Here is a 110,349-nt window from a genome sequence, read left to right as displayed (position 1 = left end):
CCCGCGCCGCCGACGGGCGCCCCGCCGCCCAGGCCGTGCCCTCCGCCGACTGGGACCCCGCCCTCGCCGCCGTACGCGCCGGACTCGCCGCCGTCGAGAACGACGCGCGCGCCGAGGCGGCCGACCACACCGGCCCCTTCGCGGGCGGCATCCTCAGCCCCGCGGGCGCGGCCGTCGTCCTCGGTCTCGCCGCCGTCGCCGCCTCCCTCGTCATCTCCGTGCGCATCGGCCGCGGCCTCGTCGTCGAGCTGGTCGGCCTCCGCAACACCGCCCTCGGCATCGCCCGCCGCAAACTCCCCGCCGCCATGGACCGGCTGCGCGCCGGGGAGGAGATCGACGTCCTGGCCGAGGCCCCGCCGGGACCCGCGGCCCAGGACGAGATCGGCCAGGTCGGCGAAGCCCTCACCACCGTGCACCGGGCCGCCCTCTCCGCGGCCGTCGAACGCGCCGAACTGGCCAGCGGCATCTCCGGCGTCTTCGTCAACCTCGCCCGCCGCAGCCAGGTCCTCGTCCACCGCCAGCTCAACCTCCTGGACAGCATGGAGCGGCGCGCCGACGACCCCGGCGAACTCGGCGACCTCTTCCGCCTCGACCACCTCACCACCCGGATGCGGCGCCACGCCGAGAGCCTGATCATCCTCTCCGGCGCGGCCCCGGGCCGTGCCTGGCGGATGCCGGTGCCGCTGACCAACGTCGTCCGCGCCGCCGTCTCCGAGATCGAGGACTACGCGCGCGTGGAGGTGCGCCGGCTCCCCGAGACCGCCGTCGCGGGCGGCGCCGTCGCCGACCTCACCCACCTCCTCGCCGAACTCATCGAGAACGCCGCCCAGTTCTCCCCGCCGCACACCAAGGTGCGGGTCAGCGGCGAACCCGTCGGCAACGGCTATGCCCTGGAGATCGAGGACCGGGGCCTCGGCATGGGCAAGGAGTCGCTCGCCGAGGCCAACGCCCGCATCGACCGGTCCGAGGCCCTCGACCTCTTCGACAGCGACCGCCTCGGCCTCTTCGTCGTCAGCCGCCTCTCCACCCGGCACGCCATCAAGGTGCACCTGAGGCCCTCCCCGTACGGCGGCACCACCGCCGTCGTCCTGCTCCCCACCGATCTCCTCCAGGGTGCCCCGCCTGCCGGTCGCGGCACCGCCGCCGACCCCGTGGAGGCGGGGACCGCCGCACCCGCGGCCGACCTCCCCCGCGACGGCGAACGGGCCGCCCGTGAACGCGCGGAGGCCCACCGCGCGGAGGCCCGCCGCTTCGCCGCCCCCGCGCCCGCCGCCGGCGCCCCGCAGCCCCTCGGGGGCCCGTCCCCGGCCGCCCCCGGCGGCCCCTCCGCCCCCGACACCGCCCCCGCCTCGCCCCCGCCCCCGCCGCCGGCCCCCGAGCGGCCCGCGGCCCGGCCGCAGCCCCTGCCACGCCCCGTCACGGTCCCCGCGCTCGCCCCGGGCTCCCCGCCCGCACCGGCACCCGCCCCCGTACCGGCCGGCGTCACCCCCCTGCGGCCGCGCGGCCACGCCCTGCCGCCGCAGGCGCCGCCGGACCGGACGGGCCGCGGGCCCGCCGACCCGGGCGCCGACGACGGGCTGCCCCGCCGCATCCGGCAGGCGAGCCTCGTCCCCCAGTTGCGCGAGGCCCCGGCGCCCGACCCGGTCCCCGCCCCCGCCGTCGCGGGCGCCCCGGAGCGGACGCCGGAGCAGGTGCGCGACCGGATGGCCGCCTACCGCGACGGCTGGCAGCGAGGCGGCGGCCCCGCCCCGGGCGCCAGGCGCCCGCTCGGCGACGGCGCGCCCCCGGCGGGCGCCCCGCGGCCCGGATCGGCGGCCCCGCACGAGCCGCCGTACGACCCGCGGCGCGACGCACGCGCGCGTACCGACCTCGGCCCCTACTTCGGCGCCCGCCCGGCCCCGCCCCAGACCCACCGATCCGAAGGAGACGACGCATGATCGACCACGAGAGGGTCTCCCACCACCGCTCCGGCGAACTCGACTGGCTCCTCGACGATCTGGTCACCAGGGTCCGCGAGGTCCGGCACACGGTGGTGCTCTCCGGCGACGGCCTCGCGGTGGGCGCCTCCAGCGGACTGAGCCGGGAGGACGCGGAACACCTCGCGGCGATCGCCTCCGGCTTCCACAGCCTCGCCAAGGGCGCCGGCCGCCAGTTCCGCACCGGAGGCGTCCGCCAGACGATGGTCGAGATGGACGACGGCTTCCTCTTCGTCGCCGCCGCGGGCGACGGCTCCTGCCTGGCCGTCCTCAGCTCCGTCAGCGCCGACATCGGCCTCATCGCCTACGAGATGGCCCGGCTCGTCAAGCGCGTCGGCGAGCACCTGCACACCCCGCCGCGGCTCACGGTGCCCCCGCCGGCCGCCGGCTGACCGGAGAACCCCATGACGATGGACAGCAGCGGCGACCCCGCCGGCGGGGACACGGCCGGCCGGGGCGGTGACGCCCGGGACGGCGAAGCCCGGCACGGCACCGGCGGAGGCCCGCCCCTGACCGGCAGCCAGTGGTACGACGCCGACGCCGGGCCGCTCGTCCGGCCGTACGCGATGACCGGCGGCCGCACCAAACCCGGCCCCAGCAACGTCCGCTTCGACCTGATCGCCCTGGTCGTCGTCGACGACGACCCGCCGGACGCCGCCGAGGAGGCCGTGCTCGGCCCGGAACACCGCGCCCTGCTCGCCCTCTGCCGCTCCGAGACCCAGTCGGTGGCCGAACTCGCCGCCGACGCCGACCTCCCCGTGGGCGTCGTCCGCGTCCTCCTCGGCGACCTCCTCGAATCGGGCTTCGTACGCGTCAGCCGACCCGTACCGCCCGCCCAGCTCCCCGACGAACGCATCCTGAGAGAAGTGATCGATGGCCTACGAGCGCTCTGAGAGCACCGGCGCGGACGGCGGCGACGCTCTCGCCCTGAAGATCCTCGTCGCCGGAGGCTTCGGCGTCGGCAAGACCACCCTGGTCGGGGCGGTCAGCGAGATCCGGCCGCTGCGCACCGAGGAACGGCTCAGCCGGGCCGGCGAACTCGTCGACGACACCGGGGGAGTGGACCGGAAGACGACCACCACCGTGGCCATGGACTTCGGCCGGATCACGATCCGCGCCGGCCTGTCGCTGTACCTGTTCGGCACTCCGGGACAGGACCGCTTCTGGTTCCTGTGGGACGAGCTCTCGCAGGGCGCCCTGGGCGCCGTCGTCCTCGCCGACACCCGCCGCCTGGAGGACTGCTTCCCGGCGGTCGACTACTTCGAGCACCGGAAGATCCCGTTCGTGGTGGCCGTCAACTGCTTCGAGGGCGCCCGCGCCTACGGGGCGCAGGACGTCTCCCGCGCCCTCGACCTGGACCTGGGGACCCCCGTGGTGCTCTGCGACGCGCGCGACCGGGACTCCGGCAAGGAGGTCCTCATCAGGGTCGTCGAGTACGCCGGGCGGATGCACACCGCCCGGCTGCTCGACACGGTCGGCTGAGCCGTCCGGCGCGCTCCCGCCGACTTTCCGGGGGCGGGGCACGGAGGGCGAAGTACGGGGACGGGAAGGTCAGTCGGAGACGCCGCCCGCCGAGATCACCTTCTCGATCTTCACCCGGACCAGCAGCTCGCCCGGCACCCCGTTGCGCGCCCCGAACTCCTCGGCCCGGTCCTCGCCCATGTAGCGGCCGCCGATGCGGGTGGCCCAGTGGACCAGTTCCGCCGGGTCCTCGCTCAACTCGGCCCGGCCGCTCAGGGTGACGTACGAGAACGGCGGGGCGTCGTCGTCCACGCAGAGCGACACCCGGCCGTCCCGGGCGAGGTTGCGGCCCTTCACCGTCTCCTTCCCGGTGTTGAAGACGAAGGAGTCTCCGTCGAGCACGAACCACACCGGCACGACGTGCGGGCTGCCGTCCGCCCGGACGGTCGCGAGCTTGCCCGTACGGGTACCGCGGGACACGAAGGCCCGCCACTGTTCCTCGGTCATTCTCGTCATCTCCCCATGGTGCGCCATCGGATGGACGCGCGGCGGCACACCAGGGCCGATGGGGTGCTTGCCCTGTCCACGACAGTGCGTAAGGCTTGCCGGGACACGCGGTCCGTACGGCGCACGCGGGCACGGGGCCCGGCCGGCACGGCCGCACCGACGAGGGGGAGGACCACACATGGCGCTGGACAAGGGGCTCGACTGGCTCCTGGACGATCTGACCCGGCGGGTCGGACCGATACGGCACGCACTGGTGCTGTCGAACGACGGACTGGTGACGGGCGCGAGCAGCGAACTCGCGCGGGAGGACGCGGAACACCTGGCCGCGGTCTCCTCCGGCCTGCACAGCCTCGCCCGCGGCTCGGGCCGGCACTTCCGGGCCGGCCGGGCCCGGCAGACGATGGTCGAGTTCGACGAGGCCCTGCTGTTCGTGACGGCGGCGGGCGAGGGCAGCTGCCTCTGCGTGCTCAGCGACGCGGAGGCCGACGTCGGCCAGGTCGCGTACGAGATGACCCTGCTGGTGAACCGGGTCGGCGAGCACCTGGGCGTCGCCGCACGGCAGCCGGGCGGACCGACCGTCTGACGCCACCCACCCACCCACCCACCCACCCGCAGCCGTCCTTCCCGTCCCCGGACGGTTTTCCACAGCCGCTTGTCCACAGGCGACCCACGTGTCGTCACTCTCCGTTACATTCGTCGTGTCGGGTTCGTGGGAACCCGCACCGGCCTGCGGGCCGGGACGAGCGAGCGGGGAGGCGGCGGACGCCGTGAAGGTGGACGAGACGACACGGACGGTGACACCGGCCCGGGCCGCGGAAGAGCTGGAACTGAAGCGCGAGGAGTTCCGGCTCGCCGTCCGGATGGGACTGATCAGGACCGCCCCGGTCCAGGATCCGGGGCGGGATCAGGGGCGGGAAGGAACCGCCCCGGACCGGGGAGGCGGCCGGGGCCGGCCGCCCGAGCGGCGCCCGGTCGAGCGCGCCGAACTCGACCGGCTCAAGACGGCCCCCGACTTTCCCGACGGCCTCCGGGAGCGCGTGCGGGCCGTGGGCGCCGGGGAGGCGGCCGCGCTCCTCTCCGTCTCCCCCGGCCGGTTCGCCCGCCTGGCCCGCACCGGCCACCTCAGCCCGGTCCGCTTCCACCTCAACCGCTACCGGTCGGTGATCTGGCTGTACGTGGCGGCCGAGGTCACCGCCTTCGGCGCGGAGCACCCCGCTCTGCTCACCGGCCGGCTGCCGTCCGAGGTGCGCGCGCGGGAGGCGGACGGGGAGGACCTGAGGGCCAGGAACTGGCGCTCCCGCCATCTGGCCCTGCTGCTGCGCGCTGCCGACGACCCGTGGGCCCGTGCGGCGGCCGTCGCCTCGCTGCTCGACCCGGTCCAGGTGGCGGAGGTCGTCGACGACCCGTACGAGCGCGGTCACCTCGCCCGGCTGCGCCCGGCACCACCGCCGGGCTTCCCGGTCGCGGGCGCGGCCCGCGAGGTCGCCGACCGCCTCGTCCGCGCCGACGACCCGGACGAGATCCTGTGGCACCGGGTGAGCCTCGCCCTCGCCCTGGACGAGGCCCGCGCCGCCCGCCAGGCGCCCCGCCCGGGCGAGCGGCCGCGACCGGTGGCGCCGGGGGGAGCGGGGCCGGTGAGAACGAAGCCGGCCGGAGCCGAACCGCCCGAGGGACCCGAACCCCGCCCGCCGGCCCGTCCCCGCCCCGCCCGGGGCGCACGCCCGCCGGGGCGCCCGCCGATCACCGGCCGGCCCGGTCTGCTGGACCGGCTCCGGCGATCGCTCCCCGGCCGGACGGGCGGGGGCGGAGGGTGGGCCGACCGGCGCGACTGGGGTTGAGGGCGATGGCCTCCGCGAGGGCGGGCCGCGCCCCCGGGAGGCGTGCTCGCCGGGGTCACGCCGCCTCCGCCGCCCGGCACCGGGACCCGTCGGCGACGCGCCGACCGGCGTGCCCTGTCGGGGCCCGCGTCGTTGAGCCACACATGACGATCTTCCACCGCCGCGCGCTCGCCGCTGCCGCTGTCGCCGCCACCGCTGTCCTCGCCTCGGCCGGGGCGGCGTCGGCCGACAGCGTCGGCAACAACCTTCCCGGGCTCGGACTCCTGTCCCAGGCCGTCGGAAACGGCGACCAGCAGCACGAGGCCCCCGACACCCTGCCCACCCACGACGCCCTCAACAACGTCACCATCCCCTGACCGAGGCCGCTTCCGCACCTTTCGCCGGCCGTCGTTCCCCTCCCCCTGTGCGACCGTCGCGGTCCCCACCGGAACCGGCCCGGTCGCCCACGGGGACGAAGGATCATCGAACTGCGACGCCGGGACGCGTGTGATCACGGCTCCCCGGGAGCAGACGGTACGGGTGTCCACGGCACCCGCGCACCGAGAGGTCCGGCCCCAGGGCCCGCGGGAACCGGCCGTCGAGGGTGACGGTCGTCCCGTGGACGCCTCCGCTTCGCCGGGGCCTGCGTCACCGGCCGGCGAGGGGGATGCTGGAAGGGTGGCACCCGGTCCGCGAGGAGATGAGCGACGTGCACGACTTGAACATCGACACCGACGTCAACGTCCAGCTGAGCGACTGCCGCCAGGAGGACGCCCGGGCGGTCTTCGGGGTCCTCGACCGCTACTACCTGCTGGAGGACGTGGAGGCCCCGGCCCAGGCGGGCGCGGAGTCGGTCGCCACCGTGTGGATGGCCACCTTCGACACCTCCGGGGGCCGGCGCGAGGAGGTGTCTCCCCCTCCGCTCGGGGGCAAGGTCGTCGCCACCCTGACCGGCGGCTACCACGCCGTGGGTGAGGTCGAGAAGGTGCTCGCCGCGGGCTTCGAGATCGAGTCCCTCCAGGCGGTCTCGGGCGACCAGGAGACAGAGGCGCGGCTGCTCCTCGCCCCCCGCTGAGCCGGAGCGGGAACGACGCCACCTGACACCCCGGGCGGAGCGGACGGGCTTCGCCCGGGGCGGCAGGCGCGCACGGAGGGAAGGGGGGCAAGGAGGGGAAGGGGTGGGGGCGGGGGAGGGGCAGGGGGAAGCGGGGCAGAGGGCTTGATCGAAAGGGGAGACCCCCCCTTCCGACCTCGGTATACACCGTGTGTAGAGTTCACGACGGCCATCGGGCCTCCGTGTCCTGACCAGGCGTGGAGGCGGCCGCTTCGCACACGAAACCGGGGAAAGCGGGTACCACCATGTTCCGATCCAGGCCGGGCCGTCGCGGTGGGAGGACCGCCGCCGTGCTCGCCGCCGCCACGCTCATGCTCACCCTCGGCGGCTGCGGCGTGGACCCGCTCACCCCGCAGGCGGCGCGGGCCGAGGCGGGGGACGACGGCAAAGCCGCCTCGGAGAGCCGCCGGGTCGACTGCGCCCGGGTGAAGTGCATCGCGCTCACCTTCGACGCGGGGCCGGGCAAGGACACCCCGCACCTCCTCGACGTCCTCAAGGAGAAGCGGGTCCCGGCGACCTTCTTCCTCCTCGGCCGCAAGCACGTCGACCGCTATCCGCAGGTCGTCCGGCGCATCGCGGACGAAGGGCACGAGGTCGCCAACCACACCTGGTCCCACCGCATCCTCACGGACCTCGACGAGGGCGAGGTCCGTGAGGAGCTGTCCCGCACCCAGGACGCCATCGAGAAGATCACCGGCCGCAGGCCCGTCCTCATGCGCCCGCCGCAGGGTCGCACCGACTCCGCCGTCAGCGACGTCAGCCGCGAACTGGGCCTCGCGCAGGTCCTCTGGAGCATCACCGCCAAGGACTACTCCACGACCGACTCCGCGCTGATAAGGGAACGCGTCCTCAGCCAGGCGCACCGGGACGGCATCATCCTGCTCCACGACATATACGACGGCACCGTCCCCGCCGTCCCCGGGATCGTCGACGAACTCCAGAGCCGCGGCTACACCTTCGTGACCGTCCCCGAGCTGCTCGCGCCCGGCACCGCCCGCGCGGGCGCCGTCTACCGGCCCGAGAAGGACTGACCGCCCCCGATCCCGGCCGGTCGGCTCCGAGGGGGCGACCGGTCCGTGGCGAGTGAGCCGACTCACACCGTTCACCCCGGACCGTCCGGAACATCCGGTAAACGTTCGCCGTTCTCCCTTATGTGACGCGAAGGGGCCTGGTCCCCAGGTCCCCCCCAGAGGTGACCGCCCTTCGTCCGTCACGGTGAGCGGCCCCGGCTGGAATCCCCCGTCCAGCCGGGGCTCCGCCATGTCCGGGGCGGCTCGCGCACGGCGCCCGAGGGGCGCGCACCCCGGCGCGTTCGACCCGTTCGAGTGAGGTCGTGCATGGGCGCCTCCGTCACGGGCAGTGATCGTGCGGGCCGACCGACGATCATCCTCCGGCCCGCCGACCAGGCGCCACGCCATCGCGCTCAGGGGGACCCATGCCGTACGCCATCGCACAGCTCGCCCGCCGGGTCCTGCCGGCCGCCGCCGCCCTGGCGCTGCTCGCCGGCTGCACCTCCGTCCGCCCCGAACTGCCGGAATCTCCCGCGGTGCCGGCGGAGCGCGCCGCGCAGGACGCCCTCCTCAGGGCTGCGGAGCGCCGGCTCGTCGACGACTGCCTCGCCGATCGCGGCCTCCGGGCCACCGCCGAACCGCGCGCCCCCGCCCAGGACCGGGCCCTTCGGGCCGCCCTGTTTGGGACCGGTCCGCGCGAACTCTCCGTGACGCTCGCCACCGGCGCCACCGTCACCGCCCACAGCGACGGCTGCCTGGCCGCCGCACGCGACCGGCTCTACGGCGACCAGCGGCGCTGGTTCCGGGTCCAGGTCGTCGTCGACAACCTCCGCGCGGAGGCCCAGGCCCGCTACCGCGACGATCCCGCCCACCGTGCCGTCCTCGCCCGGTGGACCGCCTGTGTCGCACCGTCCGGCCGCCCTCGCCCGCACCACCCCGACCCCGAGGACGCCGCCCGCTGCGCGCGGGAGACCGGCCTCGACGAGACCCGCGCCCGGCTGGAGCGCGCCGAGCTGACCGAGGTGCGCGCCCTGCACCGCGAGGAGCTCACCACCTACCGGCAGCTGCGCGACCGCGCGCTGCTGCGGGCGGCCCGGCTGCCCGCACCCACCCCACCGCAGAAAGGCAATGCCCCCTCGTGAAGCGACTCCTGGCCACCACGGCCGCCGCCCTGCTCGCCCTCACCACCGGCCTCGCCGTCGCCGCTCCCGCCGCCGCCGCCGAATGCCCCTCCGGACACTTCTGCGTCTGGCAGGAAGCGAACTTCGGCGGACAGCGGGCCAACTGGAGCGGGGACGACGGCTGGTGGGAGAGCTGGATCTCCGACACCGACTCCTCGTGGGCCAACCACGGCATCTCCGGTCCCGGCATCAAGGACCACGTCCGGGTCTACGAGAGCGCCTGGCAGGGCGGCAGCATGACCATCTGCCTCGCCCCGGGACAGGAGGTGGGGTACAGCGGCGCGGCCAACGACCGCGGCGACTCCCACATCTGGGCGACCGGCTGCTGACCCCGGGCCCGGCGCGCCCCCGTCACGGGGTGCGCCGGGCCCCCGGGTGCCGCAGTGCCGAGGCGAGCATCAGGCCGGCGCCCCGGACCGCGCTGGTCGCCGGATCGTTGGCCAGCCGGACCCGGCCGCGCAGCACCTGCGCGAGCCGTGCGGTCACGTCGAGCCGGAGCGCGCCGCCGCCCGTCATCAGGACCCCGCGGCGCAGCGCACCGCGCACCGCGCCGGTGCCGTCCTCGCGCCACATGTCGGCCACCATGTCGGCGGCCGTGCCCACCACGGCGTCCGGCCTCCCGCCGTGCTCCGGCAGGTCGTCCATGCCCAGCTCCGCGAGCCGGGCGTCCTGCACCTGGCCGTCCACGACGAGCGTGACCTCGGTCAGCCGGGCGCCGAGGTCGACCACGAGCAGCGGGCCGCCGCCGGGCGGCGCGGCGTAGGCCGCGGCGGCCCGGGCGCTGTCGACGGCGATCACCCGGACCGGGCCGAGCCCGGCCACCATCCGGCGGGCCGCCTCGCGTTCCGCCGGGGCGGCGAGCACCGGATGGGTCAGCATCACGACGGTGTCGTGGCTCTCGCCGCCCGGGGCGGAGGCCGCGAGCCGCTTGAGGAGCAGCAGCTGGGAGGAGTCGTCCGACACCCGGCCGCGCCGGACCGCCGTGCTCGGCACGTCGGCGAAGACACCGGCGCCCGGCGCCCAGGCCCGTGTCCGTGAGCTGCCGATGTCGAGGGCGATCCCCCGTACCGGCCGCCGCGCGTCGAGGTGGGTGCCACCCGCTCCGTACGATCCCATCGCTTCCGTCCATTTCCTGTCGGCCCGCTGATTACGAGGCCGATCCGCGCCCACACTATGCAGGATCCGCAGCGGGAACGCCATGGAGCTTGAGGATCGAAGGATCATGGTCGGTCCGGGGTGTGGGGGCCGCGCCCCGGGCCGACCGTCGGGGGGCCGGCTCAGGCGGCGGCGCCCAGCCAGAGGTCGGGGCCGAAGACCTCGTAGTGGACGTCGGCCGCGGCGACACCGGAGGCGACGAGGTCGCCGCGGACCGCCCGCAGGAAGGGGAGCGGGCCGCAGAGGTACGCGCGGGTGCCGGCCGGCAGCTCCAGCGAGCCGACGTCGGCGCGGCCCTCGCGCGCGCCGGACGCGCCCGGCTCCTCGTACCAGAGGTGCAGGCTGCCCTCCGGCAGCCGGCCGACCAGCTCGCGCAGTTCCTCGGCGTGGGCGTGGGCTTCGGGGGAGCGGTCGGCGTGCACGACGACGACGGGGCGCCGGGCGCCGGTGGCGGCCAGGTGGCCGAGCATGGCCAGCATCGGGGTGCTGCCGATGCCGGCGGAGGCGAGCAGCAGCGGGCCGTCGTCCTCGGGCAGCACCAGGTCGCCGAAGGGCGCGGAGACCTCCAGGACGTCACCGGCCGCCGTGTGGGAGTGGAGCCGGTTCGAGACCTCGCCCGCCGGGTCGCCGTCGACCCGCTTGACCGTGATCCGCCAGGAGGGGTGCCCGGGGGCGGAGGAGAGGCTGTACTGGCGGATCTGGTGGGCGCCGTCCGGCAGGGTGACGCGCACGCTCACGTACTGGCCGGGCCGGAAGGGCGGCAGCGGCGAGCCGTCCGGGTCCGTCAGCACGAGGGAGACGGTGTCAGCGGTCTCCTCGTGCCGCTCGGAGATCCGCACCGGCCGCCAGACCTCGCCGTTCTCGACGCCCGCCTCCTGGTAGAGGCGGCTCTCCAGGGCGATGAGCGCGTTCGCCATCAGCCAGTAGACCTCGTCCCAGGCCCGGGCGACCTCGGGGGTGACGGCCTCGCCGAGCACCTCGACGATCGCGGCGAAGAGGTGCTCGTGCACGATCTTGTACTGGTCGGCCGTGACGCCGAGGGACGCGTGCTTGTGGGCGATGCGGGAGAGCAGGGCGTCGGGGCGGGTGTCCGGGTGCTCCAGGAGTGCGACGGCGAAGGCGGCTATGGAGCCGGCGAGCGCCTTGCGCTGGTCGCCGTTGGCCTGGTTGCCCCGGTTGAAGAGGTCGCGCAGCAGCTCGGGGTGGGCGTCGAAGAGCCGCCCGTAGAAGCGCTCGGTGATCCGGTCGAGCGCTCCGCCGACGGCGGGCAGCGTGGCGCGGACGACGGGTACGGCCTGCTCGGACAGCATCGGAACTCTCAATCTGGTAGATGATCTACGTGTTTAAAATGAAGGGGAGTCCCGGGCGGCGAGGGCCGTCCGGGGTGGTGCGCGGGGGGTCAGGACGGGGGACGCGGGGTGAGCGAGAGCAGCACCGGGCCCGTCGGCGACCGCACGAGATCGGCCACCGTCAGCGGGTCGAGCGCGCGGTAGAAGGCGTCCTGGGCCTCGCGCAGCGCGCCGCGCAGGCGGCAGGCCGCCCGCAGCGGGCAGGGGGGATCGGCCTCGCAGCCGACGACCTCCTCCTCGCCCTCCAGCGTCCTGGTCAGCCAGCCCACCGAGGAGCGCCGGCCGAAGTCCGTGAGGGCGAGCCCGCCCCCGCGCCCGCGCCGGGCCTCCACCACGCCGAGGTGCCGGAGCCGGGTGACCACCTTCGCCATGTGGGCGTGCGGCACCGCCATCTCCTCCGCCACCGCGCGCGTGGTGACGGGCTCCTCGTCGTCGGCGACCGCCAGGCGCATCACGGCGCGCAGGGCCAGGTCGGTGAACTTGGTCAACCTCACGGGCCGACCGTATCAAAGCGGTATCCCGGACTCGCATTAAGGGTGCGCAGTCCGGGACACCGGGGTCCGCCGGAGGGGCGGGTGCGGGGCGGGTGCGGGTCAGGCGAGGACCTTGGTCTTCGCCTGCTGGAACTCCTCCTCGGAGATCGCGCCCTTCGCCTTGAGGTCGGCGAGCCGCGCGAGTTCGTCCGTGGCGCTCGGGGCGCCCGCGGCGGCCTGGGTGCCGGCCGTCTGCCGGATGTACTCCTGGAAGCGGGCCTCCGCCTCCTTCGCCTGCTTGGCGTCACGCAGCCCCATGCCCTTGCCCCGGGCGATCACGTAGACCAGCACGCCGAGGTAGGGGAGCAGGATGCAGAAGATCAGCCAGCCCGCCTTGCCCCAGCCGCTCAGTTCGTGGTCCCGGAAGATGTCCGTGATCACCTTGAAGAGCAGGAAGAGCCACATGATCCAGAGGAAGAACCACATCATCGTCCAGAAGACGTTCAGGAGGGGGTAGTCGTCCATTCCTGCACACTCCGTTCGCTCGCCGGCCGGGAGGCCGAACGTTGGAGCGAGTCTCACCCGTCCGGCCCGCGCCCGCATGTCGTGGCCGTCCCGTCGTGCTCGGCGTGCGGGGGCGGGCCCGGGGGCCGGGTGCGGTCAGGAGGTGCGCAGGGCCGCGAGGGCGGCCAGGGCGCGGTCCGCGTGGGCGCTCATCCGGAGCTCGCTGCGGACGACCTCCTTGATCCGCCGGTCCTGTCCGATCACGAACGTGACCCGCTTCGTCGGGGCCAGCGAGAAGCCGCGCCGCACCCCGAACCGCTCCCGCACGGTGCCCTCGGGGTCGGAGAGCAGCGGATAGCCGAGCGAGTGCCGCTCGGTGAACTCCCGCTGCCGCTCCACCCCGTCGCCGCTGACGCCCACGGGCAGGGCGCCGGCCGCGCGGAACTCGGCCGCCAGGTCGCGGAAGTGGCAGGCCTCGGCGGTGCAGCCCGGCGTCATCGCCGCCGGGTAGAAGAAGAGGACGACCGGGCCCTCGGCGAGCAGTCCGGAGAGGGAGCGCGCGGCGCCGGTCTCATCCGGAAGGGTGAAGTCCTCGACGAGATCGCCGACGTTCATGGGGCCGCCCCTTCGTCGGGCGCCCGGTCCCCCGGACCGCCCGTTCCACGTCCGCCGGCCACCCCGGCGGGCTACCCGAGAGTTCTACCGCAGGGTAGGAGCCGCCGTCACCCCGTGCCCGCCCCGGCCCGCGGCGATCCGCGCGTCCAGCACGGCCAGGACCCGCTCGCTCCAGCGGAGGTTCTCCTCCTCCAGCAACCGGCCGCGCATCAGGGTCAGGTACGGGCCGACGCGCTCGGACTCGCGCAGGTACGTCTCCTCGTCCCGGCCGCCGAGCAGCCACTCCCGCAGCCGCTCGTAGCGCGCCAGCTTGTCCCGGGAGGCGTCCATGTGCCGGGCCACGAAGCCCCGTACGGCCCGGGTGTCACCGCCGTCGCACGCCTGCACCTGCACCATCAGCTCGTCCCGCACCGCCGTGGGCCGGGGCGCCACGGCGGTGAAGGCGTCGAGGTCCCGCCGGCCCTCCGGGGTGAGGCTGAACATCCGCTTGTTCGGCCGCCGTTCCTGCTCGACCACCCGTGCGGTGATGAGGCCGGCCTCCGAGAGCCGGTCGAGCTCGCGGTAGAGCTGCTGGGGGGTGGCGGCCCAGAAGTTGGCGACGGACACGTCGAAGATCTTGGCGAGGTCGTATCCGGATGCCTCGCCCTCCAGGAGAGCTGCGAGGACGGCGTGCTTGAGCGACATCCGGACACGCTAGCAGTCCGTTGAATAGTTTCCTCCGCACCTAATCAACGAGCAGAGGGCCCAACGACCCCCGTGCGGAGGGGCCGGTCCGCACGGCCCTGCCGCGCGGGCGGCCCGGTGCCTGCCTAGGCTGGATCACCACGAGACCGTCACCACGACAGCGCGGGGGAGACGACCGGGGAGCCGGAGGAACGAGCAGCGCCATGGACACCGACGCGTACGTCTACACCAGCTACATCAGGACCACCCCCGACGAGCTCTGGAAGGCGCTCACCGAGCCGGAACTCACCCGGCGCTACTGGGGCGTGGCCTTCGAGACGGAGTGGACCCCCGGCGCGCCGATGGTCTGGGACGAGGGCGACCGCAGGACGGCGGATCCGGAGCAGGTCGTCGTCGAGGCCGTCCCGGGCCGCCGCCTCGCCTACACCTGGCACACCTTCACCCCCGAATGGGCGAAGGCCGTCGGCCTGGACGACGAGGTGTACGCGGTCCTCTCCCGCGAGCTCAGGTCCACCGTGGCCTTCACCGTCGAACCCTCGGGCGACACGGTCCGGCTGACCGTCACCCACGACGGCCTGGAACCGGACGGCATCGTGCGGGGACTCGTCGGAGAGGGCTGGCCGGCGATCGTCTCCAGCCTCAAGTCGCTCCTGGAGACCGGCGAGGAGCTTCCGGAACCGCCCCGCTGACCCATTCGAGTCGTCTCGCGGACCTCTCGCCCGCCACGCCAGGGCCCTTGATCATCTTTTTCTCCTCCCATCGGTTCTGATGATCCGGTCGGCGCCCGTCCGCCGGCCTTCCGACCGGTCAGCGACGAAAGGGAGGATGTCCGACGTGCCGTCACGCCGATACGCACAGGGGTGGGGAGCGCTCTCCCTCGCCGTCGGGGCCGTACTCGTCACCACCGCCGCCGCCCAGGCCCCCGTCACCGGCCGCGCGGCCGTCGCGACCCCCCGGGGGCCCGCCGTCCTCACGGTCGGGACCTGCTCCGGCACCGGCGGCCTCTGCCGGGTGCCCCGCACCACCGTGACCCTGGAGGCCCCGGAGACCACGGAAGCCCCGGAGGCCCCGGAGCCTCCGGCGGCCGCCTCCGTCGCCCTGCCCGAAGCCGCCGGCGGCCCCGTCGACCTCGCGCTGCGCAGCCCCGGACGGCTCACCGACGTGACCGTCACCGACCGCGGGGGGCGCCGGATCGCCGGCCGCACCGGCGCCGACGGCACCCGCTGGACCAGCGAGGTCCCGCTGCCCGCCGGAGGCGCGTACACCGCCCGGCTCGTCCTGGAGGAGAACGGGCCGGACGGCCCCCGCCGCCGGGTCCTCCGGCTCGCCGTCCGCACCCCGAAGGCTCCCGCGGGGGAACGGCTCACCGTCGCCTTCGGACCCGGCGGCGGCGCACGGGGCAGGACGTACGGAGTGGGCCAGCCGGTCACCGCCGAACTCAGCCGTCCCGTCCCCGCCGGCGCCCGCGGGGTCGTCGAGCGGGCCCTGCAGGTGCGCAGCGAGCCCCGGGCCGAGGGCGCCTGGCACTGGGTGGACGCCGACACCCTGCACTACCGGCCGCGCTTCTACTGGCCGGCGGGCGCCACCGTCCGGGTCCGCTCCGGTCTCGACGGAGCCCGCGTCACCGACCGCCTGCACGGCGGCCGCTCACGCCCCCTCACCTTCACCACCGGTGCCCGCGTGGAGGCCGTCACCGACGTCGCCGCCCACGAGATGCGGGTCTACCGCGACGGCGGTCTGGTGCGGGTCATCCCGGTCACCACCGGCAAGCGCGGCTTCCGCACCCGGGTCGGCACCAAGGTCGTCCTCGGCAAGGAGTCCACGGTCCGGATGCGCGGCGACTCCATCGGGATCGCCCGCGGCAGCCGCGAGTTCTACGACCTGAAGGTGCGCTGGGCCACCCGGGTGACGTGGAGCGGCGAGTACCTGCACGCGGCCCCCTGGTCGCTGGACGCGCAGGGGAGCGAGGACGTGAGCCACGGCTGCACGGGCATGTCCACGGAGGACGCCCGCTGGCTCTTCCACACGCTCCGGGAGGGCGATCCGGTGCGGGTCGTCAACGGGTACGGGGAGCTGATGACCCCGTTCGACAACGGCTACGGCGACTGGAACCTCGGCTGGTCCCAGTGGCTGCGCGGCAGCGCCCTCGGCGTCCGGGCGGCCGGTCCCGGCGCGGCCGGGAGTCCGTTGCGCCCGGCCCTCTGAGCCACGTTCCCCGCCCGGCCGCGCCCCCGCCCTCCGGTTCCCGGGGCCGGCTCAGCCTCCCGCGCCCTCGCGCGAGGGCTCCGTGCCGGAGATCCCGCCGGGGCCGTCCTCGCCGGGGGCGGGCTCGGGGGTGCTCGGCGCGGGCTCGCCGAGCAGCAGCCGGGGCCGGCGCTGGAGCCCGGCGCCCACGAGCACCCCGAGGGCGATCGCGGCGACCGTGATCACCGTGCCCACCAGGCTGTTCAGGCCGCCGTCGGTGTCCTTCTCGACGATGATCTCCGAGACGCTGGTGAGCCCGACCGCGCCGGGGACCAGGAGCCAGAAGCAGGGCAGGAAGACCACCTGGTCGGGGGTGCGGGAGCGCTTCTCGATCCAGCTCGCCATCGGGGGCAGGACCGCTCCGGCGGCGAAGGCGCCGAAGGTCGCGCCGGCCAGCTCGGCGGCGGTCGACTGCACGAGCCGTTCGACCAGGAGCGCGCCGAGCAGCCAGCCGGTGACCCGGGGCGGGGCGGAGAAGTACAGCAGGAAGCCGAAGCCGAGCAGCAGCACCCCCGCCCAGGGGGCCCACGCGCCGAGCGGTTCGGCGGCCTTCCCGCCGGCGGGGTGGGGCCGCAGCAGCTCGGAACCGACGAGGATGCCGAGCGACAGCAGCAGCAGGACGCTCACCGCGCCGGCCAGCCGGGAGATCCCGGACAGCGCGGCCCCGGTGGCGAGTTCGATGGCGCCGAGCGTGAGCGCCGCACCGGGCAGGAAGGCGATGAGCGGCGGGATGTAGAGCACGGCGGGGTTCTCGTGGAGGAGGGGGCCCGCCCAGCGCAGCGCGGCGGCGGTGACCAGGATGGCGGTGACGACCGGCAGGGCGGTGCGGGCCGCGGGCAGCCGGTCGCCGAAGAGCCGCAGCAGGCCGACGCCCGCGCCGAGCACCGCGTACCCGACGACGGCGGGCACGGTCGCGTGCCGCATGGTCCCGAGACCGACCGTCAGCAGCACGTAGCCGAAGACGGTGGCGGACGGACTGAACCGGTCCGGCCGCTCCCGGTTCTCCCGGAGCGTGCGCCGCACCTCGTCGAACGGCACCTCCTCCGCGAGCATCCGGGTGACGAGCGCCTGGAGCGTCTCCACCTGGTCGAGCCGCAGGTCGGGGCCCTCGACCGGGGCGAAGCCGAGTTCGCCGCCGCGCCCGTCGGGCCCGCCGCCGACCCGGACGAAGAGCCCCGTGGGGACGACGAAGCAGCGGGCCCGGGTGCCGTAGCGGGCGGCGACGTCGTGCAGCGTCCGCTCTACCTCCGAGCTGCGCTCGGCGGCCCGCAGCAGGTCGGAGCCGAGCTCGCAGAGCAGCGAGGCGAGGTCCCGGAGCCGTTCCCGCCCGGCGGTCTCGTCCTCCGGCAGGGTGACGGTGCCGGTCCGCCGCCGGGGCCGCAGGGCTGCCGCCCGCCGCGCCAGACCACGCACATCGAATCGGGGCAAAGGGCGCATTCGTGAACGTTAACAGCGGCTGGGGCGCGGGAGGGGGCGGAGCGGGTGGGGCGCGGACGGTCGCGGGACGCGAGCGGCGGGAAGGGACGACGGGGCGTCAGCCGCCGTACCCCCCTTCGCCGGTACGCGCTCGGCGCCGTTTCCGTACCCCTTCGCCAGTACGCGCTCGGCGCCGCTTCCGCACCCCTTTCGCCGGTACGCGCTCCGCCCCCGCTGACGGCCCCTCGCCGAGGGTCCTGCCGCCGACGGCCCCGACCGTGGCCCCGCGCCCCGCAGTCCCCTGTTCCGTCGCATCCGGCCCCACCGGCCGAAAACGTCTCGCCCGTCGCCGCCCCCGCTGCGAGCATGACCGGATGAACGACAGCACCCCTGACCCCGAGGAGCGCGACCGCCTCCTCTCCGAGGCCGTCGCGCTCCGCTCCGGGGGCGGCAAGGAGGAGGCGCGCCGACGGCTGGTCGCCCTCGCCGCGCGGTTCCCCGGCGACGCCGAGGTTGCCTACCAGGCCGCCTGGGCCCACGACGTGCTCGGCCTGGAGGCCGAGGCCGTGCCCTACTACGAGGCCGCGCTCGCCGGAAGCGGCCTCACCGCCGACGACCGGCGCGGCGCCCTCCTCGGCCTGGGCAGCACCTACCGCACCCTCGGCCGGTACGAGGACGCCGCGACGCTGCTGGGCCGGGCAGCGGACGAGTTCCCCGAGGACGGCGCCCTGCGGGCCTTCCTCGCGATGGCCCTCTACAACACCGGCCGCCACCACGACTCCGTACGGCTGCTCCTGACCCTCCTCGCCGCCACCAGCGAGGACCCGTCGGTGCGGGAGTACCGCGAGGCCATCGAGCACTACGCGCGGGACCTCGACGCGACCGGGTGAGGCCGGCGGCCCGCCCCGCCGGGCCGCCGGCGGCGGGCTCGCCGACGGCCGTCAGTCGTTGACCACGGTCAGGAGCACCACGCAGTCGTCCACCGCGGTGAGCCCGTGCCGCTCCTTGGGGATCTGCCGCAGCGCGCCCGCGGCCAGTTCGTCCGACCAGCCGGGGGTGGTGAGCCGCACCCGGCCGCTGAGCACCTGGAGGCTCGACGCCGGGGGAGCGTTGTGCTCGTCCAGGATCGTGCCGGCCTTCAGCGCGATCACGCTCTGGCGCAGCACGCCGTCGTGCAGCACGAGATGGGCGCTGCGCCCGTGCGGGGCGCTGCGGGCGGCGGCCAGGTGCTCGTCGGCGACGGCGGTGAGGTCGGTCGGGTCGGTGGGGTCCTGGTTCATACCCCCAGCCTCCAGGCTGCGTACGGAGGCGCAACTCGGGGCCGGGGGCCGGGCTCACCCCGCCGGGAGGAGCGCTCCCCTCAGGTGGTCGTACGCCACGTGCGCGTGGAGCCGGACCCCGGTCACGAGCGTGTCGTCGTCGGCGTAGAAGTGCGGGTTGTGGTTGGTGACGAGGCCGCGTCCGCCCTCCTCGGGGACCGGCGTCCCGGCGGCGTCCAGTACCGCGTCCTGGACGCCGAGCGTCACGTACAGGCCGCCGAAGCGCCGGATGAACTCGGAGACGTCGTCGTACCCGAGGGTCGCCCCGGTCTCCACGACCCGCTCCTCGCCCGCCACCCGCCGGAAGGTCGGCAGTCCCGCCTCCACCCACGGCCCGGCGTTGTGCACCGGCGGCACCGGCTGGAGGTACTCCACCGCGGCCGTCGCCCCGTACGCCGCCGCCGAGTGCTCGGCCAGCCGCCGGAGCCGGTCCCGCACCTCGGCCATGTCGGACTCCGCCGCGCAGCGGACGGTGCCCCAGAGCGTCACCGTCTGACCGATGATGTTGAACCGGCCGACGTCCTCGACGTGCCCGATGGTGACGGTGACCGGGTCGAAGGCGGACACCTGGCGGTACAGCTGGCCGATGCCGGTGAGCACCGCGCCGGCCGCCGGCATCGGGTCCACGCCCTGCCAGGGGGTGGAGCCGTGCACCTGCTTGCCGTCGATGGTGATCCGGACCAGCACCGAGGCACCGTACTGGTTGCCCGCCCGGTAGCCCACGTACCCCTTCGGGAACGGCGTCACGTGCATCCCGAACGCCATCGTCGGCACCGGGTCGGCGAAGGCGCCGGCGTCGACCATGGCGAGCGCGCCGCCGGTCTCGGTCACCGGCGGTCCCTCCTCGGCCGGCTGGAAGACGAGGAGGACCGTGCCCGGGAGCCGGTCGCGCACCCCCGCCAGGACCGTCGCGGCGCCCATCAGCATCGCCGTGTGGCAGTCGTGGCCGCAGGCGTGCGAGACCGGGAACGGGCCGCCCGGATAGTCGGCGTCCACCACCTCCGAGGCGAAGTCCACTCCGCACAGGTCCTTCACCGGCAGTGCGTCCGTGTCCGCGCGCAGCGCCGCCACCCGGCCGCCGCCCCCGCCGGCCGTCCCGCGCAGCACGCCCACCACACCGTGCCCGGCGATGCCCGTGCGGACCTCGTCGAGCCCCAGGCTCCGCAGGTGGTCGGCGACCAGCCGGGCCGTCCCCTCTTCGCGGTTGGACAGCTCGGGGTGCCGGTGGAGGTGGCGGCGCCAGGCGATGACCTGGGCGGAGGTCTCCTCGGCCAGCCGGTCGAGGTCGGCGTGGACGGGGTCGGTGTGGACGGGGTCGGGGTGGGCGTGGAGGGGGTCGCGGGTCATGGGGCGTCCTCTCGTGGCGTTCGGCGCGTACGGTGGCTGCGGAGGGGACGGTGCCCCACCGGGGGCCCTGCCGCCACGAGGCTCGCCGCCGGGCAGCGGGGCGGGAGAGGAGGAGAGGGGACGGGTGGAGGGCGGCGTCGGCCGGCGACCGGGGCGGTGGCCGGTGAGGGGGAGGGAGAGGCGCGTCAGCGGCCGGTGAGGTCGCGGAGCGCGAAGTCCTCGGGCAGCGGGACGGAGAGCGCGTTGAGCGCCCCGACGAGCTTCTTCTCCTCGTAGGTGAAGTGCGATTCGACGAGCGCGATCAGGCCGTCGAGCTCGCCGCTCACCCGCCGGGCCTCCTCGGGGCCGAGCGGGGCGGCGGACGCGGCGGGCAGCCCGTCGAGGAGGGCCTGGAGGCGGACCAGCGTCTCCTCCACCTGGACGTGGTCGTGGGCCAGCTCGTCGAGGACGGGCCGCAGCTCGGGGTGGGCCTCGGCGAGCGCGGGGAAGACGCCGCGGTCCTCGGCGGTGTGGTGGCGGGTGAGCGCGGAGCAGAAGGCGAGGCAGTGGGCCCGCAGCTCGCGGGGGCGCTCGCCGGTGCCGGACAGGAGGGCGTCGAGCCCGGAGCGGAGCCGGGCGAGCTCCTCGCGGAGCCAGAGGTGGACGTCGACGAGCTGGTTCCCGAACGCCGCGAGGCGGTCGGCCGGTTCGAAGCTGGCGGTCATGGTCCGCATGATCCCACCGGAGGGGGCCGGCGGATACGGCTCCGGGGCCGCGGGTCCGCGGGAGGCGGGCGCGCGGCCCCGGAGGGAGCGGTCGGGGGCGGTCAGCCGGTGAAGACCTCGACGAGGGACCAGAGGGCGAGGCCCGCCATGCAGACGCCGCCGACCCGCTGGACGGTCTTGAGCGGGACGCGCTTGGCGATGAAGCGGCCGGCCACAAGCGCCAGGGCGGAGACCGAGGTCAGCGCCAGGAAGGAGCCGATCGCGGTGGACGCGGTGCCGTTGGTGGCGGCGAGGTTGGCGGTGGTGATCTGTGTCAGGTCCCCCCACTCGCTGATGAAGACGGCCATGAAGGCGGTGGAGAACACCGGCCAGAAGCCGGTGACGGTCTTGCCGCCCGCGTCGTCCTCCTCGTCGTCGTCCCCGGCGCGCAGCAGGATGAACGCGCCGAAGCCGAACATCAGCGCGGAGACGAGTTTGACGATCCAGCCGGGGAGCAGCCCGAGGAGGCTGCCGGCGCCGACGGCGATGGCGACGTGCACCGCGAAGGCCGCGGAGGTGCCGAACCACACGTAGAGGGGACGCATGCGCGTGCCCATGGCGAGCGACGCGAACATGGTCTTGTCGGGAAGCTCGGCGAGGAAGATGAGCCCGAAGGCGGTGACGATCGCCAAGGGGTCGAGGTGCATACCGGCGCTCTCTGCTCGGTCCGGGCCCCGTGGCTCCGCACGGCACCTCGGTGGGCGACGGGAGGACCACTCGGCCCGGCATGACGGACCACGCCCACAAAGTCGTGGACGTGGTGATGCCTGGCCGAAGGTCTCGCCCGTCCGCGTCGTGCGCGGACCCGGTCACCGGGAACCCGGGGGTTCCAGTGTGTCGACGACCGGTTCGCAGGGCTACTCCCCTTCGCTGTCCACCAGTGTAACCGATGGGTCACCAGGGGTGTAGACGCTGTCTACGAGGCTTGGTAGACAGCGTCCATGTCTCACCCTTCACCTCAGGATCAGGCTGACGTTCCGGACGCCCCCGCCCCCGCCCCGGACGGCGACACCGACACCGACATCGACACCGACGGCGGCGCGGGTGACCGAGGCGGGCTGCGCGAACGGCTCGTCAGGACCGGCGTCGCCCTCGTCGACGCCGAGGGCGCCCAGGCCCTCACGCTCCGCGCGATCGCCCGCCGCGCCGGCGTCTCCCACGGCGCGCCCCGCCGCTGGTTCCCGACCCGCCTCGACCTGCTCTCGGCCATCGCCCGCGAGGGCTTCGCCGAACTCGCCGCCCGCGTCGCCGAGGCCGACCGGGAGGCCGACGGCGCGGGCGCCGGGCCCCGGGACCGGATCGAGGCGTTCGCCCGCGTCTACCTCGGATACGCCGCCGACCGCCGCGGCATGTACGAGCTGATGTTCCGCCCCGACCTGCCGGAGAGCGGCAGGCCGGGGCCGCGCGGGACGAGCCTGCCGCTCTTCGCCCGTCTCGCCGCGCTCGTCGCCGAACTCCGCCCCGGCACCGACGCCGTCCGTGCCGCCGGCGCGTTCTGGGCGAACCTCCACGGCCTGGCCCAGCTCCGCCACGGGGGCTGCCTCGCCCTCGCCACCGGCTCCGACGACCCCGCGTCCCTCGTCCGCGCCGCCCTCGACGCCCACCTCGGCCCGGCGCGGCCCGCCCCGTGAGCACCGCCCTCGCCGCCCCCGCGGGCACCCGCGCCCGCGCCCTCGCGTGCGGCGCCACCGGCGCCGCGCTCCCGGGGCCCCGGCGGCCGGGGCGGCGGGACACGCCAGCCCGGCGCGCGCCGGTCCCGCCGCCCGTTCTGCGTACGATCATGAAATGCACGCAGCTGGTCCCCGGCCCCGGCCCCGGCTCGCGACCGGGCCCCGGACGCAGGTCACCCTCGGCCGCGCCCTGCCCGTCCTGGTCATGGTCCTGGTCGTCGTCGCGGACCTCGTCACGCCCGACTCGGAGCGCGTCGACCGGCTGCTCATCACCGTCCCCGCGCTCGCCGCGGCCACCTGGAGCGTGTACGGCACCGTCGGCATGGGCCTCGTCGCGATGGGCCTGAGGGCCCTGCTCGGGGTGGTCAGGGGCGAGCCCGACCTCGAGGACCTGTTCGCGAGCGAGGGCCTCATCCTCGGCGTCGTCGCGGCCTCCGCCTGGGTCAGTGCGGTCCGCACCCGCTACGAGCGCGACCTCGCCGAGGTGACCGCCGTCGCCGACGTCGTCCAGCGCGTGGTGCTCCGCCCGCTGCCGCCCCGCCTCGGCTCCGTCGAGCTCCACCTGCTGTACGTCGCCGCCGCGGCCAAGGCCCGCATCGGCGGTGACTTCTACGAGGCGGTGCGGATCCCCGGAGCCGTACGGATCATGCTCGGCGACGTCCAGGGCAAGGGCCTCGGGGCCGTCGAGACGGCCTCCGTCCTCCTCGGCGCCTTCCGCTCCACCGCCTACGACGCCCCCGACCTCCCCGCGCTCGCCGACCGGCTCGACGAGGGCCTGGCCCGGTACGCCGCCTGGGACCCCGACTCCGACGCCGCCGAACGCTTCGCCACCGTCGTCCTCGTCGAACTCCCCGAGGGCACCGGCACCGCCCGCCTCCTCAACTGCGGCCACCCCGCCCCGCTCCTCCAGCACGGCACCGACGTCACCACCGTCGACGTCGCCGACCCCTCGCTGCCGCTCAACCTCGCCGGCCTCGCCGACTCCCGCCACCACGTCGAGGAGTTCCCCTTCGGCCCCGGGGACCGCCTGCTGCTCTACACCGACGGCGTCAGCGAGACCCGCGACCGCTCCGGCGCCTTCTACCCGCTGGAGGAACGCGCCCGCCGGTGGTCCGGGGCCCCCTCCGCGCAGGTCCCCGAACTGCTGCACCGGGATCTCGCCGCCTACGGCGGCGGCGGACTCGACGACGACGTCGCCGCGCTGCTCGTCGTCAGCGCCGAGGAGCCGCGTGCGACCGAGGGGGCGGCCACGCCGGAGAGACCGCGCTGACCCTCTCCGGAACGGCTCCGTCCGCTCTCAGGTGCCGCGTGCGCGACGGACCGGGTCGTTTCCGCCCCTTCGCGTGATCCGTGCGCCCTTCGTGCGCTCTGGCCGCTCCCTTCCCGATACGTGAGGCTTGCGTGCGTCCGTATGACGGACAGTCGCACTCCAGCCGAGAGGAACGGGTGCACGTGCCCCAGCCCAGCTCCACCACCGACGGCTCGTCCGAGGAGTTCCCGGGGTTCCCCGGGGCAGAAAGGGCCCTCACCGAGGCCGACGCGGACCGCGTCGCCGCCGACGGCCTGTGGGCCTCCGGCGGGACGGTCCACCCGGAGGCCGTCCGCTTCGGCCGGACCGTCCTCACCGCCCTCCTCGCCGACGACGACACCGCCCGGGACGCGCTCCCCGCCGGACCGGCCGCGCGGGTCGCGCGCGTGCGCGGCCTCGCCCTGCCGGGCCACCACCGGATAGAGACCACCGACGGCCTCCGGCTCTCCGCCTTCAGCCTGCGGCAGCTCGCCCCGGGCCCCCACCCCCTCGTCGTCGTCCCCTCCGGATGGACCCCCTTCGGCTGGGGCCTCTTCCCCGGCGTCTACCTCGATCTCGCCCTGCGCGGCTACCACGTCCTCGCCTACACCCCGCGCGGCCTCGGCATCCCCGGCCTCCCCACCACCTCGGAGGGGCACGTCGACGTCGCCGGCCCGTACGACGTGGCCGACGGCTCCACCGTCGTGGACTTCGGCATCGAGCGGTTCGCCCCCGCCGTCACCGGCTTCCTGGGCGTGTCCTACGGCTCCGGCATCAGCCAGCTCGTCGCCGCCCACGACGAACGCGTCGCCGCCGTCGTCGCCCTCGGCACCTGGGGCAACCTCGCCACCAGCCTGTACGAGAACGGGACCCGCCACCTGGCCGCGGTGAAGGCCCTCATCGGCTTCACCGGCGGGCCCGTGGAGGAGAAGTTCGACGAGGAGAACCGGCGGATCCTCGACGACTTCCTCGGCGACCGGAACCCGGACGCGGTCGTCCGCTGGGCCGAGCGCCGCTCCCCGGAGACGTACGCCGACCTCACCGACGACCACGGCACCCCCACCTTCTTCTCGAACACCTGGCACGAGAGCCTCTTCCCGGTCAACGGGGTCGTGGACGCCTTCGACCGGCTCCGCGTGCCCAAGCGGCTCAACCTTTGGATCGGCGACCACGCCGCCCCCGAGGGGGCCGGCCTCCTCGGCGCCGCGCCCGGCGCCCCCGACCCCGTCCTGGACGAGGCGTACGCCTGGCTCGACCACCACCTCAAGGGCGAGCGCAACGGCGTGGAGGAGTGGGACGAGGTCTGCGGCCAGGTGATGTTCACGTACGTCACCGAGCCCGTGACCGACCCGGTCACCGGACGGCCCACCGGCGCCCGGCGGATCGTCGCACCCGCCGTGCGCGAGTCCCGGCCCACCTGGCGGGACGCCACCGTCGGCCACGAGCTCCTCAGCCTCACCGGCGAGGGGGCCGGCGGCACCGACGGCCGGCTCGTCGCCGCGGGGGAGGACGGGGCGACGACCGGCTGGCGCCGCACCTTCCTCGCGGGCGTCGACACCGAGGCCACCGCGATGGGCGAACCGCTCAGGACCGGCCAGGCCGAGTGGAAGGGCGACCCGAAAACCTACGACACCCGCAAGATCGACCGGCGGCACGCCCTCGCCTGGACCACCGAGCCCCTCGTCCCGGCCGACGGCGGGCCCGTCGGCCGGCGCGTCCGCGGCGTTCCGAGGCTCCGCCTCACCGTCCGCTCCACCGTCTCCGCGGCCGGCCTCATCGCCCACCTCTTCGACGTCGCCGAGGACGACACGGCCCGCATCGTCACCCACGCGCCGCTCAACGCCTACGACCTGACGCCCGACCGGGACACCACCGTCACCTGGCGCCTCCAGGCCGCCTGGTACGACGTCCCCGCCGGCCACCGGCTGATGCTCGTCGTCGACAGCAAGGACCCGCTGTACGGGGACGCCTCCGTCACCTGGACGCAGACCGGACTCGGCTCGCCGCCCGAGGCCGCATCCTTCCTGGAGCTGCCCCTGGGCTGAGGCCGCCGGTCCCGCGCCCCCGGACCGACGCCGACGCGGTGGACTACGCCTCCGGGTGGACGCGGTGCCCGGGGGAGCGCTTCTAGCGTGGCCCGCATGAAGCGACTCACCCGGGCGGCCGCGGCCGCCGTCCTCGCCTGCTCCCTCGCGTTATCCGCCGGGGCCGCCGCCTCCGGCGCGGCCGCCGCCGGTGTCCGCGGCGGTGCCGACGCCCGCGCGGCCGCGGTTCCGTTCGCGCTGCCGGCTCCGACCGGACCGCACCCCGTGGGCAGCACCGTGCTGCCGCTCGTCGACCGCTCCCGTACGGACCCCTGGGTGCCGACGGCCGACGGGCGGCGGCTGATGGTCACCCTCCACTACCCGGCCGCCCGCCCCGGTGGCGGCGCCCGGGCCCCCTACGCGACCCGTGAGGAGGCGCGGCGGCTCGCCGAGGGCCTGGGCGCGGGCGCCGCGATGCCGGCGGACGTCCTGGCCGCCACCCGGACGCACGGCCGGAGCGACGTCCGCCCCGCACCCGGGCGCCGCCCGCTGCTCCTGCTCTCGCCGGGCTTCTCCGTCTCCCGCTGGACCCTCACCCACCTCGCCGAGGACCTCGCCTCGCGCGGCTACGTCGTCGCCTCCGTCGACCACGCCTACGAGTCGTACGGCATCACCCTCCCCGGCGGCGAGACGCTGGCCTGCGTCGCCTGCGTCGCCCTCGACGAACAGGGCGTCCCCGGAAGCGTCGTGACCTCCACCCGGGCCGCCGACATGCGCTTCGTCCTGGACCGCCTCACCGGCCCCGCCCCGGCGTGGCGCCACGCGCGCGTGATCGACGCCCGCCGGATCGGCATGGCCGGGCACTCCATCGGCGGCGCGAGCGCGGCCACCACGATGGCGGCCGACCGCAGGGTCGACGCGGGCGTGAACATGGACGGGGCCTTCTGGGAGGACCTGCCCCCCGAGGGTCTGCGGGGCCGGCCGTTCCTGATGCTCGGCACGCACGACGAGGTCCATCTGCCCGGCGGCCTGGACACCACCTGGGACCGGGTCTGGCCGCGGCTCGACGGGTGGAAGCGGTGGCTCACGGTCGCCGGGGCGCGGCACTCGACCTTCTCCGACTTCCCGCTGGCCGAGCGCCACTTCGGCCTGCCCGCCGCGGACCTCGCGCCCGAGCGGGCCGTCCACCTGACCCGCGCCCACGTGGCGGCCTTCTTCGACCGCCATCTGCGCGGGGCCCCCAGCGGCCCGCTCGACGGCCCGGCGCCGGAACACCCGGAGGTCCACTTCCAGAACCCGTGAGCCGAGCGGGGCACGGGGGCGGGACGGTCCGCGCGGGGGTCAGGCGCGGTACGCCGGGATGTGGGCGGCCGCCCAGTCGGCCAGCTCGCGGGCGCAGGCGGCGACCGACTCGCGCCAGGTGCGGTCGGCGCCCTCGCCCGCCTCGTCGCTGACGTGCTTCACGATGCGCAGTGGCACCCCGGCGAGCTCCGCGGCGGCGGCCAGGGCGTACCCCTCCATGTCGACCAGCGGGGCCCGCTCGGCCAGCCGGGCCCGGGCGGCCTCGTCGGAGATGAACGCGTCCCCGGTGGCGAGGACCACGTCACCGCCGTCGGGGAGGGCGATCGGCGCCCCGTACGTCTCGCCGGTCAGCGTCGCGAGGAGCTCGCCGTCCAGGTCGTGCTGGACGACCGTCCCGACGACGTGGGTGCCCGTCCAGCCCGGCCGCAGGGCGCCCGCGGTGCCGAGGTTGACGATGCCGGAGGGACGCGGCCCCCGGGCCAGGGCGGTGGCGAGCGCGGTCGCCGCGTTCACCTTGCCCATGCCGGTGAGGAGCACGGGCAGGGCCGTGTCCAGGAACTGCGCCTCCTCCTTCACGGCGAGGACGAGCAGCGGACGGTCGGGGGCGATGTCTCCCAGGAGTTCCATGGGCCCCACGCTAATTCGCCCGCCCGGGGACCGTGCAACCGGGACGGGCGGGGGAGCGGGGAGGGCGGTCAGCCGAGCGAGCGGCCGTGTTCGGCCAGCGCCTCGCCGAGCACCCGCAGGGCCTTCGGCCCCACGCCGTGCAGGGCCGCGAGCTCGGCCGCCGGCACGTCCGCGAGCCGGTCGAGCCGGGAGTAGCCGGCGGCGACGAGGGCGCGGGTCGCCGGAGCGCCGACACCGCGCGGGAAGTCGGTCCCGGGGAGGTCGGATCGGTTCGTCGGCACGGTCCGATCGTGCCACGGGCGGGCCCGCCGTGTCCCGCGTTCGCCGGGCGGGGCGGGGGACCGAGGCGGGGCGGGGGCCGGGGCGGCTGTCAGACGGGGAGCAGGCGGCCGATCAGTTCGCCGAGCCGGCGGGCGTCGCGGCAGGACCGCATGTCCACCAGCTCGGCGTAGAGCGGGGCCACCGAGTCGCCGGTGCCCCACAGCGCGGGCTGCTCGGGGTTGAGCCAGTGGACGCGGCGGGCCCGGTCCGCGATCAGCCGCAGCGACTCCGTGCGGGGGTCGGCGCGGTTGGTGCGGGCGTCGCCGAGGACGAAGACGACCGTGCGCGGGCCGAGCGCGTCCGCGTACCGCTCGACGAACTCGTCGAGCGCCGTCCCGTAGTCGCTCTGCCCGTGCCGGCCGGTCAGCCGGGCCTCCGCGAGGATCCGCTCGCCGAGGGCCGCCGGGTCCGCCGCACCGCGGGCCAGGAAGTCGGTGACCTCGTCGACCCGGTTGACGAAGGCGAACACCCGCACCCGGCTGAACTGGTCGCGCAGCGCCTGCACCAGCGCCATCGTGAACTGGGCGAAGCCGGCCACCGACCCGGACACGTCGCACAGCAGCACCAGTTCCGGACGGCCCGGACGGCGTCGGCGCAGCACCGGCCGGACCGGCACGCCGCCGGTCGACAGCGAGCTCCGCAGGGTCCGGCGCAGGTCGATCTCGCCGCGCGCGGCCCGCCGCCGTCGGGCCGCGAGCCGGGTCGCCAGCTTCCGGGCCAGCGGCCGCACCGTCCGCCGCAGCTCGTCCAGCTGCTCGCGTCCGGCCAGCAGGAAGTCCACCCGGTCGGCCGTTCCGGCGACCGCCCGCCGGGCCACCCGGTCGCGGCCCTGCCGCTCGGCGACCCGCCGCCGCGCCTCGGTCCGCACCCGTTCGCGGAACCCCTCGATCGCCCGCCGGATCTCGTCGTCGAGCAGCCGGTCGGTGAAGGCGGGTTCCTGTCCGGCGGCCGTGCGCGCCGCGCGCACCCGGGCCAGGAGCGTCTCGGGGCGGAGCCGGGAGAGCGTCTGGTGTGACGACCAGCCGTCGCTCCCCGGACCGGAGCCGTAGCCGCCGAAGCCGGCCACGGCCTCGGCCGCGAGCCGGTCCAGGAGGGTGGTGTCGCCGGCGGCGAGGGCCTCCGCGAGCCGCGTGCGCAGCCCGGCGAGGTCGCCGCCGTCCCCGTCCCCGTCCCCGCCCTCGTGCCGTCCGGTCCCGGCGCCGGTCACCGTCGCCGGGAAGTACAGGTCGAAGACCCGGTCGAAGACGGGGCGCTGCCGCTCCCCGTGGAGCAGGGTCGCGGCGAGGGCCTCGCGCATCCGCTCCCGGTCGGCGAACCCGACCGCCTCCAGCGCCAGCCCCGCGTCGACCGTCTCGCCGGTGCCGATGCCGAAACCGTGGTCGCGCAGCGCGCCCACGAGCCCGGTCAGCCGCGCCACGGGCCCGTCGGCCGGGGCGGCACCGGCGCCGGTCGTCGCCCCGCCGCCGGTCACACCGCCTCCAGGTCGAGCTCGGCCCCGGCCTTCACGATGTCGCCCTGGTGCTTGAGCAGCACCCCCAGGGTCTCCCGGACGACCCGCTCGTCCAGCCGGTCCGCGCCGAGCGCGAGCAGCGTCCGCGCCCAGTCGATCGTCTCCGAGACGGACGGCACCTTCCGCAGGTCCATCGCGCGCAGCGCCCCCACGACCCGGACGACGGAGGCGGCGAGGGCCGCGTCGAGGCCGGGCACCTTGAGCGTGACGATCCGGCGCTCCAGCTCCTCCTCCGGGAAGCCGATGTGGAGGAAGAGGCAGCGCCGGCGCAGCGCCTCGGACAGCTCGCGGCTCGCGTTCGAGGTGAGCACCGTGAAGGGACGCCGGGCGGCGGTGATCGTCCCCAGCTCGGGCACGGTGACCTGGAAGTCCCCGAGGACCTCCAGGAGCAGGCCCTCCACCTCGACGTCCGCCTTGTCGGTCTCGTCCACGAGCAGCACGGTCGGCTCCTCGGAGCGGATCGCGGTCAGCAGCGGCCGGGGGAGCAGGAACTCCTCGCCGAAGATGTCGGTGCGGGTCTCGTCCCAGGACTCGCCCCGGCCCGCCGTGATCCGCAGCAGCTGCTTGGCGTGGTTCCACTCGTACAGGGCGCGGGCCTCGTCGACGCCCTCGTAGCACTGGAGCCGTACGAGCCGGGCGCCCGTCGCCTCCGTGACGGCCTTGGCCAGCTGCGTCTTGCCGACGCCCGCGGGCCCCTCGACCAGGAGCGGCTTGCCCAGCCGGTCGGCGAGGAAGACCGTGGTCGCGATGGCGGGGGAGGCCAGATAGCCGGTCGCCGCCAGTCGCTCCGCGACCTCGTCGACGGAGCCGAAGAACCCGTTCGTCATGGCTGTCCCCCCGGGGAGCGAAGAAATGTACCGACCGGTAGCCTCAGGCTGTACTTGATCAGATCCCGCATCGCCGCACAACCGTTCTCCGCGCCGGTGCGCGCCGCGCGCGGAACGCCGCCCGCTGGTGCAATGGGGTGAGCGGGCGCCCGCCGCCCGCCCGGTGACCGCACGGCGGTGGAGGTGTCGTGGCGGAACGAGACCAGGCAGCCGCTCCCGCCCCGGCCGTCACGGGGCGGGAGCCCGACGGGGCGGCCGGACGGCACCTCGCCGAGGCCCTGGACGCGGCGATCGGCTCCATCGGCACCACGCTCGACGAGACCACCACCTGCCGCGAACTCGTCGCCTTCCTCGCCCGCCACCCCGGCACCACCGCCACCATCGAGCCGGCCCCGGCCCACGGCGAGGACGCGGCCTCCGCCCACAGCGAGGACGCGGCCCCGGCGGCCCCCGGCGGGGAGGAGGCCGTCCACGTGCTGACCGCCCCGCTCGCCGTGGGCCGCGAGCGGCCCCTCGGCACGGTCACGGTCACCCGGTCCGGGCGGCCGTACACCGACGACGACCTCGTCGTGCTGCGGCAGGCGGCACGGCTCGCCGCCCGCCACGTCCGGCACGCCCGGCGGCTCGCCGCCACCGAGGACACCGCCCTCCACCTCCAGCGGGCCCTCGTCGCCGAACCCGGCCGGCCGCACCCCAACCTGGAGATCGCCGGCCGCTACCTGCCCGCCGGGCCCCGGACCCTGGTCGGCGGTGACTGGTTCGAGACGGTACGGCTCCACTTCGGCCGCAGCCTGCTCGTCGTCGGCGACGTGATGGGCCACGGCCTCGACGCGGCCGTCGACATGAACGCCTACCGTTCCGCGCTCCGCGAGGTCGCCGCCACCGACCTGCCGCCCCACCGGGTGCTGCGCCACCTGGACGCGGTCGTCGCGGAGGACGGCGCCCGCCGTCCGGCGACCTGCCTCCTGGTGCGGGTGGACCCGGGACGCGGCACCGCGACCTTCGCCAGCGCGGGCCACCTCCCGCCGGCGGTCTTCGGCGCGGACGGCTCGGCCGAACTGGTGGACCTGCCCGTCGGCCCGCCGCTGGGCACCGGCGTCGGCGGCTACGACCCCGCCACCCGGCCGCTGGCGGAGGGCGACACGCTGCTGCTCTTCACCGACGGCCTGGTCGAGCGCAGGGGCGAGGACATCGACGTCTCGCTGGCCCGGCTGGCCGGACTCCGGCTGCCCCCGGACCCCGGGCCGGAACGGGTCGTCGACGAGGTCCTGGCCCGGCTCGACGCCCACCGAGCGGAGGACGACGTCGCCGTCCTCGCGGCCCGCGTCCGCAGCCGTCCGGCGACCTGAGCGGGCGGGGTGACGCACCGTCACCCCGCCCGCTCCGACCGACGGTTTCCGGCCCCGACGCGATTCTTTCGCCAGGACGCTTGTGCCGCGCCCCGGAGCCCGGCACGCTCCTCGTATGAACACGGCCAGGCATGCCAGTGAACGTCTGATGAGCTGGCCCTCGCTGACCCGTGGCCGTGCGCACTGCGGTGCGGAACTCGGTCTCGGGACGGCGACGGAGGAGATCGTCCACTTCCACGGCGAGCACGAGGCCGACGTCCATCTCACCCGCGCGATGGTCGCCCGGCTGCGGCCCGCCCTCCAGAACTCCACGGCGGTGCGGCTCAGGGCCGGGTCCGGCTGGGTGACGGTCCTGCTCGACGCGGGCTCCGACATCGACCTGCTCGCCACCCTGGTCAGCGCCGCCCTCCAGGCCACCGCTGCCCCGGACGCGGCTCCCGACCGCTGTACCCGCGCCCGCCCGGCCCTCGTCCAGCGCTGACCGGACGGGCGCGCGCCGGGCGTCAGGCGCGTGCGCCGTCGCCCGTCTCCCGGCCGGGAACCGGGAAGAGCATGCAGGTGCTGGTGGCGTGCGCGAGGAGCCGGTCCCGCCCGTCGTACAGTCCCGCCTCCGCGAGCGCGGTGCGCCGGCCCTGCGAGACGACCGTGCCGACGGCCCGCACCTTGCCCGTGTCCACCGTGATCGGCCGCAGGAAGCGGGTCTGCAGGTCGAGCGAGGTGTAGGCGGTGCCCCGCGGGAGCGTGGTGTGCACCGCGCACCCCGCCGCCGAGTCGAGCAGCGTGGCGTAGACCCCGCCGTGCACGCTGCCGATCGGGTTGTAGTGCTCCTCGCCCGGTTCCAGGGCGAAGACCGCGCGCCCGTGCTCGGCCTCCTCCAGGGTGAACCCGAGCAGCGCCGCGATCGGCGGGCCCGGCAGCCGGCCCGCGATCATCTCGCGCAGGAAGTCGAGCCCCGCCATCGACGCCGCCGCCCGCGCGGTGGCCCCGGCGTCCTCCCACTCGACCGTCCGCGACCGCCCCATGACCACTCCACTCCGTCGTTCCCCGTCCGTCGCACCGACGGCTGGCTCTGTACGGCGAAGCTAGCCCTCGCGTCGGCTGACTGTCAACGACGAAGCCAGCTGGCTAGAGTGGGACGATGAAGTGGCTGGAGACGGACACCGAGAACTGCTCGGTCCGGCGCACCCTGGACCTCGTGGGCGAGAAGTGGAGCCTGCTCATCCTGCGCGACGCCTTCAACGGCGTCCGCCGCTACGACGACTTCCGCCGCCACATCGGCCTCTCCGAAGCCGTCCTCGCCGACCGGCTCCGCAAGCTCGTCGCCGCCGGGGTCCTCCGCGGCGTCCCCTACCGGGAACCCGGCGCCCGCACCCGCACCGAGTACCGGCTCACCCCCAAGGGCATCGACCTCTGGCCCGTCATGCTCGCCCTCAAGCAGTGGGGCGACACCCACGCCGGCGACCCCGAGGGCCCCGCCCTGGACATCCGCCACACCGACTGCGGCTCCCCCGTCGAGGTCGTCGTCCGGTGCGCCGGCGAGGACGCCGAGGTCCTCACCGCCCGCGACGTCACCGCCGCTCCCGGCCCCGGAGCCCGCCCCCTGTCCTGACCCGGGCCACCCGTTCGGCCCCCTCGCTGCGGGACCCGGCGCTCCGGCGGGTACCGGACCATGCATGCCCCCCACCCCCGGTACGCCGAGCGACCAGCCGCCCGACCACGTCCCACGGTTCCACCGGCTGCACGCCCGCCTGCTCGACTCGCCCGTGGGACTCGCCTGGAACCGCGGCCGCGCCATGGAGCTCATGCACCGCGCCATGGGGTTCGCCGCCCTCAGCCTCCTCACCCTCGTCCCCCTCCTCATCGTGGTGGCCGCCGCCGACCTCTCCCGCGGCCAGGGCTTCGCCCGCTGGCTCATCCAGGGCCTCGGCGTCACCGAGGTCTCCGAGGAGGAGGTCGAACAGCTCTTCGGCCAGCCCGGTCAGGCGCTCCAGCGCACCACCGCCTTCGGCCTCGCCGCCCTCGCCGCCTTCGGCGTCACCTTCGGTTCCGCCGTCCAGACCGGTTACGAACGCGCCTGGGACCTCCCCACCGCCCGCTGGCACACCATGTGGCGCCACGTCGTCTGGCTCGCCGTCCTCGTCGCCGCCCTCCTCCTCTTCGTCGCCTTCCCGGCCCCCGAGCACGCCCCCGCGGGCGTGACCCTCCTCGTCGCCCTCGGCGACCTCATCGGCACCTTCCTCTTCTTCTGGTGGTCCCAGCGCTTCCTCCTCTGCGGCCGCATCCGCTGGCGCGCCCTCCTGCCCGGCGCCGTCCTCACCGCCCTGGGCCTCCTCGGACTGCGGATCTTCTCCCAGCTGGTCTTCTCCCCCCTGATCGCCTCCAACGCCGTCACCTACGGCCAGTTCGGCACCGTCCTCGTCCTCCAGTCCTGGCTCGTCGGCGTCGGCTTCGTCGTCTACGGCAGCGCCCTCGTCGGCCGCCTCGTCCACGAGACCCGGCTCCGCCGGCGCCTCGCCCGCACGGCCCCCCGCTGACGCGCCCCCGGCGGCGCCCACGGGCCCCGGCCGGCCGCCCCCGGAGCCGATCACACGATCCGGTGACCTGCTCCGGAGCGGCCGGGCGGACCGCCGCGGACCGCTTGGATGGAGGACGCCCCATCGGTCCGTCGAGAGAGACCTCCATGACGCACACCTGGCTGCCGCCCGTCGACTACGTCGCGACGCTGCCCAGAGCGACCGCGTACTCCTGCCTCTACTTCACCGACACCGCAGGCCGCCCCCTCCAGCTCCGCGCCACCCGCGGCGAGGACGTCTGGCAGTGGCCCGGCGGGAACATGGACCCGGGGGAGACCCCCTGGGAGACGGCGGTGCGGGAGTGCCGGGAGGAGACCGGCCTGGTCTTCACCGGGGAACCGAGGCTCCTCGGCACCCACTTCGTCGGCGACCGCGGCGCCGACTGGCCCGCCAACCACATCGGCTTCATCTTCGACGGCGGCGAGCTGACGGACGAGCAGATCGCCTCCCTCGTCCTCGACCCGGAGGAGCACACCGCCTACGCGCTGCACACCGTCGAGGAGTGGCGGCGGGAGATGCACCCCGGCGAGTTCGCCCGCCTCGCCGCGGTCGACCGGGCCCGCAGGACGGGCGCCCCGGTCCACCTGGAGACCGCTCCGGCCGGCGCCCGGCCCGCTCCCGGTCCGCCGCCGGAGGACGTGCGGAGGGCCGGCACCCGTAACCCTTTCCCGTCCCAGTAGTTGACCAGGGCATGAAGAAGCGCAGCATGCTCGCCATCGCCTCCCTCGCCGCAGGCGTCGTCACCGCCCTCGTCACCCCGCCGCCGCAGGCCAGCGCCGCCGAGAGCCCGCTCGGCGGCGCCACCGGACTCCTCCAGGAGGAGGGCGCCGCGACCGTCCTCCACGAGACCGTCACGACGGTGGAGAGCACCGTCGCCGACGGCTCCGCCCAGGGACTCCGCTGACTCCGGGCCCCCACCGCCCCCGGTGCCCCGCGCCCCACGGCGCGGGGCACCGGCGCGTCGTGACCCGCCGGAAGGCGGCCCGTGCGCGCGCGGTGCGCGGGTAATGACAGGATGTCCCCATGAGCAACAACGTTTTCTTCGACATCACCATCGACGGCGAGCCGGCCGGCCGGATCGAGTTCCAGCTGTTCGACGAGGTCGTCCCCGACACGGCCAAGAACTTCCGCGAGCTCGCCACCGGCCAGCACGGCTTCGGCTACGAGGGTTCCTCCTTCCACCGCGTCATCCCCCAGTTCATGCTGCAGGGCGGCGACTTCACCGCGGGCAACGGCACCGGCGGCAAGAGCATCTACGGCGAGAAGTTCGCGGACGAGAACTTCAAGCTGAAGCACGACCGTCCGTTCCTGCTCTCGATGGCGAACGCGGGCCGCAACACCAACGGCTCCCAGTTCTTCATCACCACCGTCGTCACCGACTGGCTGGACGGCAAGCACGTCGTCTTCGGCGAGGTCGTCCAGGGCCAGGACGTCGTGAAGAAGATCGAGTCCCTGGGCTCCGGCTCCGGCGCCACCAAGGCCAAGATCACCATCGCCAAGTCCGGCGTCGTCGAGGGCTGACCCGACCCCACCCGGCACGTCGCGGAACGGGGCGGCGGGAACGGCGTCCACCGGACTCCGCTCCCGCCGCCCCTGCCGCTTCCGCGAGGCTCAGCCGCCCTCGCCGTACCGGCGCTCGAACTGGGCGATCCGGCCCTCCGGGTCTACCGTCCGCGCCTTGCCCGTGAAGTACGGGTGGCTCTCCGAGGAGATCTCGACGTCGATCACCGGGTAGGTGTTGCCGTCGTCCCACTCGATGGTCCGCTCGCTCGTCGCGGTCGACCGGGTCAGGAACGCGTACCCCGCCGAGCGGTCGCGGAAGACCACCGGCCGGTAGTCGGGCTGCTTGTCCTGCTGCACGGGACCTCCTCGCCTCGGGCGGCCGCCGCGCGGCCCGCCCCGTCTCGTCCGGCCCGAACGGCACGGACCCTCCCAGCCTCGCCGCCCCCACCCCCGCCGACCAGCGCCGCTGACCCGACCGGGTGAGCGACCGGGCGGGACTACCCGCCGTCCCGCCGCCACCGCGCCGCGAGCAGCAGGGCGATGTCGTCCGGCCGGTCCGAGGCCCGCGCCGCCTCGTGCATCAGCCGGTCCGCCGCCTCCGGCAGCGGCAGCGAGCCCGTCGACGCCAGCGTCCGCCGGAGCCGCTCCACCCCCTCGTCGATGTCGGCGCCCGGCCGCTCCACCAGGCCGTCCGTGAACAGCGCGAGGACCGCGCCCTCGGCCAGCCGCAGCCGCGTCACCGGATACGCGGCCCGGTCGTCCACCCCCAGCACCACGCCGCCCGCGATGTCCAGCAGCTCCGCCGTCCCGTCCGGATGCCGCAGCAGCGGCTGCGGATGCCCCGCCCTGACCGCCTGCGCCTCCCCCGTACGGGCGTCCAGGAGCACGTAGCAGGCGCTCGCGAACTGCCCCGGGTCCAGGTCGATGAGGAGCCGGTTGGTGCCCCGCACCACGTCCTGCGGCGGCAGCCCGCTCAGCGCGAACGCCCGCACCGCGCTCCGCAGCTGCCCCATCGTCGCCGCCGCCGCGACCCCGTGCCCCTGCACGTCCCCGATCACCAGCGCCAGCTCGCCCCGGGCCGTCTCCACCACGTCGTACCAGTCGCCGCCCACGTCCATGCCCTGCGTCCCCGGCAGGTAGCGGCCCACCGTCTCCAGGCCCTCCCGCACCGGCAGCCGGTGCGGGAGGAGCGCGTCCTGGAGCCCCCGCGCCACGGCGGCCTCGGTGTCGTACCGCTGCGCCCGCTCCAGCGCCTGCGCGATCAGCCCGGCCAGCGCGGTGAGGACGGCCCGTTCCTCCGGGCCGAAGTCCCGCGGCCGGTCGAAGCCGAGGATGCACGAGCCCACCGGCCGGCCCGAGGCGATCAGCGGCAGGAAGGCCCGCGCGCCCGTCTCCGCGTCCAGCGGCAGCTCCGGATAGGCCCGGCGCAGGGCCTGCATCGACTCGAAGAACATCGCCCGGCCGGTCGTCAGCACGTCCACCCCGGGGACGTGCGCGTCGAGCGCGGCCCCGTCGAACCGGTCCAGGAAGCCCGGCGGGAAGCCCGTCTCCCACGCCAGGTAGAGCCGCCGGTCGCTGAGCAGGTAGATCGCCAGCTGCCGCCCGCCGAAGGCCGGCAGCAGCTCCTCGGTCACCACCGCCGAGACCTGCCGGGCCGTCATCGCCTCGGTCAGCGCGATCGCCAGCGCCACCGGCCGGTAGAGCGACGCCGCCCGCGCGGCCTCCGAGCCCAGCCCGTCCCCGGCGCGCGCGGACGGCTGCGGCGGCGGGGGCGGCGGGGGCGGGGGCGGTACGGAGGGGGCCGCGGCGGCGGACGGCGGGCGGGCCTCCCGCACCGGGTCCTCCTCCGGGACGAGCACCATGGTCACGCCGTCCCGGCCCGGGTGCAGCGACACCGACAGCCAGCCGTCGTCCTCCGGACGGGCCAGGAAGCGCACAGGCTCCGTCGACAGCAGCGCGGCCCGCAGCTGCTCCTCGTGGAACGGGTGGGCGAACCACGGCAGCGCCTCCCACAGCGGCCGTCCGGCCAGCGCCCCGCGCGGGCGTCCGAGGAGGCGCTCGGTGCGCTCGTTCACGTAGGTGACGCGGCCCAGCCGGTCGATCGCCAGGATCGCCCGCGGCAGCCGGTCCGTGGCGTCCGAGCCGACCAGCCCCGTGCCCAGGTCCACCAGGGCGCCCGCCAGATGCCCGTGGCCGTCCGTCCCGACGAACCGGGAGCGCGCCGAGACCTCCAGCAGGTGCAGCCCGCCGTCCGGCCCCTTGAGCCGCAGCCGGCGGACCGAGCCCCCGCCGTCCGGGGCCCCCGTCCGGCGGGCCGCCGCCCACAGGGCGAAGCCGTCCTCCGGTTCGAGCCGTGAGGTCAGCTCCCCGATGGGCATCGGCGACGGGCCGGGCACGCCGAGGATGGACCGCAGCCCGTCGTCCATGGTCACGGTCCCCGCCGCCAGGTCCCAGTCGAAGGAGCCGAACCGCACCGGCGGCACCGCGCCCGACGGCAGCTGCACGCACAGCGGGTCGCCGGGCCACCACACGCCCGTCCCGCTCGCCGACAGCTCCGCGAGGACCTCTCCGAGCCGCAGCCCGGCGCGGGTCATCCGCTCCCGGTCCCGCGCGCCGACCGGCAGGCCCGGGGTCGGGGGCCGCAGCACCACGAGGACCCCGAAGCGCTCCCGCCCGGCGGCCACGGGGGCGTACAGCGACCCGAACGGGAAGGGGAGGCTCGCCACCAGCTGCGGGAACCGCCGCATCGACTCCTCGACGTCCGCCAGGTGCACCGACTGCCCGGACCGGTGGACCTCGGCGACCGGGAAGGGCCGGTTGGTGTGCATCCGCGCCCAGGGCCGGAACAGCTCGCCCGGCAGCCCGGCCAGCACCGAGAGCCGCAGCAGGCCCTCCGTACCGGAGCGCAGGTACACCCCGCCGGCGTATCCGGCGACCGTCTCCACGGCGTCCGTCGCCGCCTCCGCCAGCGCCTGCGTCAAGGCTTGCGGCGGCGTGCCGGGGGGCGGGCCGTCCGGGGTCACACAGTCAGGATGCGCCCGCCGTGAAACCCGCCGCATCCCGGCACCGGGTCCGCGCCGGCCCCTCCGGCGGGCCCGCAGGCGCGCGGAGGCGGGCGCCGGACGGCGGTCGGCGGCCCGCCCGCGCGTGCGCCCGTCGCCCACACGGCTCCCGGGATGTTGACCCGGAGCTTCCGGGCCGTCACACTCGGTCGTCGTCCGCCGCCGCGAACGTGCCGCGGACGCGACCACCCCTCTCCTCACCACCTCGCGCCCAGGGGGCAGCATGACCGGCCGGGTCCTTCCGTACGACGTCCACGGCGACGGCCCGGGGAGGGCCCTCGTCCTCCACAACTGGTTCGGCGACCGCAGCAGCTTCGACCCGCTCCGCGCCCACCTCGACGAGACGGCGGGCAGCTACGCCTTCCTCGACTGCCGCGGCTACGGCGAGGCCCGGGACGCCGAGGGCGCCTACACCATGGAGGAGGTCGCCGCGGACGCCCTGGCGGTCGCCGACGACCTCGGCTGGGACTCCTTCTCCGTCATCGGCCACTCCATGGGGGGCAAGGCGGCCCAGCTGATGCTGCTCGACGCACCCGACCGGGTCCGCTCGATCGTCGGGATCTCGCCGGTCTCCGCGGCGGGCTTCCCGCTCGACGAGGACAGCCGGCAGCTGTTCGCCGGGGCCGCCGACGACCCGGCGCTACGACGGGTCATCATCGACCACACCACCGGCGGCCGGCACACCGGCCCGTGGCTGGACGCGGTCGTCGACCGCTCGGTGAGCCGCTCCTCCGCGGCCGCCTTCCGCGCCTACCTGGACTCGTGGTCCGGCGCCGACTTCCACGAGCGGGTCCGTGACAACCCGACGCCCGTGCTGCTGGTCGTCGGCGCGCACGACCCGGCGCTCGGCGCCGAGGCGATGGAGGCGACCTGGCTGCGCTGGTACCCCAACGCCCGCCTGGAAGTCCTCGCCGACGCCGGACACTACCCGCCGGAGGAGACCCCGAAGGACCTGGCCCGGGCCATCGAGGCCTTCCTCGCGGCCTGACCCGCGGGGCCCGCGCCCGGGACCTTCCGCGGGGCCGTGCGGGACGTCCGGCCCGCGTGGCGCCCGGTCCGGCGGGCAGTCGGCGGGTGTACTCGACCACGAGGGCACCCGCGATCGGCGGAGCACGACCGGAAGGCAGGAACAGCGATGGGGCGCAGCGAGGAACGGGCGGCGGCACCGGGGACCACGACGGCCGGCGGGCCGTTCGTCCTCGTCGGGACGGACGGCTCGTCGTCGGCGCTCGGGGCGGTCGAGGAGGCGGCGCGGGAGGCCGGGCGGCGCGGCGTGCGGCTGGTCGTCGTGCACGCCTTCATCTGGCCGCTGTTCCGGGTCGACCTGGAGCCCTCCGTGTACGGGCCGACCGAGAGCGGGCTGCGGCGGCAGGCGCAGATCGTCCTGGACACGGCCGTCGCCCGGGCCGGGGCGGCCGCCCCGGGCACCGAGGTCTCGGGCGAGCTGATCCCCGGCGAGCCGCTCGTCGTCCTCGCCACCCGCTCCCGGGGCGCCGAGCTGGTCGTCGTCGGCAGCCGCGGCACCGGCGGCTTCGGAGGCCTGGTGCTCGGCTCGGTCGCCGTCCACCTCGCCGCCCACGCCGAGTGCCCCGTCCTCGTCGTGCGCGGCCGGGGCGAGCCCGACGGGCCGGTGGTCCTGGCGGTCGACGGCTCCCCGGACTCCGACGCGGCCGTCGACTTCGCCTTCACGGAGGCGCGGGTGCGCGGGGCCGGGCTCGTCGCCGTCCACGCGTGGACCCCGCGTTCCGGACCGGGAGACCTCACCGGGCTCTTCCACAGTGCCGAGCAGGTGCACGAGGAGGCCGCCCGGGTCCTGGACGCGGCGCTGGCGCGGGCCGCCGGCCGCCACCCGGGGGTCGAGGCCGAGCCCCGGCTGGTGCGCGGCCGGCCCCGCGAGGTCCTGCTGGAGGAGAGCGGGAGCGCCCGGCTGGTCGTCATGGGCGCCCGCGGGCGCGGCGGCTTCGCCGGGCTGTTGCTGGGCTCGGTGAGCCAGGCCCTCCTGCACCACGCCCGGTGCCCCGTCGCCGTCGTGCGCGGCGCCGCGGGCTGAGGCGGGGCGTGCGCCGGGCCCCGGGACGCCGCCCGGTGGGACCCTGGAAGGGAGGGCCGGGCCGGACGGCCCGGGCCGCGCGGGGGTTCGTCCACCGGGAAGGCGGCGTGCCATGTATTTCGCCGACCGTGCCGACGCGGGGCGGCGGCTCGCCGCCCGGCTCGGCCATCTCCAGGGGCGTGACGTCGTCGTCCTCGGCCTGCCCCGGGGCGGGGTGCCGGTGGCGGCGGAGGTGGCCGAGGCGCTCGGCGCGCCGCTGGACATCTGCCTGGTGCGGAAGCTGGGCGTGCCGAGCCGGCCCGAGCTGGCCATGGGGGCCGTCGGGGAGGGCGGCGTCCGGGTGGTCAACGAGCAGGTCGTGCGGGACGCGGGCGTGACCGGGCGGGACCTGGCGGCGGTCGAGGAGCGGGAGCGGGCCGTCATGGCCGAGCGGGCCCGGCTCTACCGGGGCAGCCGCCGGCCGGTGCCGCTGGAGGGGCGGACGGTGGTGGTCGTCGACGACGGACTCGCCACCGGCGCGACCGCGCTGGCCGCCTGCCGCGCGGTGCGCGCAGGGGGCGCGGCCCGGATCGTGCTGGCGGTGCCGGTGGCGCCGCACGGCTGGACGGCACGGCTGGCGGGCGAGGCCGACGAGGCGGTCGCCGTGCACGCCCCGGAGGGGTTCTACGCGGTCGGGCAGTTCTACCGCGAGTTCGACCAGACGCCGGACGCCGAGGTGGTGGACCGGCTCGACCGGAACCGGGCCGCGCACGGCCCGGCGGTCCGGCACACGGCCGTACGGATCCCGGTCGGCGACCTGGAGCTGCGGGGCGACCTGGCGCTGCCCGACGGGGCGGCCGGGCTCGTCCTCTTCGCGCACGGCAGCGGCAGCGGCCGGCACAGCCCCCGGAACCGCGCGGTCGCCGGGGCCCTGAACCGGGCGGGGCTGGGGACGCTCCTCTTCGACCTGCTCACGGAGGCCGAGGCCGCCGACCGGGCACGGGTCTTCGACACCCCGCTGCTCGCCGGCCGGCTGGGCCGCGCCGCCGCCTGGTCGGCCGGGTGGCCCGCCACCGAGGGCCTGCCGCGCGGCTACTTCGGGGCGAGTACGGGCGCGGCCGCCGCGCTGTGGGCGGCGGCGGAGCCGGACGACGACGTGGCCGCCGTGGTGTCCCGGGGCGGCCGGCCCGATCTGGCGGGGGAGCGGCTCGCCGCGGTCCGGGCCCCGACCCTGCTGGTCGTCGGCGGGAGCGACGACCTCGTCCTGGACCTCAACCGGCGGGCCGGAGCGCTGCTGCGGTGTGAGAGCCGGCTGGAGGTCGTGCCGGGCGCCGGCCACCTCTTCGAGGAGCCGGGGGCCCTGGAGGAGGTGGCGGCGCTCGCCGCGGACTGGTTCACCGGCCGCTTCGGGGCGGCCGGGAACGGGCGGGATCAGTAGGCGCCGTTGACGTTGTCGATGGAGCCGTACCGGTCGGCCGCGTAGTTGCAGGCGGCGGTGATGTTCGCGACCGGGTCGTACGGGTCGAGCGAGGTGCCCGGCACGTGGTAGGCCGAGAACGTCGGGTCGATGACCTGGAGCAGGCCCTTCGACGGGGTGCCCTTCGCGGCGTTGGAGTCCCAGAGGTTGACGGCGCGGGGGTTGCCGGAGGACTCGCGCAGGACGTTGCGGAGGATGCCGTCGTACGAGCCGGGGATGCCGTAGCGGGCCATGACGTCCAGCGACTCGCGGATCCAGCCGTCGAGGTTGTCGGCGTACTGCGGCGCGGCGGCGGGGGCCGCGGCCTGGACGGCGGCCGGCCGGGTCTGGGCCTGGGCCCGGGTCTGCACGGCGGGGGTCGCCGCGCGGGCGGAGGAGCGGCTCGCCCGTTCGGCCGAACCGGTGGAGGCGGGCTTCGCGGCGCTCTTCCGGGCGGCCCGCTCGGGCGCGGGAGCGGCCTTCGCGGAATCCCGACGAATCGTCAGTTCGAGGCCGGGGTGAATGAGTGACGGATTGTCACCCACGGTCGTCCTGTTCGCCTGGTAAAGCGACTTCCAGCCGCCCTGAATTCCCTTTCGGTGGGCGATCAGGGAAAGCGAGTCGCCCTTCACCACGGTGTACGCGCGGGTGGCGGTGGGAGCGGCCGGAGCCTTCGTGACGGCGGTGGCCGGTGCGGCCGGCGCGGCGACTGCGGCCGGTGCGGCGGACTCGGGGAGGGGCGCGGCGCCCGCCGCGGCGGGGACGACCAGCGGCAGGGCGAGGGCGACTCCGCCGGTGCCCGCGAAGGCGAGACCTCGGGAGACGGGGCGGCGTCGGGGACGGCGGTGCTTGCCGTGAGCGGGCATGGCGGTTTCCTCTCCGGCGCCTGCGAGGTGAGCTGTCGGGTTCGGACTGGAGCTGTCCGGCCGCGCGCACGCGGCTTCACCCCGAGCCGTTCCGGTGGTGCCGGACCGGCGGTGTGGTGGGTCCCCCGCTCCTGCCGTCGGGTGAAATGGGAGGTCTTTCGGGCGGTGGCAGGATTCGGCGATCCGCTCGAATGGAGGTGACCGTAGGCGAGAAATGCGGCGGGGAACAAGATGCGAATGGGCGGGAAAAGGGACGGTGGAGATCGAAACGGCGGAATTCAAGATCGACCGTTTCGGCTCCCCTTCCGGAATCCCTTGCGGCGCACGGCTCGTGACGGAGGGGGAGCCGCCGTCGGCGCGGGGAAAGTGAGTCGCGTCACGGGGTGCGCAATGTCCGAATAGGGAAGCTCGCGAATTTAGGGGAATTCTGCGGTGTAATGCCTTGCTCGCGCGGGTCGGTGGCGAGAGGGCGGCGCGAATGGCGCATACCGGGCAAAGAGGTCATATGCCCCTCATGATGGGGGGATGTCATCCCCCGCCCCGCCGCGCGACCCCGACGCGCTCGACCGAGAGGTGGCGCGCCTCTACGAGAGCGCCGCCTGGGAGAGCCTGCTTCCGTCCCTGCCCGCTTCTCCCCACGAGCCCGGGGCCGAGGCCGAGCCCGTGGCTGTGGCCGTCTCCGCCCCGGCCCCCACCCCCGCCCCCGTCTCCGAGGCGTGGCGGAGCCTCCTCACCGTCCCCGTGGAGCGGCTGGTCGCCGACGCGCTCGGCGCGCTGCCCCCGGCCCCGCCCGCCGAGCGTCCGCTGCCCGGCCGGATCGGGGCCGTCCTCCCGGACCGGCTGCACCTCTGGCGCGCGATCGGCCGCTCCGACGTGCTCCCCTCCGTCCACCTGGCCTACGCGCGCCGGGTGCTGACCGAATGGGGATGGCAGAACACGCCGTACAAGCTCCGCGACGCACGGGGCGCCCGGTGCCTCTGCGGCGCCCTGCTCGCCGCCCACCGGCTCGGCCACGGCAGCACGTCCACCATGAACGAGGCCGGCGCGTGGATCATGACCGAGCTGCGGTCCCGCGGGTGGCACGGACTCATCGGCCCCTGGAACCGCGCCCCGGGCCGCACCGCCCAGGACGCGCTCGCGCTCCTCGACGCCACGATCCGGCGCGCGGCCCTGGCCGGGCGGTGAGGGCGCGCCGGGCGGTCAGCCGGTGACGCTCGGCGCCCCCGTCTCGATGTGGCCCGTGTAGCGGCGCGACCAGGTGCCGTCGATGTCGGCCAGGATCGTGAAGTCGTACCAGCCGTCCTGGTACGCCACCGCGTTGAAGTGGTCCTCGCGGGCGGCGCCCGCCGGGACGGTGTACGTCCACGGGCCGTCCGTGCGGTAGGCGTTGGAGCGGACGGTGAAGGTGACCGGGCCGGCGGAGGCGTTGGTCAGCGTGAACCAGATCGCCGTCTTCCCGGTGCCGGGTTCGGTGGCGAAGCGCGCCGCCACCTCGATCGCCCGGCCGGCCTTGGAGGCGTCGCCGACGAACCGGCGCAGGAAGCGGTTCGGGCCCATCATCGAGAGGTCGTACTTCCCCGAGCCGGAGCCCAGCCCGATGTTGAAGTAGTCGGTGGCGGTGGTCCCGGGGTCGACCGTGTACTGCCAGGCGGCGGTGTCCCGGTGCTGGTGCGGGTGGATCGAGAAGTGGGCGGCCCGGCGGGCCTGCGGGCCCAGGTTGCTCATGGAGAACCAGGCGAGGATCTTGCCCGCCGCGCCGAACTCGAAGCGGTCGAGGTTGCCGTTCGGCTGGTAGGGCAGGGCCCGCGCCGGGCGGGTGCCGGGCTCCTGGACGGGCAGCGCGTTGTTCTGCGGCGCGGGGTTCGGGAGCGGGCCGCAGGTGGACATGCCGATGACCTTCGCCGTCGACGGGAGGCCGGCGGGGACCCCGTACACCGGGTGGGCGAAGTCGAAGACGCCGGTGAGGTCGCCGGTCACCCTCCGCCGCCAGGCACTGATGTTCGGGCAGGCCGCCGGGGTGCCGAGGGCGGCGGTCCAGGTCTCCAGGAAGCGGAGCACCGAGGTGTGGTCGAAGACCTCCGAGCTGACCCAGCCGCCGCGCGTCCACGGCGACATGACCAGCATCGGCACCCGGAAGCCCAGGCCGATCGGCACGCCGTCGAGGTACTCGCCCGGGGTGCCGGGCGGGGCGACGGGCGGCGGCACGTGGTCGAAGAAGCCGTCGTTCTCGTCGTAGTTGAGGATCATCACGGTCGCGTCGAAGACCTCGGGGTTCGCCGCCAGGGCGCGGTAGACCAGGTCGACGAAGTGCGCGCCGTCGCCGGGAGGGGCGTACGGGTGCTCGGAGAACGCCTCGTTCGCCACCACCCACGACACCTGCGGCAGCGTCCCGGCGAGGACGTCGGCGCGGATCGCGGCGGCGATGTCGTCCGGGGTCGAGCCGGTGGCCTTCGGGACCGAGGCCATGCCCCGGTCGTACAGCGGGTCGCCGGGCCGGGCGTCGGTGAACCGCTTGAAGTACGCGAGGCCGTTGTCGCCGTAGTTGTCCTGGGCGTTCTGGTAGACCTTCCAGCTCACCCCGGCCCGCTGGAGCGCCTCCGCGTACGTCTCCCAGGTCAGGCCCGACTCGTCCCCGCCGTCCTTGCTGGAACCGTCGATCTTTCCGCTCCACAGGAAGGTCCGGTTGGGGCCGGTGGCGCTGAGCGCCGAGCAGAAGTACGCGTCGCAGACCGTGTAGTGGTCGGCGAGCGCGTGGTGGAAGGGGATGTCCTCGCGGTCCAGGTGTCCCAGCGTCCGGGTGTTGCCCACGCCCGTCACCCAGTTGTCGAGCCGGCCCTTGTTCCAGGCGGCGTGCTGCGAGGTCCAGCTGTGCGGCAGGTCGCCGTTGCACTGGGCGAGCGTCTCGCCGTCGGCCCCGCCGGCCGGCGGGGTGTCGCTCAGCTTCCACGGGAACTGCCGGCCGCCCCAGTTCGGCTGCTGGAAGGTGCTCCAGCCGCCGGGGATGTTGCCCGCCGCCCGGTCGCCGAAGCCGCGCACGCCGCGGAGCGTGCCGAAGTAGTGGTCGAAGCTGCGGTTCTCCTGCATGAGGATCACCACGTGACGGACGTCGGTCAGGGTGCCGGTCGCGGCCCGCGCGGCGGCCGAGGCCGTCGCCGGGGGCAGCGCGGCCCCCGTGACGAGCCCGGCCCCGAGCCCCGCGCCGATCCCGACGAACCCCCTGCGGCTGATGGGAAGCATGCCCCGCCCCTCCTGTCACGGTGTGCCCCGCGGGCACGTCGGCAGACATGATGGGGGAGCGGCGCCCAAAGGTATACGCCCGTGCGGTAAGGGCTTGGTGAACAGCCGGACCCGATGCGTTCACCCTGGTCCGACCAGGAGGGGAATTGGTATGCGGTACGACCAATGGGCGGGGTGAGGCGGCGTCAGACGGTGTGGACCCGGAGTCCCGCCTCGGTCAGCCGCTCCGCCGTCCCCGGGTCGATCCCGGTGTCGGTCACCAGCAGGTCGACCTGTTCGAGGCCGCAGATCCGGGCGAAGGCGCGCCGCCCCAGCTTCGACGAGTCGGTCACCACCACGACCCGGCCGGCCCGCTCGGCGAAGAGCCGGCTGATGCTCGCCTCCTCCTCCTGGTGCGCCATCGCCCCCAGGGCCGGATCCACCCCGTCGACCCCGAGCACCACCGTGTCGAGGACCACCTCGCCCAGGACTCCGGCGGCGAGCGGACCCACCAGCTCGTAGGTCTGCGGGCGGGCCACCCCGCCCGTCGTCACCAGCTTGATCTGGGGGCGCACCGCCAGTTCGGCGGCGATGTTGAGCGCGTTGGTCACCACCGTCAGGGCGGGGGCGGCGGGGGCGGGCGGCTGTCCGGTGTCGGCGCGCTCGCCCGCGAACCGTACGGCGAGCGCCCGCGCGACCTCGGTGGTCGTCGTGCCGCCGTTCAGGCCGACGACCTCGCCCGGCGCGACCAGTTCGGCCGCCGCGGCGGCGATCCGGGCCTTCTCGGCGGCGTGCCGGCCCGACTTGTAGCGGAGCGGCAGCTCGTACGAGACGCCGTGCGCGAGCGCCCCGCCGCGGGTGCGGACGAGGAGGCGCTGTTCGGCGAGTTCGTCCAGGTCGCGGCGGATCGTGGCCGCGGAGACGTCGAGGCGGGCCGCCGCCTCCTCGACCTCCAGCCTGCCCGCGGACGCCAGAAGTTCCAGGAGTGCGTTCCACCGCTCGTGCTTGGACATGCCGGACCGGTCCTTCCGTGGGTACGGCTCCGATCCTATGCCGCCCTGCGCGGGGATCTGGCTGACCGATGCGTGAATCTGCTTGAATGGCGCTCGATTCGAGCATCTTCACGCATCACTGCCGTCTCTTTCGTGCAAGGAGTGCGCATGGCCCCCTCCCGTACCACCACCGAGATCGCCACCCAGCCCACCGTCTGGCGCGAGGCGCTCGGCACGCTGCCGCGGCACGCGTCCGCGCTGCCCCGGCGAGGCGAGCGCGTCGCCGTGATCGGCTGCGGCACCTCCTGGTTCATGGCGCAGGCCTACGCCGACCTGCGCGAGGCCGGCGGACACGGCGAGACCGACGCCTTCGCCGCCTCCCGCTTCCCCTTCTCCCGCCGCTACGACCGGGTCATCGCCCTCACCCGCTCCGGCACCACCAGCGAGGTCCTCGCGGTCCTCGCCCGGCTGGCCGGAACGGTCGCCACCGGAGCGGTCACCGCCGATCCGGCCACCCCCGTCATGGACCTCGCCGACGCCGTCGCCGTCCTCGACTTCGCCGACGAGGAGTCGGTCGTCCAGACCCGCTTCGCCACCACCGCCCTCGCCCTCCTCCGCGCCCACCTGGAGGCCGAGGACGCCCTGCCCGACGGGGTGGCGACCGTCGCCCGCGCCGCCGAGGACGCCGAACTCGCCCTCGCCCGCCCGCTGGAGGCCGCCGTCCGCGAGGCGGAGCAGTTCACCTTCCTCGGCACCGGCTGGACCTACGGACTCGCCCAGGAGGCCGGGCTCAAGATGCGGGAGGCGGCCGGCGCCTGGACGGAGGCCTACCCGGCGATGGAGTACCGCCACGGGCCCATCAGCATCACCGGCCCCGGGCGCGTCGCCTGGAGCTTCGGGCCCCTGCCCGACGGCCTCGCCGAGGAGGTCCGCGCCGTCGGCGGCACCCTCGTCGCCGGCGGGCTCGACCCGCTCGCGGAACTCGTCCTGGCCCAGCGGCTCGCCGTCGCGGTCGCCGAGTCCCGCGGCCTCGACCCGGACCGCCCCCGCAACCTCACCCGCTCCGTCGTCCTCGCCGACACCGGCGCCTGAGCCCGGCGCCCGAGCCCTGTGCCGAGCGCGGAGCCCGAGCCCCGCGCCCCGGCCCCCGCAGCGACCCGCCCCCGACCCGTACCCGGAGCAGGACCATGCCACTGACCCCGACCCACGAGATCGTCCGGCGGGCGCGCGCCGCCGGCGCCGGCACGGGCGCCTTCAACGTCCTCCAGCTGGAGCACGCCCAGGCCATCGTGGCCGGCGCCGAGCGGGCCGACCGGCCCGTCGTGCTCCAGATCAGCGAGAACACCGTCCGCTACCACGGCGGTCTCGAACCCGTCGCGCTCGCCTGCCTCGCGCTCGCCCGCGCCGCCAAGACCCCCGTCGCCGTCCACCTCGACCACGCCGAGAGCGCGGACCTCGTCCACGAGGCCGTGGAACTCGGCCTCGGCTCCGTCATGTTCGACGCGGCGCGGTTGCCGTACGAGGAGAACGTGGCCGCGACCCGCGCGGTCGTCGAGCACTGCCACCGGGAGGGCGTCTGGGTCGAGGGCGAACTCGGCGAGGTCGGCGGCAAGGGCGGCGCCCACGACCCCGGCGTCCGCACCGACCCCGGCGAGGCCCGTTCCTTCGTCGCCGCCACCGGTGTGGACGCCCTCGCCGTCGCCGTCGGCAGCGTCCACCAGATGGTCACCCGGGACGCCGTCCTGGACCTCGACCTCATCGCCCGGCTCCGGGCCGCCGTCGACGTCCCCCTCGTGCTGCACGGCTCCTCGGGCGTCCCCGACCTGCTGCTCGCGCGGGCCGTGGCCGCCGGGATGACCAAGGTGAACGTCTCCACCCACCTCAACAAGGCCTTCACCCGCGCCGTCCGCGACCACCTCGCCGCCCACCCCGCCGACGTGGACCCCCGCCGCTACCTCGGCCCGGCCCGCACCGCCGTCGCGGAGGCGGTCACCCGCCTCCTCGGCCTCCTCGCCCCCCACTGACCCGGACCAGGCCCACGCCCGGTCCGGGCACCGGCCGGCCGCCGAGCCTGGTGGTGGCGACACCAGGTGCGGTGCGCCCTCCCCGAGCGGTGTCCGCCCGGGCCACGATCACTTCCATGAACCGGCTCCCGCACCACCACACCACCCTCGTCACCGGCGCCGCCCAGGGCCTCGGCCGGGGCGTCGCCCTCGACCTCGCCGCCCGCGGCGGCACCGTCCTGCTGCACGGCCGCGACGCCGGACGGCTCGCCGCCGTGGCCGACGAGATCCGCGCCCTGGACGCCGGCGGGGAGGTCCGCACCTACCTGGCGGACCTCTCCGACCTCGACCAGGTCGGCGCGCTGGCCCGGCGGGTCGGGGCGGCCGAACCCCGTCTCGACGCCCTCGTGCACAACGCGGTGGCGGGCGGCGGCGCCCGGCCCCTGGTGCGCGAGGTCTCCGCCCAGGGCCACGAACTGCGCCTCGCCGTCAACCACCTCGCCCCGTACGCCCTCACCCGGGGCCTGCTGCCGCTGCTCACCGCCTCGGCGCCGGCCCGCGTCGTCAACGTCGCCTCCGTCGGGCAGGAGGCCGTCGACTTCGACGACCCCATGTTCGAGAAGGGGTACGAGGGGCTGCGCGCCTACTGCCGCAGCAAACTCGCCCTGATCATGGCGACCTTCGCCCTCGCCGAGGAACTCGACGGCAGCGGGGTCACCGTCAACGCCCTCCACCCGGCCCACCTCATGGACACCGCGGGCGTCCGGGCGTACGGCCTCACCCCGCTCGTCGGCGTCGAGGAGGGCGTCCGCCCCACCGTGCGCCTCGTCGTCGACCCCGAGCCGGCCGGGGTCACCGGGCGGTACTTCGACCGGTTCACCGAGGCCCGGGCGCACGAGCAGGCGTACGACGCCGAGGCCCGCCGACGCCTCATGGCGCTGACGGACCTCTGGGTCGGGGCGGCGGTGCCGGGCGTCTGACGCCCGGCACGGGACGGAAGGGGTGCGCCCCCGGGACCGGGGGAAGGTCTCGGGGGCGCGGGGCGGCGGGGCCGGCGGTGTTCCGGGGGCCGGCCCCCGGCGGGTTCGCGGTGGGCTCAGCGCAGGTCGAAGCGGTCCAGGTCCATGACCTTGGTCCAGGCCGCGACGAAGTCCGTCACGAACTTCTCCTTGGCGTCGTCGCTCGCGTAGACCTCGGCGAGGGCGCGCAGCTCCGAGTTCGAGCCGAAGACCAGGTCGGCGCGGGTGCCGGTCCACTTGACCTCGCCGGTCGCGTCGTCGCGGCCCTCGAAGGTGTTCGCGTCGCCGGAGGTCGCCGACCAGGTGGTGCCCAGGTCCAGCAGGTTGACGAAGAAGTCGTTCGTCAGCGTGCCGGGGGTCGCGGTGAGGACACCGAGGGAGGTCTGCGGCTGGGTGATGCCCAGGACGCGCAGGCCGCCGACGAGGACGGTCAGCTCGGGGGCGCTGACGGTGAGCAGGTTGGCGCGGTCGATCAGCAGGTACTCGGCGGGGAGGCGGACGCCCTTGCCGAGGTAGTTGCGGAAGCCGTCCGCCTGCGGCTCCAGGGCGGCGAAGGACTCGATGTCCGTCTGCTCCTGGGAGGCGTCCACGCGGCCCGGGGTGAAGGGCACCTCGACGGCCTGGCCGGCGTCGGCGGCGGCCTTCTCGACGGCCGCGGAGCCCGCGAGGACCACGAGGTCGGCGAGGGAGACCTGCTTGCCGTCGGTGCGGCCGGCGTTGAAGGACTCCTGGACGCCCTCCAGGACGCGCAGGACCTGGGAGAGGTCCTCGGGGTTGTTGACCTGCCAGCCGCGCTGCGGCTCCAGGCGGATGCGGCCGCCGTTGGCGCCGCCGCGCTTGTCGCTGCCGCGGAAGGAGGAGGCCGAGGCCCAGGCGGCGCCGACGAGCTGGGCGACCGTCAGGTCCGAGGCGAGGATCTGCTCCTTGAGGGAGGCGACGTCGGCCGCGTCGACCAGCTCGTGGGTGCGGGCCGGCAGCGGGTCCTGCCAGATCAGCTCCTCCGACGGGACCTCGGAGCCGAGGTAGCGGACGACCGGGCCCATGTCACGGTGGGTGAGCTTGTACCAGGCGCGGGCGAAGGCGTCGGCGAACTGCTCGGGGTGCTCGTAGAAGCGGCGGGAGATCTGCTCGTAGACCGGGTCGAAGCGGAGCGACAGGTCCGTGGTGAGCATGGTCGGGAGGTGCTTCTTCTCCGGGTCGTACGCGTCCGGGATGATCGCCTCGGCGTTCTTGGCGACCCACTGGTGGGCGCCGGCCGGGCTCTTGGACAGCTCGTAGTCGTACTCGAAGAGGTGCTTGAAGAAGTCGTGGCCCCACTGCGCGGGCGTGGTGGTCCAGGTGACCTCCAGGCCGGAGGTGATGGCGTCGGGGCCCTTGCCGGAGCGGTAGCTGCTCGCCCAGCCGAAGCCCTGCGCCTCGATCGGGGCCGCCTCCGGGTCCGCGCCGACGTTGTCGGCGGGGCCGGCGCCGTGCGCCTTGCCGAAGGTGTGGCCGCCGGCGATGAGGGCGACGGTCTCCTCGTCGTTCATCGCCATCCGGCGGAAGGTCTCGCGGATGTCGCGGGCGGCGGCGACCGGGTCCGGGTTGCCGTTGGGGCCCTCGGGGTTGACGTAGATGAGGCCCATCTGGACGGCGCCGAGGGGCTCCTCCAGCTCGCGGTCGCCCGAGTAGCGCTCGTCGCCGAGCCAGGTGGTCTCGGGGCCCCAGTAGACGTCCTCGTCCGCCTCCCACACGTCCTCGCGGCCGCCGGCGAAGCCGAAGGTCTCGAAGCCCATCGACTCCAGGGCCACGTTGCCGGTGAGGATCATGAGGTCGGCCCAGGAGATGCTCTGGCCGTACTTCTTCTTCACCGGCCACAGCAGACGGCGGGCCTTGTCCAGGTTGCCGTTGTCCGGCCAGCTGTTGAGCGGGGCGAAGCGCTGCTGGCCGGCGCCGGCGCCGCCGCGGCCGTCGCTGATGCGGTAGGTGCCCGCGCTGTGCCAGGCCATGCGGATCATGAAGGGGCCGTAGTGCCCGAAGTCGGCCGGCCACCAGTCCTGCGAGGTGGTGAGGACCTCGGCGATGTCCCGCTTCACGGCGGCGAGGTCGAGCGCCTTGAACGCCTCGGCGTAGTCGAAGTCCGCGCCGAGCGGGTTGCCCACGGCCGGGTTCTTGGCCAGGATCCGCAGGTTGAGCCGGTTCGGCCACCACTGGGCGTTGCCGCCGCTCTGGGTGGGGTGTGCGGCACGCCCGTGGGCGACGGGGCAGCCGCCGGCGCCCTCGGCCTTCACGTCGCCGCCGGGTGCATCGAGGTTCTCAGACATGGGTATTCCTTCCGGACACGCGCGGGAAGGTCGCGGACACGGAGACCCGACAAGAGGCACCGCTCGGGGTTTCTCCCCGGAAGCGGTACGTCACGCCCTCGTCTCCCGCCGTGCCGGACTCTTCCTGTCCCTTGGCCATCAACAAAACTGATCCTACAATGGACTAAGTCCAAGTCAAGAACAACGCCAAAGTGGAGACGGCGGGTCCGGGGTCATGGCACTCCGCGGCCCCGGTCTTCGCCGGGAAGGAACAGGTAGGCCCCCTATGAGTGACCTGCTGGAGCGGCTGCGCGCCCGAGGGTGGCGGATGACGTCGCAGCGGCGCGTCGTCGCGGAGGTCCTCGACGGCGAGCACGTGCACCTCACCGCCGACGAGGTGCACGCCCGTGCCGTGGAGCGACTGCCCGAGATCGCCCGGGCGACCGTCTACAACACCCTGGGCGAACTGGTCTCCCTCGGCGAGGTGGTGGAACTCTCCACCGACGGGCGCGCGAAGCGGTACGACCCCAACGCCCGTCACCCCCACCAGCACCTGGTCTGCACGGAGTGCGGCACCATCCGCGACGTCCGCCTCACCGGCGACCCGCTGTCCGCCCTCCCCGACTCCGAGCGCTACGGCTTCACCGTCTCCAAGGCCGACGTCACCTACCGGGGCCGCTGCCCGTCCTGCGCGGCCTGACCCCCCGGGCTCCGGCGCCCGGTGCCCCCCTCGCTTCCCGAGGGGCGTGAGCGGGTGCCCCTGTGGACCCCGGCCGAGCCCCGGCCCCCCGGCCCCCCCCCGGCCGAGCCCCGGCCCCCCCGGCCGAGCCCCGGCCCCCCGCCATGGAGCCCGCGCCGAGGGGTGTTTCGGCGTGCGGTCGTGCCGCGGCGCCCCGGAGGGGTCCGGTGCGGCCCTCCGGTCGTACCGCGCCGCCGGGGCACGGGGCGCGGGGCGCCGCGCCGTCACTCGCCCCGGGCCGGCACGCCCGTGGCGGCTGCGCCTGTCCGTGGCCCGCCCCTCGCCCCCGCTCCCCGCTTCCCGCCCCGGCGGCCGCTTTCTGCTGCCCGCTCCGGCGGTCGCTTCCCGTCCCCCACCCCGCCCCCGCCGTCGCTGTCCTCCCGGCGGGCCGTCCGGACCGGGGGAGGGGCGGGCTTGACGGTCGTGCGCCCCCGTTGTTGGATGAGCCGCACATGCTATTGGTCGTATGCCCAATAAAGCGTCCCCGCCGCCCGTCCAGGAAGTGCCCGCCCATGTCCCTCACCGCCTTCCCCCGCCCCGAACGCCGGCTCCACGTGGCCGTCGACGCCGCCGACCCGCGCGAGCGGGGGCGGCTGCGGGGGGCCCGGCTCGCCGAGGGGCTGCACGCCGCCCTCGACGTCTACGACCGGCTCTTCGCCCTCGCGGGGATATCCGAGGCGGTCGTCCGGGACGACGCCCGCCGCGCCCTCGACGCGATCGACGCCTTCCGGCCCGCCCTGCGCGAGCAGATCGAGGGCGTCGCGGAGGGGGCCGGCGTCCCGCTCCGGCGGATCGCCGCGCTCAACGCCCGTACCGAGATCCTCGCCCGCAGCCGCGCCGTCCCGCCCGGCGAGTGCTCCACGGTCGTCCGCCGCGTGCCCGCCCCTGGCGGCGGCACCACCCATCTGGGCGTCCAGACCTGGGACTGGCACGTCGAGCTCGGCTCCTCCTGGCACACCGTCGACGCCGCGGGCGGGGCCCACCGCTACGTCGGCCTCACCGAGCACGGCATCCTCGCGAAGATCGGCGTCAACAGCGCCGGCCTCGCCCTCCACTTCAACATCCTCGGCCACCGGGACGACCGCGCCGGCGGCCTCCCGGTGCACGTCCTCGCCGCCCTCGTCCTGGAGGAGGCCGGCGACGCCGACCACGCCGTCGAGCTGGTCCGCTCCGCCCCGCTCGCCTCCTCCGGCTCCCTCCTCCTCTTCGACGAGCGGCGGTCCGTCCTGCTCGACCTCAGCCCCGAGGGCGTCTTCGAGGTGCCGCCGGTCGCCGGCGCCACCCATCTGCGCACCAACCACTTCCTGAGTCCGGAACCCGCCCGCGGTGAGAAGTCCTGGCTCTACCAGCCCGACTCCGGCGAGCGGTACGACTTCCTCCGCGACCGCCTGGCCCGCGAGCCCGGCTCCACCCACGACGAGCTGCTGCGGCTCCTCGTGACCGGCCCCGGTGAGCCGCCCGTCAGCTGCGTGCCCGACCCGCAGGCCCCGCTCGGCCGTCGCTGGGCGAGCCTCGCGACCGTCCTCCTGGACCCGGCCGCCCGCACCGCGCGGATCCTCGACGGGACCCCGGCCGAGCACGCCGACCGCCCCTGGTACACGCTGCGCGCCTGACCGGGCGACGGGGGACCGGCACCCGTCCGGCAAATGGGTGTAGATTGCATCTATATCCGCCGGGCGGGGACCACCGCGCGCGTGCGGCGGTCCGGCCGCACCCTGGAGAAGGCGTGCCCGCCCGCCCCGCGGCCGAGGCGCCCCAGCGACGCCGGAAAGGAAAGCGCCATGAAGGCCCTGCAGTACCGCACCGTGGGTGCCGCCCCCGAAGTCGTCACCGTCCCCGACCCGGAGCCCGGCCCCGGGCAGGTCCTCCTCCGCGTCACCGCCGCCGGCGTCTGCCACTCCGACATCGCCGTCATGAGCTGGCCCGCCGAACAGCTGCCCTTCCCGCTCCCCCTCACCCTCGGCCACGAGGGCGTCGGCACCGTCGCGGCCCTCGGCGACGGCGTCACCGGCCTCGCCGAGGGCGACGCCGTCGCCGTCTACGGCCCCTGGGGCTGCGGGAACTGCTTCATGTGCGCCCAGGGCAAGGAGAACTACTGCCTGCGCGCCGCCGAACTCGGCATCCGCCCGCCCGGCCTCGGCGCGCCCGGGGCCATCGCCGAGTACCTGCTCGTCGACAGCCCCCGCCACCTCGTCCCGCTGGACGGCCTCGACCCGGTGAAGGCGGTGCCGCTGACGGACGCCGGCCTCACCCCGTACCACGCGATCAAGCGCTCGCTGCCGAAGCTCGTCCCCGGCTCCACCGCCGTCGTCATCGGCACCGGCGGCCTCGGCCACGTCGCCGTCCAGCTGCTGCGCGCCATGACCGCCGCCCGGGTCGTCGCCCTCGACGTCACCGAGGAGAAGCTCGCCCTCGCCCGGGCCGTCGGCGCCCACGAGACCGTCCTGTCCGACGCCTCCGCCCCCGCCGCCGTCCGCGACCTCACCGGCGGGCGCGGCGCCGAGGTCGTCCTCGACTTCGTCGGAGCGCCGCCCACCACCGCCTCCGCCGGGGCCATGGCCGCCGTCGAGGGCGACGTCACCATCGTCGGCCTCGGCGGCGGCACCCTCCCCGTCGGCTTCGGCGCCCTCCCGTACGAGGTGAGCGTCGCCTCCCCCTACTGGGGCACCCGCGCCGAACTCATCGAGGTGCTCGACCTGGCCCGCGCCGGCGCCGTCGACGTGCACGTCGAGACCTACGGCCTGGACGAGGGCCCCGAGGCCTACGAGCGGCTGCACGCGGGCCGGATCGACGGCCGCGCGGTGATCCTCCCGAACGGCTGAGCCCCGCAGGGCGGGGAACCGGCGCCGCGTAGGCTCGTGACGTGCCACCCACCCGTCTGTACCGCGTCGCCGTCCTCGTCCTCGAAGGCGCCAAACCCCTCGACGTCGGCATCCCCGCCCAGGTCTTCACGACCCGCGCGAGCATGCCCTACGAGGTGCGCGTCTGCGGCGCCACCCCGGGCCTCGTCGCCGGCGGCGACGGGCTGTCGTACAACGTGGACCACGGGCTCGACGCCCTCGCCTGGGCCGACATCGTCTTCGTCCCCGGCTACCGCTTCCCCGACCGGGAGGACCCGCCGCCGGCCGTCGTCGAGGCCCTGATCGCCGCCCACGCGCGCGGGGCGCGGCTCGCCGCCATCTCCACCGGCGCCTTCGCGCTCGCCGCCACCGGCCTCCTCGACGGCCGGCGGGCCACCACGCACTGGCACTACGCGCGCGCCCTCGCCGAGAAGCGGCCCCTGGTGCGGGTGGACGAGAACGTCCTCTTCGTCGACGAGGGCAGCGTCCTCACCTCCGCGGGCGCCGCCTCCGGCATCGACCTCTGCCTCCACATCCTCCGCGGCGACCTCGGTGTCGGGGCCGCCAACCACGCCGCCCGCCGCCTGGTCGCCGCCCCCTACCGCAGCGGCGGCCAGGCCCAGTACGTGCCCCGCAGCGTCCCCGACCCCCACGGCGAGCGCTTCGCCGCCACCCGCGAATGGGTCCTGCACCACCTCGACGAACCCCTCACGCTCGACGTCCTCGCCCGCCACGCCGCCGTCTCGCCCCGCACCTTCTCCCGCCGCTTCGTCGAGGAGACCGGCTACACCCCCATGCAGTGGCTGCTGCGGGCCCGCGTCGACCGGGCCCGCGAACTGCTCGAACGCTCCGAACTCGGCGTCGAGCAGATCGCCGCGGAGACCGGCCTCGGCACCGGCGCCAACCTGAGGATGCACTTCCAGCGCATCCTCGGCACCACCCCGAGCGACTACCGGCGCACCTTCACCCGGGGCGACTGAGCACCGCCGGGCACCCAGAGCCAGGATCTTGGCACGATCCTTGCGGACCATGGCGATCTCGCCCCTGCCGCGAGCGGCGCCGGAGAGCGAGGCTGGGTGGCGAGAAAACGGAAGGGACACCACTCATGACTCGCATCGCCATCAACGGTTTCGGTCGCATCGGCCGCAACGTGCTCCGCGCCCTCCTGGAGCGGGACACCACGCTGGAGGTCGTGGCCGTCAACGACCTGACCGAGCCGAAGGCGCTGGCCCGTCTCCTCGCTTTCGACTCCACCTCCGGCCGCCTCGGCCGCCCGGTCTCCGTCGACGGCGACACGCTCGTGGTGGACGGCCGCCGCATCAAGGTCCTCGCCGAGCGCGAGCCGGCCAAGCTCCCCTGGGCCGAGCTGGGCGTGGACATCGTCCTGGAGGCCACCGGCCGCTTCACCAGCGCCAAGGACGCCCGCCTCCACCTCGACGCCGGCGCCAAGCGCGTCCTGGTCAGCGCCCCCTCCGACGGCGCCGACGTCACCCTCGCCTACGGCGTGAACAGCGACACGTACGACGCCGAGCTGCACACGATCGTCTCCAACGCCTCCTGCACCACCAACGCGCTCGCGCCGCTCGCCGCCGTCCTCGACGAGCTGGCCGGCATCGAGCACGGCTTCATGACGACCGTGCACGCCTACACCCAGGAGCAGAACCTCCAGGACGGCCCGCACCGCGACGCCCGCCGCGCCCGCAACGCCGCCGTCAACATCGTCCCCACCAGCACCGGCGCCGCCAAGGCCATCGGCCTGGTCCTGCCGCAGCTCGACGGCAAGCTCTCCGGCGACTCGATCCGCGTGCCCGTGCCGGTCGGCTCGATCGTCGAGCTCAACACGACCGTCTCCCGCGAGGTCACCCGCGAGCAGATCCTCGACGCCTACCGCACGGCCGCCGAGGGCAAGCTCGCCGGCGTCCTGGAGTACTCGGAGGACGAGCTGGTCTCCTCCGACATCACCGGCAACCCGCACTCCTCCATCTTCGACGCCGCCCTCACCCGCGTCGACGGCCGCCACGTCAAGGTCGTCGCCTGGTACGACAACGAGTGGGGCTTCTCCAACCGCGTCATCGACACGCTGGAGCTGCTCGCCGCGAGCTGACCTCCCGTCACCGCACCCCGCGCGACGCCCCCTCGGCTCCGGCCGAGGGGGCGTCGTCGGTGCCGGGTGGCAGCATGCCGATCATGAGCCGAGTCATCTCGTACACCACCGGCGACCGCTCCGAGGCCGTCGCCCGCCTCGGAGCGGCGGACCGCCTCACCGGCGAACAGCGGCGCGTGCTCGGCATGATGCGCGAGCGTGCGGCGGCGACCCAGCGCGAGCTGGACCGGCAGGGCCTCGACCGGGGCCTGACCGTCCCCGAAGCGCTGGAGCACCTGATCGAGGGCCGCGCCGACGCGCCGGGGGAGTACGCCGGGAAGGCGTACGCCCAGGCGCTCCAGCACATCATCGACCACTGCGGCTCGGACCCCGGCGAACTGGGCGTCCACTCGAAGCCCGCCACCTTCTTCGGCCTCCTCGGCGACCGGCTGCGCCGGCACGGCGTGCCCGCCGACCTGCTGCCCGAGGGGTACCTCTTCTCCGTCACCGGCTGACGGACACCGGACCGGGCAGCCCGAGCGTGGCGGCGAGCCGGGCGCGGTGCCAGTGCGGCGGGCCGAAGAGCCGCGACGAGCCGTGCGCCCGCTTGAAGTACCGGTGGGCGTCGTGCTCCCAGGTGATGCCGATCCCGCCGTGCAGCTGGATCATCTCGCCCGCCACCTCGGAGAAGGCCTCCGAGCAGACCGACTTGGCACAGGCCGCGAGCCGGGTCAGCTCCGGCCCCCGGGCGCCGTCCGCGGCGGCGGAGGCGGCGCCCAGCGCGGCGGAGCGGGCCGACTCGACCAGGACGTAGGCGTCCGCGAGCCGGTGCTTCACCGCCTGGAAGGAGCCGATCGGGCGCCCGAACTGCACCCGTTCCCCGGCGTACGCCACCGTCAGTTCGAGGCAGCGCGCGGCGGCGCCGACCTGCTCCGCGGCGAGCGCCGTACAGGCCAGGTCGAGGACGTGCCGCAGCACCCGCCCGCCGTCGCCGTCCGTCCCGACCAGCCGGCCCGCCGCCCCGGCGAGCACCACCCGCGCCTGCGCCCGGGTGGCGTCCATCGGGACCGTCTCCTCGCGGCCGACCCCGGGCGCGTCGCCGGCCACCGCGAAGAGCGACACCCCCGCGCCGGTGCGCGCGGCGACCAGCAGCGTCCCGGCGCGCGCCCCGTCGAGGACGTGCTCCTTCACCCCGGTGAGCAGCCAGCCGCCGCCGGGCCCGGCGACGGCCTCGGCCCGTATCGCCTCCGGGTCCCAGGAGCCGGCCTCGGCCCAGGCGAGGGCCGCCGTCGCGCCGCCCGAGACGAGGCCGGGCAGCAGCGCGGCGCACTCCTCGGCGGCGCCGGCGGCCAGCAGCGCCTGCACGGCCAGCACGGCGGAGCCGAGGTACGGGACGGGGCTCAGCGCGCGCCCCAGCTCCTCCATCACGACGTGCACCTCCACCGCCCCGCAGCCGGCGCCGCCGTACTCCTCGGGGACGGCGAGCCCCGCGACGCCGATCTGCTCGGCCAGCGGCCGCCAGGCCGCCTCCCCGGCGTGGTGTCCGAGCAACTGCCGCACGGCGGCGCGCAGTTCCTCCTGCTCCTCGGTGAACCTCATGCCTCTGCTCCCTTCTCTGCGACAGGTGCGGTGGGGGTCCGGGAGGGGTCCTCCCCGGAGAGGTCGCGGCCCCTGGTCTCGGCGGTGCGCCAGATGGCGAGCGCCGTCACCAGGCCGCAGACGACGGCGAGGAGCGCGAGGGGCGCGCTGCCGGCGCGGTCCGCGAGCAGAGCGCCGGCCAGCAGCGGGGTGAAGCCGCCGCCGACGAGGGCGGCGAGCTGGTAGCCGAGCGAGGCGCCGGTGTAGCGGACCCGGGTGCCGAACAGCTCCGACAGCAGCGGCCCGAGCGGCGCGTACATCGCCGACTGCACGACCTGCCCGAGGACCATGCCCGCCACCAGCAGCGCGGGCACCCTCGTGTCGACGAGGGCGTACACGGGGAAGGCCAGCACCACCGCGCCCGCCGCCCCGCCGAGCACCACGGCCCGGCGTCCGACGCGGTCGGAGAGCGCGGAGAACAGCGGGATGGAGACGAGCCCGGCGAGCGAGGTGAAGACCAGACCGGTCATCACCTCCGAGGTCGCGTACCCGATCCCCGTGGCGTAGCTGAGCATGTACGTGCTGATCAGCGCGGTCAGCGCGAAGGGGCCGATGCCCACGCCGCAGGCGAGGAGCAGGGTGCGGGGCCCGCGCAGCACCCGGGCCAGGGGAGCGCCCCCGGGGCCCTTCCCGGCCGCCTGCCGGAAGAGCGGGCTCTCCGTCACCGAGAGCCGGACGTACAGGCCGACGGCGAGGAGCACGGCGCTGAACAGGAAGGGGAGCCGCCAGCCCCACTCCAGGAAGGCGGCGCGGGGCAGCAGGGACACCAGGGCGACGGCGACGGTGGAGAGCAGGAAGCCCAGCGGGGAGCCCATCTGCATCAGGCCGCTCCACAGCCCGCGCCGGCGCGGGTCGGCGTGCTCCACGACCATCAGGGTCGCGCCCGCCCACTCGCCGCCGATGGCGACGCCCTGCACCACGCGGAACAGCACGAGGAGGACGGGGGCGGCGACGCCGATGGTCTCGTACGTGGGCAGCACGCCGATGAGGAAGCTGGCCAGGCCCATGAGCACCATCGTGAGGACCAGCATGGACCTGCGGCCGAGCCGGTCGCCGAAGTGCCCGAAGACGGCGCCGCCGAGCGGCCGGGCCACATAGCCGGCGGCCAGGGTCCCGAAGGCGGCGATGGTGCCGGTGACCGGGTCGTCGCCGGGGAAGAACAGCGGGCCGAAGGCGAGCGCCGCCATCGTGCCGTAGAGCAGGAAGTCGTAGTACTCGATGACGGTGCCGAGCAGGCTCGACAGCGCCACCCGGCGCAGCTGCGCCGGGTCGGGGGACGGTGCGGCGGACATGGTGCTCCCGGGTGCGGTGGGGAGGCGGTCAGGGGGCGAGGACGCGGGCGCGGCACGCGGCGGGGGTGCCCCAGGCGTCCCGCAGGGGGCGGGCCTTGCGGATCCACAGGGAGAGGTCCAGCTCCTCGGTGTAGCCGACGGCTCCGTGCAGCTGGAGGGCGGTGCGGGCGGCGGCGTGGGCGGCCTCGCCCGCGGTGACCTTGGCGGCGGCGACCTCCCGCGGCGCCGTGCCGTGCTCGGCCAGGGCCAGGGCGGCGGCGTGCAGCAGGGGCCGGGCGAACTCCAGGGCGATCAGGGTGTCGGCCAGCCGGTGCTTCACGGCCTGGAAGGAGCCGATGGGCACGCCGAACTGGGTGCGCTGCCGGACGTAGGCGACCGTCCGGTCGAGCAGGGCCAGGCCGAGGCCCAGGGACTGCGCGGCGGTGGCGAGGGCCGCGACCTCGGCGGCGTGGGCGGCCGCGGCGGCCGCCCGGGGGCCGCGGGCCAGGACGGTGCCGCCGGCCGGGCGGGCCAGCCGGCGCGCCGGATCGGCCGAGGGCTGGACCGGGCCGGCGGAGCCGGCGAGGCGCACGGTGTCGTCCTCGGCGACCAGCACGGCGTCGGCCGCGTCCGCGTCCAGCGCGTAGGGGCCGGTGAGGGCGGGGACGCCCAGGGAGAGGGTCGCCTTGCCCGCCGCGACGCGCGGCAGCCAGGCGGCGGCCGCGCCGTCGTCGCCGAGCCGGTCCAGGAGGGCCGCCGCGGCGACCGTCTCGACCAGTGGTCCGGGGACGGCGTGCCGGCCCAGTTCGGTGAAGGCCACGGTCAGTTCCACCGGGAGGGGGCCCATTCCCTCGTACGCCTCCGGCACGGCCAGCGCGAACACGCCGGCCTCCGCGATCCGGGACCAGAGCGCGAGGCCGGGGGCGCGGTCGCCTGCCGCCCAGGCCCGTACGGCCCGGGGCGTGTCGGCCGCCGACAGCATCGCGTCCAGGGTGCGGGCGAACTCCCGCTGTTCGTCGTCGAGCAGGAACCGCATCACCGGCGTCCCTTCGGCAGGCCGAGCAGCCGCTCGGCGATGATGTCGCGCTGGATCTCGTTGGTCCCGGCGTAGATCGGCCCGGCCAGGGAGAAGGTGTGGCCCTCGGCCCAGCCGCCGTGCGCGGGCGCCTCCGCGGCCTCGTCGGAGAGTTCCCCGTACGGCCCGAGGAGGTCGAGGGCGGTCTCGTGCAGGGCGATGTCCAGCTCGGACCAGAAGACCTTGTTGAGGCTGGACTCGGCGCCGAGGGAGCCGCCGGCGGCGAGCCGGGAGGCGTTGGCGTAGGTGAAGAGCCGGTAGGCGGCGGCGCCGATGACGGCGTCGGCGACCCGGTCGCGCACGGCGGTGTCGGCGGGGTCGGCGCGTTCCCGCCACAGGGCGGCGAGCCGGTCGGCGGCGGCCGAGAAGCGGCCGGGGCTGCGCAGGGTGAGTCCGCGTTCGTTGCCCGCCGTGCTCATGGCGACCCGCCAGCCGTCCCCGGGCGCGCCGATCACGTCCTCGTCGGGGACGAACACGTCGTCGAGGAAGAGTTCGGCGAAGGCGGGCTTGCCGTCGAGCCGCCCGACGGGCCGCACGGTCACGCCCGCCGCGTCGAGCGGGAACATGAGGTACGTCAGGCCCCGGTGCGGCCGGTCCGCGCCCGGGTCGCTGCGGAAGAGGCCGAAGGCGCGGTCGGCGAAGGCGGCCCGGGAGGACCAGGTCTTCTGGCCCCGGAGCAGCCAGCCGCCGTCGGTGCGCACGGCGGTGGAGCGCAGGCTCGCGAGGTCGGAGCCGGACTCGGGCTCGGACCAGGCCTGGGCCCAGATGACCTCGCCGGAGGCCATCGGGGGCAGGATCCGGGCGCGCTGCTCGTCGGTGCCGTGCTCGAAGAGGGTGGGGGCCAGCAGGTTGATGCCGTTCTGGCTGACCCGGCCGGGCGCGCCGGCGGCGTAGTACTCCTCCTCGAAGACCAGCCAGCGCAGCACGGAGGAGCCCCGGCCGCCGTACTCCTCGGGCCAGGAGACCACCGACCAGCGGTCGGCGGCCAGTTCTGCCTCCCAGGCGCGGTGGGCGGCGAAGCCCTCGGCGGTCTCCAGGGAGGGCAGGGGGGCGGGGGGCACCCGGTCGGCGAGCCAGGCGCGGGCCTCGGCCCGGAAGGCGTCGTCCGCGGGGGAGAAGTCGAGGTCCATCAGGCTCCGGCCGCCTTCATCGCGTGGATGTCCATGCCGCCGAGCGCGTCGCGGGCGGTCTCGGCGTTGTGCGCGTGCGCGAGGTGGTGCAGTCCGAAGACCGCGTCCATGCCGGTGTGCAGGCCCTGGAGGTCCTCGGCCTGGTTGACGGCGCGCTTGGTGAGCGCGAGGCCCATCCGGGGCATCTCGGCGATCCGGTGGGCCAGTTCCATGGTCCTGGCCTCGAGTTCGGCGCGGGGGACGACGCGGTTGACCATGCCGACCTCGTACGCGCGGCGGGCGCTCATCCGGTCGCCGGTGTAGAGGAACTCCTTGGCGATGCGCGGCGGCATCACCCAGGGGTGGGCGAAGTACTCGACGCCGGGGATGCCCATGCGGACCACCGGGTCGGCGAAGAAGGCGTCCTCGGAGGCGACGACGAGGTCGCAGATCCAGGCGAGCATCAGGCCGCCGGCGACGCAGGCGCCCTGCACCGAGGCGACGACCGGCTTGGGCAGTTCGCGCCAGCGGCGGCACATGCCGAGGTAGACCTCGGACTCGCGGGCGAAGCGGCTCTCGGCGCCCTCCTTGTCCGAGTGGTCCCACCAGAGGCCGGCCCTCCGTTCGAAAGGCAGGTGGGCGTCGCGTTCGGGGGTGCCGATGTCGTGGCCGGCGGAGAAGTGCTCGCCTGCCCCGGCGAGGACGACGACCTTGACCTCGTCGTCCCCGGCCGCGCGGTAGAAGGCGCGGTCGAGGGCGTAGGTCATCGCGGAGTTCTGTGCGTTGCGGTACGCGGGCCGGTCCATGGTCACGACGGCGACGGGGCCCCGCCGTTCGTAGCGGACGGGCTCGGTGGACGTGGTGCGGGCAGCGGACATCCGCCCTCCTTCCCTAACAAGTGTTTGGTAGGTTAACGTACCGCCATGAGCAACGTCGAGGAGTTCCGCAGGGAGGTCCGCGGCTGGCTGCGGGCCCACCTCACCGGCGAGTTCGCGTCCCTGCGGGGCCGCGGCGGCCCCGGACGCGAACACGAGGCACACACCGAACGCCTCGCCTGGGAACGGCACATGGCCGCCCACGGATGGACCTGCGTCGGCTGGCCGAAGGAGTACGGCGGCCGCGGCGCGAGCCTGGAGGAACAGGTCGCCTTCCACGAGGAGTACGCCCTCGCCGACGCCCCCGCGCGCGTCGGCCACATCGGCGAACAGCTCCTCGGACCCACCCTCATCGCCTTCGGCACCCCCGCCCAGCGGGCCCGCTTCCTGCCCCGGATCGTCGCCGTCGACGAACTGTGGTGCCAGGGCTACTCCGAGCCGGACGCCGGCTCCGACCTCGCGGGCGTCCGCACCCGGGCCGAGCGGGACGGCGACCGCTGGGTGGTCACGGGGCAGAAGGTGTGGACCTCAGGCGCCCACGAGGCCGACTGGTGCTTCGTCGTCGCCCGCACCGACCCCGGCTCCACCCGCCACCACGGCCTCTCCTACCTCCTCGTCCCGCTGGACGCCCCCGGCGTCGAGATCCGGCCGATCGTCCAGCTCACCGGCACCTCCGAGTTCAACGAGGTGTTCTTCGACGGGGCCGCGACCGACGCCTCCCACATCGTCGGCGCGCCCGGGGACGGCTGGAAGGTCGCCATGGCCACGCTCGGCTTCGAACGCGGCGTCTCCACCCTCGGCCAGCAGGTCGGCTTCCGGCGCGAACTCGAAGCCGTCATCGCCCTGGCCCGGCACAACGGCGCCGCCGACGACCCGCTCGTCCGCGACCGCATCGCCCGCGCCTGGACCGGCCTGGAGACCATCCGCTTCAACGCCCTGCGGATGCTCGGCGGCGTCGCCGCCGGCGCCCCCGGCCCCGAGGCCTCCATCAACAAGATCTTCTGGGCCACCTGGCACCGCGAACTCGGCGAACTCGCCATGGACGTCTGCGGCGCCGACGGCATGCTCGCCGCCGGGGAGCCCTACGACCTCACCGACTGGCAGCGGCTCTTCCTCTTCTCCCGCGCCGACACCCTCTACGCCGGATCCAACGAGATCCAGCGCAACATCATCGCCGAGCGCGTCCTCGGCCTGCCCAAGGAGGCCCGCCCGTGACCGGCACCCCGCCCCCCTACGTCCCCGGCCACGGACTGCTCGCCGGACGGACCGCCGTCGTCACCGCCGCCGCGGGCGCCGGCATCGGCGGCGCCACCGCCCGCCGCCTCCTGGAGGAAGGCGCCCGGGTCGTCCTCTCCGACGCCCACGCCCGCCGCCTCAAGGAGTCCGAGGCCGCGCTCGCCGCCGAGTTCGGCGCCGACCGGGTCGCCTCCCTGCCCTGCGACGTCACCGACGAGACCCAGGTCGCGGCCCTCCTCGACCTCGCCGAGGAACGGCACGGACGGCTCGACGTCGTCGTGAACAACGCCGGACTCGGCGGCACCGCCGACCTCGTCGACATGACCGACGAACAATGGGACAAGGTCCTCGACGTCACCCTCAACGGCACCTTCCGCTGCACCCGCGCCGCCCTGCGCCGCATGAAGGCCGCCGGCACCGGAGGCGTCCTCGTCAACAACGCCTCGGTGGTCGGCTGGCGCGCCCAGAAGGGCCAGGCCCACTACGCCGCCGCCAAGGCCGGCGTCATGGCCCTCACCCGCTGCGCCGCGCTGGAGGCCGCCGCGTACGGCGTGCGGGTCAACGCCGTCTCGCCCTCCCTCGCCATGCACCCCCACCTCGCGAAGGTCACCACCCCCGAACTCCTGGAGGAACTCACCTCCCGCGAGGCCTTCGGCCGGTACGCCGAGCCGTGGGAGGTGGCCAACGTGATCGTCTTCCTCGCCAGCGGGTACTCCTCCTACCTCACCGGCGAGGTCCTCTCGGTCAGCAGCCAGCACCCGTGAGACCGGCGCCCGGGCGGCGCCGCCAGATCCTGGACACGGCGGCCGGGGTGTTCGCCGCCCAGGGGTACGACGCCACCACCGTCCGGCAGATCGCGGACGCCGCCGGTCTGCTCGCCGGCAGCCTCTACCACCACTTCGACTCCAAGGAGTCGATGCTCGACGAGATCCTCTCCGGCTTCCTGGACGACCTGGGGAGCCGCTACGACACCGTGCTCGCCGCGGCGCTCCGCCCCCGGGAGAGCCTGGCGGCCCTCGTCACCGAATCGTTCCGGGAGATCGACCGGCACCGCGCCGCCGTCGCCATCTACCAGAAGGAGTCCCGGCACCTGGCGGACCAGCCGCGCTTCGGCTACCTCGCCGACGCCCAGCGGAGGTTCGAACGGGCCTGGCTCAGGACCCTGGAGTCCGGCGTGGCCTCCGGGGACTTCCGCACCGACCTCGACGTCCGGCTCACCTACCGCTTCGTCCGCGACACCGTCTGGGTCGCCGCGTCCTGGTACCGGCCGGGCGGACAGCACAGCCCGGAGGAGATCGCCCGCCAGTACCTGTCCATGGTGCTGGAGGGGGTCGGCCTCCGCGACAGCCACCGGACGCACGACCACACCACCAAGGAGTGACCATGGCCGAGGCCTACATCGTCGAAGCGGTACGCACCCCGGTCGGCCGGCGGGGCGGCGGACTCTCCGCCGTGCACCCCGCCGACCTCGGCGCGCACGCCCTCAAGGCCCTGATGGAACGTTCGGGCGTCGACCCGGCCGCCGTGGAGGACGTCGTCCTCGGCTGCCTGGACACCGTCGGCCCCCAGGCCGGAGACATCGCCCGCACCTGCTGGCTCGCCGCCGGACTCCCCGAGGAGGTGCCGGGCGTGACCGTGGACCGGCAGTGCGGCTCCTCCCAGCAGGCCCTGCACTTCGCCGCCCAGGGCGTCATGTCCGGCACCCAGGACTTCGTCGTCGCGGGCGGCGTGCAGAACATGTCGATGGTGCCCATCGCCTTCGCCAGCCGCCGGGCCGCCGACCCGCTCGGCCTCACCGAGGGCCCGTACGCGGGCTCCGCGGGCTGGCGGGCGCGCTACGGGGACCAGCCGGTCAACCAGTTCCACGGCGCCGAGCTCATCGCCGAGAAGTGGGGCATCACCCGCCGGGACATGGAGGAGTTCGCGCTCCGCTCGCACCGGCGGGCGGTCCGCGCCATCGACGAGGGCCGCTTCGCGCGCGAGATCGTCCCCTACGGCGACGTCACCACCGACGAGGGCCCGCGCCGCGACACCTCCCTGGAGAAGATGGCCGGCCTGAATCCGGTGGTGGAGGGCGGCCGGATCACCGCCGCCGTCTCCTCCCAGGTCTCCGACGGCGCCTCCGCGATGCTCCTGGCGAGCGAGCGCGCCGTGCGCGAGCACGGGCTCACCCCGCGCGCCCGGATCCACCACCTCTCGGTGCGCGGCGAGGACCCGATCCGGATGCTCTCCGCGCCCATCCCGGCGACGGCGTACGCGCTGAAGAAGGCCGGCATGACCCTCGACGACATCGACCTCGTCGAGATCAACGAGGCCTTCGCCCCGGTCGTCCTCGCCTGGCTGAAGGAGACCGGAGCCGACCCGGAGAAGGTCAATGTCAACGGCGGCGCCATCGCCCTCGGCCACCCCCTCGGCGCCACCGGCACCAAGCTGGCCGTCACCCTCCTGCACGAACTGGAGCGCACCGGAGGCCGCTACGGCCTCCAGACGATGTGCGAGGGCGGCGGCCAGGCGAACGTGACGATCATCGAGCGGCTGTGACGCCGTCCGGCCGGAGGCCGGCGCAGGTCTCCGAAGCCCGTGCGGCCCCCTGGGGCCGAGCGGTGCGAGGGGGCCGTGGGGGAGGGGACGGTGCGCGGGGGCGGCGGCCAGGCGAACGTGGCGGTCATCGAGCGGCTGCAGGGCCCGCCGGGTCCGTGCCGAAGAGCTGCCGCCAGACCGCGTGATCGGTGCGGGGGCCTCCCGGGGTCTGCGCACCGTACGCCGCGATCTCGGCGTCGATGTCGAGGGGGAGGGTGGGGGAGGTCATCGCGGAGAGCTCCGCGGCCACGGCGGCGTCGGGGACCAGCCAGCACACCTCGAACTCGATGCCGTCGGGGTCGCGGGCGTAGAGCGCCTTGGTGGAGGCGTGGTTGCCCGCCCCGGTGAGCGCCCCCGCCTCCGTCAGGCGCGTCCGCAGGGCCCGCAGTTCGGCGAGGGTGTCCACCTCCCAGGCCAGGTGATAGAGGCCGACCCCGCCGGGGCCGGCGCCGGAACCGGGCCGGGGGGACTGGAAGAGGCCGAGGTCGTGGTCGTTGGCGGAGCCCGCCGCCTGGAGGAAGGCCGCGCCGGGGAAGGCCTGCGGCAGCGGCCGGAAGCCGAGGACGTCGCGGTAGAAGGCGAGGCTGCGCTCCAGGTCGGAGACGAAGAGGACGGCGTGGTTCAGCCGCTGGACGGGCATGCGGGTGGTCCGTTCGCTGGTTCGTGTCGGGGGAGGGGGAGGGGGAGGAGGGGCAGGGCGAGGGGCAGGAGCACGATACGTCCGCCGGGGTGGTCCCACCCCGGCGGACGTGTCGTGCGTGCGGGTCCGTTCAGCCGGCGCGGGGCAGCGCGCGGAGCGCGGCCGCCGCCTCGGCCATGACGCGGTCGACGAGCTCCGCGCACGTGGGCAGGTCGTCGATCAGGCCCGCGACCTGGCCGGAGGCCATCACCCCGAGGTCGGTGCGGCCGTCCACCATCGACGCCTTGAGCATCATGGGCGTGTTGGCGGCGAGCAGGACCTGGCTCCAGGTCAGCTCCTTGCCGTGCTTCATCGCGAGGCCGTCCCGGACCATCCGGGCCCAGCTCATGCCGGACTCGCGGCGGAAGGCCGCCGCGTGCCGCACGGCCCGCAGCAGCGACGCGGCCCGCCCCGAGCGCTCCAGGGCGTCGACCAGTTCGGTGCGGAGCATCCGGTGGGGCAGCCCGTCGACCTTCGTGGTGACGGTGACGTCGCCCACCGCCGCCGCCAGGTAGCGGGCCTTGACCGCGTCGGGCACGGTCGAGTCGGAGGTGAGCAGGAAGCGGGTGCCCATGGCGATCCCGGCCGCGCCGTACGACAGCGCGGCGACCAGCCCGCGGCCGTCGTGGAAGCCGCCGGCGGCGATCACCGGGATGTCGACGGCGTCCACCACCTGGGGCAGCAGGACGGTGGTGGCGACGCTCCCGGTGTGCCCGCCGCCCTCCCCGCCCTGCACCACGACCGCGTCGGCGCCCCACGCGGCGACCTTCTCCGCGTGCCGGCGGGCGCCGATGGAGGGGATCACGACGACCCCGGCGTCCTTGAGGCGGGCGATCAGCTCCCGCGAGGGGGCGAGCGCGAAGGAGGCGACCCGCACCCCCTCGTCGATGATGATCCGGACGCGTTCGCCCGCGTCGCCGGCGTCGGCCCGCAGGTTCACGCCGAACGGCGCGTCCGTACGGGACTTGACCTCGCGCACGGCGGACCGGAGCTGCTCGACGCCCATGGTCGCCGAGGCCAGGACGCCCAGCGCGCCCGCCTCGGCGGCGGCGGTGACCAGCCTCGGCCCGGCGACCCACCCCATGCCCGTCTGGACGATCGGGTGCCGCACCCCGGTCAGGGCGGTGAGCGGGGTGGCGAGGACGGTGCCGCTCATGCGCGGACCTCGCGGTCCCGCAGCCCGCGGGGGTCGAGCTCCTCGCGGATCAGCCGCAGCTCCTCCGCCGTGGGGTCCCGGGTGTACGGCACCTCCTCGGGCACGGCGAGCGCGAAGCCGGTCGCCTCCCGCACCTGCTCGACGGTCACCCCGGGGTGCAGCGAGCGCAGCCGCATCGTGCGGTCGGGGGTCTCGAAGTCGAAGACGCCCAGGTCCGTGATGACGCCCGGGAGGCGGTGGTAGCGGGTGGCGGAGGGGCCGGCCGCCGAGGCGCGGTCGTAGCCGACGCCGCAGACCATGTCGACGCGCTCGACGAAGACCCGGGGCGAGTGCCGGGGGATCCAGTAGCTCGTGGGGTTGTTCAGGGTGTTGACGGGGGCGCCGCGGACGCCGAGGAGCTGCCGGGCCGGCCGCTCCCAGTCGCCGATGCAGCTGATGTTCTGGTTGCCGTGCCGGTCGAGCTGGCTGGCGCCCATCATCACGTGCCGCCGGCCGGTGGCGACCAGGGCCAGGTGCTGCCGGTACGGCAGCCACCCCTCCACCACGCCGGGGGACGTGCCGACCGCCGGCACGTCGCCCATGAGCAGCGCCTCGCCGTCGGTGAGCAGCAGGTCGGGGGCGAAGGTGAGCCGGGCCAGCCGGGCGCCGATCGTCGGCACCGTGCCCATGGGGGTGGCCAGCACCTCGCCCGCGTCGCGCCACGCCTCGGCGCAGGCCACCACGCAGTGCTCGGCACGGGTGACGGCCGCGGCCGTCGTGGGCGTGTCGGTGCCGCTCATGCTTCCTCCTCGTGGAACGCCGCCACCGCGGCCTGGTACGCGTCCTCGTCGCCGGACAGGAACCGCGCGGTGAACTCCCGCCACGCCCCGGGGTCGCGGGCGGCCGCGACGTAGTGGCGCTGGAAGGCCTCGTCCCGGTCGTGGTCGGGGGCGCAGGAGGTGAAGTGGGCGCCGTTCGGCGTCTCGACGACCCCGTCGACGAACGCCCGCTTGAGCAGCAGCGTCTGCGGTCCCGCGTCCTTGAGCAGGTCCGAGGTCTCCACGATCCGCTCGCAGGAGACGTACGCGGTGTCGGCGGCCTCGCAGAACAGGTCGTCGAAGTACGGGTCGGGCCCCAGGTACTGGCCGTTGCCGTGGACGTCGGCGCGGTTGAGGTGGACCAGCGCCGCGTCCAGGTGCAGCGCGGGGACGGCGACGAGCTCCTCGCGGTCCGCGTACGGCGAGGTGACGGTCCGCAGCGAGGGGTTGACGGTCATGACGTCGGAGGCGAGGCCGGCCCGGATCGGCATGAAGGGCAGCCGGTGCACGGCGGCGGTCAGCCCCCACATCATCATCGCCTCGTCCAGCTCCACCAGTTCGAACGCGCCGCGCTGGCGGGCCGCGACGAAGTGCGGCTCCAGCGGGACGGAGTCGAGGGTGGCGAAGGACGCGACCAGCTTGCGGATCTTCCCCGCGGCGGCGAGCAGTCCGACGTCCGGTCCTCCGTACGAGACCACGGTCAGGTCCGTGAGGTCCGAGCGCAGCAGCGCGCGGACCAGGGCCATCGGCTTGCGCCGGGAGCCCCAGCCGCCGATGCCGAGGGTCATCCCGCTGCGGAGCCGGCCCACGACCTCCTCGGCGGTCATCGTCTTGTCCCTGCTCACGACTGCTCCTCCTCGTCCGTGCCGAAGGTGTCGCGGACCTCGTCGGCGACCCCGCTGAGGTTGGCCTCGAAGGTGAAGCCCTGCTCGAAGCGGTAGCTGCGCCGGACGTCCACCGGGTCGATGCCGTTGATCGCCGCCTTGGCGAGGCGGACGAGCCGCCCGTCCTTCGCGGCGATCTCGCGGGCCAGCTCCAGGGCCGCCGCGCGCAGTCCGGCGCGCGGGACGACCCGCCACACCGAGCCGTGCCGGTGGAGTTCCCCGGCGGTGACCGTGCGGGAGGTGTAGTAGAGGGTCCGCATGAGGTGCTGGGGGACCAGCCGGGCGAGGTGGGTGGCGGCGCCGAGGGCGCCCCGGTCCAGCTCGGGCAGGCCGAAGGTCGCGTCCTCGGAGGCGACGATCGCGTCGGCGTTGCCGACCAGGCCGACGCCGCCGCCGAGGCAGAAGCCGTGCACGGCCGCGACGACCGGGACCTCGCACTCGTAGACCGCGGCGAAGGCCTCGGCGCAGCCCTGGTTGGCGCCGAGGATCGCCTCGGGGCCGGTCGCGCGCTGGATCTCCTTGATGTCGACGCCGGCGTTGAAGCCGCGGCCCTCGGCGGCGAGCACCACGCAGCGCACCTTCGGGTCGGCGCCCGCGGCGCGGACGGCGGCGGCGAGGTCGTACCAGCCCCGGACGGGGAGGGCGTTGACCGGGGGGAAGTCGACGGTGACGACGGCGACGCCGTCGTCCGGTGCGGAGGTGGAGACACCCATGAGCAGATCAGCTACCTTTCCACCAAACGTTTGTTAGGTCGAAAGGTAGCAGCGGTTCGCCCGCTGCGGGAGGTGTCCCTTGGCAGTGACCATCGATCTGTCCGGCTCCGTCGCCGTCGTCACCGGCGGCACCCGGGGCGTCGGCGCCGGCATCGCCCGCGCCCTGCTCGAAGCCGGGGCGGAGGTCGTGACCTGCGCCCGGCGGGCCCCCGACGCGCCCGTCACGGCGGCGGGCCGCACCGCCCGCTTCCTCCCCGTCGACCTGCGCGACCCGGCCGCCGTGGACGCCTTCTTCGAGCGGGTGCGAGGCGACCACGGCCGCCTCGACACCCTCGTCAACAACGCGGGCGGCACCCCGTACCGCACCCTCGCCGACGGCGACGCCGGCCAGCACGCCCGGGTCGTCGCCCTGAACCTCGTCGCCCCCCTGACCGCCTCCCTCGCCGCCCACCGGGTCATGAGCCGGCAGGACGGCGGCGGCTCGATCCTCATGGTCGGCAGCGTCAGCGGCACCCGCCCCTCACCGGGCTCCGCCGCGTACGGCGCCGCCAAGGCCGGCCTGGAGAACCTGGCCCGCTCCATGGCCGTGGAATGGGCCCCGCTGGTCCGGGTCAACACCCTCGTCCTCGGCATGGTCCGCACCGAACTGTCGCACCTGCACTACGGCGACGAGGACGGCATCGCCGCCGTCGGCCGCACCGTCCCGCTCGGCCGGCTCGCCGCCCCCGCCGACATCGGCGACGCCTGCGTCTTCCTCGCCTCCGACCGCGCCGCCTACGTCAGCGGCGCGGCCCTGCACGTCCACGGCGGAGGGGAGCGCCCCGCGTTCCTCCACGCCGCCACCGCCCACCACTGAGAAGGGACCACCCCATGACCGCACAGCCGGGACTCTGCGCAGGACGCGTCGTCGTCGTCACCGGCGCCGGCCGCGGCCTCGGCCGCGCCCACGCCCTCGCCTTCGCCGCCGAAGGGGCGAAGGTCGTCGTCAACGACCTCGGCGTCGGCCTCGACGGCACCGGCGGCGGCGCCGGCCCCGCCCAGGACGTCGTCGACGAGATCACCGCGGCCGGCGGGGAGGCGATCGCCCATGCCGGCGACATCGCCACCACGGACGGGGCGGCCTCGCTGGTCGCCGCCGCCGTCGACGGCTTCGGCCGCCTCGACACCCTCGTCAACAACGCGGGCTTCCTCCGCGACCGGATGCTCGTCAACCTCGGCGAGGACGACTGGGACGCCGTCATGCGCGTCCACCTCAAGGGCCACTTCCTGCCGCTGCGGCACGCCGCGGCGTACTGGCGCGCCGAGTCCAAGGCGGGCCGCGGCCGCCGGGCCCGGGTGGTCAACACCAGCTCGGGCGCGGGGCTGCTCGGCAGCGTGGGCCAGGGCAACTACGCCGCCGCCAAGGCCGGCATCCTCGGCCTCACGCTCGTCGCCGCCGCCGAGATGGGCCGCTACGGCGTCCAGGTCAACGCCATCGCGCCCGCCGCGCGGACCCGGATGACCGAGCAGGCCTTCGCCGACGCGATGGCCGCCCCCTCGGGCCCCGGCTTCGACGCCATGGCCCCCGAGAACGTCTCTCCCCTCGTCGTCTGGCTCGGCTCCGACGCGGCGGCCGGGGTGACGGGGCGGGTCTTCGAGACGGAGGGCGGCCGCATCACCGTGATGGAGGGCTGGCGGCCCGGGCCCACGGCCGACAAGTCCGCCCGCTGGACCCCCGCGGAGGCGGGCGACGCGGCCCTGAAGCTCCTCGCCGCCGCGGAGCCCCCCCACCCGGTCCACGGCGCCCGCTGACACCCCTCGGCGGCAGCCCGCCCCGCCCCGCACGGGGGAGCGGGGCGGGTCCGCCGCGGGGGCGGGGGCCGGCGGGCGGGGTTTCCCGCTGACCGGGAAACGGGGCTCCCCGGGCCCGGCGGCGGCGGCCTAGCCTCGCCGGACACAGCCCCAACCGCCCCCAGGAGGGACCCGTCATGCTCACGGACCGCCAGCGGCACGAGGCGGCCGAGCTGCTCCGCTCCGCCGAACGCGACGTCACGCCGATCGCCCCGCTGAGCGAGGCGTACCCCGGCATCGACGCCGAGGACGCGTACGAGATCCAGCTGGTCAACGTCCGGCACCGGCTCGCCGCGGGCGCCGAGGTGCGCGGCCACAAGGTGGGGCTCTCCTCGCCCGTCATGCAGCGGATGATGGGCGTCGACGAGCCCGACTACGGCCACCTGCTCCACGACATGGAACTCGCCCCGGGCAGCCCGGTCGACACCGCCCGCTACTGCCACCCCCGCGTCGAGGTCGAGGTCGGCTTCGTCCTCGGCGACGACCTGCCGGGGGAGGGCTGCACCCCCGAGGACGTGCTCGCCGCCACCGAACGCGTCGTGCCCGCCCTGGAACTCATCGACAGCCGCGTCCGCGACTGGCGGATCACCATCGCCGACACCATCGCCGACAACGCCTCCTCCGCCGGGTACGTCATCGGCGAGGGCCGCTCCCCGCGCGGAATCGACCTCAGGGCCGTCGAGGCGCGGCTCGAAAGCGGCGGCGAGCCGCTCGCCGAGGGGCGCTCCGACGCCGTCCTCGGCGACCCGGCCCGCTCCGTCGCCTGGCTCGCCCGGACCGTCGCCCGCTTCGGCGTCCCCCTGAGGAAGGGGCACCTGGTGCTGCCCGGCTCGTGCACCCGGGCCGTCGACGTCGTGCCCGGCGCGACCTACACCGCCGACTTCACCGGGCTGGGCCCGGTCTCCCTCTCCTTCACCTGAGGTGATGATGACCCGCAAGACCAAGGCGACCGCCGCCGTCGTCGGCTCCGGCAACATCGGCACCGACCTGCTGTACAAGCTGCTCCGCTCCGAACTCGTCGAGCCCCGCTGGATGGTCGGCGTCGACCCCGAGAGCGACGGCCTCGCCCGCGCCCGCCGGCTCGGCCTGGAGACCACCCACGAGGGCGTCGACCGGCTGCTCGCCCAGGACGAGTTGCCCGACCTCGTCTTCGAGGCCACCAGCGCCTCCGTCCACCGCGCCAACGCCCCCCGCTACGCCGAACTCGGCATCCGGGCGATCGACCTGACCCCGGCCGCCGTCGGCCCCGCCGTCGTCCCGCCCGCCAACCTGCGCGCGCACCTCGACCGGCCCAACGTCAACCTGATCACCTGCGGAGGCCAGGCCACCATCCCCATGGTGCACGCCGTCTCCCGCGTCGTCCCCGTGGCCTACGCCGAGATCGTCGCCTCGGTCGCCTCCGTCTCCGCCGGCCCCGGAACCCGCGCCAACATCGACGAGTTCACCCGCACCACGGCCCGCGGCATCGAGACCATCGGCGGCGCCGCGCGCGGCAAGGCGATCATCATCCTCAACCCCGCCGACCCGCCCGTCGTCATGCGCGACACCGTCTTCTGCGCCGTCCCCGAGGACGCCGACCACGCCGCGATCGCCGCCTCCGTGAAGGAGGTCGCCGGGCAGGTCGCCGCGTACGTCCCCGGCTACCGCCTGCGCGCCGAACCGCAGTTCGACGACCCGAGCCCCGAGAACGGCGGCATGGCGCGCGTCGCGATCTTCCTGGAGGTCGAGGGCGCGGGCGACTACCTCCCGCCCTACGCAGGAAACCTCGACATCATGACCGCCGCCGCCACCCGGGTCGGCGAGGAGTTCGCCCGCGAACTCCTCGCCCCCGGCGCGTAAGGAGCCCCCCATGCCCTACTCGGACACCCTCGACATCCGGATCACCGACTCCTCGCTGCGCGACGGCTCGCACGCCAAACGGCACCGGTTCACCGCCGGGGAGGTACGGTCCGTCGTCGCCGCCCTCGACGACGCCGGCGTCCCCGTCATCGAGGTGACCCACGGCGACGGGCTCGGCGGCTCCTCGTTCACCTACGGCTTCTCGAAGACCCCCGAGCAGGAACTGATCAAGGCCGCGGTGGAGACCGCCCGGCGGGCCCGGATCGCCTTCCTCATGCTCCCCGGACTCGGCGTCAAGGACGACATCCTGGCCGCCCGGGACCACGGCGCCGCCATCTGCCGGATCGCCACCCACTGCACCGAGGCCGACATCGCGGTCCAGCACTTCGGACTCGCCCGCGAGCGGGGCCTGGAGACCGTCGGCTTCCTGATGATGGCCCACTCCACCAGCCCCGAGAACCTCGCCCGCCAGGCCCGGATCATGGCCGACTCCGGCTGCCAGTGCGTGTACGTCGTCGACTCCGCCGGCGCCATGGTCATGGACGACGTCACCGACCGCGTCCAGGCCCTGGTCGCCGAGCTGGGCGACGACGCCCAGGTCGGCTTCCACGGCCACGAGAACCTCGCCCTCGGCACCGGCAACTCCGTCGCCGCCGTCAAGGCCGGCGCCCTCCAGATCGACGGCTCCACCCGCCGGCTCGGCGCGGGCGCCGGCAACACCGCCGTCGAGGCCTTCGCCGCCGTCTGCGCCAAGATGGGCATCCGCACCGGCATCGACGTCCTGAAGATCATCGACGCGGCCGAGGACGTCGTCCGCCCGGTCATGGACGAGGAGTGCCGGCTCGACCGCCTCGCCCTGCTCATGGGCCACGCCGGCGTCTACTCCAGCTTCCTCAAGCACGCCTACCGGCAGGCCGAGCGGTACGGCGTCCCCGGCGCCGAGATCCTCCTCAGGGCCGGCGAACGGCGCCTGGTCGGCGGCCAGGAGGACCAGCTCATCGACATCGCCCTCGAACTCGCCGCCGCGCGCGGCTGAACCCACCACACACCAGGGAGAACGTGATGACTGCTCTCAACGACGAGGCCAGGGTCATCGAGGCCGGCCGGCCGCCCGCCCGCTTCGCCCGGGGCTGGCACTGCCTCGGCCTCGCCGACGCCTTCAAGGACGGCGAGCCGCACGAGATCGAGGCCTTCGGCACCAGGCTCGTGGTCTTCCAGGGCCAGGGCGACGGCGCCCTGCACGTCCTCGACGCCTACTGCCCGCACATGGGCGGCAACCTCGCCCACGGCACCGTCAAGGGCGACGCCGTCGCCTGCCCCTTCCACGACTGGCGCTGGGCCGGCGACGGCCGCTGCGCCGGCATCCCGTACGCCCGCCGCGTCCCGCCCCGCGCCCGCACCCGCGCCTGGCTCACCCTGGAGCGCAACCGGCAGCTCTTCGTCTGGCACGACCCCGAGGGCAACCCGCCGCCGGCCGAGGTCACCGTCCCCGAGATCGAGGGGATCCACGGCCCGGAGGCGGGCGAGTGGAGCGACTGGACCTGGAAGACCGCGCGGGTGGACGGCTCGAACTGCCGCGAGATCGTGGACAACGTCGTGGACATGGCGCACTTCTTCTACGTCCACTACGCCTTCCCCACGTACTTCAAGAACGTCTTCGAGGGACACGTCGCCACCCAGTACATGGAGAGCGCCCCGCGCGGCGACATGGACCTGGGGAACCTCAGCTCCCCGCTGCGGTCCGACGCCTCGTACCACGGCCCCTCCTACATGATCGACTACGTGTTCACCGAGGTGGCCCCCGGCGTCGAGATGGAGATGGTGCTGATCAACAGCCACTACCCGGTCAGCGCCGACAGCTTCGTCCTCCAGTACGGGGCGATCGTCAGGAAGCTGCCCGGCATGACCGACGAGGCCGCCGCCGAGGCCGCCCGGAGCCTGGTCGGGGGACTGGAGACCGGCTTCGAGCAGGACATCGAGATCTGGCGGAACAAGACCCGGATCGACAACCCCCTCCTGACCGAGGAGGACGGGCCCGTCTACCAGCTGCGCCGCTGGTACGAGCAGTTCTACGTCGACGTCGCCGACGTCAAGGACGAGATGGTCCGGCGCTTCGAGTTCGAGGTCGACACCCAGCGGGCCAACACCGCGTGGCGCGCCGAGGTCGACGAGAACCTCGCCCGCCGCGCGGCGGCCGAGACGGAAGCCGGAGCCCCCTGACATGCGACCGGTCCAGTGCCCGGCCTGCGGCAACCAGGTCCTCTGCGAGAAGTTCTCCCCCGCCCACACCTCCGTGCAGTGGACCGCCGACGCGGCCGTCGCCTGCGCCGAGTTCCGCGACCGGGTCGGCCGGGGCGCGACCAGCGCCCGGATACGGACCTGCCGGTCGCTGCGGGACGGCATCGAACGGGCCGTCGCCGACGGCACCCTGGAGGTCGGCGATGTCCGTGTCGACGACTGAGCCGGCCGCCCCGGCCGCCGGGACGCGCACCCACCGGCTGCGGATCGTCGAGGTCGTCGCCGAGACGCCCGACGCCCGCAGCCTGGTCCTGGAGCCGGCCCCGGAGAGCGCGGCCCGCTTCGCCCACCGCCCCGGGCAGTTCCTCACCCTGAGGCTGCCCGGCCCGGACGGCGGGCCCGTCGCCCGCTGCTACTCCCTGGCCAGCTCGCCCCACACCGGCGAACCGCTCAAGGTCACCGTCAAGCGGGTCGCCGGCGGATACGGCTCCAACTGGGTCTGCGACCACCTGGCCGCGGGCGACGAGGTGGAGGCGCTGCCCCCGGCCGGCACCTTCACCCCGGACTCCCTCGACCGCGACCTGCTGCTCGTCGCCGGAGGCAGCGGCATCACCCCGGTCCTCTCCATCGCCAAGTCGGTGCTCGCGGCGGGCCGCGGCCGGGTCGCCCTGCTCTACGCCAACCGCGACGAGGCCTCGGTCATCTTCCGCGACGAACTGCGCGCCCTGGCCGCCGCCCACCCCGAGCGGTTCCTGGTGCTCCACTGGCTGGAGACGCTCCAGGGCCTGCCGGTGCCGGACCGGCTCGCCGCCGCGCTCGTGCCGTACGCCGGCCGCGAGGCCTTCGTCTGCGGACCGGGCCCGCTCATGGACGCCGTCGAGCAGGCGCTGCGCACGCTCGGCGCGCCGGGCGGACGCGTCCACCGGGAGCGGTTCTTCTCCCTGTCCGGGGACGTCTTCGAAGCCCCCGAACCCGCCCTCGCCGCCACCCCGGGCCCGGTCGCGGCGCCCGCCGGGGGCGGCGGCGAGGTGACCGTGGAGCTGGACGGCGAGACCCGCACGGTCGCCTGGCCGCAGGGCGCCCCGCTGCTCGACGCGCTCCTCGCGGCCGGCGTGGACGCCCCGTACTCCTGCCGCGAGGGCGCGTGCAGCGCCTGCACCTGCCGGGTCGTCACGGGCGAGGTGAGGATGGCCCGCAACGAGGTCCTGGACGACCGGGACCTCGCCGACGGATACGTCCTCGCCTGCCAGGCGCTCCCGCTGACCGACCGCGTCGGCATCACCTACTCCTGAGCCCCCGCACGCCCGAAGACCCGCACGCCCTGATGTCCCCCACCCGACGAGGAGCGTCCCCATGCCCCGCACGTACCTGGTCACCGGAGCGCTCTCCGGCATCGGCGCGGCCACCACCGCCCTCCTCCGGGAGCGCGGCCACACGGTCCTCGCCGCCGACCTGGCGGGCGGCGACATCGCCGCCGACCTGTCCACCCCCGAAGGCCGGGCCGCGCTCGTGGCCCGGGCCGGGGAACTCACCGGCGGCCGGCTCGACGCCGTCGTCGCCTGCGCGGGCGTCGCCCACTTCGACCCGGTCACCCTCCGGGTCAACCACTTCGGCGCCGTCGCCACCCTCGAAGGACTGCGCCCGCTCCTCGCCGCCGGCAGCCATCCGCGGGCCCTCGTCGTCGGCTCCGTCGACGCCGTCCACCCCACGGACCCGGCGATCGTGGCGGCGGCCGACGCGCACGACGAGACCGCGGCGGTGGCCGCCGCCCGGGCGGCCGTCGACCGCGGCGAGGGCCACCTCGTCTACTCCTCCTCCAAGGCGGCGGTCTCCCGCTGGGTCCGCCGCACCGCCCCCGGCGAGGCCTGGGCCGGCGCGGGCATCCCGCTCAACGCCGTCGCCCCGGGCGTCGTCCTCACCCCGCTGACCCGCCCCCTCCTCGACGACCCCGCCACCCTGGCCCTCGTCGAACGGGCCGTCCCCATGCCCCTGCACGGCCACGCCCGCCCCGAGCAGCTCGCCCCGCTCGTCGCCTGGCTCACCTCGCCCGAGAACACCCTCGTCACCGGCCAGGTGGTCTTCGCGGACGGCGGCGCCGACGCCGTCCTGCGCGGCGACCGGGTCTGGTGACGGCGAACCCGCCCCCGGAGGCACCCATGCACCCCCGCACCCTCGAACGCTCCGTCGTGATCGCCGCCGACCCGGACGCCGTCTGGGCGGTGGCCGGCGGCTTCGCCGGCCTCGCCGACTGGCACCCGCACCTGCCACCGCTCACGGTGGAGGACGGCGCCGACCCCGAAGTCCCCGGCGCCGTCCGGGCCTTCGCCCTGGACGGCGCGGTGGTCGCCCGCGAGCTGCTGCTCGCCCGCGACCCGGCCGCCCGCCGCTACCGCTACCGGCTCCTCGACCCGCGGGCGCTGCCCGTCGAGGAGTACGTGGCGACGCTCGCCGTCGACGCGCACCCCGACGGCGCCGAGGTTCGCTGGTCCGCCGCCTACACCGCCACCGACGAGGTGGCGGCCCGGGTCGAGGCCGGGTTCGGCGACGGCGTCTACGCCCCCGGCCTCGCCGCGCTCCGAGAACGCCTCACATCCACTCGCTGAACCGCAGCCAGGCCATCATGTTGTCCATCGACGGCTGCGGCACGCCGGCCGCGGCCGCCGCCCCCACCGGCTGCGGCCGCCGCTCCGGCAGCCGGCCCGGACCGAACAGGGACTGCCACACCGAGCGCGCGCAGCCGCGCACCACCGGCGCGATCCGCTCCAGCTCCCGGTGCACTCCGTGCCCGCAGACCGAGACCGCCGCGACCGCCCGGCCCGCACCGCGCAGCGGCGCCGCCACGCAGAAGACGCCGCGGAAGCCCTCCTCCTGGTCGAAGGCCACCCCGCGCTCGCGGACCAGGGCCAGCTCCGCCCGGAAGGGGTCGGGCCGGGTGATCGTCCGGGGGGTGCGGGGCCGCAGCCCGCCGCGTATCACCTGCTCCACCGCGGCGGCGTCGCTGAACGCCAGGATCGCCTTGCCCGAGGCGGTGCAGTACGCCGGCTGGCGGCCGCCCGTCCGCGAGGGCACGCCGGAGTCGTCCGAGCCGCCGATGCGCTCCAGGTAGACCACCTCGGGGCCGTCCAGCACCGTGAGGTGCACCAGGTGCCCGGTCGCCTCGTGCAGGGCGTGCAGATGGGGGAGGGCGGCGCGGCGCAGCCGGTTGTGGTGCGAGGCCATCGCGCCGAGCTCCAGCATGCCCATGCCCAGCCGGTAGTCGCGGCCCTCCCGCTCCAGCCAGCGCAGCTGCACCAGCTGGTCCAGGATGCGGTGCGCGGAGGACCGCCGGATCCCGGACCGCTGCACGACCTCGGTGAGCGTCAGGCGCGGACCGCCGCTCTGGAAGGCGCTGAGCACCTTCGCCGCCTTCTCCAGGAGCGAGAGCGGCGGCACGGCGGCACCGCCCTCCTCGGCGGTCGGGGCGGGCTCGGCGGCTCGGGTCGTCATCGACACCTCCCACACGGACGGCGCGGCGGGCCGAAGCCGAGCCGCGTCCGTAATCTCCGGTATTGCGTGGAGATTGCCAGAGGGGCACGGGTACGGGAAGGGGGTGTTCCGTCTCGGAACGGTAACGCGTAGGTTCCCTCTCGTCACCCCAGGAGGAGCCCAGGATCCGGGCCCCGGATCCGAGAGGCACCCCATGCGCGACCACGACGTCCTCACGGCGGTCCGCGCCCTCGCCCCCGCCCTGCGCGAACGCGCCGCCGAGGCCGAGGAGCTGCGCCGCCTGCCCGCCGCCTCCGTCGGGGAACTGGCGGACACCGGCTTCTTCCGGCTGCTCCGCCCCCGCGCGTACGGCGGACTCGCCGCCGCCCCCGCCGTCTTCCACGCCGCCGTCCACGAACTCGCCCGGGCCTGCGGCTCCACCGGCTGGACCGCCGCCCTCCTCGGCGTCCACCCCTGGTACGTCGCCCAGCTCGACCCCCGCGCCCAGCACGACGTGTGGGACGGCGACCCCTCCGCCCTCATCTGCTCCTCGCACGCCCCCACCGGCACCGTCACCCCCGTCGACGGCGGCTACCGCCTCGCCGGCCGCTGGCACTTCGCCGCAGGCGCCGACCACGCCGGCTGGGCCCTGCTCGGCGGCCTCGTCGACGACGCCGACGGCCGCCCCCTCGACATGCGGACCTTCCTCGTCCCCCGCGCCGACTACCGCGTCGACGACGTCTGGGACACCCTCGGCCTGCGCGGCAGCGGCAGCAACGACCTCGTCGTCACCGACGCCTTCGTCCCCGCCCACCGCACCCTCGGCTACGCCCCCGTCACCTCGCTCCGCTGCCCCGGCCACGCGGTCAACCCCGAGCCCGTCTACCGGCTGCCCTACGCCGCCCTCTTCACCACCACCGTCTCCACCGTCATGGTCGGCATCGCCGAGGGCGCCTACGAGCACCACGTCGGCGTCGCCCGCGCCCACCCCGCCCTCCCGCCCGGCCGGCGCCTCGCCGAGGACCCCTTCGCCCAGGTCCGCATCGCCCGCGCCGCCGGCGAGATCGACGCCGCCCGCCTCCAGCTCGCCCGCGACACCGCCGAGCTGTACGAGACGGTCCGCGCCGGCCGCGAACCCTCCCGCGCGCTGCGCGCCCGCACCCGCCGGGACCAGGCCCTCGCCACCGAACGCGCCCTCACCGCCGTCGACCTGCTGCGCGAGAACGCCGGCGGCAGCCCCCTGCGCAGCGGCGGCGACGTCCTCGCCCGCGCCTGGCGCGACCTGCACACCGGCCGCGGCCAGGCCGCCAACGACGTCGAACGCGCCCTCGCCCTCTTCGGCAGGGACGCCGTCGGCCTCGACGTCCAGGACCCCATGCTCTGAACCCGCGCGCCTTCCCGCTCAGTGGGAGCGGAGCGTTCACCCCGGCGACGGCTCCCCGTACGGTCCTGGCATTCCCCCACCACGACCCGAAAGGGGATGCCCCCATGGCCGATGACGTCCTGGCAGCCGTTCGCGACCTCGCCCCCGTCCTGCGCGAACGCGCCGCCGAGGCCGAGGAACTGCGCCGCGTGCCCGACGCCTCCGTCAAGGAACTGGAGGACACCGGCTTCTTCCAGCTGCTCCAGCCGACGGCCTTCGGCGGCGCCGCCGCCGACCCCGTGGTCTTCTACACGGCCGTCAAGGAGATCGCCAAGGCCTGCGGATCGACCGGCTGGGTCGCCTCCGTGGTCGGCGTCCACCCCTGGCACGTCGCCCTCTTCGACCCCCGCGCCCAGCAGGAGGTCTGGGGCACCGACCCCCGGACCCGCATCGCCTCCTCGTACGCCCCCACCGGCAAGGCCGCCGCCGTCGACGGAGGCTTCCGCCTCTCCGGCCGCTGGCACTTCTCCTCCGGCTGCGACCACGCCCGCTGGGTCCTCCTCGGCTGCCTCGTCACCGACGCCGAGGGCAAGCCGGTCGACATGCGCACCTTCCTGATCCCGCGGGCCGAGTACCGGATCGACGACGTCTGGGACACCGTCGGCCTGCGCGGCACCGGCAGCAACGACATCGTCGTCGACGACGTCTTCGTCCCCGAGCACCGCGCCCTCAGCTTCGGCCCCGTCACCGCCCTGGACGTGCCGGGCCACGCCGTCAACCCCGAACCGGTCTACCGGCTGCCCTACGCCGGCGTCTTCACCACCACCATCGCCACCCCGATCGTCGGCATCGCCGAGGGTGCCTACGACTCCTACGTCGAGGCCACCCGCAAGCGCTTCCGCGTCTCCTACGGCCAGCAGGTCGCCGAGGACCCCTTCGCCCAGGTCCGCATCGCCCGCGCCGCCGGCGACATCGACGCCGCCTGGCTCCAGCTCACCCGCAACGTCGCCGCCATGTACGAACTGGCCGGGCGCGGCGAGGAGATCCCCATGGAACTGCGCACCCGCACCCGCCGCGACCAGGTCCTCGCCACCGAACGCGCCGTCGGCGCGGTCGACCTCCTCATGGAGAACGCCGGCGGCAACGCCATGCGCACCGGTCCCCACGCCGTCCAGCGCGCCTGGCGCGACGCCCACACCGGCCGCGGCCACGCCGCCAACGACCCCGAGCGCGCCCTCGTCATGTACGGGCAGTGCGCCCTCGGCATCGACATCCAAGACACCATGGCCTGAGAGGCAGCCGCAGATGACCGGACCCACCCACGCGTCGACCTCCCGCACCGCCAAGGCCGCCGGCCTCACCCTCCACTACCACGAGGCCGGGCCCGACGGCCGCCCCGACGCCCCCGTCGTGATCATGCTGCACGGTGGCGGCCCCGGTGCCTCCGGCTGGAGCAACTTCGGCGGCAACCTCCCCGTCCTCGCCCGCCACTTCCGCACCCTCCTGGTCGACCAGCCCTGCTACGGCCGCTCCGACAAGCCGGTGCTCGACCGGGACTACTTCAGCTACAGCGCGCACGCCGTCGCCGCCCTCATGGACGAACTCGGCATCGATCGCGCCCACTTCGTCGGCAACTCGCTCGGCGGCGGGACGGCCGTCCGGATCGCCCTGGACCACCCCGAGAAGACCGACAAGCTCCTCCTCATGGGCCCCGGCGGCGTCTCCGTCAACCTCTTCGCCCCCGACCCGACCGAGGGCATCAAGCGGCTCTTCGAGTTCAACGCCGCCCCCGAGCCCACCCGGGAGCAGATGCGCGCCTTCCTCGGCGTCATGGCGTACGACCCCGCGATCGTCACCGACGAACTCGTCGAGGAGCGCTGGGCCTCCGCCACCGACCCCGACACCCGGCTCGGCTCCGCCCGCATGGCGGCCTCCTTCGCCGACCCGCGCTGGTCCGAGGCCGCCATGCTCTGGCGCGAGGCCCACCGGATCACCCGGCCGGTCCTCCTCACCTGGGGCCGCGAGGACCGCGTCAACCCCCTCGACGGCGCGCTCGTCGCCCTCAAGACCATCCCCGACGCGCGCCTGCACGTCTTCCCGCACTGCGGCCACTGGGCCCAGACCGAACGGGCCGACGAGTTCAACCGGCTCGCCGTCGACTTCTTCACCCACTGACCCCGCCGAACCCCCTCAGCGAACACAGAGGTTCCCCATGGACATCCGCGCACTCGGCTACCTGCGCCTGGAGACCACCCGCCTCGACGAGTGGCGCCGCTACACCCTCGACATCCTCGGCATGGCCGAGGCTCCCGGCTCCACCGACACCACCCTCCTGCTGCGCGTCGACGACCGCGCGTACCGCATCGCGATCCGGGCCGGCGACAGCGACCGGCTGCTCGCCGCCGGCTGGGAGGTCGCGAACGCCACCGCCCTCGCCGAGGCCGCCGCCGAACTGGAGGCGGCCGGAGTCGCCGTCAAGACCGCCGACGCCGACGAACTCGCCGAGCGCCGCGTCCAGGGCCTGATCCACCTCACGGACCCCTGCGGCAACCCGCTGGAGCTCTACTGGGGCCAGGCCCAGGACCACACCCCGCTGGCCACCCCCTACGGCAACCGCTTCGTAACCGGCGACCTCGGCCTCGGCCACGTCGTCCTGCCGGTCCCGGACGTCGAGGCCGCCCTCGACTTCTACGAGAAGCTCCTCGGCTTCCAGCTCCGCGACTCGATGAAGCTGCCGCCGCAGGCCGTCCCCACCGCCGCCGAACAGCGCGACTTCCACTGGATGCACTTCCTCAGCCCCAACCGCCGCCACCACAGCCTCGGCCTCTACCCCGGCGCCCTGCCCCCTGGCATCGTGCACTTCATGGTGGAGCTGGAGACCCTCGACGACGTCGGCCTCGGACTCGACCGCATGCAGGCCGCCGGCATCCCGATCGCCTCCAGCCTCGGCCGCCACACCAACGACCGCATGGTGTCCTTCTACGCCCAGGCCCCCGGCGGCTTCCAGGTCGAGTACGGCTGGGACGGCCTCGTCGTCGACCCCGCCACCTGGGTCGCCAAGGAGATCACCGCCGACAGCGTCTGGGGCCACCAGTGGAACGGCTGATCGACCCCGCCCTCTTCCGGGACGTCCTCGGCCGCTTCGCCAGCGGCATCACCGTCGTGGCGGCGCTCGACGGCGGCGAACCCGTCGGCTTCGCCTGCCAGTCCTTCGCCTCCCTCTCCCTCGACCCCCCGCTGGTGATGCTCGCCGTCGGCAGGTCCTCCACCAGCTGGCCGAGGATCGAGCGGGCCGGCCGTTTCTGCGTCAACATCCTCGCCGAGGACCAGCGGACCACCTGCGCCGCCCTCGGCCGAAGCGGCCCCGACAAGTTCGCCGGCGTGCCCTGGCGGGAGAGCGACCACGGCACCGTCCGCGTCGACGGCGCGCTCGCCCACGTCGAGTGCGCACTGCACGAGGTGTACGAGGCCGGCGACCACCACCTGGTCACCGCCCACGTCGTCGCCCTCGACGCCGGCGAGGACGGCCGGCCGCTGCTCTACTACCGCAGCCGCTACGCCGTCGGAGCCTTCTGATGCCGATCGACCCCGAGAGGGCGAAGGCCGCGCCCCCGGTGCGGACCGAGGTCTCCTGGGACGACCGCGCCGTGCGCCTCTACCACCTGGCGCTCGGCGCGGGCGTCCCCGAGACCGACCCGCGCGAACTGCGGTACGTCTACGAGGGCCACCCGGACGGCCTCCACACCCTGCCCACCTTCGGTGTCGTCGCCGGCGGCACCGGAGGCGTCGGCTTCCAGGTGTTCGAGCTGCCCGGCGTCGACCTCGACCTCGCGCGGGTGCTGCACGGCGGCCAGGAGATCACCGTGCACCGCCCGCTGCCGGCCGCCGCCCGCGCCACCGCCGTCACCCGGCTCGCCGACGTGTACGACAAGGGCAGCGGCGCCGTCCTCGTCCAGGAGTCCACCCTCCTCGGCGAGGACGGCCTCCCCCTCCTCACCCAGCGCAACCACGTCTTCGCCCGGGGCGAGGGCGGCTTCGGCGGCGACCGCGGCCCCTCCGACCGCCTCCCCGCCCCGGACCGGGCACCCGACCTGGTCCTGGAGCTCCCCACGCTCCCCCAGCAGGCGCTGCTCTACCGGCTCACCGGCGACTGGAACCCGCTCCACGCCGACCCCGCCACCGCCCGCCGGGCCGGCTACGACCGGCCCGTCCTGCACGGGCTCTGCACCTTCGGCATGGCCGTCAAGGCCGTCACCGACCACCTGCTCGACGGCGACGCCGGCGCGGTCACCGGCTGCCGCACCCGCTTCGCCGGGGTGTTCCTCCCCGGCGAGACGCTGCGGCTGCGGATCTGGCACACCGCCGACGGACACCGGCTGACCGCCACCGCCGCGGACCGCGGCGACGCCCCCGTCCTCACCGACGCCCGCGTCACCGCCCGCTGAACCGGCACCGCCCGCCGCGGCGAAGACGACACGAGGGAGAACGCGATGAACAGCACCTGGGACCACACCTACGACGTGGTCGTGGTCGGCTCCGGCGCCGCCGGCATGGCCGCGGCCCTCACCGCCCGGCTGCGCGGACTGACCGCCCTGGTGGTGGAGAAGACCGACGTCTACGGCGGCTCCACCGCCCTGTCCGGCGGCGCCATCTGGGTGCCCGGCAACTTCCACCTGGACGCCGCCGGACTCGGCGACACCCCGGAGAAGGCCCGCGCCTACCTGGACGCCACCGTCGGCGACCGCGTCCCCGACGCCCGCAAGGACGCCTACGTGCGGTACGGGCCGCGCATGGTCCGGGAGTTCCACGACCGCACCGACGTCCGCTTCGTCTACACCCCCGGCTACTCCGACTACTACCCCGAGCGCCTCGGCGGCTACCCGCAGGGCCGCTCCGTCGAACCCGAGGTCTTCGACTTCAGGAAGCTCGCCCCCGAACGCCGCGCCACCATGCGCCGCGCCGGCCTCCCCACCTACGGCCTCACCATCACCTCCCGGGACTTCCACGACCTGAACATGGTCGGCCGCACCTGGGCCGGCCGGCGGACCGCCGTCAAGGTCGGCGCCCGCGCCGCCAAGGCCCTCGTCACCGGCCGCGAGCCGCTCTCCCTCGGCGAGGCGCTGATCGCCCGCATGCGCCACTCCCTCGACCGGCTCGGCGGCGAGCTCTGGCTCTCCGCCCCGCTGACCGGACTGGTCGAGGAGGACGGCCGGGTCACCGGCATCCGGGTGCGCAAGGACGGCCGCGACCTCGCCGTCCGCGCCGCCGGCGGCGTGGTCCTCGCCTCCGGCGGCTTCTCCCACGACCAGGCCCTGCGCGAGAAGTACCTGCCGGCCCCCACCTCCGGCGCGTGGAGCGCCGCCGCGGAAGGCCAGACCGGCGACGCCCTGGAACCGGCCCTCGCCCTCGGCGCCGCCCTCGACCTGATGGACAAGGTGTGGGGCGCACCCACCGTCGTGCCCCCCGGCGACAAGCCCTTCTTCCTCGTCGCCGACCGGGGCATCCCCGGCATGGTGATCGTCGACTCGGCGGGGGAGCGGTACGCCAACGAGGCCGCCCCGTACCACGAGTTCGTCGACGCCATGTACGCCCACCAGGCCCGCGGCGGAGCCACCGCCGTGCCCTCCTGGCTGATCCTCGACGCCACGGCCAAGTCCCGTTACTTCTTCATGGGGCTCTTCCCCGGGCAGCCCTTCCCCGCCCCGTGGCGGGAGAGCGGCTTCGTCAAGCAGGCCGCGACCGTGGAGGGGCTGGCCGCCCTCATCGGCGCCGCCCCCGAGCGGCTGCGCGCCACCGTGGACCGCTTCAACGGCTTCGCCCGGGCCGGCCGGGACGAGGACTTCCACCGGGGCGACAGCGTCTACGACCGGTACTACGGCGACCCGACCCTGCCCAACCCCAACCTGGCGCCGCTGGAGAAGGGCCCCTTCCACGCGGTCCCCGTCCACCCCGGCGACATCGGCACCAAGGGCGGCCTCGTCACCGACGCGACCGCCCGCGTCCTGCGCGAGGACGGCACCGCCATCCCCGGCCTGTATGCCTCCGGCAACGTCTCCTCCGCCGTCATGGGCGAGACCTACCCGGGCCCCGGCGCGACCATCGGCCCCGCCATGACCTTCAGCTGGCTCGCCGCCGACGACATCGCGGAGCACCGCCCGTGACCGGGCCGGCCGCGGACGCGGCGCTGCGCGGCCGCACGGTGGTCGTCACCGGCGGCGCCCGGGGCATCGGAGCGGCGACGGCCCGCGCGGCCGCCGCCGCGGGGGCCCGCGTGCTGGTCACCGACCTCCTGGAGGACGAGGGCCGCGCGCTCGCCCGGGAGCTCGGCGACCGCGCCCGGTTCCTCCGGCACGACGTCACCTCCGAGGACGACTGGCGGGCGGCCGCGGCGTACGCCTCCGCCACCTGGGGCCGGATCGACGGCCTGGTCAACAACGCCGGGATCTCCGGCGGCTCCCACGCCCTGGAGGAGCAGACCGCCGAGGCCTTCCGCAGGGTCGTCGACGTCGACCTGACCGGGGTCTTCCTCGGCCTGCGGACCGTGATCCCGGTGATGCGGGAGCACGGCGGCGGCTCCGTCGTCAACGTCTCCTCCGCCGCCGGCCTCACGGGCCTCGCCCGGACCGCCGGATACGGGGCGGCCAAGTGGGGCGTCCGCGGCCTCACCAGGATCGCCGCCGTGGAGCTGGCCGCCGCCCGCGTCCGGGTCAACTCCGTCCACCCCGGCATGATCCTCACCCCCATGACCGCCCACCTCGGCCTCGGCACCGGCGAGGGCGACCATCCGGCCGTCCCGATGGGAAGGGTCGGCGCACCCGAGGAGGTCGCCCGCGCGGTCGTCTTCCTGCTCTCCGACGCCGCCTCGTACGTCACCGGGGCCGAACTCGCCGTCGACGGTGGCTGGACCACGGGCCCCGTGCTCCGGCCAGCCCCCGCCACCGGCCCGAAGGAGGACCGCCGATGCCCGTCGACCTGACCGGCAAGGTCGCGCTGATCACCGGCGCCGCACGCGGCATGGGCGAGGCCGAGGCCCGCCTCTTCACCGCCCTCGGCGCCCGCGTCGTCCTCACGGACGTGCGGGCGGAGGAGGGCGAGGCGACCGCCGCCTCCCTCGGCCCCGCCGCCCGCTTCGTCCGCCACGACGTCACCGACGAGGCCTCCTGGAGCGCCGCCGTCGCCGCCGCCGTCGACGGCTTCGGCCGGCTCGACGTCCTCGTCAACAACGCCGCCGTCTACTCCACGTCCCCCGTCGAGCACGAGGACCCGGCCCGCCTCGACACCCTCCTCCGGGTCAACCTCGCCGGACCCTTCCTCGGCATCCGCGCCGCGGCCCCCGCGCTGCGGGCGAGCGGCGGCGGGTCCATCGTCAACATCTCCTCGCAGGCCGGCCTCCAGGGCATCTGGGGCCACGGCGCCTACGGCGCCGCCAAGTGGGGACTGCGCGGACTGACGAAGACGGCCGCCCTCGAACTCGGCCCGGACGGCATCCGCGTCAACTCCGTGCACCCCGGCGCCATCGCCACCGCCATGACCGCCCACCTGGGCACCGCCGCCCACCCCGCCGCGCCGCTCGGACGGGTCGGGGAACCCGAGGAGGTCGCCCGGCTGGTCGCCTTCCTCGCCTCCGACGACTCCTCGTACCTCTCCGGCGCCGAACTCGCCGTCGACGGCGGGGCGTCGGCCGGCCGCATGCCCCTCCTGACCGCGAAGGAGACCGACGCGTGAACCCGCCCAGCCCCGAGGTCCGGGCCCTCATCGACCTCGCCGCCGGCCAGTTCCCCCCGCTGGGCACCACCATGACCGACATCGCCGAGGTGCGCGCCTTCTTCGCCGCCCGCCCCCGGCCCGCCGGCCCCCCGCCCCCCGTCGCCCGGGTCACCGACCGGGACGCCGACGGCGTCCCGGTCCGCGTCTACGAGCCGGACGCCCGGGAGGACGCCCCCGTGGTCCTCTTCTGCCACGGCGGCGGCTTCGTCCTCTGCGACCTCGACAGCCACGACGCCTTCTGCCGGGCCCTCGCCGGCGCCACCGGCGCCACCGTCGTCTCGGCCGACTACCGGCGCGCCCCCGAGCACCCCTTCCCCGCCGCGCCCGAGGACGCCTACACCGCCCTGCGGTGGACCGCCTCGACCCACCCCGGCCGCCGGCTCGCCGTCGCCGGGGACAGCGCGGGCGCCCACCTGGCCACCGTCGTCGCCCTGCTCGCCCGCGACCGCGGCGGCCCCCGGCTCGCCTTCCAGGCGCTCTACTACCCGATGCTGGACCCCGAGCGCTCCCGCCCCTCGCACCGGGAGAACGCCCAGGGGTTCTTCCTCACCGCCGACCACCTGCGCTGGTACTGGGACGCCTACCTGCCCGACCCCGCCGACCGCACCCTGCCGCACGCGGCGCCGCTCGCCCACGCCGACCTCGCCGGCCTGCCGCCCGCCCACGTCGTCACCGCGGGCCTCGACCCGCTGCGGGACGAGGGGCTCGCCTACGCGGAGGCGCTCGCCGCCGCCGGGGTCCCCGTGGAGCACCACCACTACCCGGGCATGTTCCACGGCTTCCTCTCCATGGCCGGCGGCCTGCCGGAGGGCGCCGAGGCCCGCGCGACCGCCTTCGGCGTCCTGCGCGCCGCACTCGACGCCTCCTGAGCCCCCGCGCGCCCGCGCCCCCTCGCCCACCCGACCGGTGGGGGAGGGGGCGCGGCCGCCTTTCCGGACCTTCACGGCCCGATCAGGTCGAACCCCTCGTAGCCGTTCTCCGCGACGCCCGCGATGATCTCCCCGTACACCGCGAAGCCGCCGACGAACGGCATGAACACCCGGGGCTTGCCGGGGATGTTGGCGCCGAGGTACCAGGAGTCCGCCGCCATGAAGAGGGTGGCGGCCGCCCGGTCGCGGCACTCCGCGACCCACTTCTCGACGGCGTCCTCCCGGGCCTCGATCGCCCGGAGGCCGTGCGCGTCCAGGTGGCGCAGGCACTCCGCAAGCCAGTCGACGTGCTGCTCGGCGCAGAGCACCACGTTCGCCATCACGGACGGGCTGCCGGCCCCGGTCAGGCTGAACAGGTTCGGGAAGCCGTCCACGCCCAGGCCCAGATAGGTCCGGGGGCCCGCGGCCCAGGCGTCCCGCAGCAGCCGCCCGCCGCGCCCGCGGACCTCGATCCGGTCGAGCGCGCCGGTCATCGCGTCGAAGCCGGTGGCGAAGACCAGCGCGTCCAGCTCGACCAGGGTGCCGTCGGCCAGCACGACGCCGCGGCGCTCGATCCGGTCGATCGGGTTGTCGCGCAGCCCGACCAGGCGGACGTCGGGCCGGTTGAACGTCTCGTAGTAGGCGGAGTCGGTGACGATCCGCTTGGTGCCGATCGGGTGGTCGGTGGGGATCAGCAGGTCGGCGACGGCCGGGTCCTCGACGAGGCCCCGGATCTTCTCCTCCCAGAAGGCGCGCGCCGCGTCGTTGGCCGCCGGGTCGGTGAGCTGGTCGGGGAAGGTCTTGGAGTACAGCACCCCGCCGAGCCGCCAGCGCTCCTCGAACGCGGCCCGCCGCTCCTCCTCGGACACCTCGAAGGTCCTCGACGGGTGGGCCCGGTGCGGCGACCCGCCGCCGCTGAGCCGCGCCAGCCGGCGCCGCTCGGCGTACCCGGCCTTCTGCGCGGTCCGCGTCTCCTCGTCCAGGGGGCGGTTGCCCGCCGGGACGCTGTAGTTGGCGCTGCGCTGGAAGACGGTCAGGTGCGCGGCCTGCTCGGCGAGGAGCGGCACCGCCTGGATGCCGGAGGAGCCGGTGCCGACGACCCCGACCCGCAGGCCCGTGAGGTCGACGCCCTCGTGGGGCCACGCCCCGGTGTGGTGGACGGGGCCGGCGAACTCCGCGGCCCCCGGTATGTCCGGGCGGTGGGTGGCGGAGAGGCAGCCGACGGCGAACACGCAGAACCGCGTCGTCACCGTCTCGCCCCGGTCCGTGCGGACCGTCCAGGTCAGCGTCTCCTCGTCGAGTTCGGCCGAGCGGGCCGAGGTCCCGAAGGAGTAGGGGGCGCGCAGGTCGAAGCGGTCGGCGACGTGGCCGAGGTAGCGCATGATCTCGGGCTGGGTGGCGTACTTCTCGCTCCAGTCCCACTCCTGCTGGAGCTCCTCGTCGAAGGAGTACGAGTAGTCCACCGACTCCACGTCGCAGCGGGCTCCCGGGTAGCGGTTCCAGTACCAGACCCCGCCCACGTCGTCCCCGCGCTCGAACCCGCGCACGCGCAGGCCGAGTCCGCGCAGCCGGTGCACGGCGTACAGGCCGGTGACGCCCGCTCCGACGACGACGACGTCGACATCGGTGGGGGTGGTGGTGCTGTCGTTCACGTGCGTGCTCCTCATCCGCCGGCGGGGTTCCCCGCCAGCCGTCGCAGGGCGCCCTTGTCGACCTTGCCCGCCGCGTTGTGCGGGAGGGCCGGGAGCGTGTGGAAGGCGCGCGGGGCCTTGAAGTTGGCCAGGCGCTCACGGGTGTACGAGGTGAGTTCGGCGGCGTCGATCCGGGCGCCGGCGGCGGGGACGCAGTACGCCACGCCGATCTCGCCGAGCCGCCCGTCCGGGGCGCCGACGACCGCCGCGTCCAGGACGGCCGGGTGGGTCCGCAGGACCTGCTCGACCTCCGCCGGGTACACGTTGAACCCGCCGACGACGAACATGTCCTTGAGCCGGTCGGTGATCCGCAGGAAGCCGCGGTCGTCGAGGACGCCGACGTCGCCGGTGCGCAGCCAGCCGTCCGGGTCCACCGCCTCGGCCGTCGCCCCGGGGTCGTCGAGGTAGCCGCGCATCACGTGGTAGCCGCGGGTCAGGATCTCGCCGGGTTCGCCGGGCGGGGCGTCGACGCGCAGTTCGGTGCCCTCCAGGGCGGTGCCGGAGGTGTGGGCGAGCGTCTCGGGGGACTCGTGCGGCGGGCAGATCGCCACCACCCCGGTCGACTCGGTCAGCCCGTAGGCGGTGGAGACGGCGCGGGCGCCGAGGCAGGTCCTGATCTGCTCGATGAGGGCGGTCGGGATGTTCGCCGCGCCCGTCACCGCCATGCGCATCGCGCCCAGGTCGTACGAGGCGCGGTCCGGGTGGTGGATGAGCGAGGTGAAGACGGTGGGCGCCCCGGTGAGGACGGAGATCCGCTCGTCCCGCATCCGGGTGAGGACCGCCTCCGCGTCGAAGACCGGTTCGGGCACGATCGTCGCCCCGTGCAGCAGGCAGGCGAGGACGCCCGCCTTGTAGCCGAAGGTGTGGAAGAAGGGGTTCACCAGCAGGTAGCGGTCGCCGCGCCGCAGGGTGACCGTGCGGGCCCAGGCGTCGTACACGCGCAGGTTCTGCCTGTGGGTGGCGGGGACGCCCTTGGGCCGGCCGGTGGTGCCGGAGGTGAAGAGGACGTCGGCCGGGTCGTCCGGGCGGACGGCGGCCGAGCGGGCCAGCCGCTCCGCCGTCGTCACCCGGTCCGCGGCGGCCAGGAACTCCGGCCAGTCCTCCGCGTGCAGGGCCACCGTCCGCTCCAGGTGCGGCAGTTCCTCGCCCGACCCGGCGAGCAGCGCGCGGTAGTCCGTGCCCAGGAAGTCGTGCTCGGTGAAGAGCAGCCGGGCGCGGGAGCGGCGCAGGATGTCGGCGGCCTCGGCCGCCCGGTAGCGGGTGTTCACGGGGACGAGGACGCCCCCGGCGGCCACCGCGCCGAGCGCGGCCACCACCCACCGGGCGCTGTTCGGCGCCCACACGGCGACGGCGTCCCCGGGGCGCAGTCCCCGTGCGATCGCCGCCCGGGCCAGCTCGTCGACGCGGTCCCGCAGCTCCCGGAAGGTCCAGCGGTCCCCGCCGAGGACGAGTGCCTCCTCGTCCCCGTAGGCCTCGGCTGCCCAGTCCGCGAGCCCGGCCAGAGTCTTGGCGCCCCTCATGATCCGTCACGACCTCCTTGCGTGGATCCACGACGGAGGGGAGCCTCGCAGGCGGGGGCGGCCCGGCGCAGGAGCCGTTTCCCGCTGACCGGGAACATCGGCGGGGCCGGACGCGGCGGCGGACGCGGAGGAGGGGCGGCGCGGGCCGCCCCTCCTCGGGTGTCGCTCGGATCGCCGGAGACTAGTCGGTGCCGGTCTCCATGGCGGCGCGGTCGAGCGCCGTCTCCTCGCTGTCGGGGGTCTCGCCGCGGGAGGCGATGACCTCGGCGCCGCCCTCGGTGAGCGAGCCGATGAGGCCGGTGGCGGCGGCCTGCGCGGCGCCGATGGCGGGGCTGCCGGAGCCGATGAGGCCGATGCCGGCGTACTGCTCCAGCTTGGCGCGGGAGTCGGCGATGTCGAGGTTCCGCATGGTCAGCTGGCCGATCCGGTCCAGCGGGCCGAAGGCGGAGTCCTCGGTGCGCTCCATGGACAGCTTGTCCGGGTGGTAGCTGAAGGCGGGGCCGGTGGTGTCGAGGAGCGAGTAGTCCTCGCCGCGCCGCAGCCGCAGGGTGACCTCGCCGGTGACGGCGGCGCCGACCCAGCGCTGGAGCGACTCGCGGATCATCAGCGCCTGCGGGTCCAGCCAGCGGCCCTCGTACATGAGGCGGCCGAGGCGGCGGCCCTCGTTGTGGTACTGGGCGAGGGTGTCCTCGTTGTGGATGGCGTTGACGAGGCGCTCGTAGGCGGCGTGCAGCAGCGCCATGCCGGGGGCCTCGTAGATGCCGCGGCTCTTGGCCTCGATGATCCGGTTCTCGATCTGGTCGGACATGCCCAGGCCGTGCCGGCCGCCGATGGCGTTGGCCTCCATGACCAGGTCGACGGCGGAGGCGAACTCCTTGCCGTTGATGGTGACGGGGCGGCCCTGCACGAAGCCGATCGTCACGTCCTCGGGGGCGATCTCGACGGACGGGTCCCAGAACCGCACGCCCATGATCGGGTCGACGGTCTCGACGCCGGTGTCCAGGTGCTCCAGGGTCTTCGCCTCGTGGGTGGCGCCCCAGATGTTGGCGTCGGTGGAGTACGCCTTCTCGGTGGAGTCCCGGTAGGGGAGGTCGTGGGCGACGAGCCACTCCGACATCTCCTTGCGGCCGCCGAGCTCGGTGACGAAGTCGGCGTCCAGCCACGGCTTGTAGATCCGCAGGTGCGGGTTGGCCAGCAGGCCGTAGCGGTAGAACCGCTCGATGTCGTTGCCCTTGAAGGTCGAGCCGTCGCCCCAGATCTGGACGTCGTCCTCCATCATCGCCCGCACCAGGAGGGTGCCGGTGACGGCGCGGCCCAGCGGGGTGGTGTTGAAGTAGGCCCGGCCGCCGGAGCGGATGTGGAAGGCGCCGCAGGTGAGCGCGGCCAGCCCTTCCTCGACCAGCGCGGCGCGGCAGTCGACCAGGCGGGCCACCTCGGCGCCGTAGGTCTGGGCGCGCCCGGGCACCGAGGCGATGTCGGGCTCGTCGTACTGGCCGATGTCGGCGGTGTACGTGCAGGGGACCGCGCCCTTGTCACGCATCCACGCGACCGCGACGGAGGTGTCGAGACCACCGGAGAAGGCGATGCCGACGCGCTCGCCGACGGGAAGGGAGGTGAGAACCTTGGACATGGCAATAGTATGCATGAATCCGCATGGCTATGCAACGCCGGGAGGTCCGGTGGCCGACCCCTGAAGGGGCCTGCCACCGGACCCCGTGCTCAGCCCGCCGCGCGGTAGGCCGCGGTCAGCCGCGCCACCGCGCCCGCCGGGTCACCGGAGAGCAGCCGGTGGTCGGCCTCGGCGAACGGCTTCGCCACCGCCTCCGTGACCTTCTGTCCGATGCGATCCTGCACCAGCAGCCGGGCCCGGGCCACCAGGCGCCGCGCCTCGGGTGAACCGCCCCGCCCGGCCGCCTGGAGCACCCGGGCGGTGAGCCCCAGCGCCCTCAGGGCGGCCTCGCCGCCCCGGGGCGCGGCCGTCAGGGTGGTGAGCCCCCAGCCGTACGGGAACTGCGGGTCGTACGAGGAGTCGCCGACGTTGATCGGCAGCTGGGCCTCCGACCGGGGCCAGGTCACCGGCAGCCGCCCGGTGAAGGGCTTCCGTCCGAAGAGCACGTCCGCGACGCCGTCGCCCTCGGTGCCCGGCAGCCAGGACGCCACCAGGGCGTCGATCCCCGGCAGCCGGTCGCCGATGAGCTGAGGCCGCCCGGAGACGACGAGCACCGCGCACGGCATCGCCGCGCACACCCGGTCGACCGCCGCCTTGTCGGCGGCGCTCAGCTCCAGGTCGTGGCCGTTGCCGACGTCCCCGACGCCCTCCGCGTACGGCGTCTCGCCGACCACCACGACCCCGGCGTCGTACCCCTCCACCGGCGCGGCGGCGTCCTTGGAGTACGTGAGCCCGGGCGCGGCCTTCCGCATCCCCTCGAGGATCGTCGTGCCGGTGGTGTGCTTCCCGGAGGAGCCCTGCCAGCTGATGGTCCAGCCGCCGGTCTGGTTGCCCAGGTCGTCGGCGTTCGAGCCGGCCACGTACACCTTCTGCGAGGGCTTCAGCGGCAGCAGCCCGCCGTCGTTCTTCAGCAGCACCTGCGAGGCGGCCGCGGCCTCGCGGGCCACCGCCCGGTGCTCGGCCGAGCCCACCGAGGGGAGGTGGGTGGGGTCCGCGTACGGCTTCTCGAACAGCCCCAGCCGGAACTTCTGCGTGAGGATCCGGGACACGGCGTCGTCGATCCGGGAGACCGGGATCCGGCCCGCCCCGACCTCGGCCACCAGGGTCCGGGTGAACTCCTGGTAGTTCGTCGGCACCATGATCATGTCCAGGCCGGCGTTGACCGAGGTCCGCACGTCGCTCGGGTAGTCGCCGGGGATCTGGTCGATGGCCTGCCAGTCGCTGATGACGAAGCCCTCGAAGCCCATCCGGTCCTTCAGCACCCCGTTGATCATCTCGGCGTTGGCGTGCATCTTCACCGGGCCGTGCCCGTCCCCGATGACGTCGAGCGAGGAGTACGAGGGCATGACCGTGCCCGCGCCGCGCTTCACCGCCTCCGCGAACGGGGCGAGGTGCACCGCCTCCAGCTCCTCCCGGGTGACCCGGGTGACGCCCTGGTCGATCGTGTACGCGCCGGTCGTCGACGAGCCGAACTCCGTGCCGCCGTCGCCGACGAAGTGCTTGGCGCTGGTCAGGACCTTGTCGTTGCGGTCGAGGTCCTTGCCGTTCCGGGCGCCCTGCATGCCCTCGATGACCGTCTCCATCGCGGTCACCAGCGCCGGGTCCTCGCCGAACGCCTCGTACGACCGGCCCCAGCGCTCGTCCCGCGTCACGCACAGGCACGGCGCGAAGTCCCACGGGACACCGGTCGCCCGCACCTCCTTCGCCGTCACCGCGCCGGTCCGGGCGGCGAGTGCCGGGTCGCGGGTCGCGCCGATGCCGATGTTGTGCGGCATGACCGTCGCCCCGGCGACGTTGTTGTGCCCGTGCACCGCGTCCACGCCGTAGACCAGCGGGATCTGGAGCCGGGTCGCCCGGGTGCGCAGCTGGTAGCCGTCGACCATCCGCGCCCACGCCTCCGGCGTGTTGGGCGAGGGCACCGAGCCGCCGCCCGAGAGCAGCGAGCCGAGCGCGTACCCGGCGATGTCGCCGGGGGCGCGCAGCGCGTTCCGCTCGGCCTGGGTCATCTGCCCGGCCTTCTCGGCCGGGGTCATCCGGGACAGCAGGTCGGCGACCCGCCGCTTCACCGGCAGCCGCGCGTCGAGGTACGGCAGCCCGTGCGCGTCCACCACGACGACCGGCTGCTCGGCCGGCGCCTTGGCGCCCTCGACGGTCAGCTCCACCGGGACGGTCTCGGCGGTCTCGCCCGCGCCGTCCCGCAGCGTCTCGACGGTGATCGAGCGGGTGGTGCCGGAGGGCGTCCCGGCGGGGAAGACGAGGGTGCCGGCGACCGGCCGGTAGTCCTCGCCGGGCTCGGCCGGCCCGTCGTCCTTCGTCGCGTAGGCGACGGTGACGGGCCGGTCGGTCGGCACCGCGCCCGTCGTGTTCAGGGTGACGTCGATCCGGGCGGCGGACCCCTCCGCCACCGGGTGCACGGCGGCCCCCGTGACGACCTGGGTGGTCAGCGCGGGGTCCGCCCTGCCGTACAGCTCGATCCCGTCGAGGGCGAAGGAGCCCGGCGCGCCCGTCGGCAGCGTCAGCGCGTACCCCCACATCCGGTCCAGGCCGAGGACGTGGTCGATGCCGCCGACCGGCTGGTAGTCGGCGCGGTACCGGAAGGACGAGAAGGGGAGCTCGACCAGGTGCCACCCCTCCCAGTCGTCGGTGAAGGAGGTCGTCCACAGCTCGGACGCCTCGCCGTTCGCGCCGCCGTCCTTGAGCTCGAAGGCGATCCGCCTGCCCGACCCGGGCGGCAGCGGCGCGGTGTTCTGCCCGTACCACCAGAACCGGATCCCGCCGTGCGCGGTCCAGTCCTGGGCGGGCCGGTCGAAGGCGAAGTCGTGGGTGAAGCCGCCCCAGCCGCCGATGTCGTAGCGGCCTTCGAGGACCCGGGAGCCCTCGGGGGCGTCGGCCCGCTCGGCGAGCGTGAGCGCCGGGTGGTCGTCGGCGTCGCTGCCCCAGGTGAAGATCCCCTCGGCGGGCGGGTCCGCGAACGGCACCTCGCCCTCGAAGCGGTCGACGATCCGGGGCGCCGGGTCGTCGGCGGCCGGCGCGGCGGTGCTGGGCGCGGCGCCGACGAGCCCCGCGATCAGGGCGGTGGCGGCGGTGGCGGCGAGCCCTCGGGCGCGCGCTCTCCTGCGGTGGTGCGGGTGCGGCATGCGGTCTCCTGGAGACGGGGGAGGAGGGGCGGGGCGGTCGGTCAGGACGGCTGGTGGGTCCACTTCTGGTTGGCGGCCCCGGTGCAGGTCCAGATCTGCGCCCGGGTGCCGTCGGCCGAGGTGTTGCCCGTGACGTCCAGGCACTTGTCGGCGGCCGTGTTGACCACGTCGTGGGTGGCGGGGTCGTACCTCCACCGCTGGGCCCCGGTCCCGTTGCAGGTGTACAGCTGCGCCTTGGTGCCGTCGGCGGTGGCGCCGCCCGTGGCGTCGAGGCACTTGCCGAGCGCGCGGACCGTGCCGTCGGCGGCGAGCGTCCACCGCTGGGCGGCCGTGCCGTTGCAGGTGTACAGCTGGACGGCGGTGCCGTCGGCGCTCGACGCCCCGGCCACGTCCAGGCACTTGCCCGCGAGCCCGGTCAGCGCCCCGGCCGGCGCGGTGCCGCCCGGCGTCCCGGACCAGGTGAAGGTGGCGGTGGTCCGGGCTGGCAGGGTGTACGTGAAGGACCGGCCGCCCCAGTCGACGCGGACGGACTGCGCGGAGCCGCCGCCGTTGTGCGCGATCAGCGCCTTGGAGCCGTCGGGGTTGCGCCAGGCGACGTTCTGCACGGTCGCGTCGTCGGTGGAGGCGATCCGGTACGCGCCGGGCTTCACGAACTTGGTGAGGTGACCGGTCGTGTAGTACTCGACCGTGTAGTCGACCTGCCCGGCCCGGGCGCCGCCCTCCTGCACGGTGACCAGACCGGTGCAGGTGCCGCAGCCGCCGTTGTGCGGCCCCATGTCCTGGTTGAGGGCCAGGCTCCACTTGACCAGGCTGCCGCTCCAGTTGCGGGCGTAGGACACGATGTCCTTCAGGTCCTCGTTGTGCTGGTTCCCGATCCAGGTGCCGCCGGAGTGCTCGGTGGAGAACTGGCGCACCGACGGGTACCGGTCGTGGACCTGGCTGCCGACGGCCGGGTCGCCGGAGTAGCCGTGCCAGGCGATGCCGCCGAAGAGCGGGTCGTCCCGGACGCCCGCGTCACCGAGGACCGCCGCGCCGAAGTTCGCGTAGTCGCCGTAGTTCCAGTCGTGCACCAGGACCTTGGTGGTGATCCCGGCGGCCCGGAAGGCCGGGTAGACGTGGTTCTTGGTGAACTCGACCAGCCCGGACGGGTTCCAGCTCATGCCCGGGTAGTTCATCGCCGTGGGGTTGCCGGCCTGGCAGCAGTTCGGCTCGTTCTGCACCGAGAGGTAGTCGACCTTGATCCCCGCCGCCTGGTAGCTCTGGACGTACTTGACCAGATACTGCGCGTAGGTGGGGTAGTGCTCCCACTTCAGCCAGCCCATCTGGTCCATCCGGCCGTTGTCCTTCATCCACCCGGGTGCGCTCCACGGCACGCCCTTGACCCGCAGCGCCGGGTTCAGCTGCTTGGCCTGCGAGGTCAGCAGCCGCACGTTCGTGTCGTAGCCGTTGGCGCCGAAGTCGTTCAGGTCGCAGCAGGTGTCGTCGAGGGAGACGTGCCCGGGCCGGGAGAGGTCCGAGGCGCCGATGGGGTTGCGGACGAAGGAGAGCCCGATGCCGTCGGTCGGCGAGAAGAGCCTGCGCATGACCTCGTCGCGGGTGGCGGCGCTGATCGCCCCGCCGCGCAGGAGGTGGGCGGTGGTGTCGGTGATCGAGGCGCCGCCGCCCTCGAACTGCTGGTAGGTGGTGGACTCGTCGACGGCGATCGTGCGGCTCGCGCCGCCGCCGGCGGGACCGAAGGCGAGCGGGGTCTGCGGGGCGAGTCCCCGCGTGACGGTGCGTCCTCCGGCGTCGGAGGTGGTGGTCAGCCAGACGTCCACGCGTTCGCCGTCCGCCTGCGCGGTGCCGGGCGCGGTGAGGACCAGGCCCGTCGCCACGAGCGCGCCGGTGAGGAGGACGGCGAGGGAGCGGGGGCGCGCCCGGTGGCGCGCACCCCGCAGAAGATTGAGCTGCACCTGACAACCCTTTCGTCGAGGCGGTGCCGCAGTGCCGTACGGTCCCGGCCCGCCCGGTCCCGTACGCGTCCCGCAAGGCGGCAAGCCTTTTATCAAGCTGTGAACTTATGGAGGCGCCCGGCCCCCGTCAACCCCTCCCGTCTCCAACTCCCGAACCGACGAAGGGGGGAGAGGGGGTGTTCGGCGGGTCTCGGGCGGCGGCGCGTTCGGGAAGTCGCGGTGGACGGGCGACCCCCGTCTCGCGCGGGCGCCCGCGCGCGGGCGGGCGAAGGCGGCGGCCGGGGTCAGGGGCGGGCGGGGCCGTGCAGGGAGACCCGGACCAGGACCGGCAGGTGGTCGCTTCCGGTGGCCGGGAGGGTGCGGGCGGCGGGGACGTGGGCGCCGCGGGCGAGGACCTGGTCGATGCGGGCCAGGGGGAGGGCGGCGGGGTAGCTCAGGGCGAGGCCGCGCTCGGGGGCGGCGAGGCGCGAGGTCAGCGGGGCGAGGCCGCGGTCGTCGACGGTGCCGTTGAGGTCGCCCGCGAGGACGATCCGGTCGGAGGGATCGGCCGCCAGGATCCCGCCGAGGAGGGCGGCGCTCTCGTCCCGGCGCGCCGAGGCGAGCCCGCCGGGGCCCAGGCGTACGGACGGCAGGTGGACGACGTACGCCGCCACCTCCCCGTACGGCGTGCGCACCTCGGCCCGCAGCGCCCGCTGCCACGGCTCCGTGACGCCTCCCGGCTTGATGTCCAGCGCCCGGGTGGCGCCGAGCGGGTGGCGGGACCAGAGGCCGACCGTGCCCCGCACGGAGTGGTACGGGTAGCGGGGCGCGAGTTCCCGCCGGTAGACGGCCAGCGCCGGGTCGACCAGCTCCTGGAGGGCGATCAGGTCGGCTCCGGAGTCCGCCAGGGCCCGGGCGGTGCCGGCCGGATCGGTGTTGTCGTCGGCCACGTTGTGCTGGACGACGGCGAGTTCGCGCGCGCCGGGCGAGGGCGCGGGCAGCAGGAGCGGGACGAAGGCGACGGCCCAGGCGACGGCGGGGACGAGCAGGACGAGCAGCGCCGCGCGGGCGCGGCGGACCGCCGCGCAGAGCAGGAGCAGCGCGGTGAACGGGCCGAGCCAGAAGAGGAAGGACTCCAGGAGGCTGCCCAGCCGTCCCGGGGTGTTCGGCACGAACCGGTGCAGCGCGAGCAGCCCGGCCGTGGCGAGGCCGAGCCCGGCGAGCAGCCGCCCGCGCCGCCGTCCGCCGTCCGGCCCGCGCCGGAACGCCCGCAGCGGCCCCCTGCCCGCTTTCCCTTCCCGCCCCGCCACGGTCATCCGCCCTTTCCCCGGTCGTCCCCCGGTCTTCCCCCGCCCTCCCTGATCAGGACGTTTCCGGCCGGTCCGCGGTTGCCGGCCGTTTGACGGCGGCTTGGAGTGGGCATGTCAGCGCGCGATCGTCCGCTCCACCCACCGCCCCGCCGCACGACCCACCCCCCATCGCCTCGACCCCCTCAGGGAGCCGGAGTTGAAGACCACGCGCCGCGTCGCGAAGGGGGCCGCCGTCCTCGGCGGCGCCCTCGCGCTCCTCCTCGCCCTCCCGGGCGCCGCCCTCGCCGCCCCGCCGCCCGCGCTCCCCGCGAACGCGGACGCCCTGGAGCGGACCTACCAGCCCGCGTACGACTACGACACGGACGGCTGCTACCCGACCGCCGCGATCGGCCCCGACGGCACCCTCAACCCGGGGCTCAACCCGTCCGGCACGGTCAGCGGAGGGTGCCGGGACTCCTGGGACCTGACCGGTACCAACGGCTACTCCCGTGCGCTCTGCGACCGCGAGTGGTGCGCGGTCCTCTACGGGCTGTACTTCGAGAAGGACCAGGCCGTCTGGGGCAGCGGGCTCGGCGGCCACCGGCACGACTGGGAACACGTCGTCGTCTGGATCAAGGACGGGCAGGCCCAGTACGTCTCCACCTCGAACCACGGCTCCTTCACCGTGCACGCCCGGGACCGGATCCGCTGGGACGGCACCCACCCGAAGGTCGTCTACCACAAGGACGGCATCGGCACCCACTGCTTCCGGGCCGCGGGCGCCGGCGATGAGCCGCCCGAGAACCATCAGGGCACCTGGCAGTACCCCGCCCTCGTCGGCTGGAACGGCTACCCGCCCGGCATCCGCGAGAAGCTCAGCCAGGCCGACTTCGGCAGCGCCCACTTCGGGCTCAAGGACGGCAGCTTCGCCGACCACCTCGCCGAGGCGAAGCCGGCCGGGATCTCCTTCGACCCCTACGCGTAGCGGGCGCGGGGCCGGGTCTCAGGTGGTGACCCGGTCCCGCAGCGCCGTCTGCCACGCGGGCGCCGGGATGCTGGGCGCGCGCTCGGGGCGCCGCCCGCCCTGGGCGAAGAAGTCGACCAGCGGCAGCAGCCCGGCCCCGACCGTCACCGCCTCCGGCCCGAGCGTCCCGAGCGCGATCTCGGTGCGCCCGCCGGGGTGGCGCAGCGCGTAGGCGCGGGCGTACGCCGTCACGGAGCCCAGGAAGCGGCTCCCGAGCTGGAGTCCCGCCCAGCCTCCGACGAGGATCCGCTCCGGCTGGAAGAGGTTGATGAGATCGGCCAGGCCGGCCCCGAGGTACTCGGCGGTCTCGTCCAGGACCGCGAGCGCCACCGCGTCGGCCGGGCCGCCGTCCGCGGGGTGGGCCGCCGCGAGCATCGCGGTCAGGGCGGTCTCCTCGTCGGCGCCGGCGGGCGGCTCGCCGCCCGCCTCCCGCCACCGTTCGAGCAGCGCCTCCGCGCCGGCGTACGCCTCCAGGCAGCCCTGGGCGCCGCACCGGCAGCGCCGGCCCCGGACGCGCACCGTCAGGTGGCCCCACTCCAGCGCCCGCCCGGGCCCCAGCGGGTCCGTGACCACGCAGGCCCCGACGCCGGAACCGAAGAGGACGGCCACGGCGCTGCGGGCGCCCCGTCCCGCGCCGAACCACATCTCGGCCTGGCCCAGCGTCTTCGCGCCGTTCTCGATCCGGTACGGGACCTCCGGCGGCAGGTCCACCGCCTCCCGGAGCAGCCGCTCCAGCGGCACCGCGTCCCAGCCGATCGTCTGCCCGTGCACCACCGCCCCGTCCTCCGGGGTCCGCTCGACGATGCCGGGGACGCCGATCCCGACGCCCAGCAGCCGCTCCGGGGAGGCGCCGGCGGTGCGCAGCACCTCCGCGATGCCGTCCCGCAGCAGGCGCACCACGAGCCCCACCTCGTACCGCCCCGTCCGGGGCCCCGAGGTCGCCAACGGGCGCTCGGTGCGGGCCAGTTCGGTCAGGGCGAGGTCGAAAAGCTCGATCCGCACCCGGGTCTCGCCGATGTCGACGCCGATCATGCGGCCGCTGTCCGGCGCGATCCGCAGCAGGGTGCGGGGGCGGCCGCCGGCGGAATCGACGCTGCCGGCCTCCTCGACGAGCCCCTCGGCGACCAGTTCCGCGACCACGTTGCTGATCGACCCGGAGCTGAGCCCGGTCGCGGGGCCCAGCATGAGCCGGCTCATCGGGCCGTCGAAATAGAGCCTGCGCAGCACCGCCGTCCGGTTCTCGCGCCGCAGGTCGCGCACCGTGCGGCCACTCTTCCCGTGCACTGTCGTCCCCGTCCGTCGTAGTCGTCGGCTGCAACATACCCGCACGACAAGCCTTGACGCGACCTTCTCATGGGGTTTAACTCACATCCTAAATTAAGCCGACGCGGCGGAGAGCGGTCCGGGCGCTCCCCCTGTCGGTACTCCCGCCTTCCCCGAAAGGGACCAGGAGCCATGCGCAGAATCAGAGCCGCCGTCACGGGTGCCGTCACCCTCTCCCTCGTCCTCACCGCGACCGCCTGCGGCGGCGGAGAGGACGGCGGCGGCCAGGCGACGAAGACCCTCACCTACTGGGCCTCCAACCAGGGCTCCAGCCTGGAGGTCGACAAGAAGGTGCTCCAGCCCGAACTGGACGAGTTCGAGCGCCGCACCGGCATCAAGGTCAAGCTGGAGGTGGTGCCGTGGTCCGACCTGCTCAACCGGATCCTCACCGCCACCACCTCCGGGCAGGGCCCGGACGTCCTCAACATCGGCAACACCTGGAGCGCCTCCCTCCAGGCCACCGGCGCCCTCCTGCCCTGGGACGCGAAGAACTTCGAGGCCATCGGCGGCAAGGACCGCTTCGTCGACTCCGCCCTCGGCTCCACCGGCGCCCCCGGCAAGGACCCGGCCGCCGTCCCGCTCTACTCGATGGCCTACGCCCTCTACTACAACAAGCAGATGTTCAAGGACGCCGGCATAGCCGAGCCGCCGACGACCTGGGACGAGGTGATCGCCGCCGGCAAGAAGCTGACCGAGGACGGCAAGAGCGGCATCGGCGTCGAGGGCTCCAACCTCTCCAACAACATCCACCAGGTCTTCGTCCTCGGCAAGCAGCACGGCGCCGACTTCTTCACCGCCGACGGCAAGCCCGACTTCACCTCCGACGGCGCGGTGGCCGCCGTCAAGCAGTACGTCGACCTCATGGCCACGCACAAGATCGTCGCCCCGGGCAACGCCGAGTACGCCCAGAACCAGTCCCTGAGCGACTTCGCCAAGGACAAGACCGGCATGGTCCTCTGGCAGACCCCCTCCCAGACCTTCGCCTCCCAGGGCATGTCCGAGGAGGAGTGGGGCGTCGTCCCCGCCCCCGTCCCCTCCGGCAAGCCGGGCACCGGCACCTCCGTCAACTCGATGGTCGCCGGCATCAACATGGCCGTCTTCAAGAACACCAAGAACCTCGACGGCGCCCTGAAGTTCGTGAAGTTCATGACCAGCGACGAGGAGCAGACCGCCCTCAACAAGACCTACGGCTCCGTGCCGCCGGTCAAGGCCGCCCAGAAGGACCCGGCCTTCTCCGGACCCTCCCTCGCCGTCATCCGCGACACCCTCGCCTCCAGCGCCGCCGCCCTCCCGCAGGTCCCGGAGGAGTCGCAGTTCGAGACCGTCGTCGGCACCGCGGTCAAGGAGCTGTTCGCCGACGCGGCCGCCGGCCGGCCCGTCACCACCGAATCCGTCAAGGCCAAGCTCGACAAGGCCCAGCAGCAGATGCCGAAGAAGTAGGCACCGGCCCCATGACCCAGACCGCCGTCACCCCCGCGCGGGAGCCGGCGGTGCGCAAGGCCACACCCGGAGGGGCGCGCACCGCACGCCGCTCCGGGCGTCGCCGTCTCGCACTGCCCTACCTGCTGCTCCTGCCCGCCCTGGTCCTCGAACTCCTCGTCCACCTCGTGCCGATGCTCATGGGCGTCGCCATGAGTTTCAAGGAGCTCACCCAGTTCTACATCCGCGACTGGGCGAGCGCCCCCTGGTCCGGACTGGACAACTTCTCGGTCTCGATCGACTTCGACGGGGCCGTCGGACAGTCGCTGCTCACGTCCTTCGTCACCACCTGCCGGTTCACCCTGCTCTCCGTCGGCCTGTGCTGGCTGCTGGGCACGGCCGCCGCGATCCTCCTCCAGGAGAACTTCCGCGGCCGGGGCTTCCTGCGCACCCTCTTCCTCGTCCCGTACGCCCTGCCCGTCTACGCCGCCGTCATCACCTGGGCCTTCATGTTCCAGCGCGACAACGGCCTCATCAACCACGTCCTCCACGACCAGCTCGGCATCGGCGACGGCCCCGCCTTCTGGCTCATCGGGGACAACAGCTTCTGGGCCCTGCTCGCCGTCTCCGTGTGGAAGGGCTGGCCCTTCGCCTTCCTCACCGTCATGGCCGGGCTCCAGAACATCCCCCGCGACATGTACGAGGCCGCCGCCCTCGACGGCGCCGGCGTGTGGAAGCAGATCCGGCACATCACCCTGCCGTCCCTGCGCTCCGTCAACCAGGTCCTCGTCCTGGTCCTCTTCCTGTGGACCTTCAACGACTTCAACACGCCGTTCGTCCTCTTCGGCGAGGCGGCGCCGGAGGCCGCGGACCTCATCTCGCTCCACATCTACCAGTCGTCCTTCCAGACGTGGAACTTCGGTACCGGCTCGGCCATGTCCGTGCTCCTGCTGCTCTTCCTCCTCCTCGTCACGGGCGTCTACCTCCTGCTCACCACCCGCGGAAGGAAGACCTCCGATGTCTGAAGCCGCCCACGGGCGCCCGGCCCGCCCGCGCTCCCCGATGGCCCCGCCCCGCTCCTTCCTCTGGACCCGGCGGATCGTCCTCGCCCTGCTCGCCGGCTTCGTCCTGCTGCCGGTGTACGTGATGGTCTCCAGCTCGCTGAAGCCGCTGGAGGACGTCTCGGGGAAGTTCGAGTGGATCCCGTCGGCCCTCACCCTGCGGCCGTACGCGGACATCTGGGAGACCATCCCGCTCGCCGACTACTTCGTGAACTCGATCGTCGTCGCCGGCGCCGCCACCGTCCTCTCCGTGGCCGTCGCGGTCTTCGCCGCGTACGCCGTCAGCCGCTACTCCTTCCGCGGCAGGCGGGTCTTCACCGTCACCGTCCTGTCGACGCAGATGTTCCCCGGCATCCTCTTCCTGCTGCCGCTCTTCCTCATCTACGTCAACATCGGCAACGCCACCGGCATCGCCCTCTTCGGCTCCCGCGAAGGCCTGATCCTCACCTATCTGACCTTCTCGCTGCCCTTCTCCATCTGGATGCTCACCGGCTACTTCGACTCGATCCCGCGCGAGCTCGACGAGGCGGCGAAGGTCGACGGCTGCGGCCCGGTCCGCGCGCTCTTCCGCGTGATCGTGCCGGCCGCCCGGCCCGGCATCGTCGCCGTCGCCGTCTACGCCTTCATGACCGCCTGGGGCGAGGTCCTCTTCGCCTCCGTCATGACCAACGACACCACCCGCACGCTCGCCGTCGGGCTCCAGGGCTACTCCACCCAGAACGACGTCTACTGGAACCAGGTGATGGCCGCCTCCCTCGTGGTGAGCGTCCCCGTCGTCGCCGGCTTCCTGCTCCTCCAGCGCTACCTCGTCGCAGGCCTCACCGCGGGTGCGGTCAAGTGACGACCCCCCGGCGCCGCACCCCGCTCCGTACCGCAGAAAGGCACCCCGTGTCCGACCCCACCGCCGTCCCGCTCGACCTGGCGGCCTTCCCGCCCTCCTTCGCCTGGGGCACGGCGACCTCCGCCTACCAGATCGAGGGCGCCGTCGCCGAGGACGGCCGCGCCCCGTCCATCTGGGACACCTTCTCCCGCGTCCCCGGCGCGATCGACAACGGCGACACCGGCGACACGGCCTGTGACCACTACCACCGCTGGCCCGAGGACATCGCCCTCATGAAGGAGCTCGGCACCGACACCTACCGGATGTCGATCGCCTGGCCCCGCGTCGTCCCCGGCGGCGACGGGCCCGTCAACGCCGCCGGACTCGACTTCTACGACCGGCTCGTCGACGGCCTCCTCGACGCCGGCATCACCCCCTCCGTCACCCTCTACCACTGGGACCTGCCGCAGGCCCTCCAGGACCGGGGCGGCTGGACCTCCCGCGAGACCGCCGAGCACCTCGCCGCGTACGCCTCCGTCGTCGCCGGCCGGCTCGGCGACCGCGTCACCCGCTGGGCCACCCTCAACGAGCCCCTCTGCTCCGCCTGGATCGGACACCTGGAGGGCCGGATGGCGCCGGGCCTCACCGACCTGACGGCCGCCGTCCGCGCCTCGTACCACCTGCTCCTCGGCCACGGCCTCACCACCGCCGCCCTCCGGGCCGCCGTGCCCGGCGCCCGCGTCGGCCTGGTGACGAACCACTCCACGGTCACGCCCGCCTCCGGCAGCCCCGAGGACCTCGCCGCCGCCGCCCGCATGGACGGCCACAGCAACCGCTGGTGGCTCGACCCGGTGTACGGCCGGGGCTTCCCCGCCGACATGCGCGAGCTGTACGGCGTCGAACTCCCCGAGAAGCCCGGCGACATGGCGGCCATCGCCGCCCCGCTCGACTGGCACGGCCTCAACTACTACTTCCCGGTGACCGTCGCCGACGACCCCGAGGGCCCCGTCCCGCACGCCCGCGAGGTCCGCCTGCCCGACGTGCCCCGCACCGGCATGGACTGGCAGATCGAGGCCGCGGGCCTGGAGACCCTGCTGCTCCGGCTCACCGAGGAGTACGGCGTCCGCGAGCTGTACGTCACCGAGAACGGCTCCGCCTTCCCCGACGAGACCGGCCCCGACGGCGCCGTCCACGACCCCGACCGCACCCGCTACCTGGAGCAGCACCTCGCCGCCTGCGCGAGCGCCGTCCGCAAGGGCGCCCCGCTCGCCGGCTACTACGCCTGGTCGCTCCTGGACAACTTCGAGTGGGCCTACGGCTACGACAAGCGCTTCGGCCTCGTCCACGTCGACTACGCCACCCAGAAGCGCACCGTGAAGACCAGCGGCCGCCGCTACGCCGACATCGTCCGCGCCCACCGGGAGCAGCGCGGCTGATCCCGGCCCTCCCCGTGACCGCGCGGAAGGCCGCCCCTGCCGTCCGGGGGGGGGCCAGAACCCGCCCCCCCCCCCCCCCCCCGCCGGGGTCAAGTAAAAAAAACCGAACC

The 110,349-nt window shown here is 74.9% G+C and carries 108 protein-coding genes and 1 riboswitch (1 of these 109 only partly in view); of the genes, 67 read left to right on the top strand and 41 right to left on the bottom strand.

The features are described from left to right. The 4 genes in view from ACFW6A_RS26040 to ACFW6A_RS26025 are tightly spaced (at most 12 nt apart) and all read left to right on the top strand, a layout consistent with a single transcriptional unit that may run on beyond the window. Positions 1-1,937, top strand: the 3' portion of a protein-coding gene (locus ACFW6A_RS26040; RefSeq protein WP_386643314.1) for a nitrate- and nitrite sensing domain-containing protein. It extends 1,066 nt beyond the left edge of the window; the window shows 1,937 of its 3,003 coding nt (coding positions 1,067-3,003); the start codon falls outside the window, past its left edge; the stop codon is at positions 1,935-1,937. Beyond that, positions 1,934-2,368 carry a roadblock/LC7 domain-containing protein gene (locus tag ACFW6A_RS26035; RefSeq protein WP_351846925.1) on the top strand — a complete coding sequence of 145 codons (435 nt, stop codon included), beginning with the start codon at positions 1,934-1,936 and terminating at the stop codon, positions 2,366-2,368. The genes ACFW6A_RS26040 and ACFW6A_RS26035 overlap by 4 nt, the downstream gene beginning before the upstream one ends. A gap of 12 nt (positions 2,369-2,380) precedes the next feature. Next, on the top strand, positions 2,381-2,869 hold the full coding sequence (locus ACFW6A_RS26030) for a DUF742 domain-containing protein (protein ID WP_351846924.1): 489 nt from the start codon (positions 2,381-2,383) through the stop codon (positions 2,867-2,869). Continuing rightward, positions 2,850-3,458, top strand: coding sequence for an ATP/GTP-binding protein (locus ACFW6A_RS26025; RefSeq protein WP_351846921.1), 609 nt, complete (start codon positions 2,850-2,852; stop codon positions 3,456-3,458). The genes ACFW6A_RS26030 and ACFW6A_RS26025 overlap by 20 nt, the downstream gene beginning before the upstream one ends. 69 nt (positions 3,459-3,527) lie before the next feature. On the opposite strand, the gene ACFW6A_RS26020 is transcribed toward ACFW6A_RS26025, so the two are convergent. Beyond that, on the bottom strand, positions 3,528-3,953 hold the full coding sequence (locus ACFW6A_RS26020; RefSeq protein ID WP_351846918.1) for a PPOX class F420-dependent oxidoreductase: 426 nt from the start codon (positions 3,951-3,953) through the stop codon (positions 3,528-3,530). 169 nt (positions 3,954-4,122) lie between these two features. On the opposite strand from ACFW6A_RS26020, the gene ACFW6A_RS26015 reads away from it, so the two are divergent. From ACFW6A_RS26015 to ACFW6A_RS25985, 7 genes are all read left to right on the top strand, one after another. Then, complete coding sequence (locus ACFW6A_RS26015) at positions 4,123-4,527, top strand: roadblock/LC7 domain-containing protein (protein ID WP_351846915.1); 405 nt, start codon at positions 4,123-4,125, stop codon at positions 4,525-4,527. Positions 4,528-4,717: 190 nt separating this feature from the next. Further along, complete coding sequence (locus ACFW6A_RS26010; protein ID WP_351846913.1) at positions 4,718-5,782, top strand: DUF6397 family protein; 1,065 nt, start codon at positions 4,718-4,720, stop codon at positions 5,780-5,782. Between the two features lie 143 nt (positions 5,783-5,925). Continuing rightward, positions 5,926-6,138, top strand: coding sequence for a hypothetical protein (locus ACFW6A_RS26005; RefSeq protein WP_351846910.1), 213 nt, complete (start codon positions 5,926-5,928; stop codon positions 6,136-6,138). A gap of 323 nt (positions 6,139-6,461) precedes the next feature. Then, complete coding sequence (locus ACFW6A_RS26000; RefSeq protein WP_351846907.1) at positions 6,462-6,836, top strand: hypothetical protein; 375 nt, start codon at positions 6,462-6,464, stop codon at positions 6,834-6,836. A gap of 284 nt (positions 6,837-7,120) precedes the next feature. Continuing rightward, positions 7,121-7,906: a polysaccharide deacetylase family protein gene (locus ACFW6A_RS25995; RefSeq protein ID WP_351846905.1), complete on the top strand. Its 786-nt coding sequence runs from the start codon at positions 7,121-7,123 to the stop codon at positions 7,904-7,906. Positions 7,907-8,310: 404 nt separating this feature from the next. After that, the gene (locus ACFW6A_RS25990) at positions 8,311-9,027 is read left to right on the top strand and encodes a hypothetical protein (protein ID WP_351846902.1); all 717 of its coding nucleotides are present in this window, start codon (positions 8,311-8,313) and stop codon (positions 9,025-9,027) included. Then, on the top strand, positions 9,024-9,395 hold the full coding sequence (locus tag ACFW6A_RS25985) for a peptidase inhibitor family I36 protein (protein ID WP_351846899.1): 372 nt from the start codon (positions 9,024-9,026) through the stop codon (positions 9,393-9,395). Before ACFW6A_RS25990 ends, ACFW6A_RS25985 begins: the two co-directional genes overlap by 4 nt. A 22-nt stretch (positions 9,396-9,417) precedes the next feature. On the opposite strand, the gene ACFW6A_RS25980 is transcribed toward ACFW6A_RS25985, so the two are convergent. The 6 genes from ACFW6A_RS25980 to ACFW6A_RS25955 all read right to left on the bottom strand — a co-directional run bounded on the left by ACFW6A_RS25980 (position 9,418) and on the right by ACFW6A_RS25955 (position 13,846). Then, entirely contained in the window at positions 9,418-10,182 is a 765-nt protein-coding gene (locus tag ACFW6A_RS25980; RefSeq protein WP_351846897.1) for a rod shape-determining protein MreC, read from the bottom strand. A 161-nt stretch (positions 10,183-10,343) separates the two neighbouring features. Next, a complete protein-coding gene (locus ACFW6A_RS25975) occupies positions 10,344-11,531 on the bottom strand; it encodes a globin domain-containing protein (RefSeq protein ID WP_386643307.1) in 1,188 nt (395 codons plus the stop codon). 89 nt (positions 11,532-11,620) lie between these two features. Beyond that, positions 11,621-12,064, bottom strand: coding sequence for an Rrf2 family transcriptional regulator (locus ACFW6A_RS25970; protein ID WP_190221380.1), 444 nt, complete (start codon positions 12,062-12,064; stop codon positions 11,621-11,623). A gap of 99 nt (positions 12,065-12,163) precedes the next feature. Beyond that, entirely contained in the window at positions 12,164-12,568 is a 405-nt protein-coding gene (locus tag ACFW6A_RS25965) for an SHOCT domain-containing protein (protein WP_351846891.1), read from the bottom strand. A gap of 135 nt (positions 12,569-12,703) precedes the next feature. Then, positions 12,704-13,162: a peroxiredoxin gene (locus ACFW6A_RS25960; RefSeq protein ID WP_351846889.1), complete on the bottom strand. Its 459-nt coding sequence runs from the start codon at positions 13,160-13,162 to the stop codon at positions 12,704-12,706. A gap of 84 nt (positions 13,163-13,246) precedes the next feature. Then, on the bottom strand, positions 13,247-13,846 hold the full coding sequence (locus tag ACFW6A_RS25955) for a PadR family transcriptional regulator (RefSeq protein ID WP_351846886.1): 600 nt from the start codon (positions 13,844-13,846) through the stop codon (positions 13,247-13,249). A 203-nt stretch (positions 13,847-14,049) separates the two neighbouring features. On the opposite strand from ACFW6A_RS25955, the gene ACFW6A_RS25950 reads away from it, so the two are divergent. Both ACFW6A_RS25950 and ACFW6A_RS25945 read left to right on the top strand, forming a co-directional pair. Then, positions 14,050-14,535 carry an SRPBCC family protein gene (locus ACFW6A_RS25950; protein ID WP_386643304.1) on the top strand — a complete coding sequence of 162 codons (486 nt, stop codon included), beginning with the start codon at positions 14,050-14,052 and terminating at the stop codon, positions 14,533-14,535. 145 nt (positions 14,536-14,680) lie between these two features. After that, positions 14,681-16,051 (top strand): Ig-like domain-containing protein, encoded by a 1,371-nt coding sequence (locus ACFW6A_RS25945; RefSeq protein WP_386482377.1) that lies wholly within the window; start codon positions 14,681-14,683, stop codon positions 16,049-16,051. A gap of 51 nt (positions 16,052-16,102) precedes the next feature. On the opposite strand, the gene ACFW6A_RS25940 is transcribed toward ACFW6A_RS25945, so the two are convergent. Beyond that, entirely contained in the window at positions 16,103-17,518 is a 1,416-nt protein-coding gene (locus ACFW6A_RS25940) for a threonine/serine exporter ThrE family protein (RefSeq protein ID WP_386482375.1), read from the bottom strand. A gap of 362 nt (positions 17,519-17,880) precedes the next feature. Here ACFW6A_RS25940 and ACFW6A_RS25935 point away from each other — a divergent pair, with 362 nt between their 5' ends. Then, positions 17,881-18,396 carry a tetratricopeptide repeat protein gene (locus ACFW6A_RS25935; RefSeq protein WP_351846875.1) on the top strand — a complete coding sequence of 172 codons (516 nt, stop codon included), beginning with the start codon at positions 17,881-17,883 and terminating at the stop codon, positions 18,394-18,396. A gap of 51 nt (positions 18,397-18,447) precedes the next feature. Here ACFW6A_RS25935 and ACFW6A_RS25930 read toward each other — a convergent pair whose 3' ends face one another. The 4 genes from ACFW6A_RS25930 to ACFW6A_RS25915 form a co-directional block, all read right to left on the bottom strand. Continuing rightward, positions 18,448-18,786: a cupin gene (locus ACFW6A_RS25930; RefSeq protein ID WP_351846873.1), complete on the bottom strand. Its 339-nt coding sequence runs from the start codon at positions 18,784-18,786 to the stop codon at positions 18,448-18,450. Between the two features lie 54 nt (positions 18,787-18,840). After that, a complete protein-coding gene (locus ACFW6A_RS25925; protein WP_386643301.1) occupies positions 18,841-20,172 on the bottom strand; it encodes a M20 family metallopeptidase in 1,332 nt (443 codons plus the stop codon). 185 nt (positions 20,173-20,357) lie between these two features. After that, positions 20,358-20,876, bottom strand: a complete 519-nt coding sequence (locus tag ACFW6A_RS25920) for a hemerythrin domain-containing protein (protein WP_351846869.1) — start codon at positions 20,874-20,876, stop codon at positions 20,358-20,360. A gap of 101 nt (positions 20,877-20,977) precedes the next feature. Continuing rightward, positions 20,978-21,562, bottom strand: a complete 585-nt coding sequence (locus ACFW6A_RS25915) for a TMEM165/GDT1 family protein (RefSeq protein ID WP_351846867.1) — start codon at positions 21,560-21,562, stop codon at positions 20,978-20,980. Between the two features lie 294 nt (positions 21,563-21,856). Here ACFW6A_RS25915 and ACFW6A_RS25910 point away from each other — a divergent pair, with 294 nt between their 5' ends. The 4 genes from ACFW6A_RS25910 to ACFW6A_RS25895 all read left to right on the top strand — a co-directional run bounded on the left by ACFW6A_RS25910 (position 21,857) and on the right by ACFW6A_RS25895 (position 27,199). Continuing rightward, positions 21,857-22,546 (top strand): TetR/AcrR family transcriptional regulator, encoded by a 690-nt coding sequence (locus tag ACFW6A_RS25910; protein ID WP_386643296.1) that lies wholly within the window; start codon positions 21,857-21,859, stop codon positions 22,544-22,546. Between the two features lie 154 nt (positions 22,547-22,700). Continuing rightward, a complete protein-coding gene (locus tag ACFW6A_RS25905; protein WP_351846861.1) occupies positions 22,701-23,855 on the top strand; it encodes a PP2C family protein-serine/threonine phosphatase in 1,155 nt (384 codons plus the stop codon). 182 nt (positions 23,856-24,037) lie between these two features. Beyond that, positions 24,038-25,918, top strand: a complete 1,881-nt coding sequence (locus ACFW6A_RS25900) for a CocE/NonD family hydrolase C-terminal non-catalytic domain-containing protein (protein WP_386643292.1) — start codon at positions 24,038-24,040, stop codon at positions 25,916-25,918. A 96-nt stretch (positions 25,919-26,014) separates the two neighbouring features. Further along, positions 26,015-27,199 carry an alpha/beta hydrolase family protein gene (locus tag ACFW6A_RS25895; protein ID WP_386643289.1) on the top strand — a complete coding sequence of 395 codons (1,185 nt, stop codon included), beginning with the start codon at positions 26,015-26,017 and terminating at the stop codon, positions 27,197-27,199. A gap of 39 nt (positions 27,200-27,238) precedes the next feature. Here ACFW6A_RS25895 and ACFW6A_RS25890 read toward each other — a convergent pair whose 3' ends face one another. The 4 genes from ACFW6A_RS25890 to ACFW6A_RS25875 form a co-directional block, all read right to left on the bottom strand. Further along, entirely contained in the window at positions 27,239-27,826 is a 588-nt protein-coding gene (locus tag ACFW6A_RS25890) for a nucleosidase (RefSeq protein WP_386487302.1), read from the bottom strand. A 68-nt stretch (positions 27,827-27,894) separates the two neighbouring features. Next, complete coding sequence (locus tag ACFW6A_RS25885) at positions 27,895-28,107, bottom strand: DNA-binding protein (RefSeq protein ID WP_351846850.1); 213 nt, start codon at positions 28,105-28,107, stop codon at positions 27,895-27,897. An 89-nt stretch (positions 28,108-28,196) separates the two neighbouring features. Further along, positions 28,197-29,618, bottom strand: coding sequence for a VWA domain-containing protein (locus ACFW6A_RS25880; protein WP_386643286.1), 1,422 nt, complete (start codon positions 29,616-29,618; stop codon positions 28,197-28,199). Further along, complete coding sequence (locus tag ACFW6A_RS25875; RefSeq protein WP_386643283.1) at positions 29,615-30,484, bottom strand: AAA family ATPase; 870 nt, start codon at positions 30,482-30,484, stop codon at positions 29,615-29,617. The genes ACFW6A_RS25880 and ACFW6A_RS25875 overlap by 4 nt, the downstream gene beginning before the upstream one ends. 188 nt (positions 30,485-30,672) lie before the next feature. Between ACFW6A_RS25875 and ACFW6A_RS25870 the strand changes: the two genes are divergently transcribed. Both ACFW6A_RS25870 and ACFW6A_RS25865 read left to right on the top strand, forming a co-directional pair. Then, on the top strand, positions 30,673-31,833 hold the full coding sequence (locus ACFW6A_RS25870; RefSeq protein ID WP_351846842.1) for a PP2C family protein-serine/threonine phosphatase: 1,161 nt from the start codon (positions 30,673-30,675) through the stop codon (positions 31,831-31,833). Between the two features lie 148 nt (positions 31,834-31,981). Beyond that, positions 31,982-32,314 carry a luciferase family protein gene (locus ACFW6A_RS25865; RefSeq protein WP_386483386.1) on the top strand — a complete coding sequence of 111 codons (333 nt, stop codon included), beginning with the start codon at positions 31,982-31,984 and terminating at the stop codon, positions 32,312-32,314. Positions 32,315-32,336: 22 nt separating this feature from the next. Here ACFW6A_RS25865 and ACFW6A_RS25860 read toward each other — a convergent pair whose 3' ends face one another. Continuing rightward, positions 32,337-32,855 (bottom strand): PaaI family thioesterase, encoded by a 519-nt coding sequence (locus tag ACFW6A_RS25860; RefSeq protein ID WP_351846836.1) that lies wholly within the window; start codon positions 32,853-32,855, stop codon positions 32,337-32,339. A gap of 116 nt (positions 32,856-32,971) precedes the next feature. Here ACFW6A_RS25860 and ACFW6A_RS25855 point away from each other — a divergent pair, with 116 nt between their 5' ends. The 5 genes from ACFW6A_RS25855 to ACFW6A_RS25835 all read left to right on the top strand — a co-directional run bounded on the left by ACFW6A_RS25855 (position 32,972) and on the right by ACFW6A_RS25835 (position 35,927). After that, positions 32,972-33,442, top strand: a complete 471-nt coding sequence (locus tag ACFW6A_RS25855) for a winged helix-turn-helix transcriptional regulator (RefSeq protein WP_386643280.1) — start codon at positions 32,972-32,974, stop codon at positions 33,440-33,442. Between the two features lie 64 nt (positions 33,443-33,506). After that, a complete protein-coding gene (locus tag ACFW6A_RS25850; RefSeq protein ID WP_386643277.1) occupies positions 33,507-34,367 on the top strand; it encodes a YhjD/YihY/BrkB family envelope integrity protein in 861 nt (286 codons plus the stop codon). 146 nt (positions 34,368-34,513) lie between these two features. Next, positions 34,514-35,086, top strand: a complete 573-nt coding sequence (locus tag ACFW6A_RS25845) for an NUDIX domain-containing protein (RefSeq protein ID WP_386643274.1) — start codon at positions 34,514-34,516, stop codon at positions 35,084-35,086. Positions 35,087-35,097: 11 nt separating this feature from the next. Then, a complete protein-coding gene (locus ACFW6A_RS25840) occupies positions 35,098-35,310 on the top strand; it encodes a hypothetical protein (RefSeq protein ID WP_351846826.1) in 213 nt (70 codons plus the stop codon). A 119-nt stretch (positions 35,311-35,429) separates the two neighbouring features. Further along, positions 35,430-35,927 (top strand): peptidylprolyl isomerase, encoded by a 498-nt coding sequence (locus ACFW6A_RS25835; RefSeq protein WP_351846824.1) that lies wholly within the window; start codon positions 35,430-35,432, stop codon positions 35,925-35,927. A gap of 90 nt (positions 35,928-36,017) precedes the next feature. Here the strand turns inward: ACFW6A_RS25835 and ACFW6A_RS25830 are convergent, their stop codons facing one another. Beyond that, a complete protein-coding gene (locus tag ACFW6A_RS25830; RefSeq protein ID WP_351846822.1) occupies positions 36,018-36,266 on the bottom strand; it encodes a type B 50S ribosomal protein L31 in 249 nt (82 codons plus the stop codon). Positions 36,267-36,406: 140 nt separating this feature from the next. Then, positions 36,407-38,968 (bottom strand): SpoIIE family protein phosphatase, encoded by a 2,562-nt coding sequence (locus tag ACFW6A_RS25825; RefSeq protein ID WP_386643271.1) that lies wholly within the window; start codon positions 38,966-38,968, stop codon positions 36,407-36,409. A 226-nt stretch (positions 38,969-39,194) separates the two neighbouring features. On the opposite strand from ACFW6A_RS25825, the gene ACFW6A_RS25820 reads away from it, so the two are divergent. The 3 genes from ACFW6A_RS25820 to ACFW6A_RS25810 all read left to right on the top strand — a co-directional run bounded on the left by ACFW6A_RS25820 (position 39,195) and on the right by ACFW6A_RS25810 (position 42,438). Continuing rightward, a complete protein-coding gene (locus tag ACFW6A_RS25820; RefSeq protein WP_351846816.1) occupies positions 39,195-39,959 on the top strand; it encodes an alpha/beta hydrolase in 765 nt (254 codons plus the stop codon). A gap of 147 nt (positions 39,960-40,106) precedes the next feature. Further along, positions 40,107-41,021 carry a universal stress protein gene (locus tag ACFW6A_RS25815; RefSeq protein WP_351846814.1) on the top strand — a complete coding sequence of 305 codons (915 nt, stop codon included), beginning with the start codon at positions 40,107-40,109 and terminating at the stop codon, positions 41,019-41,021. 112 nt (positions 41,022-41,133) lie between these two features. Further along, positions 41,134-42,438, top strand: a complete 1,305-nt coding sequence (locus ACFW6A_RS25810; RefSeq protein ID WP_386643267.1) for a phosphoribosyltransferase family protein — start codon at positions 41,134-41,136, stop codon at positions 42,436-42,438. Here the strand turns inward: ACFW6A_RS25810 and ACFW6A_RS25805 are convergent. Then, the gene (locus ACFW6A_RS25805; RefSeq protein ID WP_386643264.1) at positions 42,432-43,322 is read right to left on the bottom strand and encodes a transglycosylase SLT domain-containing protein; all 891 of its coding nucleotides are present in this window, start codon (positions 43,320-43,322) and stop codon (positions 42,432-42,434) included. The two genes, ACFW6A_RS25810 and ACFW6A_RS25805, sit on opposite strands and share 7 nt — an antisense overlap. 4 nt (positions 43,323-43,326) lie before the next feature. Beyond that, a riboswitch (cyclic di-AMP (ydaO/yuaA leader) is annotated at positions 43,327-43,513 on the bottom strand. Between the two features lie 334 nt (positions 43,514-43,847). On the opposite strand from ACFW6A_RS25805, the gene ACFW6A_RS25800 reads away from it, so the two are divergent. After that, positions 43,848-44,507: a hypothetical protein gene (locus tag ACFW6A_RS25800; protein ID WP_386643261.1), complete on the top strand. Its 660-nt coding sequence runs from the start codon at positions 43,848-43,850 to the stop codon at positions 44,505-44,507. 15 nt (positions 44,508-44,522) lie between these two features. Here ACFW6A_RS25800 and ACFW6A_RS25795 read toward each other — a convergent pair whose 3' ends face one another. Then, positions 44,523-46,559: a phosphocholine-specific phospholipase C gene (locus ACFW6A_RS25795; RefSeq protein ID WP_386643258.1), complete on the bottom strand. Its 2,037-nt coding sequence runs from the start codon at positions 46,557-46,559 to the stop codon at positions 44,523-44,525. Between the two features lie 185 nt (positions 46,560-46,744). Further along, positions 46,745-47,551 (bottom strand): DeoR/GlpR family DNA-binding transcription regulator, encoded by an 807-nt coding sequence (locus ACFW6A_RS25790; RefSeq protein WP_386643255.1) that lies wholly within the window; start codon positions 47,549-47,551, stop codon positions 46,745-46,747. A gap of 147 nt (positions 47,552-47,698) precedes the next feature. Here ACFW6A_RS25790 and ACFW6A_RS25785 point away from each other — a divergent pair, with 147 nt between their 5' ends. From ACFW6A_RS25785 to ACFW6A_RS25775, 3 genes are all read left to right on the top strand, one after another. Beyond that, on the top strand, positions 47,699-48,622 hold the full coding sequence (locus ACFW6A_RS25785) for a sugar isomerase (protein ID WP_351846798.1): 924 nt from the start codon (positions 47,699-47,701) through the stop codon (positions 48,620-48,622). 95 nt (positions 48,623-48,717) lie between these two features. Beyond that, the gene (locus ACFW6A_RS25780) at positions 48,718-49,554 is read left to right on the top strand and encodes a ketose-bisphosphate aldolase (RefSeq protein ID WP_386643252.1); all 837 of its coding nucleotides are present in this window, start codon (positions 48,718-48,720) and stop codon (positions 49,552-49,554) included. Positions 49,555-49,670: 116 nt separating this feature from the next. Next, entirely contained in the window at positions 49,671-50,513 is an 843-nt protein-coding gene (locus ACFW6A_RS25775) for an SDR family NAD(P)-dependent oxidoreductase (RefSeq protein ID WP_386485512.1), read from the top strand. 116 nt (positions 50,514-50,629) lie between these two features. On the opposite strand, the gene katG is transcribed toward ACFW6A_RS25775, so the two are convergent. Continuing rightward, the gene (katG, locus tag ACFW6A_RS25770) at positions 50,630-52,855 is read right to left on the bottom strand and encodes a catalase/peroxidase HPI (RefSeq protein ID WP_351846791.1); all 2,226 of its coding nucleotides are present in this window, start codon (positions 52,853-52,855) and stop codon (positions 50,630-50,632) included. Between the two features lie 265 nt (positions 52,856-53,120). Between katG and ACFW6A_RS25765 the strand changes: the two genes are divergently transcribed. From ACFW6A_RS25765 to ACFW6A_RS25740, 6 genes are all read left to right on the top strand, one after another. Next, positions 53,121-53,534, top strand: a complete 414-nt coding sequence (locus ACFW6A_RS25765) for a Fur family transcriptional regulator (RefSeq protein WP_351846788.1) — start codon at positions 53,121-53,123, stop codon at positions 53,532-53,534. 551 nt (positions 53,535-54,085) lie between these two features. After that, the gene (locus ACFW6A_RS25760) at positions 54,086-55,186 is read left to right on the top strand and encodes a C45 family peptidase (RefSeq protein WP_351846786.1); all 1,101 of its coding nucleotides are present in this window, start codon (positions 54,086-54,088) and stop codon (positions 55,184-55,186) included. Between the two features lie 168 nt (positions 55,187-55,354). Then, complete coding sequence (locus ACFW6A_RS25755; RefSeq protein ID WP_351846784.1) at positions 55,355-56,395, top strand: NAD(P)-dependent alcohol dehydrogenase; 1,041 nt, start codon at positions 55,355-55,357, stop codon at positions 56,393-56,395. A 41-nt stretch (positions 56,396-56,436) separates the two neighbouring features. After that, the gene (locus ACFW6A_RS25750) at positions 56,437-57,393 is read left to right on the top strand and encodes a helix-turn-helix domain-containing protein (RefSeq protein WP_351846781.1); all 957 of its coding nucleotides are present in this window, start codon (positions 56,437-56,439) and stop codon (positions 57,391-57,393) included. Between the two features lie 125 nt (positions 57,394-57,518). Beyond that, positions 57,519-58,517 (top strand): type I glyceraldehyde-3-phosphate dehydrogenase, encoded by a 999-nt coding sequence (gene gap, locus ACFW6A_RS25745; RefSeq protein ID WP_386485755.1) that lies wholly within the window; start codon positions 57,519-57,521, stop codon positions 58,515-58,517. 83 nt (positions 58,518-58,600) lie between these two features. Beyond that, positions 58,601-59,011 (top strand): hypothetical protein, encoded by a 411-nt coding sequence (locus ACFW6A_RS25740; RefSeq protein WP_351846776.1) that lies wholly within the window; start codon positions 58,601-58,603, stop codon positions 59,009-59,011. Here the strand turns inward: ACFW6A_RS25740 and ACFW6A_RS25735 are convergent. Genes ACFW6A_RS25735 through ACFW6A_RS25715 form a run of 5 tightly spaced genes read right to left on the bottom strand, consistent with a single transcriptional unit; the run spans position 59,001 to position 64,467 of the window. After that, the gene (locus tag ACFW6A_RS25735; RefSeq protein WP_351846773.1) at positions 59,001-60,095 is read right to left on the bottom strand and encodes an acyl-CoA dehydrogenase family protein; all 1,095 of its coding nucleotides are present in this window, start codon (positions 60,093-60,095) and stop codon (positions 59,001-59,003) included. The two genes, ACFW6A_RS25740 and ACFW6A_RS25735, sit on opposite strands and share 11 nt — an antisense overlap. Then, positions 60,092-61,426, bottom strand: coding sequence for an MFS transporter (locus ACFW6A_RS25730; RefSeq protein WP_351846771.1), 1,335 nt, complete (start codon positions 61,424-61,426; stop codon positions 60,092-60,094). The genes ACFW6A_RS25735 and ACFW6A_RS25730 overlap by 4 nt, the downstream gene beginning before the upstream one ends. 28 nt (positions 61,427-61,454) lie before the next feature. Beyond that, positions 61,455-62,441, bottom strand: coding sequence for an acyl-CoA dehydrogenase family protein (locus tag ACFW6A_RS25725; RefSeq protein WP_386643244.1), 987 nt, complete (start codon positions 62,439-62,441; stop codon positions 61,455-61,457). Further along, positions 62,441-63,610, bottom strand: a complete 1,170-nt coding sequence (locus ACFW6A_RS25720; protein ID WP_386643241.1) for an acyl-CoA dehydrogenase family protein — start codon at positions 63,608-63,610, stop codon at positions 62,441-62,443. The genes ACFW6A_RS25725 and ACFW6A_RS25720 overlap by 1 nt, the downstream gene beginning before the upstream one ends. Then, entirely contained in the window at positions 63,610-64,467 is an 858-nt protein-coding gene (locus ACFW6A_RS25715; RefSeq protein WP_351846764.1) for an enoyl-CoA hydratase, read from the bottom strand. The genes ACFW6A_RS25720 and ACFW6A_RS25715 overlap by 1 nt, the downstream gene beginning before the upstream one ends. A 45-nt stretch (positions 64,468-64,512) precedes the next feature. Between ACFW6A_RS25715 and ACFW6A_RS25710 the strand changes: the two genes are divergently transcribed. From ACFW6A_RS25710 to ACFW6A_RS25695, 4 genes are read left to right on the top strand one after another with little or no spacing between them, the layout of a single operon-like run. Further along, positions 64,513-65,679 (top strand): acyl-CoA dehydrogenase family protein, encoded by a 1,167-nt coding sequence (locus ACFW6A_RS25710; RefSeq protein ID WP_386643237.1) that lies wholly within the window; start codon positions 64,513-64,515, stop codon positions 65,677-65,679. Beyond that, positions 65,676-66,464 carry an SDR family oxidoreductase gene (locus ACFW6A_RS25705; RefSeq protein ID WP_351846758.1) on the top strand — a complete coding sequence of 263 codons (789 nt, stop codon included), beginning with the start codon at positions 65,676-65,678 and terminating at the stop codon, positions 66,462-66,464. Before ACFW6A_RS25710 ends, ACFW6A_RS25705 begins: the two co-directional genes overlap by 4 nt. Next, positions 66,461-67,081: a TetR/AcrR family transcriptional regulator gene (locus ACFW6A_RS25700; RefSeq protein ID WP_386643233.1), complete on the top strand. Its 621-nt coding sequence runs from the start codon at positions 66,461-66,463 to the stop codon at positions 67,079-67,081. The genes ACFW6A_RS25705 and ACFW6A_RS25700 overlap by 4 nt, the downstream gene beginning before the upstream one ends. Positions 67,082-67,083: 2 nt before the next feature. Beyond that, the gene (locus ACFW6A_RS25695; protein WP_351846754.1) at positions 67,084-68,241 is read left to right on the top strand and encodes an acetyl-CoA C-acetyltransferase; all 1,158 of its coding nucleotides are present in this window, start codon (positions 67,084-67,086) and stop codon (positions 68,239-68,241) included. Positions 68,242-68,365: 124 nt separating this feature from the next. Here ACFW6A_RS25695 and ACFW6A_RS25690 read toward each other — a convergent pair whose 3' ends face one another. The 5 genes from ACFW6A_RS25690 to ACFW6A_RS25670 form a co-directional block, all read right to left on the bottom strand. Then, complete coding sequence (locus tag ACFW6A_RS25690) at positions 68,366-68,920, bottom strand: VOC family protein (RefSeq protein ID WP_386643230.1); 555 nt, start codon at positions 68,918-68,920, stop codon at positions 68,366-68,368. 130 nt (positions 68,921-69,050) lie between these two features. Continuing rightward, the gene (locus tag ACFW6A_RS25685; protein ID WP_386643227.1) at positions 69,051-70,115 is read right to left on the bottom strand and encodes an NAD(P)H-dependent flavin oxidoreductase; all 1,065 of its coding nucleotides are present in this window, start codon (positions 70,113-70,115) and stop codon (positions 69,051-69,053) included. Next, the gene (locus ACFW6A_RS25680) at positions 70,112-70,894 is read right to left on the bottom strand and encodes a CoA-transferase (protein WP_351846746.1); all 783 of its coding nucleotides are present in this window, start codon (positions 70,892-70,894) and stop codon (positions 70,112-70,114) included. The genes ACFW6A_RS25685 and ACFW6A_RS25680 overlap by 4 nt, the downstream gene beginning before the upstream one ends. Beyond that, the gene (locus tag ACFW6A_RS25675) at positions 70,891-71,739 is read right to left on the bottom strand and encodes a CoA-transferase (protein WP_351846953.1); all 849 of its coding nucleotides are present in this window, start codon (positions 71,737-71,739) and stop codon (positions 70,891-70,893) included. Before ACFW6A_RS25675 ends, ACFW6A_RS25680 begins: the two co-directional genes overlap by 4 nt. A gap of 14 nt (positions 71,740-71,753) precedes the next feature. Continuing rightward, positions 71,754-72,509, bottom strand: coding sequence for an enoyl-CoA hydratase family protein (locus ACFW6A_RS25670; RefSeq protein WP_351846744.1), 756 nt, complete (start codon positions 72,507-72,509; stop codon positions 71,754-71,756). A gap of 79 nt (positions 72,510-72,588) precedes the next feature. Here ACFW6A_RS25670 and ACFW6A_RS25665 point away from each other — a divergent pair, with 79 nt between their 5' ends. The 10 genes from ACFW6A_RS25665 (at position 72,589) to ACFW6A_RS25620 (ending at position 81,019) form a co-directional block, all read left to right on the top strand. After that, on the top strand, positions 72,589-73,365 hold the full coding sequence (locus tag ACFW6A_RS25665) for an SDR family oxidoreductase (RefSeq protein WP_386643224.1): 777 nt from the start codon (positions 72,589-72,591) through the stop codon (positions 73,363-73,365). 14 nt (positions 73,366-73,379) lie between these two features. Next, on the top strand, positions 73,380-74,300 hold the full coding sequence (locus ACFW6A_RS25660) for an SDR family oxidoreductase (RefSeq protein WP_386643221.1): 921 nt from the start codon (positions 73,380-73,382) through the stop codon (positions 74,298-74,300). A gap of 176 nt (positions 74,301-74,476) precedes the next feature. After that, positions 74,477-75,259: a 2-keto-4-pentenoate hydratase gene (locus tag ACFW6A_RS25655; protein WP_351852834.1), complete on the top strand. Its 783-nt coding sequence runs from the start codon at positions 74,477-74,479 to the stop codon at positions 75,257-75,259. A 7-nt stretch (positions 75,260-75,266) separates the two neighbouring features. Beyond that, positions 75,267-76,178, top strand: a complete 912-nt coding sequence (locus ACFW6A_RS25650; RefSeq protein WP_351852903.1) for an acetaldehyde dehydrogenase (acetylating) — start codon at positions 75,267-75,269, stop codon at positions 76,176-76,178. A 10-nt stretch (positions 76,179-76,188) separates the two neighbouring features. Further along, positions 76,189-77,214 carry a 4-hydroxy-2-oxovalerate aldolase gene (gene dmpG / locus ACFW6A_RS25645; RefSeq protein ID WP_386643218.1) on the top strand — a complete coding sequence of 342 codons (1,026 nt, stop codon included), beginning with the start codon at positions 76,189-76,191 and terminating at the stop codon, positions 77,212-77,214. A 26-nt stretch (positions 77,215-77,240) separates the two neighbouring features. Continuing rightward, positions 77,241-78,398, top strand: coding sequence for a Rieske 2Fe-2S domain-containing protein (locus ACFW6A_RS25640; RefSeq protein ID WP_351852839.1), 1,158 nt, complete (start codon positions 77,241-77,243; stop codon positions 78,396-78,398). A gap of 1 nt (position 78,399) precedes the next feature. Beyond that, positions 78,400-78,639 (top strand): hypothetical protein, encoded by a 240-nt coding sequence (locus tag ACFW6A_RS25635; protein WP_351852841.1) that lies wholly within the window; start codon positions 78,400-78,402, stop codon positions 78,637-78,639. Continuing rightward, a complete protein-coding gene (locus ACFW6A_RS25630; protein WP_386643214.1) occupies positions 78,620-79,708 on the top strand; it encodes a 2Fe-2S iron-sulfur cluster-binding protein in 1,089 nt (362 codons plus the stop codon). Before ACFW6A_RS25635 ends, ACFW6A_RS25630 begins: the two co-directional genes overlap by 20 nt. A gap of 61 nt (positions 79,709-79,769) precedes the next feature. Then, a complete protein-coding gene (locus tag ACFW6A_RS25625) occupies positions 79,770-80,546 on the top strand; it encodes an SDR family oxidoreductase (RefSeq protein ID WP_386643211.1) in 777 nt (258 codons plus the stop codon). Between the two features lie 26 nt (positions 80,547-80,572). Continuing rightward, entirely contained in the window at positions 80,573-81,019 is a 447-nt protein-coding gene (locus ACFW6A_RS25620; protein ID WP_351852849.1) for an SRPBCC family protein, read from the top strand. Here the strand turns inward: ACFW6A_RS25620 and ACFW6A_RS25615 are convergent. Next, positions 81,003-81,902 carry an IclR family transcriptional regulator gene (locus ACFW6A_RS25615; protein ID WP_351852851.1) on the bottom strand — a complete coding sequence of 300 codons (900 nt, stop codon included), beginning with the start codon at positions 81,900-81,902 and terminating at the stop codon, positions 81,003-81,005. The genes ACFW6A_RS25620 and ACFW6A_RS25615 overlap by 17 nt on opposite strands. 193 nt (positions 81,903-82,095) lie before the next feature. Between ACFW6A_RS25615 and hsaA (ACFW6A_RS25610) the strand changes: the two genes are divergently transcribed. The 10 genes from hsaA (ACFW6A_RS25610) (at position 82,096) to ACFW6A_RS25565 (ending at position 91,880) form a co-directional block, all read left to right on the top strand. Continuing rightward, entirely contained in the window at positions 82,096-83,265 is a 1,170-nt protein-coding gene (hsaA, locus tag ACFW6A_RS25610) for a 3-hydroxy-9,10-secoandrosta-1,3,5(10)-triene-9,17-dione monooxygenase oxygenase subunit (protein ID WP_386643206.1), read from the top strand. Positions 83,266-83,369: 104 nt separating this feature from the next. Beyond that, on the top strand, positions 83,370-84,536 hold the full coding sequence (hsaA, locus tag ACFW6A_RS25605) for a 3-hydroxy-9,10-secoandrosta-1,3,5(10)-triene-9,17-dione monooxygenase oxygenase subunit (RefSeq protein WP_351852855.1): 1,167 nt from the start codon (positions 83,370-83,372) through the stop codon (positions 84,534-84,536). Between the two features lie 13 nt (positions 84,537-84,549). After that, positions 84,550-85,419, top strand: a complete 870-nt coding sequence (gene hsaD / locus ACFW6A_RS25600; protein ID WP_386484897.1) for a 4,5:9,10-diseco-3-hydroxy-5,9,17-trioxoandrosta-1(10),2-diene-4-oate hydrolase — start codon at positions 84,550-84,552, stop codon at positions 85,417-85,419. A 37-nt stretch (positions 85,420-85,456) separates the two neighbouring features. Next, entirely contained in the window at positions 85,457-86,350 is an 894-nt protein-coding gene (locus tag ACFW6A_RS25595; RefSeq protein ID WP_351852859.1) for a VOC family protein, read from the top strand. Then, on the top strand, positions 86,338-86,820 hold the full coding sequence (locus tag ACFW6A_RS25590) for a flavin reductase family protein (RefSeq protein WP_351852861.1): 483 nt from the start codon (positions 86,338-86,340) through the stop codon (positions 86,818-86,820). The genes ACFW6A_RS25595 and ACFW6A_RS25590 overlap by 13 nt, the downstream gene beginning before the upstream one ends. After that, positions 86,820-87,689 (top strand): MaoC/PaaZ C-terminal domain-containing protein, encoded by an 870-nt coding sequence (locus tag ACFW6A_RS25585; protein WP_351852864.1) that lies wholly within the window; start codon positions 86,820-86,822, stop codon positions 87,687-87,689. Before ACFW6A_RS25590 ends, ACFW6A_RS25585 begins: the two co-directional genes overlap by 1 nt. A gap of 45 nt (positions 87,690-87,734) precedes the next feature. Continuing rightward, complete coding sequence (locus ACFW6A_RS25580) at positions 87,735-89,405, top strand: FAD-dependent oxidoreductase (RefSeq protein ID WP_386643203.1); 1,671 nt, start codon at positions 87,735-87,737, stop codon at positions 89,403-89,405. Then, positions 89,402-90,220: a glucose 1-dehydrogenase gene (locus ACFW6A_RS25575; RefSeq protein WP_351852869.1), complete on the top strand. Its 819-nt coding sequence runs from the start codon at positions 89,402-89,404 to the stop codon at positions 90,218-90,220. The genes ACFW6A_RS25580 and ACFW6A_RS25575 overlap by 4 nt, the downstream gene beginning before the upstream one ends. Beyond that, entirely contained in the window at positions 90,205-90,969 is a 765-nt protein-coding gene (locus ACFW6A_RS25570; RefSeq protein ID WP_351852871.1) for a glucose 1-dehydrogenase, read from the top strand. Before ACFW6A_RS25575 ends, ACFW6A_RS25570 begins: the two co-directional genes overlap by 16 nt. Beyond that, positions 90,966-91,880: an alpha/beta hydrolase gene (locus ACFW6A_RS25565; protein ID WP_386643200.1), complete on the top strand. Its 915-nt coding sequence runs from the start codon at positions 90,966-90,968 to the stop codon at positions 91,878-91,880. Before ACFW6A_RS25570 ends, ACFW6A_RS25565 begins: the two co-directional genes overlap by 4 nt. Before the next feature lie 71 nt (positions 91,881-91,951). On the opposite strand, the gene ACFW6A_RS25560 is transcribed toward ACFW6A_RS25565, so the two are convergent. The 6 genes from ACFW6A_RS25560 to ACFW6A_RS25535 form a co-directional block, all read right to left on the bottom strand. Next, positions 91,952-93,571, bottom strand: a complete 1,620-nt coding sequence (locus ACFW6A_RS25560; protein WP_386643197.1) for a flavin-containing monooxygenase — start codon at positions 93,569-93,571, stop codon at positions 91,952-91,954. A gap of 11 nt (positions 93,572-93,582) precedes the next feature. Next, a complete protein-coding gene (locus ACFW6A_RS25555) occupies positions 93,583-95,130 on the bottom strand; it encodes a FadD3 family acyl-CoA ligase (protein WP_386643194.1) in 1,548 nt (515 codons plus the stop codon). Between the two features lie 181 nt (positions 95,131-95,311). Next, on the bottom strand, positions 95,312-96,760 hold the full coding sequence (gene argG, locus ACFW6A_RS25550) for an argininosuccinate synthase (protein WP_386643191.1): 1,449 nt from the start codon (positions 96,758-96,760) through the stop codon (positions 95,312-95,314). Between the two features lie 89 nt (positions 96,761-96,849). After that, a complete protein-coding gene (locus ACFW6A_RS25545) occupies positions 96,850-99,936 on the bottom strand; it encodes a glycoside hydrolase family 3 N-terminal domain-containing protein (protein ID WP_386643189.1) in 3,087 nt (1,028 codons plus the stop codon). Positions 99,937-99,977: 41 nt separating this feature from the next. Then, positions 99,978-101,810 (bottom strand): ricin-type beta-trefoil lectin domain protein, encoded by a 1,833-nt coding sequence (locus tag ACFW6A_RS25540; protein WP_386481967.1) that lies wholly within the window; start codon positions 101,808-101,810, stop codon positions 99,978-99,980. Positions 101,811-102,172: 362 nt separating this feature from the next. Continuing rightward, positions 102,173-103,183, bottom strand: a complete 1,011-nt coding sequence (locus ACFW6A_RS25535; RefSeq protein WP_351852886.1) for an endonuclease/exonuclease/phosphatase family protein — start codon at positions 103,181-103,183, stop codon at positions 102,173-102,175. A 190-nt stretch (positions 103,184-103,373) separates the two neighbouring features. Between ACFW6A_RS25535 and ACFW6A_RS25530 the strand changes: the two genes are divergently transcribed. After that, positions 103,374-104,141 carry an NPP1 family protein gene (locus tag ACFW6A_RS25530; RefSeq protein WP_351852888.1) on the top strand — a complete coding sequence of 256 codons (768 nt, stop codon included), beginning with the start codon at positions 103,374-103,376 and terminating at the stop codon, positions 104,139-104,141. A gap of 18 nt (positions 104,142-104,159) precedes the next feature. On the opposite strand, the gene ACFW6A_RS25525 is transcribed toward ACFW6A_RS25530, so the two are convergent. Further along, positions 104,160-105,464: an ROK family protein gene (locus ACFW6A_RS25525; RefSeq protein ID WP_351852891.1), complete on the bottom strand. Its 1,305-nt coding sequence runs from the start codon at positions 105,462-105,464 to the stop codon at positions 104,160-104,162. A gap of 171 nt (positions 105,465-105,635) precedes the next feature. Between ACFW6A_RS25525 and ACFW6A_RS25520 the strand changes: the two genes are divergently transcribed. The 4 genes from ACFW6A_RS25520 to ACFW6A_RS25505 are packed head-to-tail and all read left to right on the top strand — an operon-like array spanning position 105,636 to position 110,239. Then, positions 105,636-106,943 carry a sugar ABC transporter substrate-binding protein gene (locus ACFW6A_RS25520; protein WP_351852893.1) on the top strand — a complete coding sequence of 436 codons (1,308 nt, stop codon included), beginning with the start codon at positions 105,636-105,638 and terminating at the stop codon, positions 106,941-106,943. Between the two features lie 11 nt (positions 106,944-106,954). Beyond that, positions 106,955-107,947, top strand: coding sequence for a sugar ABC transporter permease (locus ACFW6A_RS25515; RefSeq protein ID WP_351852895.1), 993 nt, complete (start codon positions 106,955-106,957; stop codon positions 107,945-107,947). Beyond that, entirely contained in the window at positions 107,940-108,824 is an 885-nt protein-coding gene (locus tag ACFW6A_RS25510) for a carbohydrate ABC transporter permease (protein WP_351852897.1), read from the top strand. Before ACFW6A_RS25515 ends, ACFW6A_RS25510 begins: the two co-directional genes overlap by 8 nt. Positions 108,825-108,871: 47 nt before the next feature. Next, on the top strand, positions 108,872-110,239 hold the full coding sequence (locus ACFW6A_RS25505; RefSeq protein WP_351852900.1) for a GH1 family beta-glucosidase: 1,368 nt from the start codon (positions 108,872-108,874) through the stop codon (positions 110,237-110,239). The last annotated feature ends 110 nt before the right edge of the window (positions 110,240-110,349 follow it).

Source organism: Streptomyces sp. NPDC058758 (genome assembly GCF_042746075.1).
In the GTDB taxonomy this organism is placed as follows: Bacteria; Actinomycetota; Actinomycetes; order Streptomycetales; family Streptomycetaceae; genus Streptomyces.
Note: the sequence above shows the minus strand (reverse complement) of the source record. Positions and strands in the feature narration are given on the sequence as shown.

Bases quoted from the DNA above. Each gene is read 5' to 3' on its own strand.
- ACFW6A_RS26035 (WP_351846925.1), top strand. From the start codon at position 1,934: ATGATCGACCACGAGAGGGTCTCCCACCACCGCTCCGGCGAACTCGAC.
- ACFW6A_RS26030 (WP_351846924.1), top strand. From the start codon at position 2,381: ATGACGATGGACAGCAGCGGCGACCCCGCCGGCGGGGACACGGCCGGC.
- ACFW6A_RS26025 (WP_351846921.1), top strand. From the start codon at position 2,850: ATGGCCTACGAGCGCTCTGAGAGCACCGGCGCGGACGGCGGCGACGCT.
- ACFW6A_RS26020 (WP_351846918.1), bottom strand. From the start codon at position 3,953: ATGACGAGAATGACCGAGGAACAGTGGCGGGCCTTCGTGTCCCGCGGT.
- ACFW6A_RS26015 (WP_351846915.1), top strand. From the start codon at position 4,123: ATGGCGCTGGACAAGGGGCTCGACTGGCTCCTGGACGATCTGACCCGG.
- ACFW6A_RS26005 (WP_351846910.1), top strand. From the start codon at position 5,926: ATGACGATCTTCCACCGCCGCGCGCTCGCCGCTGCCGCTGTCGCCGCC.
- ACFW6A_RS26000 (WP_351846907.1), top strand. From the start codon at position 6,462: ATGAGCGACGTGCACGACTTGAACATCGACACCGACGTCAACGTCCAG.
- ACFW6A_RS25995 (WP_351846905.1), top strand. From the start codon at position 7,121: ATGTTCCGATCCAGGCCGGGCCGTCGCGGTGGGAGGACCGCCGCCGTG.
- ACFW6A_RS25990 (WP_351846902.1), top strand. From the start codon at position 8,311: ATGCCGTACGCCATCGCACAGCTCGCCCGCCGGGTCCTGCCGGCCGCC.
- ACFW6A_RS25980 (WP_351846897.1), bottom strand. From the start codon at position 10,182: ATGGGATCGTACGGAGCGGGTGGCACCCACCTCGACGCGCGGCGGCCG.
- ACFW6A_RS25975 (WP_386643307.1), bottom strand. From the start codon at position 11,531: ATGCTGTCCGAGCAGGCCGTACCCGTCGTCCGCGCCACGCTGCCCGCC.
- ACFW6A_RS25965 (WP_351846891.1), bottom strand. From the start codon at position 12,568: ATGGACGACTACCCCCTCCTGAACGTCTTCTGGACGATGATGTGGTTC.
- ACFW6A_RS25960 (WP_351846889.1), bottom strand. From the start codon at position 13,162: ATGAACGTCGGCGATCTCGTCGAGGACTTCACCCTTCCGGATGAGACC.
- ACFW6A_RS25955 (WP_351846886.1), bottom strand. From the start codon at position 13,846: ATGTCGCTCAAGCACGCCGTCCTCGCAGCTCTCCTGGAGGGCGAGGCA.
- ACFW6A_RS25950 (WP_386643304.1), top strand. From the start codon at position 14,050: ATGGACACCGACGCGTACGTCTACACCAGCTACATCAGGACCACCCCC.
- ACFW6A_RS25935 (WP_351846875.1), top strand. From the start codon at position 17,881: ATGAACGACAGCACCCCTGACCCCGAGGAGCGCGACCGCCTCCTCTCC.
- ACFW6A_RS25930 (WP_351846873.1), bottom strand. From the start codon at position 18,786: ATGAACCAGGACCCCACCGACCCGACCGACCTCACCGCCGTCGCCGAC.
- ACFW6A_RS25925 (WP_386643301.1), bottom strand. From the start codon at position 20,172: ATGACCCGCGACCCCCTCCACGCCCACCCCGACCCCGTCCACACCGAC.
- ACFW6A_RS25920 (WP_351846869.1), bottom strand. From the start codon at position 20,876: ATGACCGCCAGCTTCGAACCGGCCGACCGCCTCGCGGCGTTCGGGAAC.
- ACFW6A_RS25915 (WP_351846867.1), bottom strand. From the start codon at position 21,562: ATGCACCTCGACCCCTTGGCGATCGTCACCGCCTTCGGGCTCATCTTC.
- ACFW6A_RS25910 (WP_386643296.1), top strand. From the start codon at position 21,857: ATGTCTCACCCTTCACCTCAGGATCAGGCTGACGTTCCGGACGCCCCC.
- ACFW6A_RS25905 (WP_351846861.1), top strand. From the start codon at position 22,701: ATGCACGCAGCTGGTCCCCGGCCCCGGCCCCGGCTCGCGACCGGGCCC.
- ACFW6A_RS25895 (WP_386643289.1), top strand. From the start codon at position 26,015: ATGAAGCGACTCACCCGGGCGGCCGCGGCCGCCGTCCTCGCCTGCTCC.
- ACFW6A_RS25890 (WP_386487302.1), bottom strand. From the start codon at position 27,826: ATGGAACTCCTGGGAGACATCGCCCCCGACCGTCCGCTGCTCGTCCTC.
- ACFW6A_RS25875 (WP_386643283.1), bottom strand. From the start codon at position 30,484: ATGACGAACGGGTTCTTCGGCTCCGTCGACGAGGTCGCGGAGCGACTG.
- ACFW6A_RS25865 (WP_386483386.1), top strand. From the start codon at position 31,982: ATGAGCTGGCCCTCGCTGACCCGTGGCCGTGCGCACTGCGGTGCGGAA.
- ACFW6A_RS25860 (WP_351846836.1), bottom strand. From the start codon at position 32,855: ATGGGGCGGTCGCGGACGGTCGAGTGGGAGGACGCCGGGGCCACCGCG.
- ACFW6A_RS25855 (WP_386643280.1), top strand. From the start codon at position 32,972: ATGAAGTGGCTGGAGACGGACACCGAGAACTGCTCGGTCCGGCGCACC.
- ACFW6A_RS25850 (WP_386643277.1), top strand. From the start codon at position 33,507: ATGCCCCCCACCCCCGGTACGCCGAGCGACCAGCCGCCCGACCACGTC.
- ACFW6A_RS25845 (WP_386643274.1), top strand. From the start codon at position 34,514: ATGACGCACACCTGGCTGCCGCCCGTCGACTACGTCGCGACGCTGCCC.
- ACFW6A_RS25840 (WP_351846826.1), top strand. From the start codon at position 35,098: ATGAAGAAGCGCAGCATGCTCGCCATCGCCTCCCTCGCCGCAGGCGTC.
- ACFW6A_RS25835 (WP_351846824.1), top strand. From the start codon at position 35,430: ATGAGCAACAACGTTTTCTTCGACATCACCATCGACGGCGAGCCGGCC.
- ACFW6A_RS25825 (WP_386643271.1), bottom strand. From the start codon at position 38,968: ATGCGGCGGGTTTCACGGCGGGCGCATCCTGACTGTGTGACCCCGGAC.
- ACFW6A_RS25820 (WP_351846816.1), top strand. From the start codon at position 39,195: ATGACCGGCCGGGTCCTTCCGTACGACGTCCACGGCGACGGCCCGGGG.
- ACFW6A_RS25815 (WP_351846814.1), top strand. From the start codon at position 40,107: ATGGGGCGCAGCGAGGAACGGGCGGCGGCACCGGGGACCACGACGGCC.
- ACFW6A_RS25810 (WP_386643267.1), top strand. From the start codon at position 41,134: ATGTATTTCGCCGACCGTGCCGACGCGGGGCGGCGGCTCGCCGCCCGG.
- ACFW6A_RS25805 (WP_386643264.1), bottom strand. From the start codon at position 43,322: ATGCCCGCTCACGGCAAGCACCGCCGTCCCCGACGCCGCCCCGTCTCC.
- ACFW6A_RS25800 (WP_386643261.1), top strand. From the start codon at position 43,848: ATGTCATCCCCCGCCCCGCCGCGCGACCCCGACGCGCTCGACCGAGAG.
- ACFW6A_RS25795 (WP_386643258.1), bottom strand. From the start codon at position 46,559: ATGCTTCCCATCAGCCGCAGGGGGTTCGTCGGGATCGGCGCGGGGCTC.
- ACFW6A_RS25790 (WP_386643255.1), bottom strand. From the start codon at position 47,551: ATGTCCAAGCACGAGCGGTGGAACGCACTCCTGGAACTTCTGGCGTCC.
- ACFW6A_RS25785 (WP_351846798.1), top strand. From the start codon at position 47,699: ATGGCCCCCTCCCGTACCACCACCGAGATCGCCACCCAGCCCACCGTC.
- ACFW6A_RS25780 (WP_386643252.1), top strand. From the start codon at position 48,718: ATGCCACTGACCCCGACCCACGAGATCGTCCGGCGGGCGCGCGCCGCC.
- ACFW6A_RS25775 (WP_386485512.1), top strand. From the start codon at position 49,671: ATGAACCGGCTCCCGCACCACCACACCACCCTCGTCACCGGCGCCGCC.
- katG (WP_351846791.1), bottom strand. From the start codon at position 52,855: ATGTCTGAGAACCTCGATGCACCCGGCGGCGACGTGAAGGCCGAGGGC.
- ACFW6A_RS25765 (WP_351846788.1), top strand. From the start codon at position 53,121: ATGAGTGACCTGCTGGAGCGGCTGCGCGCCCGAGGGTGGCGGATGACG.
- ACFW6A_RS25760 (WP_351846786.1), top strand. From the start codon at position 54,086: ATGTCCCTCACCGCCTTCCCCCGCCCCGAACGCCGGCTCCACGTGGCC.
- ACFW6A_RS25755 (WP_351846784.1), top strand. From the start codon at position 55,355: ATGAAGGCCCTGCAGTACCGCACCGTGGGTGCCGCCCCCGAAGTCGTC.
- gap (WP_386485755.1), top strand. From the start codon at position 57,519: ATGACTCGCATCGCCATCAACGGTTTCGGTCGCATCGGCCGCAACGTG.
- ACFW6A_RS25740 (WP_351846776.1), top strand. From the start codon at position 58,601: ATGAGCCGAGTCATCTCGTACACCACCGGCGACCGCTCCGAGGCCGTC.
- ACFW6A_RS25735 (WP_351846773.1), bottom strand. From the start codon at position 60,095: ATGAGGTTCACCGAGGAGCAGGAGGAACTGCGCGCCGCCGTGCGGCAG.
- ACFW6A_RS25730 (WP_351846771.1), bottom strand. From the start codon at position 61,426: ATGTCCGCCGCACCGTCCCCCGACCCGGCGCAGCTGCGCCGGGTGGCG.
- ACFW6A_RS25725 (WP_386643244.1), bottom strand. From the start codon at position 62,441: ATGCGGTTCCTGCTCGACGACGAACAGCGGGAGTTCGCCCGCACCCTG.
- ACFW6A_RS25720 (WP_386643241.1), bottom strand. From the start codon at position 63,610: ATGGACCTCGACTTCTCCCCCGCGGACGACGCCTTCCGGGCCGAGGCC.
- ACFW6A_RS25715 (WP_351846764.1), bottom strand. From the start codon at position 64,467: ATGTCCGCTGCCCGCACCACGTCCACCGAGCCCGTCCGCTACGAACGG.
- ACFW6A_RS25710 (WP_386643237.1), top strand. From the start codon at position 64,513: ATGAGCAACGTCGAGGAGTTCCGCAGGGAGGTCCGCGGCTGGCTGCGG.
- ACFW6A_RS25695 (WP_351846754.1), top strand. From the start codon at position 67,084: ATGGCCGAGGCCTACATCGTCGAAGCGGTACGCACCCCGGTCGGCCGG.
- ACFW6A_RS25690 (WP_386643230.1), bottom strand. From the start codon at position 68,920: ATGCCCGTCCAGCGGCTGAACCACGCCGTCCTCTTCGTCTCCGACCTG.
- ACFW6A_RS25685 (WP_386643227.1), bottom strand. From the start codon at position 70,115: ATGAGCGGCACCGTCCTCGCCACCCCGCTCACCGCCCTGACCGGGGTG.
- ACFW6A_RS25680 (WP_351846746.1), bottom strand. From the start codon at position 70,894: ATGAGCGGCACCGACACGCCCACGACGGCCGCGGCCGTCACCCGTGCC.
- ACFW6A_RS25675 (WP_351846953.1), bottom strand. From the start codon at position 71,739: ATGACCGCCGAGGAGGTCGTGGGCCGGCTCCGCAGCGGGATGACCCTC.
- ACFW6A_RS25670 (WP_351846744.1), bottom strand. From the start codon at position 72,509: ATGGGTGTCTCCACCTCCGCACCGGACGACGGCGTCGCCGTCGTCACC.
- ACFW6A_RS25660 (WP_386643221.1), top strand. From the start codon at position 73,380: ATGACCGCACAGCCGGGACTCTGCGCAGGACGCGTCGTCGTCGTCACC.
- ACFW6A_RS25655 (WP_351852834.1), top strand. From the start codon at position 74,477: ATGCTCACGGACCGCCAGCGGCACGAGGCGGCCGAGCTGCTCCGCTCC.
- ACFW6A_RS25650 (WP_351852903.1), top strand. From the start codon at position 75,267: ATGACCCGCAAGACCAAGGCGACCGCCGCCGTCGTCGGCTCCGGCAAC.
- dmpG (WP_386643218.1), top strand. From the start codon at position 76,189: ATGCCCTACTCGGACACCCTCGACATCCGGATCACCGACTCCTCGCTG.
- ACFW6A_RS25640 (WP_351852839.1), top strand. From the start codon at position 77,241: ATGACTGCTCTCAACGACGAGGCCAGGGTCATCGAGGCCGGCCGGCCG.
- ACFW6A_RS25635 (WP_351852841.1), top strand. From the start codon at position 78,400: ATGCGACCGGTCCAGTGCCCGGCCTGCGGCAACCAGGTCCTCTGCGAG.
- ACFW6A_RS25630 (WP_386643214.1), top strand. From the start codon at position 78,620: ATGTCCGTGTCGACGACTGAGCCGGCCGCCCCGGCCGCCGGGACGCGC.
- ACFW6A_RS25625 (WP_386643211.1), top strand. From the start codon at position 79,770: ATGCCCCGCACGTACCTGGTCACCGGAGCGCTCTCCGGCATCGGCGCG.
- ACFW6A_RS25620 (WP_351852849.1), top strand. From the start codon at position 80,573: ATGCACCCCCGCACCCTCGAACGCTCCGTCGTGATCGCCGCCGACCCG.
- ACFW6A_RS25615 (WP_351852851.1), bottom strand. From the start codon at position 81,902: ATGACGACCCGAGCCGCCGAGCCCGCCCCGACCGCCGAGGAGGGCGGT.
- hsaA (WP_386643206.1), top strand. From the start codon at position 82,096: ATGCGCGACCACGACGTCCTCACGGCGGTCCGCGCCCTCGCCCCCGCC.
- hsaA (WP_351852855.1), top strand. From the start codon at position 83,370: ATGGCCGATGACGTCCTGGCAGCCGTTCGCGACCTCGCCCCCGTCCTG.
- hsaD (WP_386484897.1), top strand. From the start codon at position 84,550: ATGACCGGACCCACCCACGCGTCGACCTCCCGCACCGCCAAGGCCGCC.
- ACFW6A_RS25595 (WP_351852859.1), top strand. From the start codon at position 85,457: ATGGACATCCGCGCACTCGGCTACCTGCGCCTGGAGACCACCCGCCTC.
- ACFW6A_RS25585 (WP_351852864.1), top strand. From the start codon at position 86,820: ATGCCGATCGACCCCGAGAGGGCGAAGGCCGCGCCCCCGGTGCGGACC.
- ACFW6A_RS25580 (WP_386643203.1), top strand. From the start codon at position 87,735: ATGAACAGCACCTGGGACCACACCTACGACGTGGTCGTGGTCGGCTCC.
- ACFW6A_RS25570 (WP_351852871.1), top strand. From the start codon at position 90,205: ATGCCCGTCGACCTGACCGGCAAGGTCGCGCTGATCACCGGCGCCGCA.
- ACFW6A_RS25555 (WP_386643194.1), bottom strand. From the start codon at position 95,130: ATGAGGGGCGCCAAGACTCTGGCCGGGCTCGCGGACTGGGCAGCCGAG.
- argG (WP_386643191.1), bottom strand. From the start codon at position 96,760: ATGTCCAAGGTTCTCACCTCCCTTCCCGTCGGCGAGCGCGTCGGCATC.
- ACFW6A_RS25545 (WP_386643189.1), bottom strand. From the start codon at position 99,936: ATGCCGCACCCGCACCACCGCAGGAGAGCGCGCGCCCGAGGGCTCGCC.
- ACFW6A_RS25535 (WP_351852886.1), bottom strand. From the start codon at position 103,183: ATGACCGTGGCGGGGCGGGAAGGGAAAGCGGGCAGGGGGCCGCTGCGG.
- ACFW6A_RS25520 (WP_351852893.1), top strand. From the start codon at position 105,636: ATGCGCAGAATCAGAGCCGCCGTCACGGGTGCCGTCACCCTCTCCCTC.
- ACFW6A_RS25515 (WP_351852895.1), top strand. From the start codon at position 106,955: ATGACCCAGACCGCCGTCACCCCCGCGCGGGAGCCGGCGGTGCGCAAG.
- ACFW6A_RS25510 (WP_351852897.1), top strand. From the start codon at position 107,940: ATGTCTGAAGCCGCCCACGGGCGCCCGGCCCGCCCGCGCTCCCCGATG.